The following is a 115,343-nucleotide window of genomic DNA, read 5'->3' on the forward strand; positions in this document are numbered from 1 at the left end:
GCGTTTCCGACTCTATCAGACTCTTTCGTGTCCGATTCCCGGTCGAAGCGGGTTCGCCTTCCGGGTCCCACGCTTTCGCGCTTTTCCCTTTCGGCTTTTCCAACCTTACCAGATTCTTTTTCCGTCCCGTTTCCGGTCCGAATTTCAATTCCGGTGGCCGTTGGATGGCCTTCGCCTTTCGGCGGGCCCGACTTTATCAGAGATTCTGAGTCGGAATTCCGCCGCGCTGCAGAGGCCACGGGCACAAGGGTGCTCGTGGTGTTGTGCGGTCGGACGGAGCCGTAAACGTACTGGAGCGGGGTGCCGCGATGCAAATCGGGGCACCCCGCTCCAGGATTCGCGTGCGCCGGTCAGACCTCGACGACGACGGGAAGGATCATCGGGCGCCGACGGTAGGTGTCCGAGACCCACTTCCCCACCGAGCGACGGACGAGCTGCTGGAGCTGGTGCGGCTCCATCACCCCGTCCTGCGCCGACTTGTTGAGCGCGTCCTCGATCTTCGGCACGACGGCGTCGAACGCCGCGTCGTCGATGCCGGATCCGCGGGCCTGGATGTAGGGACCGCCCGTGATCTTGCCGGTGGTGCTGTCGACGACGACGAAGACCGAGATGATGCCCTCGTCGCCGAGGATGCGGCGGTCCTTGAGGGAGGTCTCGGTGACGTCGCCGACCGAGAGCCCGTCGACGTACACGTAACCGGCCTGGACCTTGCCGGCGATCCTGGCCCTGCCGTCGACGAGGTCGACGACGACGCCGTCCTCGGCGATGACGATGTGGTCCTTGGGCACGCCGGTGAGGGCGCCGAGTTCGGCGTTGGCCCTCAGGTGACGCCACTCGCCGTGCACCGGCATCAGGTTCTTCGGCTTGCAGATGTTGTAGAAGTACAGCAGCTCGCCGGCCGAGGCGTGCCCGGAGACGTGGACCTTGGCGTTGCCCTTGTGGACCACGTTGGCGCCCCAACGACTCAGACCGTTGATCACGCGGTAGACCGCGTTCTCGTTGCCCGGGATCAGCGACGACGCCAGGATCACGGTATCGCCCTGGACGATCCGGATCTGGTGGTCACGGTTGGCCATCCGGGACAGCGCGGCCATCGGCTCGCCCTGGGATCCCGTGCAAACCAGCACGACCTCGTCGTCGGGCAGGTCGTCGAGGGTCTTGACATCGACCACCAGGCCCGCGGGGACCTTCAGATAGCCCAGGTCGCGGGCGATGCCCATGTTGCGCACCATCGAGCGTCCGACGAAGGCGACCCGGCGGCCGTACTCGTGGGCGGCGTCGAGGATCTGCTGGATGCGGTGCACATGGCTGGCGAAGCTCGCCACGATGATGCGCTTGTGGGCGTTGGCGAAGACCGTGCGCAGGACGTTGGAGATGTCCCGCTCGGGCGGCACGAAGCCGGGGACCTCCGCGTTGGTCGAGTCGGAGAGCAGCAGGTCGATGCCCTCCTCGCTCAGCCGGGCGAACGCGTGCAGGTCGGTGAGCCGGCCGTCCAGCGGGAGCTGGTCCATCTTGAAGTCGCCGGTCGCGACGGCCATGCCCGCAGGGGTGCGGATGGCGACCGCGAGGGCGTCCGGGATGGAGTGGTTGACCGCGACGAACTCGCAGTCGAAGACGCCGATGCGCTCGCGCCGGCCCTCCTCGACCTCGAGCGTGTACGGGCGGATGCGGTGCTCCTGCAGCTTCGCCTCGATCAGCGCGAGGGTCAGCTTGGAACCGATGAGGGGGATGTCCGGCTTCAGGCGCAACAGATACGGGACACCACCGATGTGGTCCTCGTGGCCGTGCGTCAGGATGATCCCCTCGACCTCGTCGAGGCGGTCCCGGATCGTGGTGAAGTCCGGCAGGATCAGGTCGACTCCGGGCTGCTCCTCCTCCGGGAAGAGGACACCGCAGTCGACGATGAGCAGACGGCCGTCGAACTCGAAGACCGTCATGTTGCGGCCGATCTCACCGAGGCCACCGAGCGGGGTGACGCGGAGGCCGCCCTTGGGGAGCTTCGGCGGGGCGCCGAGTTCGGGGTGCGGATGACTCAAAAGACTCTCCTTACCACGCGCGCCACGTACCGCTTGGGCACGTGGCGCGCATGTCATTTCGTGCACTTGCTGTTGTCTGTTGTGTTGCTCTTGAAAGTTTTCTTCTTTTATTCAGTTGTGAAGTCCGTGATCAGAGCTCCACCCCGCCGGCGGCGAGATCGATCTTGAGCTGTGCCGTCTCCTGCGCGGTGAGCTCCACCATGGGCAGGCGCAGCGGGCCGCCGGGAAGGCCCTGGAGCGCCAGCGCGGCCTTGGTGGTGATCACACCCTGGGTGCGGAACATGCCGGTGAAGACGGGCAGGAGCTTCTGGTGGATCTCCGCGGCCTTCTGGACGTCGCCGCCGAGGTACGCCTCGATGAGGGCACGCAGCTCGGGGGTGACGATGTGGCCGACGACGGAGACGAAGCCGACGGCGCCGACGGAAAGGAGCGGCAGGTTCAGCATGTCGTCGCCGGAGTACCAGGCGAGGCCGGACCGGGAGATGGCCCAGCTCGCGCGGCCGAGGTCGCCCTTGGCGTCCTTGTTGGCGACGATGCGGGGGTGCTCGGAGAGCCGAACCAGCGTCTCCGTCTCGATGGGCACACCGCTGCGTCCGGGGATGTCGTAGAGCATCACCGGCAGTCCGGTGGCGTCCGCGATGGCCGTGAAGTGGCGGAAGAGGCCCTCCTGCGGCGGCTTGTTGTAGTACGGCGTCACCGCGAGCAGGCCGTGCGCGCCGGAGCGTTCGGCCGTGCGGGCGAGTTCGACGCTGTGGCGGGTGTCGTTGGTGCCGATGCCGGCGACGACATGGGCCCGGTCCCCCACCGCTTCCAGGACCGCCCTGACGAGCTGGTCCTTCTCCGCGTCGCTGGTGGTCGGGGACTCGCCGGTGGTGCCGTTGATGATCAGGCCGTCGTTGCCTGCGTCCACCAGGTGGGCGGCGAGCCGCTGGGCGCCGTCGAGGTCGAGTGCGCCGTCCGCCGTGAAGGGCGTGACCATGGCGGTGAGGACCCTCCCGAAGGGGGTCTGCGGAGTGGAGATCGGAGCCATGGGTAACACGCTACTCGCTGCTCAGGGCCCGTGGACCCCTCGGGGGGACACACCATAGGAGCCCGACACTGCCTGCTCGGGGGTTCAAGCAGTGCCGGGTCCGTTTGATCAGCCTAGATGAACTTCACGAAACGTCGCAATATGGACACCGCTTACGGGGCAACACGTCCATTTTTGTTGAAGGCTGCATGGGTGAGCGGCATGAGCCGAGCCCAGTGCTCCTCCATCCGCTGCCCGACCATCTCGATCTCCCGCTGCGGGAAGGAGGGCACCGTCGCCATCTCGTGCTGGGTGCGCAGACCGAGGAAGTGCATCAGCGAGCGGGCGTTGCACGTGGCGTACATCGAGGAGTACAGGCCGACGGGGAGGACCGAACGGGCGACCTCGCGGGCCACCCCGGCGGCGAGCATCTCCTGGTACGCCTCGTACGCCTGGCGGTAGGAGTCCTCCATGACGCGGCCGGTGAGCTCGTGCTGCGCCTGCGTGCCCTCGACGAACTCGTACTTGCCGGGACGGCCCTGCTGGACGAGCTTGCGCGACTCGTCCGGGACGTAGAAGACCGGCTCCAGCTGCCGGTAACGACCCGATTCCTCGTTGTACGACCAGCCAACGCGGTGGCGCATGAACTCGCGGAACACGAAGATCGGGGCGCTGATGAAGAAGGTCATCGAGTTGTGCTCGAACGGGCTGCCGTGCCGGTCGCGCATCAGGAAGTTGATGAGCCCCTTGGAGCGCTCGGGGTCCTTGGTGACCTCCTCCAGGGACTGCTCGCCGGCCGTGGAGACACGGGCCGCGAACAGGACGTCGGCGTCGCCCGCGGAGTGTTTCACCAGCTCGACGGTGACATCGCTGCGGAAGCTGGGCTTTGCGGCCTCGGGGGTCTCGGTCACCGGCGGGGTCCTTCCAAATCGCGTCGCACGGGCGGCGCCCACTCTACGGGCCGCCACCGACAACGCGGCCCGGAAGGTCCACGCCTGGACTTCTTCGACGAATTCGGCGATTCGGGGCACCAAACGGGCCTGTCGCACGTCTGTCTCAATAGCAGCACCGACCACAGAGTTCAAGGAGAGCTTCCTCATGTTCCGCCGGCGCGAGTCCGTCCCGTTCTCGTTCGTGTCCGAGGCCGACAGGTTCCGCAGCAACGTCACTCCGCCCCCGCGGGAGCCCACCAGCGTCTCCCAGATGGCCGCCCGCTCGCTCGTCGGGCTCACGATCGTCGCGGGTCTCGTCGGCTCCCTGGTGCTGGGCATGCCCGCACTGAGCCCGCAGAGCGAGTCGCACCCCCAGCAGACCGAGGCCGCGACCGGCCGCTGAGCGGCCCGGCCCCGTACAGGCCCCCTCGGGTGGTCGGGCCGGTGATCTCCTCGATAGCCTCACCGGGCACAGCAATCGAGCGTGCTTGTGAGTGAGGATCAGTCGTGCCCCTGCCCTTCCTGACGGCCGACCGCGCGTTTGACGCGAGCGCTGAGGACGTAGCGCTGCCGTTCGACGACCACGACAGCTGGCGGCGCCCGTACCGCCCCGGGCCCTGGCGGGTCGCGGCCGCGGCCTCCCTGCTGCTGCTCGCGTCGTTCGTCCTCCTCGCGGGGATGATCACGGCGTTCGCCGGGGCGGTGTCCGGCGCGGCCGTGTGTCTGGGGCTCGCCGCCGCGGTCATCGCCTCCGCCCTGCGGCTGCTGCGGATGGGCGCCTGGGTGAGCCGGCACGGGGTTCGCCGGGTGGGCTTCCTCTCCACGGCGACGGTGCCGTGGGACCGGGTCTCGGCGATCCGCACGGTTCAGCAGCCGGTGCGGTGGCTGGGATTCCCGCGCACGGTGCAGGGTCAGGCGCTGATCGTCGTCCGCCGGGGCGGCGAGGCCGCGGAGCCGCTGCTCACCGACAGCAACGCGGACTTCCTGGGGCGGCCCGAGGCGTTCGACCGCGCCGCCGACACGGTCGAGGTGTGGGGGGACGAGTACCAGCGGGACCGAGAGCCTGTCGGTTGACCACCGACCGGGCGGCCACGCCCCGGCACGCACGCTCCCGGCGTCACCGGGATGCCCTGATGGGGTCTCCCCTGCTCGAACGAAGCCGAGAGCCCGGGGAAGCCGCTGCGAGAACATCCGGGTGCCGGGGCGGCCGACAGGCCCACTGAGACGCCTGTTCATCGCTCGGGCCCGGCGGCCGTCCACGGCTGCCGGGCCCGAGCCCGTTCGTCACACCCTTCTCAGGCACCGGACGGGCGTGATCCGGCGGCCTTCGCGCCCTTGCCGGGCCGGGCGGGCGTCGCCCGCGCGTGCAGGGCGATGGCGCGCTGCATGGCCTTCCGGGCCCTGGGGGTGTCCCTGGCGTCCTGATAGGCGACGGCCAGGCGGAACCAGCAGCGCCAGTCGTCCGGGGAGTCCTCCGTCTCCGCGCGGCGCCGGGCGAACACGGCGTCGGCCGAGTCGCGGTCGATGCGGCCGGAGGGGGTGCGGACCAGTTCGTCGACCGGCAGGCCGCCCTCCGCGTCGAGTTCCGCCGCCAGCGCGTTGGCCCGCGCCACGAACCGGGTGTTCTGCCAGAGGAACCAGACCCCGATCACCGGCAGGACGAGCACGGAGACCCCGAAGGCCACCGTCAGCGGGGTGCCGTGCTCGATGAGCAGGACGCCACGGCTGCCGACCAGGACGAAGTAGAAGACCAGGACGGCGGCGGTGACGAAGTACGTGATCTTTGCGCGCATGGCGGGGCCCAGTCAGTCCAGGTCGAGGAAGTGTTCCAGGCCGAACGTGAGCCCGGGGGTGGTCACCACGCGGCGGACGCCGAGCAGGATGCCCGGCATGAAGCTGCTGTGGTGCAGGGAGTCGTGCCGGATCGTGAGGGTCTCGCCCTCGCCGCCCAGCAGTACCTCCTGGTGGGCGAGGAGGCCGCGCAGCCGGACCGCGTGGACCGGGACCCCGTCGACGTCCGCGCCGCGCGCGCCGTCCAGGGCCGTGGTGGTGGCGTCCGGCTGCGGGGCGCAGCCGGCCTTCCGCCGCGCCTCGGCGATCAGCTGGGCGGTGCGGGTCGCGGTGCCCGAGGGGGCGTCGGCCTTGTTCGGGTGGTGCAGCTCGACGACCTCGACGGACTCGAAGTAGCGGGCGGCCTGCTGCGCGAACCTCATCGTGAGGACGGCGCCGATGGAGAAGTTCGGCGCGATGAGCACCCCGGTCTCCGGGGAGCCTTCCAGCCAGGTGCGCAGCTGCGCGAGCCGCTCGTCGGTCCAGCCCGTCGTGCCGACGACGGCGTGGATGCCGTGCCGTACGCAGAAGTCGAGGTTGCCCATCACCGACGCGGGGGTGGTGAGCTCGACGACGGCCTCGGCGCCGGACTCCACGAGGGTCTCCAGCTTGTCGCCGCGGCCCAGGGCGGCCACCAGCTCCATGTCGTCGGCGGCCTCGACGGCTCGTACCGCCTCGGCCCCGATGCGGCCCCTGGCGCCGAGAACAGCCACGCGCAGCTTGCTCATGTGCTCTGCTTCCTTACCGGTTCTTGGGGTCTCGTGCTACGAGACCGCTTCTTCGAGGCGGTCGGCCTGCTTGTCCTTGAGCGGGCCGATGACCGAGAGCGAGGGGCGGTGTCCGAGGACCTCGCCCGCGACCGCGCGGACGTCGTCGGGGGTGACCTGTGCCATCCGGTCCAGCATGTCGTCGACCGACATCTGATCGCCCCAGCACAGCTCGCTCTTGCCTATGCGGTTCATCAGCGCGCCGGTGTCCTCCAGGCCGAGGACCGTGGAGCCGGAGAGCTGACCGATCGCCCGGCCGATCTCCTCGTCGCTCAGTCCCTCGGACGCTACCCGGTCCAGCTCGTCGCGGCAGATCTTGAGGACGTCGTGGACCTGGCTGGGCCGGCAGCCCGCGTACACGCCGAACAGGCCGCAGTCGGCGAACCCGGAGGTGTACGAGTAGACGCTGTAGGCGAGGCCGCGCTTCTCCCGTACCTCCTGGAAGAGGCGTGAGCTCATGCCGCCGCCGAGCGCGGTGCTGAGGACCCCGAGGGCCCAGCGGCGCTCGTCGGTGCGGGACAGTCCCGGCATGCCGAGGACGACGTGGGCCTGCTCGGTCCTGCGATCGAGCAGCTCGACACGGCCCGCGGTACGCAGGGTGCGGGAGCCGGTGCGCGGGCCGACCGGGACGGCGTCGGTGCGGGACAGGGCACCGGCCCGTTCGAACGCCTTGCGGACCTGGCGTACGACCGTGGCGTGGTCGATGTTGCCCGCGGCGGCGACGACCAGACGGGTCGGGTCGTAGTGCTTCTTGTAGAAGCGGGCGATCCGGCCGCGGTCGAGCGCGTTGATGGTGTCGACGGTGCCGAGGACCGGGCGGCCGAGGGGGGTGTCGCCGAGCAGGGTGTGCGCGAACAGGTCGTGCACGCAGTCGCCCGGGTCGTCCTCCGTCATGGCGATCTCCTCAAGGATGACGCCGCGCTCGGCGTCGACGTCCTCGGGGGTGATCAGCGAGCCGGTCAGCATGTCGCAGACGATGTCGATGGCCAGCGGCAGGTCGGTGTCGAGGACCCGCGCGTAGTAGCAGGTGTACTCCTTCGCCGTGAAGGCGTTCATCTCGCCGCCGACCGCGTCGATGGCGGCGGAGATGTCGAGGGCGCTGCGCCGGGCGGTGCCCTTGAAGAGGAGGTGTTCGAGGTAGTGCGTCGCGCCGTTGAGGGCGGGGGTCTCGTCGCGTGATCCGACGTTGGCCCAGATCCCGAAGGTGGCGGAGCGGACGGTGGGCAGGGTCTCGGTGACGATCCGCAGACCGCCGGGGAGGACGGTGCGGCGGACCGTTCCGACGCCGCCGGTGCCCTTGAGAAGCGTTTGGGTACGGGCGACGGCCCGCGCCTTCGAGGAGGCACGGGCCGTCGTCACGGAACTACGGGACGTCACTTGGCGGCGTCGTCCTTCTTGTCGGCCCCCGCGGCGGGGTCGCTGTCGGACTCGGCGTCCTCGATGACGGGGACGAGGGAGAGCTTGCCGCGCGAGTCGATCTCGGCGATCTCCACCTGGACCTTGGTGCCGACACCGAGCACGTCCTCGACGTTCTCCACGCGCTTGCCGCCGGCGAGCTTGCGGATCTGCGAGATGTGCAGCAGGCCGTCCTTGCCGGGCATGAGGGAGACGAACGCACCGAAGGTGGTGGTCTTGACGACCGTGCCCAGGTAGCGCTCGCCGACCTCCGGCATGGTCGGGTTGGCGATCGAGTTGATCGTGGCGCGGGCGGCCTCGGCGGCCGGTCCGTCGGCGGCACCGATGTAGATGGTGCCGTCGTCCTCGATCGTGATGTCGGCGCCGGTGTCCTCCTGGATCTGGTTGATCATCTTGCCCTTGGGGCCGATGACCTCACCGATCTTGTCCACCGGGATCTTGACGGTGATGATCCGCGGGGCGTTCGGGGACATCTCGTCCGGGACGTCGATGGCCTCGTTCATCACGTCGAGGATGTGGAGGCGGGCGTCGCGGGCCTGCTTCAGCGCGGCGGCCAGGACCGAGGCGGGGATGCCGTCGAGCTTGGTGTCGAGCTGGAGCGCGGTGACGAACTGCCGCGTACCGGCGACCTTGAAGTCCATGTCGCCGAAGGCGTCCTCCGCACCGAGGATGTCGGTGAGGGCGACGTAGTGGGTCTTGCCGTCGATCTCCTGGGAGATCAGACCCATGGCGATACCGGCGACGGCGGCCTTGAGCGGCACACCGGCGTTCAGCAGCGACATGGTGGAGGCGCAGACCGAGCCCATGGACGTCGAGCCGTTGGAGCCCAGCGCCTCGGAGACCTGGCGGATCGCGTACGGGAACTCCTCGCGCGACGGCAGCACCGGCACGATGGCGCGCTCGGCGAGCGCGCCGTGGCCGATCTCGCGGCGCTTGGGCGAGCCCACGCGACCGGTCTCGCCGACGGAGTAGGGCGGGAAGTTGTAGTTGTGCATGTAGCGCTTGCGGGTCACCGGGGAGAGGGTGTCCAGCTGCTGCTCCATGCGCAGCATGTTGAGGGTGGTGACGCCCAGGATCTGGGTCTCGCCGCGCTCGAACAGCGCCGAGCCGTGCACCCGCGGGATGGCCTCGACCTCGGCGGCGAGCGTACGGATGTCCGTGACGCCGCGGCCGTCGATGCGGACCTTGTCCTTGATGACGCGCTCGCGGACCAGCTTCTTGGTCAGCGCGCGGTACGCGGCGGAGATCTCCTTCTCGCGGCCCTCGAAGGCCGGGAGGAGCTTCTCGGCGGCGATCTCCTTGACGCGGTCCAGCTCGGTCTCGCGGTCCTGCTTGCCCGCGATGGTGAGCGCCTGGGCCAGCTCGGAGGTCACGGCGTCGGCGAGGGCCGCGTAGACGTCGTCCTGGTAATCCAGGAAGACCGGGAATTCGCCGGTGGGCTTGGCGGCCTTGGCGGCGAGGTCCGACTGGGCCTTGCAGAGGACCTTGATGAACGGCTTCGCGGCCTCGAGACCGGCGGCGACGACCTCCTCGGTCGGGGCCTCGGCGCCGTCCTTGACGAGCTGGATGGTCTTCTCGGTGGCCTCGGCCTCGACCATCATGATCGCGACGTCGCCGTCCTCCAGGACACGGCCCGCGACGACCATGTCGAAGACGGCGTCCTCCAGCTCCGTGTGCGTCGGGAAGGCGACCCACTGGCCCTTGATCAGGGCGACGCGGGTGCCGCCGACCGGACCGGAGAAGGGCAGCCCGGCGAGCTGCGTGGAGCAGGATGCGGCGTTGATCGCGACCACGTCGTAGAGGTGGTCGGGGTTGAGCGCCATGACCGTCTCGACGATCTGGACCTCGTTGCGCAGGCCCTTCTTGAAGGAGGGGCGCAGCGGGCGGTCGATCAGGCGGCAGGTGAGGATGGCGTCCTCGGAGGGACGGCCCTCGCGGCGGAAGAAGGAGCCGGGGATCTTGCCGGCGGCGTACTGCCGCTCCTCGACGTCCACCGTCAGGGGGAAGAAGTCGAGCTGGTCCTTGGGCTTCTTGGAAGCGGTGGTGGCCGACAGCACCATGGTGTCGTCGTCCAGGTACGCGACGGCGGAGCCGGCGGCCTGCTTGGCCAGGCGGCCCGTCTCGAAGCGGATGGTGCGGGTGCCGAAGGTGCCGTTGTCGATGACGGCCTCGGCGTAGTGGGTCTCGTTCTCCACTAGCGTTTTCTCCGTTACATGTCGTCTTTTCGTCCCCGCGCCCGTGTGGCGGGGGGACGGTTGCGGAGAAGCGCTCCTTGACGGGCCGGTCTTCGATCGAAGCACCCGGTCGATGGGTCCGGGAGCCACTACCGAGGACCGGCGGCGGGGAGTTTCGCTTCTCGCTCGTCCGCGGGACGTTTCTGCGACCAGGTTACTGAGATCCGGGTCGGCTTGGCATTCCAGCCGTTCGGGTCGGCCCGCCACGACCCGCACATGTGTGTGCACGTACAACTGTACGTACGGCAAAGGGAGCGGTCCCCTCAGTCGCGGGAACCGCTCCCTTCACGGCGTCCTACTTGGCGCCGGCCGCACCGCGACGGATGCCGAGGCGGTCGACCAGCGCACGGAAGCGCTGGATGTCCTTCTTGGCCAGGTACTGCAGCAGGCGGCGGCGCTGGCCGACCAGGATCAGCAGACCACGGCGGGAGTGGTGGTCGTGCTTGTGCGTCTTGAGGTGCTCCGTCAGGTCCGAGATGCGACGGGAGAGCATCGCGACCTGGACCTCGGGGGAACCGGTGTCACCCTCCTTGGTGGCGAACTCGGCCATGATCTGCTTCTTCGTAGCGGCGTCGAGCGACACGCGGTACTCCTCTTCGGTGTTCGAGCGCCCGCGAGTGCCCCTGTCTTGACACCAGGGGGTCTTCCGTTACTCGGGGGCGAGGGTCCGATGGGCGCTGCTCCCAGGATGTTCCGGGAGCGCGTACACAAACGGCCGTCACACAGCGTACCAGTCCCCTGTGCGGGGGACGTACGCCGGTGACGGCCGCGGGGCGCGCGGGGTCAGCTGGTGAGCGCCCTGGCCCGTACGAAGACGTCCAGGACCGCCAGGCAGAGCGGGACCAGGGAGAGCAGGACGGCCCCCTCTGCCAGGTCGAGCAGGCGTCCCCAGAACGGGGAGAGGCCCTTGCGCGGGATGATCAGGCCGATCGCGGTGAGCAGCGCGGCCCCGGCGGCCACCGCCGCGGAGAGCCAGATCGTACGGATGTCGAGGGAGCTGCGGTCGCCGTAGCGGATCAGGTCGAACAGCAGGTCGACCGGCGGGTTCAGGGAGAGGCCGAGGACCAGCAGGGCGATCGCGCCGATGCCCGCGACCAGGACGCAGGCGACCTGCGAGGTGTAACGGAAGAGGCGGGCGCGCAGCAGCATCGCGAGCCCGGAGGCCAGGGCCAGCAGCTGGCCCCACACGCTGTCGGAGAAACCGAGGACGGCCGCGCAGCCGACGACGACCGCGGCACAGCCTCCGACGAGACCGAGCAGCATCTCGTGGCCCCGGCGGGCCTGGGCCGCGATGCGGTCGGCGTCGACGGGGTCGGCGGGGGCGCCGGATCCGTCCGGGCCGGCGTTCGGGTCGGTGAGGCTGTCGTCGTAGCCGCCGGGGGCGGTGTGCGGCGAGGCGTAGCCGATGGGCAGCCGGGCGAAGCGGGCGGAGAGGCCGGGCAGGAAGGCGACGAGTCCGAGGGCGACGGGGGCGCAGACGGCGGCGGTCTCGGTGGCGGTCGCCTCGGTGAGGATCGCGACGAAGGTGGCGAGGGTGCCGACGGTGGCGAGGAACGTCGCCGCGACGAACGGGGCGTCGCCGCTCGGGGTGAGGGCGACCAGGGCGACGGAGGCGACCAGGACGGCCACGCAGCCGAGGAGGAACTGGAGCCTGCCGGGGCCCTGGTCCGCGTCCGGGCCGATGATGCCGGAACCGGCGATGAGCACGAGGGGCAGTGCGCCGAGGCCGAGGGCGACGGCGGTGGCCCGGTCCGCGTAGACCCGGGCGCGGACCCCCGCGAACGCCGTGAGCAGGAGCCCGGCCGAGCCGGCGACGACACCGGGCAGCCCGTGCATGTCGTGCCGGACCGGGTCGGCGAACCAGAGCACGAAGCCCATCAGGACGAGCAGGAGCACACCGCCGACCAGCCCCGCGCCGCGCAGCAGGTCGTCGCTCCACAGGTGGCGGTCGCGGGTGACGGCCGAGGCGACGGCGTCCGAGACGTCGTCGAAGACGGCGGGCGGCAGGGACTGGGCGAAAGGGCGCAGACTGAGGAGCTCGCCGTCGAGGACCTGCTGGGCGGCGAGGGTGCGCGCGCCGTCGAGGACCGTGCCGTCACGGCGTACGAGGTGGTATCCGGCGGGCGCGCCGGCCGGCTGGCTCTGGCCGGTGAGGCGCAGGATCTCCGGGTAGACGTCGGCGACGGCGATGTCCTCCGGCAGGGCCACATCGATCCGGCTGTCGGGCGCCACGACTGTCACGCGGCAGAATCCCGTCGCTGCGGTCGAACTCACGTGTCTGGTCCCCCTGATTCGCGGTTGCGCACAGTGCGCGCGCCACCCTACCGGGAGGGGTCCCGGTGGTCTGCACGTAGGATCACCGTCACGCGGAGGGACGTCCGCGAGCAGGGGAAGCCACGGGGGGCTTCGGTGCGCATCCGGCCTTCCGCCCGTCCGTACCGAGGGATTGGTGTTTCGGTGAGCCAGATCGTCGTGAAGCGACCTCCGCGTGCCCTGCCACCGGAAGTCCCCATGGACGAGTTGACGTTGGAGGCCCCTCCCGAACTGCCCCGCGGGCAGCAGGAGGGGATGCTGATGCAGATCCTGCCGGTGCTCGGCATGGGGTCGTCGGTGGTGTTCTTCTTCTCGCCCCAGGCCCCTCCGTTCATGCGGATCATGGGCGTGCTGATGCTCGTCTCGACGGTCGGCATGGTGGTCGCCCAGTTGGTCCGGTATCGCCGGGGTACGCAGGGGCAAATGGCAGATGTCCGGCGCGACTACCTCAAGTACCTGGCGCAGACCCGGCGGACGGTGCGCCGGACGGCGCGCGCGCAGCGGGACGCGCAGTTGTATCTGCAGCCCGCTCCGGAGCAGTTGTGGTCGGTGGTCGCCGAGGGCAGCCGGGTGTGGGAACGGCGCGCCGGGGACAAGGACTTCGGGCAGGTGCGGCTCGGTCTGGGCGCGCAGCAGCTGGCCACCCCGCTGGTCGCGCCGGACACGGCTCCGGTGGACGAGCTGGAGCCGATGTGCGCGGGGGCGATGCAGCGGTTCCTGGCCGTGCACGGGTCGTTGGACGGTCTGCCGATGGCCGTGTCGATGCGGGCGTTCTACCACGTGACGGTCTCCGGGCAGCCGGAGGCGGCGCAGTCGGCGGCGCGGGCGCTGGTCGCGCAGCTGGTGACGCTGCACTCACCCGAGGACCTGGTGGTCGCGGTGGTGGCGGCGCGGGGCGCGGTGGAGCGCTGGGACTGGACGAAGTGGCTGCCGCACGCGCAGGTGCCGGCGCAGGTCGACGGGGCCGGTACGAAGCGGCTGTTCGGGGACGATCTGGGCGAGCTGGAACAGTTGCTGGCGGGTCGGCTGGAGGGTCGGCCGCGGTTCGGCCGGGACAACCAGCCGCTGCTGGACCAGCCGCACATCGTGGTGGTGCTGGACGGCGGGATCGTGCCGCCGGACTCGCTGTTCGCTGCGGCCGAGGGCCTGCAGGGGGTGACGATCGTCGAGGTGGTGCCCGGCGAGCTCGACGAGCCGCGCGGTGGTCTCTCGGTGGTGGTGCGGCCGGGTCTGCTGCGGCTGGAGTCGGGCACGGGGATGGTGTACGAGGGGGTTCCGGACGGCCTCTCGCTGCCCGCGGCCGAGGCACTGGCCCGGCAGCTGGCGCCGCTGCGGATGGGCGGGGGCGACGACGACGAACCGTTGCTGGCCAACCTGGACTTCACGGATCTGCTGAACCTGGGCGACGCGGCCTCGGTCGACGTGGCGCGGACCTGGCGGCCGAGGTCGGTCGCCGAGCGGCTGCGGGTGCCGATCGGGGTCGGCGAGGACGGCCAGCCGGTGATGCTGGACCTGAAGGAGGCCGCGCAGGAAGGCATGGGCCCGCACGGGCTGTGCGTCGGTGCCACGGGTTCCGGGAAGTCGGAGCTGCTGCGGACGCTGGTGCTGGGGCTCGCGGTCACGCACTCCTCGGAGACGCTGAACTTCGTGCTCGCGGACTTCAAGGGCGGTGCGACGTTCGCCGGGATGTCGCAGATGCCGCACGTGGCGGCCGTCATCACCAACCTGGCGGACGACCTGACGCTGGTCGACCGCATGGGGGACGCGATCCGCGGTGAGCTGCAGCGCCGTCAGGAGCTGCTGCGGGCGGCGGGCAATTACGCGAACATCCACGACTACGAGAAGGCGCGGGCGGCGGGCGCGGCGCTGGAGCCGCTGGCCTCGCTGGTGCTGGTGATCGACGAGTTCTCCGAACTCCTCACCGCCAAGCCCGACTTCATCGACATGTTCATCCAGATCGGGCGCATCGGGCGTTCGCTGGGCGTGCATCTGCTGCTCGCCTCGCAACGTCTGGAGGAGGGCAGGCTGCGGGGTCTGGACACGTATCTCTCGTACCGGATCGGTCTGCGGACGTTCTCGGCGGCGGAGTCGCGGACGGCGCTGGGTGTGCCGGACGCGTACCACCTGCCGTCGGTGCCCGGTTCGGGGTATCTGAAGTTCGGCACGGACGAGATGACCCGGTTCAAGGCGGCGTACGTGTCGGGGACGTACCGCACGGGTGGTCCCGACCTGTCGGTGGGGGCGCTGCCGATCGAGCGGCGGGCCGCGGTGTTCAGCGCGCTGCCGGTGCCGGTGGTGTACGCGGCGCCCGACCCGGCGCATCTGGTGGCGGCCCGGGCCGAGGCGGAGGACGACGCGCTGGCGGACACGGTGCTGGACGTGATCGTGCGCCGGCTGGAGGGTCAGGGGGTGCCCGCCCACCAGGTGTGGCTGCCGCCGCTGGACCGGGCACCAGCGCTGGACCAGTTGCTGCCGGGGCTCGCGCCGACCGCCGAGCGCGGGTTCACGGCGACGGAGTACACCCGCCCCGGCGGGCTGACCGTTCCGCTCGGGCTCATCGACAAGCCCTTCGAGCAGCGGCGCGAGGTGCTGTACACGGACTTCTCGGGGGCGGCGGGCCACATGATGGTGGTCGGCGGGCCGCAGTCCGGGAAGTCGACGCTGCTGCGGACACTCGTCTCGTCGTTCGCGCTCACCCACACCCCGCACGAAGTGCAGTTCTACGGGCTGGACTTCGGTGGTGGCGGTCTGGCCTCACTGGCGGAGCTGCCGCATGTCGGCGGGGTGGCGTCCCGGCTGGATCCGGAGCGGGTGCGACGTACGGTCGCCGAGGTCGTCGGGGTGCTGAACCGGCGCGAGGAGTTCTTCCGCGCCCATTCCATCGACTCGATCGCCACCTACCGGCGCAAGCGTGCGCTCGGTGAACTGCCCGGCGAGGCGTGGGGCGACGTGTTCCTGCTGGTCGACGGCTGGGGCGGTTTCCGGTCCGAGTACGAGCTGCTGGAGCAGACGGTCACCGACATCGCCTCGCGCGGTCTCGGCTACGGCATCCACGTCGTGATCACGGCCGCCCGCTACATGGAGGTGCGGGCCGCGCTGAAGGACCAGATCCTCGGCCGGCTGGAGCTGCGGCTGGGTGACGTGATGGACTCCGAGTTCGACCGGAAGGTGGCGGCCAACGTGCCCGCAGGGGTGCCGGGCCGGGGTCAGGTGCCGCAGAAACTGCACTTCATGGGCGGGCTGCCGCGTATCGACTCCTCCAGCGACGCCTCGGACCTCTCGGAGGGCACGGCGGCATTCGTGTCGGCGGTGAAGTCGAACTGGTCGGGTCCGTCGGCACCGGCCGTACGGCTGCTGCCGCGCAAGCTGCCCGCGGACCATCTGCCGAAGGGCTTCGAGTTCCCGCAGCAGGGTGTCGCCTTCGGCATCGACGAGACCGCTCTGGAGCCGGTGTTCGTCGACTTCGAGAGCGATCCGTTCTTCCTGGTCTTCGGGGAGAGCGAGTCGGGGAAGACCAATCTGCTGCGGCTGCTGGCGAAGCAGATCTCGGAGCGCTACTCCCCCGACGAGGCGAAGCTCGTCGTCGGCGACTACCGGCGCGGGCTGCTGGGCGCGCTGCCGGAGAGCCATCTGCTGGAGTACGCGCCGATGGCGAGCTCGATGCAGATGCACATGGAGGCGCTGTCCGGAGTGTTCGCGCGCCGGCAGCCGCCGACGGACGTCACGCCGCAGCAGCTGCGGGACCGCAGCTGGTGGAGCGGTCCGCAGATCTTCATCATCGTCGACGACTACGACCTGGTGGCGACCAGCTCGGGCAATCCGCTGGCCCCGCTGGCGGAGTACCTGCCGTTCGCCCGGGACACCGGCATCCGTTTCATCATCGCCCGCAACTCGGCGGGAGCCTCCCGGGCCATGTACGAGACGTTCATGCAGCGCGTGAAGGAGCTGGGCGCGCAGGGCGTGGTGCTGTCGGGCGACCCGTCCGAGGGCGACCTGATCGGCTCGGTGCGCGGTCACGCGATGCCCCCGGGGCGCGGCTACTTCGTCTCACGGCGCCGGGGCAACCCGCTGGTGCAGATCGGGCGGCTGCCGGAGCAGCGCTGAGCGGGGCGCGGGCGGGAGACCGCGCCGTGCGTACCGGCCGGGGTCCCGGGTGCCGGGGCCGGGGTCCCGGGTGCGGATCCCGTGCCGGTCACCGGGACTCCGCACACCGGGTCCTCGCCAGCGCGCCGGGTCGTACGGGCGTCTGAGGTGTGCTTTTCAGCCGCGTACCGGCTGACGGGTCACGTGTGGACGCCGGACGTCGTTCCGAATGGGTTCAACAAAATTTGGGGATGTCATGGGCTTTGACGAGGAGTGGGGTCTGCTGCGCGGGGAGGCCGCGACACGGCAGGGCACCCGGATGCGGCTGAACGGCACGGGCAGCGCGTCGTCGGGCGGTCCTGGCGACAAGGACTTCGCCTCGACACCGGGGCAGAAGAAGGCCGCCGCGAACACCATCGAGACCGAGCTGGAGCCGAACACCAAGAAGGCCACTGACTGGGCGGACGAGACGTCCGAGGCGGCGGTCAAGGAGTTCGACGGCTGGGACACCGGGGCCGGGCTCAAGAAGGTGATGGATGCCTGGGACAAGCAGGTGAAGGTCCTGATGGGCCGGCTGTCCGTGGAGAAGGGCGCGCTGCGCGGCGCGTCCGGGCTCTTCGCCGGCAATGACGAGCTGATCAAGTCCCGGTTCACGCCATTGCTGAAGCCGCAGCAGGGTCCGTACTCCTCCGGGCTGGACGGACTGTAGGGCCGAAAACGGCCACGGCACGGCCCCGCCGGAGCCGGGCTGCCGTCATCGTAGGACGAACCACGCGAATCAACGGGGACGCATGCTCACGTATCACGACGTAATGACCACGGATTTCGGTCGACTGACCACGGCCGCGGGCAAGTGGGACGAGATGGCCGCGGAGATCAAGAAGGTCGAGGACCGGTACAAGGACAGCGTCCAGAAGATCACGATCGGGCCCTCGTGGTCGGGGGTGAGCGCCCAAACCGCGCACACCAATTTCGCCGCCACCCGCTACGAGTACTCGGCCGCCCAGGCGGAGGCGAAGGCCATCGCCTCGCTGCTGCGCGACGCGCACGAGGACTTCGTGCGGCTGAAGAAGAACCTGGAGTCCAAGCGCGCGGAGGCCATCAAGGCGGGGATGCGCGTCTCCGAGAGCGGAGTGGTCAGTTACGACTACGAGAGGCTCACGCCCGCGGAGCGTTCCGCGATGCACCATGACCCGGACTACGCACAGAGCGTCAGCAAGGCCGTCGCGTCGTGGACCGAGGCGATCAACGCGTGCGTCAAGGCTGTGGACGACGCCGACCAGGGGGTGAAGATCGCGCTCGACGCGGTCACCAAGGACGGTTATGGCGACAAGGACGACGAGACGCTGGGGATCGGCTTCAACAAGCACGCGTACGGCGACATCGAGAAGTACGAGGCGGAGAACACGGCGGAGATCGCCACCCGGCTCAACAACGGCGAGCAGGTCTCCGCCGCCGACATGGCCGAGTTCCAGCGTGCGGTGCGGGACAACCACGGCGACAAGACGTTCTCGCAGACGCTGCTGAGCAGCTTGGGACCGGACGGCTTGTCCAAGGTCACCATCCAGCTGAACGACCGGGCCTACGACTCCGACAAGAAGCACCAGGGCCAGTACCTGGACATCGAGAAGAACCTCGCGAACACGGTCGCCACCGCGACCCGGGTGCCAGACAGCGTGAAGGACGCCCTGCCCGGATCGGACGCGTTCAAGAAGTGGGTGAAGAGCGACGAGGGCAAGTTCTACCGCGAGTGGATGGAAGGGCTCGACAAGACCGGCAGCAAGGACTACGACATCGAGATCGGCAACCCGCTCTACGGCTATCAGACCGTTGTCAGTCTGATGCAGAGGGCCGACACGCAATTCGACGACCAGTTCCTGTACGACATGGGCGACAAGCTCATCCGGGCCGAAAAACAGCATCCCGCCATCTTCGAGATGTGGAGCGACGGTCACGCCGGTATCGAGACGGACGCCATCGACGGCCTGATGAGCGTGATGAGCAAGAACCCCGACGCGGCCACCGCGTTCTTCGATCCCGCCGGTAACGGGACCGGCGCGAACCATGTCGACAACGACCACCTGAAATATCTCGCGGGCAGTGGCGAGGGTTCCCGCGAATGGCCCCGGCAGACCATCCCGGGCATGGCCGTCCTCAGGTACGACGACCAGACGACCCGGATGGGGCTGGGGGCCGCGCTCGAAGCCGCCGCGACCGGGCACGTGCCACTGGGCGCGGGGCAGGACCCGTGGCCGGAGGCCAGGCACAACGAGGCGCAGGCCCGGGTCATGAACGGCATCCTGGAGCAGTTCGCGCCGGGCAAGGGCGAGGGCACCGAGGCGTCCGTGCCGAAGAACCTGCAACTGCCCGTTGCCAACGCGCTGTCCGAGTACGCCTCGGACACGCACGAGATCATCGGCTCCATGGACGGCCGCTACCTCCACCCCGATCACAAGGGGTACTTCGTGGACGGTGACCGCGCCCACCTCGCCACCTCCCAGGACTCCCTGATCCAGGTGATGCGGGGTCTCTCGGAGGATCCTGCCGCCTACGGTGCGCTGCACAAGGCCGAAGCCCGCCACCTCAACCATCTGCTCGACCAGGTGCCACAGGGGGCCACCGGATTCGAGAACGACGGGAAGTGGGGGAAGGCCGGCTCGGTGCTCGGCGCCTACAGCGCCATCCGGGAGGACGTGGTCAACGACAACCGCATGAACGCCTACAGCGAGGCCGACTGGAAGTCGAAGATCGCCTACCACGTCGTCGGCGGCGCCGTCACACCGCTCACCCTGCCGATCGGCGGCAAGCTGCTGCCCATCGGTGACGCGTTGCAGCGCGGTGTGGACACCTGGGCCTGGGAGTGGGGCAACAGCATGAAGGCTGAGGCGGACACGGAGGCGAACGGGAAGATCGCGGAGCAGTACCTCAACGCCCAGGTGCAGACCAGCGATACCGTCGACGGCTGGGTGGCGGGCCGGGAGGACAGCTCGAAGATCAAGAGTGACGACCTCAAGAACAACATCTACAACGGTCAGGACCGGGGGAGCAATCTTGCGCACAAGTATCTGACCGACACAACGAACTAGCGTGGTCCGCGAGGACATTGCGTGGAAAGTGAAACGCTGATGAACGACAGCAAGCTCTCCCCTCGTCCCCGGGGAAGGCGGCACCGCGCCCCGCTCGTCGTCGGCGGCGTTCTGGCCGCGGCCGTCGCCGGAACAGCCGCCTGGTTCCTCGTCGGAACGGATTCCGCCGGGGTCCGGGACGGTTGTGACGGGCTGCTCGCCGAGGACCTGACGAAGCGGGCGCTCGGTGGAGCGTACCGGTCCGGCATGAGTTGCGCAGAACTCGGCCGGGCGGTGCTGAGGGCCACGGCAGGGGAGGCGGACGGCACCCATACGCTGCGACAGGCGTCCGCCATGAAGGACATCCTGCTGGCCGTGGGCGACGACATCGAGAAGCGCGGTGCTCCCCGGATCGATCCGGCGCTCCGCAAGCCGCTGGCCGATGCCCTCGCGCAGTACCCGGACGTCAATGTGATCCTCGGCGACCCGACGGACTCCGCCCATCTGCACAAGGTCCTTCCGTCCGACCCTCCGTGGAAGGAGAAGGACGGTTACCACCTGTCCCTCCCCGCCGAGACCCTGGTCCGCGTGGTACGGGCCGTCTCGGAGGACCCCGAGGCCCATGCCGTGGTGCGCGGCGCCCAGACGCGCTGGGAGGCGGAACGCCTCGGCGAACTGCCGGCCGCAACCGAGCCGGTGCGGCTGGCCAACGGAGCCCGCGCATTTGGCAAGCTCGATGGCATCGCCGACGACGTGCGCCGGGGCCTGTCCGCACGGGAGGCGCGCGAGTGGGACACAGCCGTCCTCGCACGTCTCGGTGCTGGGCCCGCCACCGGATCGGATTCCGGCCCGGACCGCCGCATCGAGGAGGGCTGGCGGCGTCAACTCGCGGGTACGCCCGCGGCGGAGCGCGGGAACGCCGTCGAGCAACAGTGCGCCCGGATGATCGATCTGTGGGCCGACGGCGCGGGCGTCGCCCGAAGCGCGGCCGACGACGCCGGGAGCCGGTGCCTCGACAACGCGGCGGGCAACCGCACCCGTGCCGTGCGCATGCTGCGCTGAGGACGGTCGCACCGGCAGCGACCCCGTCGCTACCACCCCCCGACGGAAGCTGTCCATCGCGGACCGCGGTCCGTCCCGGCGGGGATAGTCTGCACGAGGGCGACGACCGCGTTCCGCCGCAGGAGACGAAAGGCACCTGATGGGTACTCAGCAGGAGAAGGACGAGCTGTACGCACTGGACATCTCGGGCGTGGAATGGCTCAGCGCGCCGGGCACGGAGGAGGCGGAGGAGCGCGTCGAGATCGCCCATCTGCCGGGCGGTGCCGTGGCGATGCGGTCCTCGCTGGATCCCGACACCGTGCTGCGGTACACGGAGGCCGAGTGGCGGGCGTTCGTCCTGGGGGCGCGGGACGGCGAGTTCGACCTCAAGTAGGGGTTGCGGGATGCCCGTTGGCCCCGGGCCCGGGGCACACGTGGGAAGGGGCACGACCTGGACGGTCGTGCCCTTTCCCGCGTCGGAACGCCGGGCGGTCAGTACGCCTCGGTGAAGCCGCGCGAGGCCCGCAGGTCGGTGGCGCGGTAGCTGTCCTTGCCGGACTCGATGATCTTCGCGACCTCCGCCAGGCGGTCCCTCATGTGCTCCGCGCGGCCCTTGTACTTCTTCTGCAGGACCACGTACTCCTTGTGCGCCTCACCGTCCCAGGTGTCGGTGACGACCCTGAGCGCGGCGTCCATCTCCTCCAGGTCCTTGACGATGTTCTGCGACACCGCGCGGACGCGGTTCGCGATCTCCTGGACGCTCTCGTACCTGACCTTGGTGTTCGGGTCGTGGCCCATGGTTGTTCTCCTCGGTGCTCGCGTGTGCGGAAGGGGTGGTGCGGCGCGGTTCAGACGTTGTTCAGGCCGGAGGTGTTGGCGGGGGCTCCGCCCGGCCCCTCCTTGACCCGGTTGAAGGCCGCGCGGACCTCCTCGTCGTTGGCGTTGCTGAGGTTCTTGGTGCTCTCCACCGCGTTGTGCAGGACGTCGAGGAGACGACGGATCTGGTCGTGGTCCTCGTTGATCATCAGCTGCGCGGAGGTGAATCCCGAGGCACCGACACCGGTCCACCCGGCGCCCACCGTGGCGAGGATGTTGGCCAGTTCGCGGGACTGCCGCGAGACGGCCCCGGCGGTCTCCACGATCTTGTTCTTCGCCTGGACGATCGGATCGTCGGCAAGTCCGAAACCGCCTGCGGGGTTGGTCATCCGGAGGTCCTATCTCTCAGTTCTCCGGCCCGTCCGCGCGATGCGGCCGGGCCCTTCCTGTCCCCCGTGTGCTCCGGCAAAGGAGAGGGGAGAGCGCGGGGCCGGGAAGTGCGCTGTCGGCATTTCCGCGCTCCGAAATCGGACTCGGCCACTTCTCGTTCCCCCGTCACACACGTGAAGTCTGCTGCCACCCTAGTCAATTCGTCCGCCGTCCCCAACTGTGCTTCCTCCGGGGGAAGTCACCTCGCGGGGCGGAGGGAGCGGCGCGCGGAGCGCCGTCGGCGGACATCCCGGACGACCGTCGCGGTTCCGGCGATCACACCGACGAGTACGGCGGTCAGGGCCAGCGCGTAGGTGGCGTACCGCTCGCTGCGCTCCTGCGGAGTCTCCGACAGGGAGAAGTGCGCGGGCTCGGGCGCGGGGGCCCGGGGCGGCGCCGGGTCGGGGCGCGGGGCGTCCTGCGGGGTGTCGTCGCCGGACAGGGCGCGTACCGGGTCGACGACGCCCCAGCCCACGAAGGGGTCGTGCCCGGTGACGGAGCGCTCCGCGGTCTGCTCGATACGGGCGACGATCTGGGCCGCCGTCCACTTGGGGTACTTGGCGCGCATCAGGGCGGCGACCCCGGCGACGTACGGGGCGGAGAAGCTGGTGCCATTGTCGGTGCACTGGCCGTTGCCCGGCACGGTGGAGACGATGTCGACGCCCGGGGCCGCGACCCCGACGAAGTCGCCCGCCTGGGAGAAGGGGGCGCGTTCGTTGTTGCGGTCGGAGGAGGCGACGGCGAGCACGCCGTCGAACGCTGCGGGGTAGGTGCGCCTGAGCTTGCCGTCCATGCCGTCGTTGCCCGCCGAGGCGACCACGACGATGTCGGCGGCGAGCGCCCGGGCCACCGCCCTGCCCAGTGCCGAGGTTTCCGACAGGGGCTTCGCCGTGTCCTGGGAGATGTTGATGACCTGGACCTTCTTGGCGATCGCATGGTCGATCGCGGTGGCCATGGTGGTGTCCTTGCCGCTGTTCTTCTCGTCGTTCTGGCGGATCGGGACGATCGTGGCCTCGGGGGCCAGTCCGACGAATCCGGTGCCCTTGCGGGGGCGGGCGGCGATGATCCCGGCGACCTTGGTGCCGTGGCCGACCTCGTCGACCGTTCCGTCGCTCTTGCCGCCCTTGAGGAGGTCGGCGCCCGACGACGCGTCCACGGCCGCTTTCAGTTGCGGGTTGTCGTTGTCGACGCCGGTGTCGATGACGGCGACGCGTACGCCCTTGCCCTTGGTGTCCTGCCACAGTTCGTCCAGGAGGACGCGTTGCAGGGACCAGGGCCGCCCCTCGTACTGGTGCTTCATCGGGAAGGTGCATTCGCCGCCGCCGTCTATCCCGACGCCGCCGGCTCCCCGGACGCCCTCCGCGTACGCCGTCGGCACGGTGGCCGCGGTCAGTGACGCGGTCAGCGCGGCGACGGCCGCCGCCGTCCGGGCCGTCCTTCGGTACGCCATCTCTTTCTCTCCCCCGGGTCTCTCGATGCGTGTCTGGCCGCGGGCCGTCATGAACCCTGGGGCTGCCGGGCGCTGTTGGTGTCGAGCCGGGGCCCCTTGGAGAGGAAGTCCGACCAGGCGATCGGCACCAGCGCGGGCGTCACCTTCTCGTAGCCGAGCCTGCTCTGTGCCTGGCTGGGCTCGGGGCGGCCGTCCGACTGCTTCTGTCCGCCCCCGGCTCCGATGTCCGAGGGCCGGGCGTCGCTGTCGCCGTTCGCCTGGACCGCGTAACGCAGTCCGGTGTCGGTGACCAGGAACAGCGATCCGTCGGGGCGGGTCTGGCGGCCCTGGACCTGGGTGTAGAGCAGGCCGCTGCCGGGGGTGACGTAGGTGCTGGTGCCCCCGGCGCTGATGGCGGCCGGGTACGAGGTGCCCGCCCACGTGCTCAGCGTCGTGCGGCCGGAGCCGTCGACCTTGCGCAGCACGTTGCAGATGGTGTCGCGCCCGCCGCTGCCGCCGTCCGCGGAGTTCACCTGGGTGGCCCTGCGGGCCGGCCAGTGCGCGGGCTGGCCGGCGAAGGTCTCGGGGTCCGGGACGAAGGTCTGCAGGCCGACGGAGCGCGCCTTGCTGGCCAGGCCAAGACCGGCCGTCTGCGGGGAGTTGATCAGCAGCCAGGCGGTGAACTCGGAGACGGGTTGCACCTTTTTGTCGAGCACCACGTAGTACTGGGTGCCTTCACCGGTCCTGGTCCTGAGCACCGTGCCGATCCTGTTCTCCTCGTCGGAGAGCTGCCCCTGGACGTTCGCCCGGGTGCCGACCTCGCCGGGGATCCGCGGGAAGGCGACGGGGCTGCCGTCGTGCAGGGTGGCCAGCCAGTCGTCGGTGACGGGCTGCGGACGGCGGCTGCCGACCAGCGCGCTGGTCAGGTGGCCGTTGTCGGCCGCGGTCTCGTCGATGCGGTACTTGGTGCCCTTCGCGTCGACCAGGTAGCGGGCCTGGTCCTGGCCCTGGACGTAGAGCACCTGACCCCCGGTGAGTCGGTCGCGCCCCTCGGTCCGCTCGTCGTCGCGCGCGCCGAAGACGAAGGTGGCCTTCTGCACCGAGTTGCCCTTGCCGCCGGGCTGTACGCACACGGCCCAGCGCTTGGCCGTCCCGGCGTCCTTGGCGTCGGGCAGCCGGTCGGGGGCGTACGGGATGCCGAGGATGGGTCCGCGCGGGGGCTTGCCCGCGTCGAGCACGTCGTCTGCGACCTGGATGACGTCGTAGTCCTGCGGGTTGAGGAGCAGCCGGGCCGAAGCGAGGTTGAGCACCGGGTGCAGCAGCGTCTTCTTCTGCTTGCCCTTTCCGGTGGTGAGCACGACGTAGCGGGTGGTGGACTTCTTGCCGACGATCACCTTGGCGCCCGGCTTGTCCCAGTCCTTGGGCGCGGTGGGTTTGAACATGCCGAAGGCGCCGAAGCCGGCGAGGATCAGCGCACCGACGACCACGCTCGGCAGGACCGCGCGCAGCGGCCGGGGAGCGCCCTCGTCCGAGCCGGTGGACGAGGGTTGGAGGAAGGCCGCCACCGTGCGCTTCTTCGCAAAGGTGTATGCGTTGAGCTCATCCCGCCGTGATGCCATGAGTCGCTTTTCTCCCGTGTCTCCCCGCGCGGCACCGGTGCGGTCGCTGTCCCCCGGCCCGTGCCGGGCCCGCGACGCCGGACCTCGGTGCCGGACCGGCCCCCTACTATGCCTGCTGGCCGTCGGCGACGGTGGGGCGGGTAGGGTGATCCAGCCGCCGAGGTCCTGCCCGGGACAGGCGGAATACGGGTGGAGTTGGGGACTGATGAACGGGGGGAATGCCGGAATGACGGCTTCCGCTGCACCGACGCGTCCGGCCGGGCGCGCGCGTACCGCCGGGGCTCCCCCGGCCGGTGACCCGCCGCCGTCCCGGGGCTCCGCACGGCGCTCCCGGCGACCGGCGGCCGCCCGGTTCAACGGGCCTGCGGGACAGTTCGGTTCATTCCGATTGCAACAGTTCGTGCTGCTGGAGATCGCCGCTGCGGTGCTGCTCACGGCGTGGGTGATCGAGCCCCTGCTGCTGGTGCCGGCCGCCGTCGTCGCCGCCCTGCTGATCCTGCTGGCGGTCGTGCGCAGGCACCGCCGTTCGCTCCCGGAGTGGCTGAGCACCGTCCTGGCCCTGCGGGCACGTTCGCGGCGGGCCGGCTCCCTGGAGCTGCCCGCGAGCACGGAGCCGGGTATCGCGCCCGTCGTGGAGTGCGATCCGGCGTTGCGCACGTACTCCTTCAGCGATCGCGACCGGCGGCCGGTGGGCATGATCGGTGACGGTACGTTCGTCACGGCGATCGTCCAGGTGGAGTCGGACGCCTCGGCGCTCCGACCGGACCGTTCCACCCGCCCGCTGCCGCTGGCACTGGTCCGGGACGTGCTCGAAGTCGACGGCATCCGGCTGGAGTCGGCGCAGATCGTGCAGCACACGCAGCCGGCCCCCGCCCCGCATCTGCCTGCGCAGTCCGTCGCCGTGCGCAACTACGCGCCGCTCCAGGCCCAGACGGGTTCACCCGCCGTGCGGATCACCTGGATCGCGCTGAAGCTGGACCCGGAGCTCTGCCCGGAGGCCGTGCAGGCGCGCGGTGGCGGGGTCGTCGGGGCGCAGAAGTGCGTGGTGCGCGCGGCCGACCAGTTGTCGAGCAGGCTGACCGGGGCCGGTTTCCGCGCGACGGTGCTGACCGAGCAGGAGCTGACGTCGGCGATCGCGACCTCGGTGTGCGCCAGCCCGTCCGCCATGACGCAGGCGGGCCGCACCGGGTCGCCCGCGCGGCGCACCGAGGAGACGTCCAGGACCTGGCGTTGCGACGACCGGTGGCACACCACCTACTGGGTGGCCCGCTGGCCCCAGTTCGGCACCGGCGGCGCAGCGATGCCGCAGCTCGTGGCGCTGCTCACCTCCATGCCGGCGCTCGCCACGACGTTCAGCCTCACCCTGGGGCGCGGTGAGCGGCAGGGCGTCTCGGTCGCGGGACACATCAGGATCACCGGGCGCAGCGACGAGGAACTGCTCAGCGCCCGCCATGAGTTGGAGCGTGCCGCACGCGGTGTCCGGACCTCGCTGGTCCGGCTCGACCGCGAGCAGTTGCCCGGCGTGCTCGCCACCCTGCCGCTCGGAGGTACCCGCTGATGTCCGCGCTCACGGGGGGTCGTACCCGGCTCGGTTTCGGTCTGATCGGTCCGCGTCGCGAGCGGCAGTCGGTCACGCTCGACCAGTTGGCTTCGCTGGCCCTGCCGGTCGGGGACGACGGCATGGTGATCGGTGTGGATGCCCAGGGCCGTCCCGCCGTCCTCGGCATCAACCACCCGACCCCGTACGACGTGACGTTGATCGGCGGTCTGTGGACGGCGCAGGTGCTGGCGCTGCGCGCGGCGGCCACGGGCGCACGGATCGTCGTGGAGACGGGGCGCGCGCAGACGTGGACGGGGCTCGCGCACGCCGCGGGCGGCGGTCAGCCGTGCGTCACGCTGCACGACGTGGGGCGGGTGCCACCGCAGGGCCCCTCGGCGGGTTCGCCCGTGGTCGTGGTCCGGGACTGCGGCATGCGCCCGCCGCGCGGGCGGGTGGTGTCCGCCCCGTGGCAGTCGGTGCTGACCCTGCTGCCGTATCTGAGCCCGGTGGCGCCGCGGTTGATGGAGAAGTCTGCCCTGGTCGGCGTGCAGCGGGTGTCCCCGGACGAGGCCGCCCGGATCGGCCGGATCCTGCACCTTCCGGCCGCCGAGACCCAGGCGCTGTCGACGCTGGCGGACGGGGTGACCCTCTGGTGCTCGGGCGGCGACCGGCAGTTCGTGATGACGCAGGCGACCGACGCCGAGACCGGACTGCTGGGCGGCGCGCGCCGGATGGACTGAGGTCTCGCCGGCCCCGTACGGGCCGTGCGCCGACCGCGCGTACGTGTTCGCCCGTGTGCCTGTGCGCGGTGCGTCGGCGGGCGTGTGGTGGATGCCCGCACCGGACGCGTTCCGGGTGCGTGTGCGGGACGCGGGTGCGGGATGCCGGGCGGCGCGTGTACGGAATGTTCGGCGTTCCGTCAGCAGTTGTACGGCTTTGACTGCTTCGCCCTTCACCTTGTGCCGCTGCCGGTTCGCTTGAGAGTCCCTTCGTTACGTAAGGGACAGCTCTTGCGGTGCCGTACGGCCTGACGGAGCGGGCCCCTTGACGATTAGGGTGGGTCCGGGCGCGGCAGAAGAGCCTGCGGGCAGGCGTTGCGTGTCCCAGGGGGAGAGCCGGGCGCTCGGCAGAACGGAAACGGTCGCCCCCACCCATCAGTGCACAAGGGTGCTCGACCACACCAGGAGGCAAAGTGAACGGCGATCGGGACGAGAAGCGCGGGAGCTGGAACATGCCCGTCGACGAGTCGTCCGACGCGGAGCCCGCCGAGATGACGGGTGAGTTCACCATCGACTACACCCCGCCCGCCTGGTACACGCAGAACTCGTCGGGGGACTCGTCGGGCGGTGCCGGAACGCATCTGGCGCCGCCTCCGCCGCCGAGCGGGGCGCCGCTCGCCGTGCCCCCGCCGCCGCCGGGCAGCGGCTTCGACCACGGCTGGACCGCGGCGCCGCCGACCCCGCCCGTGCCGGACCCGGCCCAGGCTCCCGAACCGGCCCGAGCCGCGGCGGGCGACGCCTCGGCCGCCGCCCCGGAGGGGGCGACGGCGGGATCCCCGGCAGCGGGTGACACCGACGCGACGACGGACCCGTTCGGCGGCGGGGACGTGGAGAGCGGCGCGACGATGCGGTTCTCCCCCGCTTCGCTGAAGCGGGAGATCGCCGAGCGCGAGGAGGCGTCGAAGCGCACGGAGGAGAACGGTTCCGCCACGGGTACGGGTACGGGCCCGGCCGCCGAGTCCGCCACGGCCACCGATGCGGGTGCGGCTGCGGGCGCGACTGCGGGCGCGGACAGTACGGGCAGTGCCGACGGTACGGACGGGAGCGGGGGCACCGGTTCGCTGCCCGACCCCGTGCCGACGACGGACGTGGCCGCCGACGCACCGGCCGACGCGGACGCCGGTGCCGTCACCGAAGCCGGTAGCGGTGCCGGAGCGTCCGAGCCCGCCGCGGACGCCATGGCGTCCGCCGACGACGCGAGCGGCACCGGGGATGCCGTCGACGGCGATGCCGCCGGGGCGCCGCAGGACCCCGCGCCCTCGGACGCCGTCCCGGACGCGGCGCCCCAGGACGCTCCGCCCGCCCCGTGGGCCCCGGCGCCGCCACAGGGTGGTCTGCCGCCGCTGCCGCCAACCTTCCAGCCCGCCGCGCCGCAGCCCGCCGCGCCTCCGGCGGCGTCGCAGTGGCCCGTGCAGGCCCCGGCCGCCGCCCCGGGCCCCGGAGGGTACGGATTCCCGCAGGTCGGCGCCCCTCAGGCACCGCAGCAGCCGCAGCACGGCGGTTACGGCTTCCCGCAGCAGGGCGGCTATGGCTTCCCGCAGCAGCAGCCCGCTCAGCCGGCGCAGCAGGCCCCTGCGCAGCAGCCCCCGGCACAGCCGCTTCCCCCGCAGGCCGGTTACGGCTTCCCGCAGCAGCCGCAGGCACCTCATGCGCCGCAGACACCGCTGCCGCCCCAGGCTCCTCACGCGCCCCAGGCACCGCAGGCACCCCAGTGGCCCGCACAGCAGGGCGTGCCCCTGCCCGCGCAGGCCGTCCCGCAGGAGTCCGCTCAGCCGCAGCAGGCACAGCAGGCCGACCAGCCGCAGCAGGCGCAACCACAGCCCCAGCAGCAGCAACAAGCCCCGCAGCCGCAGGGCCTACCCGAACAGGGCCAGGGACAGCACCCCCAGGCCCAGCCCGTCGACCCGCGCACCGGAGCCGCCTGGCCGTCCCCGATCACCCATGACCAGCGCGAGCGTTCCGTGCCCGGCGCCCCGCTCGGATACACGGCGGCGGTGGAGCTCTCCTCCGACCGGCTGGTCCGGGGCAAGCAGAAGGCACGGAGCAGCCGCGCGCCGTCCGCCGCGTCCCGCTTCAGGCTGGGCGGGAAGAAGGAGGAGGCCGAGCGGCAGCGCAAGCTCGAACTGATCCGCACCCCCGTGCTGTCCTGCTACCGGATCGCGGTCATCAGCCTCAAGGGCGGCGTCGGCAAGACCACGACGACCACGGCTCTCGGCGCGACCCTGGCGACCGAGCGGCAGGACAAGATCCTCGCCATCGACGCCAACCCGGACGCGGGCACGCTCGGCCGCCGGGTGCGCCGGGAGACCGGGGCCACCATCCGCGACCTGGTCCAGGCGATCCCGTACCTCAACTCGTACATGGACATCCGCCGCTTCACCTCGCAGGCGCCCTCCGGCCTGGAGATCATCGCCAACGACGTGGACCCGGCGGTCTCCACGACGTTCAACGACGAGGACTACCGGCGCGCGATCGACGTACTGGGCAGGCAGTACCCGATCATCCTCACCGACTCGGGCACCGGTCTGCTCTACAGCGCGATGCGTGGAGTGCTGGACCTCGCCGACCAGCTGATCATCATCTCGACGCCGTCGGTCGACGGTGCGTCCAGCGCGTCCACCACCCTGGACTGGCTGTCGGCGCACGGGTACGCGGAGCTCGTGCAGCGCTCCATCACCGTCATCTCCGGAGTTCGCGAGACCGGCAAGATGATCAAGGTCGAGGACATCGTGCAGCACTTCGAGACCCGCTGCCGCGGCGTCGTCGTCGTGCCGTTCGACGAACACCTCGCGGCCGGCGCGGAGGTCGACCTCGACATGATGCGTCCGAAGACCCGCGACGCGTACTTCACGCTCTCGGCGATGGTCGCCGAGGACTTCACGCGCGCCCAGCAGCAACAGGGGCTCTGGACGGCGAACGGCTCCACGCCCCCGCCGCAGTACGCCCCGCCGATGCCCGGCCAGCAGCAGTACGCGCCTCAGCAGCCCCAGCAGCCTCACCCGCAGCAGCAACCGCAACAGCCCTACGCCCAGCCCCAAGCCCAGCCCCAACCCCAGCAACCACAGCAGCCCCAGACGCCGTACGGCGGTGCTCAGCCGCCCCAACAGCCGTACGGCGGCGGCCCGTACCCGCCGCACCCGGGCCCCGGCGTGCAGCAGCACGGCTGGCAGTCCCCGCCGTCCCAGGCGCAGTCCCCGGCGAGTCCGGCCGGCCCGCCCGCGCCGGACCAGCCCGTTCAGCCTGGTCAGCCCGGTCCCTCGCAGGGCCCGCTCCCCCAGGCCCCGGTACCGCCTCCCGGCTGGCAGCAGCAACCGCCGTCAGCGCCTCAGCAGTAAGGCGACAGAGGAATAGACCAATGAGGGCCCGCACCGTCTCCACGGTGCGGGCCCTGCGCGCATTACCGCAGACCACACGCTGTTTCGAGGACCGTTGACGTGGCTCGACCACCGCTGATAAACCTTCGCTTCACCAGCTGGCGAACCACAGATCAACCCGCCTTCTCCGTGCGAGTCATGACGCGAGGTCCCTGACCATGGTTGAAAGAGTTCCACCACGCTCCGCCCAGCCGCGCCGATCTCGGCGTGTACTTCTGGCCTCCGGTGCCGCCGCGCTGGCGCTGGCCGCCGGTTCCGTCGTACCGGGCGCGCCGCTCGGTGCCGCACCGCAGGCGCAGGCCGCCGACAACGGCACGTCCACACTGACCGTCGCCGTCGCACAGAGTGTCGACTCCCTGAGCCCGTTCCTGGCGCAGAAGCTGATCAGCACCAGCGTCTCCCGGCTCATGTACGACTTCCTGACGAACTACGACGTCAAGGACAGCCACCCGATCCCCGCGCTCGCCACCAAGTGGGAGCCCTCCGCGGACAAGTTGACCTGGACGTACACCATCCGCTCCGACTCCAAATGGACGGACGGGCAACCCGTCACCGCCGAGGACGCGGCGTGGACGTTCAACAAGATGATGACCGACGAGGGCGCCGCGCAGGCCAACGGCAGCTTCGTCACCAACTTCAGGAAGGTGACGGCGCCCAGCCCGACCCAGCTGGTCATCGAGCTCAAGGAGCCGCAGGCCACCATGGCCGCGCTCGACGTGCCGATCGTCCCGAAGCACGTCTGGGAGAAGGTCGGTGACTTCTCCAAGTTCAACAACGACACGAAGTTCCCGATCGTCGGCAACGGGCCCTTCGTCCTGGCCGACTACAAGGTCGACCAGTACGTGAAGCTCAAGGCCAACAAGGACTACTGGCGCGGGAAGCCGAAGTTCGACGAGCTGGTCTTCAAGACGTACAAGGACCAGGACGCCGCGGTCGCCGCTCTGCGCAAAGGCGAGGTCTCCTTCGTCGCCGGATCCCCCGCCCTGACGCCCGCTCAGGCCGCTTCCCTCAAGGGCGAGAAGAACGTCAAGGTCAACGAGGGCCCCGGCCGCCGCTTCTTCGCGCTGGCCGTCAACCCCGGCGCGCAGACCAAGGACGGCAAGGAGTTCGGCGACGGCAACGAGGCCCTGCGCGACCAGAAGGTCCGTCAGGCCCTCTTCCTCTCCATCGACCGCAAGACGATCGTCGACAAGGTCTTCCAGGGCCACGCCGTCGAGGGCCAGGGCTACATCCCGCCGCGCTTCTCGGACTACTACTGGCAGCCCTCCGCCGGACAGAGCCTCGCCCACGACCCGGCCAGGGCCGCGAAACTGCTCGACGAGGCGGGCTACCCGCTCAAGGACGGCAAGCGCGTGGGCGAGGACGGCAAGCCGCTCGACCTGCGCATCCTGTGCCACGCCACCGACCCCAACGACAAGGCGATCGGCAAGTACCTCAAGGAGTGGTGGGGCAAGCTCGGCATCGGCCTCAAGGTCGACTGTCGCGACGACGTCTCCGTGCCCTGGTACGCCGGTGAGTACGATCTCGCCTTCGACGGCTGGTCCGTCAACCCGGACCCGGACTTCGTCCTCGGCATCCACACCTGCGCGGCACTGCCCGTCAAGGCCAAGGAGAGCGCCGCCACCGACAACTTCATCTGCGACAAGACCTACGACGGGCTCTACCGCAAGCAACTCGCCGAGTACGACCCGGCCAAGCGCGCGGATCTCGTCAAGCAGATGCAGTCGTGGCTGTACGACTCCGGGTACATGAACGTCATCGCGTACCCGAACGCGGTCGAGGCGTACCGCACCGACCAGATCAAGTCCATCACCACCATGCCCGAGGCGGCCGGCAACATCTACGGCCAGGACGGGTACTGGAGTTGGTGGTCGGCCGTTCCGGCGGACGGCGAGGGCGCGCACGGGGCGGGCGGTTCCGGCTCCGGTTCGGGTTCCACCGGTGTCGTGATCGGTGTCGTCGTGGTGGTCGTCGTCCTCGCGGGCGGCGGGCTGCTCCTCGCGAAGCGCCGCCGCGCCACGGCGGACGACCGCGAGTAGGAGGGCCCGGCAGTGGGCAGCGCGGCCCGCGACGCCGCGAAACCTGCTGCCGACCCCTCTGAGACCGACCGGCACATGGGGGGTGGAAGAAGGAGCGGGGCTCGGCGCGTGCAGCTGCAAGGCGGAGGAGGAAGGCAACGCGGAGCGTTGTCGACCGACGACAACGCCGCAGATGTGCGTGTTCAGCCCCGCGACGCCGCCTCCCATGTGCCGGTCGGTCCAAGCGCACCAGGACCGGCCGGGACCGACGGAGCGGTCGCGGGGTCTCCCGCGGTCCCCGCCACCACCGGCCGGTCCCCGTGCGGCACGAGTATCAGCACGAGTAACGAGAGTTCCTTATGACAGCTGACAGCACTCCGGCGCTCGTGCGGAACGCGGACGCGGATCCCGAAGGCCCGGCCCCGGCCGGTCCCTCGGCCGCACGCGGTCCACGGGCGCGCGACACCCGGGCCTATCTCCAGTACGTCGCGGCCAGGATCGGCGGCGCGATCGTCTCCCTCTTCGCCGTCCTGGTCACCAGCTTCTTCCTCTTCCGCCTGCTGCCCAGCGACCCGGTCAAGCAGATGACCGGCGGCCGGCGCGTCTCCGCCGAACAACTCCAGTCCTTGCGGCACCAGTTCGGGCTCGACCTGCCGCTCTGGAAGCAGTTCACCAGTTATGTGGGCGACGCGCTGACCGGGGACTTCGGCACCTCCTACCAGTTCCACGTCCCGGTCATCGACAAGATCGTCGAGGCGCTTCCGGCGACGCTGCTGCTCACCGGCACGGCGTACGTCCTCTACACCGCGCTCGGCATCTGGCTGGGCACCCGTACCGCCTGGCGCAACGGCTCGACGAGCGACCGCTTCCATACCGCGTTCGCGCTCACCCTCTACTCGGTCCCGTCGTTCTGGCTGGGCCTGCTCCTGATCATCGTCTTCTCGGTGGGCGTCGGGCCGATCCCCGGCATGTTCCCGACCGGAGGCATGGAGTCGGGCGGCGAGAGCGGGTTCGGTTACGTGCTCGACGTGGCGCACCACCTGATCCTTCCGGTGATCACACTGGTCGCGGCCGGGTACGCGCAGACGCTTCTGGTGATGCGTTCCTCGCTGCTCGACGAGATGGGCAGCGACTACCTGACCACGGCCCGCGCGAAGGGGCTGCGGGACGACGTCGTGCGCCGCAAGCACGCCGTGCCCAACGCCATGCTGCCGACGTTCACGCTGATGTTCGTGAACCTGGGGCGTGTGGTCGCCGGGCAGATCCTGGTCGAGACGGTGTTCTCCTGGCCGGGCCTCGGCGGCCTCTTCTACCAGGCGCTCAGCGTGCCCGATCTCCCTCTCGTACAAGGGCTGTTCTTCGTCTTCGCCACCGCGGTGATCCTGGCGAACACCCTGGCCGACGTGCTGTATCCGCTGCTCGATCCCCGGGTGGACCGATGACGACCGATTCCATGCCCACGCCCGCCGAGGGGGAGGGCGCCCCCGTCGAGGCCGGGGCCACGCCCGCCAGGACCGGGGCCGCCGGGAACCCGCGCGCCCTGGCCAGGGCCCGCAGACGGCAGTCCGCCGTCCGCTTCTGGCGCGACTACCGCCGCAACCGGGGCGGCCTGTGGGGCCTGGGCGCGCTCGTCCTGATCGCACTGGTCGCCGTGTTCGCCCCGCAGCTCGTCGGCGCGGACTCGCAGAGCGTCACCGACGCGCCCGGCGGCGCACTGGAGTCGCCGAGCGGTGAATTCCCGCTCGGCACCGACCAGTTCGGGCGCAGCGTGCTCGCGCTGCTGGTGTGGGGGGCCAGGGTCTCACTGACGGTCGGCCTGCTCGCGGCGTTCCTCTGCGTCGCCATCGGCACCCTCGTCGGCATCGTCGCGGGACACTTCCACGGCTGGTACACCACGGTCCTGATGCGGATCACCGACTGGTTCCTGGTGATGCCGACCCTGGTCCTGGCCATCGCGCTCGCCACGGTGATGGACCGCTCGATGTGGACCGTCGTCATCGCGATCGGCGTCACGACCTGGCCGACCACGGCCCGCCTCGTGCGCGCCCAGACCCTGGCCGTGGAGTCGCGCCCGTACATCGAACGGGCCCGGGCCCTCGGCGGCGACCACGGGCACATCATGATCCGGCACGTCCTGCCGAACGTGATGCCGCTGGTGCTCGCCCAGACCACGCTGGTGATCTCCAGCGCGATCCTCACCGAGGCCATGCTGGCCTTCCTCGGCCTGAGCGACCCGACCGTCACGTCCTGGGGCGGCATGCTCCAGGACGCCCGCGAGGCGGGCGCGGTGAGCGCGGGCCACTGGTGGTACCTGGCACCGCCCGGCATCGCCGTCGCCGCGGTCGCCCTGGCCTTCACCCTGTGCGGACGCGCCATCGAGTCCGTGCTCAATCCCAAGCTGGGGGTGACCCGTTGAGTACGCCGCGTACGCCGAACACGACGAGCACGGCGAGCACGCCGAGTGCCGCGGGCGACCGCGGGGCGCCGCTCCTGGAGATCCGGGACCTCACCGTGACCTACCCCGGCGGGGCGCGCGCCGTCCGCGGGGTGGACCTCGCCGTCGACGCCGGGCAGAAGCTCGGCATCGCCGGTGAGTCGGGCTGCGGCAAGTCGACCCTGGCGCTCGCGCTGCTGCGTCTGCTGCCCGCCGGGACGAAGGTCACCGGCGAGATCCTGCTGAACGGCGAGGACGTCCTCACCATGAAGTGGGGCCGGGTCCGGGCGGTGCGCTGGGCGGGGGCGTCGATCGTCTTCCAGGGCGCCATGCACTCCCTCAACGCGGTGCACCGCATCGGGGACCAGATCGCCGAGCCGATCCTGCTGCACGGCGGGGCGAGCCCGGCCGCCGCGGCCCGGAAGGCCGGTGAACTCCTGGAACAGGTGGGGCTGCCGGCCGCCCGCGCGAGCGCGTATCCGCACGAGCTGTCCGGCGGGCAGCGCCAGCGCGTGATGATCGCGATGGCTCTCGCCTGCGATCCGGACCTGGTCGTCGCGGACGAGCCGACCACCGCGCTCGACGTGATGATCCAGGCCCAGATCCTGCGGCTGATCGAGCGGCTGGTGGCCGAGCAGGACCTCGGCCTGATCATGATCAGTCACGACCTCGCGGTGCTCTCGGACACCTGCGACCGGCTCGCGGTGATGTACGCGGGCCGGGTCGTGGAGGAGGGTCCGGCCGCCGAGGTCCACCGCGACGCGCACCACCCGTACGGCAGGGCCCTGTCCGGAGCCTTTCCGCGCATCGGCGACCCGGCCTCCCGGTTCGCGCCCCGCGGGCTGCCCGGCGACCCGCCGGACCCGTCGGCGCTGCCGGACGGCTGCGCGTTCCACCCCCGCTGCCCGGTGGCACTGGACTCCTGCGCCACGCGGGACCCGGAGCCGCGGGAGTCGGGACCGGGGCGACGGGCCGCCTGTGTGCTGGTGGGACCGGAGGCGGCGACCGCGGCCCGGCCGGCCGCCGAGGAAGCGAGGAACACACCATGACCACCACTCCCCTGCTCAGCGCCGAGGGGCTGAAGGTCACCTTCCCCGGGCGGCGCGGGGACGCCCCGGCGCGCGCCGTGGACGGCGTCGACCTGGACATCCGGCCCGGCGAGATCGTCGCGCTGGTCGGGGAGTCCGGCTGCGGCAAGACGACACTGGCGCGGTCGCTGCTCGGCCTGGTGCCGCCGACGTCCGGGCGGGTGACCTTCGACGGGCAGCCGCTCGACCACACCAGCCGGGCGCTGAAGGCGTACCGCAAGCGGGTCCAGCTGGTGCTCCAGGACCCCAGCGGTTCGCTCAACCCCCGGCACACGGTGTACGACGCTGTCGCCGAGGGACTGCGCATCCACGGGTACGCGGGCGACGAGCGGGCCGCGGTCGCCGGGGCGCTGTCGCGGGCCGGGCTGCGGCCACCCGAACGGTTCTTCCTGCGCTACCCGCACGAGCTGTCCGGCGGGCAGCGCCAGCGGGTCGTGATCGCGGGCGCGCTGGTGCTGGAGCCGGAACTCGTCGTGGCCGACGAACCGGTGGCCTCGCTGGACGCCTCGGTGCGCGGGGAGATCCTGGCCCTGCTGCTGCGGCTGCGGGACGAGCTGGGTCTGTCGGCCCTGGTGGTCACGCACGACCTCGGGCTGGCGTGGAACATCGCGGACCGGGTCGCGGTGATGTACCTCGGGCGGATCGTGGAGACCGGCGAGGTGGAACAGATCCTCACGGCCCCCCGGCACCCGTACACCCGGGCCCTGCTGTCGGTGCTGCCGGAGGCCGGGACCGAGCCCGTGGTGCTGACCGGTGAGCCGCCGGACCCGTCCCGGGTGCCGTCCGGCTGCCGGTTCCACGCCCGCTGCCAGGTGCTGGCGTCGGGCGAGGCGGAGCGGGCGGGCGTCGCGGAGGCGTGCCGCACGGAGGAGCTGCCGGTGCTCGCCGGCAGCGGCCGGACGCAGGTGGCGTGCCACTGGGCGACCGCCACCGCGGCGGCGCGTTCCTGACCGGGCGGGCCGGGCCACCGCGACGCGGCGGTGGCCCGGCCCCGTACCCGGCGGAAGACCGAGTCAGCGGCGCTCGTACGCGGAGACGAGCTCGCCGCACCGCTTCACGTCGGCGGCCATCGCCACGAGCAGGTCGTCGACCGATTCGAACTTCCGCATCCCGCGCACGTAGGCGAGGAAGTCCACCGAGACATGGAGCCCGTACAGGTCGAGGCCGACGCGGTCGATCGCGTACGCCTCCACCGTCCGCTCCGTGCCGTCGAACTGGGGGTTGGTGCCGACCGAGATCGCGGCGGGCATCGACTCGCCGTTCGCGTTGAGCCAGCCCGCGTAGACGCCGTCGGCGGGGATCGCGGTGTGCGGCAGCGTCTCCAGGTTGGCCGTGGGGAAGCCGAGCTCGCGGCCGCGCTGGGCGCCGCGGACCACGATCCCCTCGACCCGGTGCGGCCGTCCCAGGATCTCGGCGGCGCCCGCGACGTCGCCCGCGGCGACCAGGCGCCGGGTGAGGGTGGAGGAGAACGGTTCGCCGCCGCCCGCCTCGCCGCTCACGTACAGGTCGATGACCTCGACGTCGTAGTCGTACGTCGCACCGAACTCGGTGAGCAGCTGCACGTTGCCGGCCGCCCTGTGGCCGAAGCGGAAGTTCGGGCCCTCGATGACCAGACAGGCGTGCAGCCGGTCGACGAGCACCTTCACGATGAAGTCGGTCGGCGCCAGTTTCGAGAACTCGGTGGTGAAGGGCAGGACCAGCACCGCGTCCACGCCGAGGTCGGCCATCAGCTCGGCGCGCCGGTGGTGCGGGGCGAGCAGCGGGGGGTGGCTGCCGGGGCGCACGACCTCGCTGGGGTGCGGGTCGAAGGTCACCACGACCGACGGCACGCCCAGTTCGCGCGCCCGCTCCACAGCACGCCCGATGATCAGCTGGTGTCCGCGGTGCACTCCGTCGTAGGAGCCGATGGTGACGACGCTGCGTCCCCAGCCCTCGGGGATGTCCTCCAAGCCACGCCAGCGCTGCACTGTGACCGCTCCTCGCCCGAACCCGTGTACATGAAATTGCTTTTTACGCAGGTCTAAGACTGCCATGCTCACGCCCCGCGGCTCGCATCGGCATCGGTTTCGGGCCTCCCGACGCCGCCACCGCCCGCCGTGCGTCCGGGCCGAGGAGGGCCCGCCATTCCTGCGGGGCGTCGTCCGCCCACCCGGCGACCAGGGCGGCGAAACCGGGCGCATCCCGCATCGTTCCGGCCAGCAGGCGGTCGAACCGGCAGGCGCCCTCGGGGGTGCGGACCAGCAGCGTCCCCGCGCGGTGGACCAGGGCACGGGTGCGAGCCGGGGCACGCTCGCCGCAGCCCGTCGCGGCCGCCCGCAGCAGGGCCTCCAGCACGCGGGGGTCGCGGTGCGCGCCCTCCTCGAAGTCGAGCAGGACCTCCAGCAGCTCGCCCCGGAGCCGCCCGGAGTCCGGGCCTCCCGGTGCGGCGAGCACCCCGGCGAGGGAGGCGCGCACCGCGGGCGGCACAGGACGGTCCCGCAGCAGTCCGGTCACCAGGGGCCGCAGCAGGGCGCGGGCAGCCGGGCCGTGCTCCAGCCTCCGGTCGAGGTAGGCGGCGGGGTGGACGGTGTCGGCGGGGTGGCCGTCGATGTACGCCCGGACGAGTCCGGCGGCGTGCAGGGCCAGCGCGGGGGCGTCGGTCCCGGCGAGCGCGCGCAGCGTCCGCGCCGCTCCCTCGCCGGGTCGGGTGAGCCGTTCCCGCAGTGCCGCGAGCACCTGTTCCGGGTGGGTGGGCAGCGCGGCGACGAGGGCCTCGACGGGCAGCGGCGGCGCGCCCCCGACGAAGGCCCGCAGCGCCTGCGCGAGGACCCGGTCCCGGGTTCCCGGGTCCTGGACGAGGAGGGTGAGCGCGGCCCCGCGCGCGGCGTCGTCGTCGGGGCGGGCCAGGAGGGCGTCGGCGGCCCCGCGCAGCAGCTCGCGGTCGTCGTCGAGGACCACGTGCGGGGCGGTGAGCAGGGCGTACGAGGCGGCGGCGGCCCGGCGTCCGGGGTGTTCCTCGTCACGCGCCCAGCGGTCCACGGCCCGGCACAGCGCCGACGGCTCCTCCTCGGCCAGCACGGCCAGCAGTTCCCCGGCCCTGGGGTGGCCGCTCGCGACCAGGGCGTCGGCCAGGTCGTCGACGGCCAGGTCCCGGTGGGCGTGGAGCAGGGCCTGGGCGACGGCGGCCACGGTCGGGCGCGGGGCGCCGCCGTCCCCGGCGGCCAGCGGGCGCTCGTCGGTGAACCAGGCGCACAGCAGCGGCTGCACGGCCCGCGGCCGGGCGGTGAGGAGGCGTGCGACGGCGTCGAGGTACCCCTCACCATCGGTACCGTCCTCGGGCCCCGGGACGGGGCCGTGGCCGTCGCTGCCCGCGTCGGCCCGGCGCGGCCCGTCGGCGGGGACGAGGCGCCGGAGCAGATCGAGCCGGTCCGGCTCGGGCAGCCTCAGCCGCCGCCAGAACCACGGGCCGAACCCGGCGTACGTCGCGACGGCTCCCGGCCCGCCCGTGACGGCGTGCCGGACGACGAGACCGGCGAGCAGCCGCAGCACGTCCAGATGGGGCAGGGCGTCCGGCACCCGGAGAAGGGTGCGCGAGAGCAGGTGGGCGGCCCACCAGCGGGCGTCTTCGCGGGCGCGGTGCCCGGCCGTCGGCGAGGGCGCGCACGTCAGCCGGTCCAGGGCCTCGACGAGACCGGCCAGGCGGTGCGCCAGCGCGGCGGGGCCCTCCCGGCGTCCCAGGAGCAGCAGCGCCTGGACCACCGGGCCGGTCCGGTGGCGCGGCACGGGCAGGGCCCGGGGCCGGTGCGCCGGGCCGGTCACCGCTGCCGCCTCCGCCGCCGTTTGCGGCGCGGGCGGGCCGACCGGTGCGCCCGCCGCCGTGGAAGCCGCCTCGGATGCGGGGGCGGTGCCGCGCCGGTCCCGCGCCCGGCGCGGCCTCGGGACACGGGGCACGCGCGCCACGACGTCCGCCGTAGGCGGCCCGGCCCCGGCCCCCGGTCCCGGGTCCGGGTCCGGCTGCCCGGGGTGGACCAGTGCGTGCAGGGCCGTGTCCAGGTCCAGATGGGCGCCCTGCACCCAGTCCCCCAGCTCCTCGTGGGCGAAGCGGTAGCCCGCGCCCGCCGGGACGATCAGGCCCTCGGTGAGGACCGCCGACGCCCAGCCGGTGCGCCAGGGGAAGATCTCCTCGAACGTCGCCCCGTCCAGCTCCCCCTGTCCGCGGCCCAGACAGCGCCGCGCCGCCTCGTGGACCTGTCCGGCCACCCGGGCGGCCAGGCGGCGGACCGCGCCGCCCCCGGGCGCCGGGTCCGACAGGGCCGCGACACGGAGCGCCACGCGCAGGCACATCAGGTCCAGGTGGGCCCCGAAGACCTCGTCCGTGTCGGGCCGTCCCCCGGCGTCCGGCGGCAGTGCCTCGCGCACCTCCGCGAACAGGCGCAGCGTGAGCGGGTGCCGGTCGTGGCCGGGTGCCAGCGCCCCCGGCGGAACGGCGTACCGTTCCGCGGCCCGTGCGGCCTGGCTCGCGGTGAGGTCCCCGAGGCGGACGGCGTACGGGGGCCGTCCGGCCCGCCGCGCGGGCCGGTGCAACGCGTCGGGCGGGAGGAGCGCGCCGGCCGTCTCCCAGTGCTCGGGCGTGCAGGCGATCACGAGCCGCACGTCGTTGGCACGCAGCCAGTCCACCGTCCTGGCGGTCCACCGGGCCAGGTCGTGGGCGAGCACGGAGGGCATCTCCTCGGGCCCGTCCAGCAGGACCAGCAGCGGGTTCCCGTTGCCCGAGGCCAGCCGGGCCACGCGTTCGGGAACGGCCGTGGCCATGTCGCCGCGCGCACCGGCGGCGGACACGATCCGTCCGGCCCGCCGCAACGCCCGGCCGATCGCGTCGGCCACCGAGGCGTCGTCGGCCAGCAGATCGGCGCCCCGCAGCCGGACCGTGGGGGCGGGCACCGGCCCGCGGGCCCGGCGGGCGGCGAGCGCGGCCAGTTCGGTGGTACGGCCGGAGCCCGGCGCTCCGACGAGGCCCAGGACCACGGCGGGCCCGGGCTCCGGTGCCGGTGGCCCCGCGGGGAACGTGAAGACGGCGAACTCCGCGGTGATGTGCGGGCGTTCCACCGGATCGGGGCAGCCGGACGGGCCGCCCGCCGCCCCCAGCGAGGTCGCCGTCAGGTGGAGGACTCCCGCGAGGTTCAGGTCGCGCCCGTAGCCGGGCACGCCCGTCGTGTTGCGCCGCAGCAGCTCGCCCAGCGGGCCGTCGGTGCCCGGGCCGCCGAGCGGCACCGCGAGGCCCGCGGCGGGGTGCCCGGCCCGCAGGGCGGTGCCCAGGACTGCGACGACCGCCCCGCTGTCCGGGTCGACGACGGGCCCGCCCCGGGCCGTACCACCCATCCGCAGCGCGTCCGCGCCGTCCGTGCCGAGCGCGAGTTCCAGCGCACCCTCGATCCGGTGGTCGCGCCCGTCGACGGTGGAGGTCACCGGGCAGGTGCCGAGCACCCGTGCCTCGCGCCAGCCGTGGGCGGCGATCGTCACGTACGTCCCCGCCTCGATCCGGCTCCGGGAAGCGATCGGGACCGGTTCGACGCCGAGCACGCGTGGCCCTCCGGTGCGCAGCAGCGCGAGGCCCCGCTCGGGCAGTGCGGTGATGTCCCCGGCCCCCGCGGAGCAGTTGCGGCCGTCCGCTCCGTGCAGGACCAGCCGGGCGGCGCCGGTGATTGTTTCGTGGCTGGTCACGACCGTGCCGCGGTCGTCGGCGACGAAGCCGGCCCCCCGCGGCCGGCCGGCCGGATCGCAGATTCGTACCAGCGTCGTCCGGTCCCCGCTTCCCATGGTCCGACGTTAGGTCGGCCACGACCGGCGCGCGGACCACTCGGGTCGAAAGCGCCCCGGGGCACCCCCAATTCACCCCTCGCGCTTGCTCGTTGGGGTGAATTCGGGGCGTTCGGCGGACCGGAGCCGCCAGGGCACGCGTGGAGCGGACGCGGCGGCCCCGCCCTCCGGGACGGGGCCCGGCACAGCTCGCGGGCCCCTGCCGTCGTCAGGCGAAGACGGCGAGGCTCTTGGCCTTGCCCTTCTGCTCCTCGACGAGGACCAGGAAGCGCCCGTCGGGGCCAAAGACCCCGACCGGCCCCGGCGGGAAGGCGGGCATGTCCAGCCGTACCCCGTTGAGCAGCAGCCTGGCGCGCTTCTCGTCGACGTCCCAGCGGGGGAACGCGGAGGCGGCGGCCTCGGCCACCGGCATCACGGTCAGCCGTTCCTGGTGCTGGTCGAGCGTCCGCGCCGCGTCGAGTCCGTACGGGCCCACGCGGGTCCGCCGCAGCGCGGTCAGGTGCCCGCCGACGCCGAGCGCGGCGCCGAGGTCGCGGGCGATGGCACGGACGTACGTGCCGGAGGAGCAGACGACGGAGACGACCAGGTCGATCACCGGCGTGCCGTCCTCGGCGGTCTCCTCGCGCACGTCGTAGACGCGGAAGGACGAGATCGTCACCGGCCGGGCCGGGATCTCGAATTCCTCGCCGCCGCGCACCCGGGCGTAGGACCGCTTGCCGTCGATCTTGATGGCGCTGACCTTGGACGGCACCTGCATGATCGGACCGGTCAGGGCCGCGACTCCGGCGTCGGTGGCGTCACGGGTCACCCCGGAGGCGTCGGTGGACGAGGTGATCTCGCCCTCCGCGTCGTCGGTGACGGTGTTCTGGCCGAGCCGGATCGTGCCGAGGTACTCCTTCTCGGTCAGCGCGAGATGGCCGAGGAGCTTGGTGGCCCGTTCCACGCCGAGCACGAGGACGCCCGTCGCCATCGGGTCCAGCGTTCCGGCGTGGCCGACGCGCCGGGTCCGGGCGATGCCGCGCATCTTGGCGACGACGTCGTGCGAGGTGAAGCCGGCCGGCTTGTCGACGATGACCAGGCCGTCCTCGGGGCCCGTGCCGCCCCGGCCCGGGGCCGCCTTCCCGCCCCGGCCGGCCGTCTTGTTCTGCGATGTCATTCGGAGGCGGTGTCCTCGTCGTTCGCGCCGTCCGCCTTGCGGTACGGGTCGGCGCCACCGGCGTACGCGGCGCCCGAGGACGCCTCGCGCACCCGCGCGTCCGAGGCACGGGCCCGGTCGAGGAGGTCCTCGATCGTCCTGGCGTTCTCGGGGAGCGCGTCGGCCACGAACGTCAGCGTGGGGGTGAACTTGGTCCCCGCCGCCGCTCCGACCGCCGAGCGCAGCACGCCCTTCGCGCTCTCCAGCCCGGCCGCCGCGCTCGCCCGCTCCTCGTCGTCCCCGTAGACCGTGTAGAAGACCGTGGCCTCCCGCAGGTCACCGGTGACCCGGGTGTCCGTGATGGTCACGTGCGTACCCAGACGGGGGTCCTTGATACCGCGCTGCAGTTTCTGGGCGACCACCTCCTGGATGAGGTCCGCCAGCTTTTTCGCCCGCGCGTTGTCGGCCACTGGTCCGTCTCCTTCTCAGCTTCGGGACAGGCCACCGAGGGGTGGCACGTACCACCCCTCGCCGTCCCTTCCTTCTTACGTGCTCAATCGTCTTGGTCGCTGTGCAGCCGCCGTCGTACGGACAGCAGCTCCACTTCCGGCCGGGCGGCCACCAGCCGCTCGCACCGGTCCAGAACATCTGTGAGGTGTCCGGTGTCCCCGGAGACCGCGGCAAGGCCGATCTCGGCCCTCCGATGGAGATCCTGACCGCCCACCTCCGCCGCGCTCACCGCGTATTTGCGCTGGAGCTCGGCGACGATGGGACGGACGACGGAACGCTTCTCCTTCAACGACCGTACGTCGCCGAGAAGCAGATCGAAGGACAGTGTCCCCACATACATGAATGTCCGGATGTCCCGCCGGTTCGGGTTCGCGCCCTGCCAGCGCTTGGCAGGGACACCAGAACCGTACACGGAACGGTCGGGGCCGATCGACGGAAATACGACCCGTCGACCGGCCCCGACCATTGCGGAGAACTCCGGGAGGCGTCCCCCCGGAGACCCGCCGCGGATCAGCCTCGCGGCTTCTCGCGCATCTCGTACGTCGCGATGATGTCGTCGACCTTGATGTCGTTGAAGTTGCCGAGGTTGATACCGCCCTCGAAGCCTTCGCGGATCTCGGTGACGTCGTCCTTGAAGCGGCGCAGACCGGAGATGGTGAGGTTCTCTGCGATGACCTTGCCATCGCGCAGCAGGCGCGCCTTGGTGTTGCGCTTGACCTCGCCGGACCGGACGAGCACACCGGCGATGTTGCCCAGCTTGGACGAGCGGAAGATCTCGCGGATCTCCGCCGTACCGAGCTCGACCTCTTCGTACTCCGGCTTGAGCATGCCCTTGAGGGCCGCCTCGATCTCCTCGATCGCCTGGTAGATGACCGAGTAGTAGCGGACGTCCACGCCCTCGCGCTCGGCCATCTGCTGCGCACGCCCGGCGGCGCGCACGTTGAAGCCGATCACGATGGCGTCGGAGCCGGTCGCCAGGTCGATGTCCGACTCGGTGACCGCACCCACGCCGCGGTGCAGGACCCGGATGTCGACCTCGTCGCCGACGTCGAGCTGGAGCAGCGAGGACTCCAGAGCCTCCACCGAACCGGACGCGTCGCCCTTGATGATGAGGTTGAGTTCCTGGACCAGACCGGCCTTGAGCGCCTCGTCGAGGTTCTCCAGGGAGAACCGGACGCCCTTGCGGGCGAAGTTGGCGTTGCGCTCGCGGGCGGCACGCTTCTCGGCGATCTGCCGGGCCGTGCGGTCCTCCTCGACCACGAGGAAGTTGTCGCCGGCGCCCGGGACGTTGGTGAGACCGAGCACGAGGACCGGGGTCGAGGGACCCGCCTCCTCGACGTTCTCGCCCTTGTCGTCGAGCATGGCGCGCACGCGGCCGTAGGCGTCGCCGACGACCATCGTGTCGCCGACGCGGAGGGTACCGCGCTGGACGAGGACGGTCGCCACGGCGCCGCGGCCGCGGTCGAGGTGGGCCTCGATCGCGATGCCCTGCGCGTCCTGCTCCGGGTTGGCCCGCAGGTCGAGCGAGGCGTCCGCGGTCAGGACCACGGCCTCCAGGAGCTCGTCGATGTGCAGCCCCTGCTTGGCGGAGATGTCGACGAACATCGTGTCGCCGCCGTACTCCTCGGCCACCAGACCGAACTCGGTGAGCTGGCCGCGCACCTTGGTCGGGTCGGCGCCCTCGACGTCGATCTTGTTGACCGCGACCACGATCGGCACGTCGGCCGCCTTGGCGTGGTTCAGCGCCTCGATCGTCTGGGGCATCACACCGTCGTTCGCCGCGACCACGAGGATCGCGATGTCGGTGGACTTCGCACCACGGGCACGCATGGCGGTGAACGCCTCGTGACCCGGGGTGTCGATGAAGGTGATCCGACGGTCCTCGCCGTTGACCTCGGCGGAGACCTGGTACGCACCGATGTGCTGCGTGATGCCACCAGCCTCGCCCGCGACGACGTTCGTCTTGCGGATCGCGTCCAGCAGTCGGGTCTTTCCGTGGTCGACGTGACCCATGACGGTCACGACCGGCGGGCGCGGGATGAGCTCCTCGTCGCCGCCCTCGTCCTCGCCGAACTCGATGTCGAAGGACTCGAGCAGCTCGCGGTCCTCCTCCTCCGGGCTGACGATCTCGAGGACGTAGTTCATCTCGTCGGCCAGCAGCTTCAGCGTGTCGTCGGAGACCGACTGCGTGGCCGTGACCATCTCGCCGAGGTTCATCATCACGGCGACGAGCGACGCCGGGTTGGCGTTGATCTTCTCCGCGAAGTCGGTGAGGGAGGCACCGCGCGACAGACGGACGGACTGCCCGTTGCCGCGGGGCAGCATGACGCCGCCCACCGACGGGGCCTGCATGGCCTCGTACTCCTGGCGCCTCTGCCGCTTCGACTTGCGGCCACGACGCGCCGGACCGCCGGGACGGCCGAACGCACCCTGCGTGCCACCGCGGCCACCGGGGCCACCGGGACGACCGCCGAAACCGGGACGACCGCCGAAGCCGCCGCCACCGCCACCGGGACGACCGGCACCGCCGCCACCGCCACCGGGACGACCGGCGAAACCGCCGCCACCGCCACCGGGACCGGCCGGACGGCCCGCGAAGCCGGGACGACCGCCACCGCCACCGGGACGACCGCCACCGCCACCGGGGCCACGGCCACCGGGGCCGCCGCCGGGACGCGGGCCCGCGGCGGGACGCTGCGGCATCATGCCCGGGTTCGGACGGTTACCACCGGGGCCGCCGCCCGGACGGGGCGCCTGCGGACGCGGCATGCTGCCCGGGGTGGGACGCGGAGCGCCCTGGCCCTGGGGACGCGGGGCGCCACCGGGGCCGCCCTGCGGGCGCGGGGAAGGACGGTCCTGGCCGCCGGGGCGCGGAGCGCCGCCCGGACGGGGCGCCTGCGGACGGGCCATGCCCGTCGAGCCGCCGGACGTGAAGGGGTTGTTGCCCGGACGGGGACCGGCCGGACGTGCGCCGGGGCGCGGGCCGCCCTGGCCACCGGGACGGGCCGGACGCTCGCCGCCACGGCCGCCGTCGCGCTGGCCGCCGCCGGGACCCGGGCGTGCGCCGGGGCGCGGGCCGGGGGTGGCGCCGGAGGGGCGCGGTGCCTGCTGCTGGGGCGCGGCCGGCTGGGCCGGGGCCGAGAACTCGGCGGCCGGGACCGGGGTCACCGGCGCCGGCTTCGGCGCCGGACGCGGGCCGGGGCGCGGCCCGGGAGAGGGCGCCGAGGGGGTGCTGCTCGCCGGGGCGGCGGGAGCCGGCTTGGGGGCCGGGGCGCCAGGCTTCGGGGCAGCGGGACGTGCCGCGGCGGCCGGAGAGGGCGCCGAGGGCTTGGCAGGCGTCGCCTTGCGGGGCGCGCCAGGCTTGGCAGCGGGCTTGCCGGCGCTGCCGCCGGGCCCCTGCAGTGCGTCAGTCAACCTGCGTACAACCGGCGCCTCGATCGTCGAGGACGCCGAACGGACGAATTCACCGAGTTCCTGGAGCTTGGCCATGACGACCTTGCTCTCCACACCGAACTCCTTGGCGAGTTCGTATACCCGGACCTTAGCCACTTCGCTCCTTTTAGGTCCGGTTACCGCCGGACCGTCGCTACTTCATGGGCGTACTCATCGCGTACTCATCGAGTGCTCATCGCAATCTCGACCTACTTCCAACTCGCGAGGTACCTGACCGCACGGGGTTTTCCGTGCCGTTCACTTCTTACGGTGTCGCCCGCTCGACGAACCCCCGCAGTGCGGTGGTGTCGAACGGCCCCTTGGCCTTGAAGGCCCGGGGGAACGCCCGGCGGCGAACCGCCAGGTCCAGACAGACAGAGACGGGGTGTACGTACGCACCCCGGCCGGGCAGCGTACCGCGAGGATCGGGGACACAGGCGTCCCCGTCCGCGACGATGCGCAGCAGCTCGTGCTTGGCCGCCCGCTCCCGGCATCCCACGCAGGTTCGCTCAGGGCACGCCCGGGCATGCGTCCGGCCAGACACGTCCAAGTCTACCTCCCCACATCGACCTCACCCCTTTGGGGCAAAAATCGAACGCATGTTGTTGTCACAGCGGTACGCCGCCCGGGGATTATTCCCGCGGCCCGTGCGAAATCACCCGGCGCCGGTGCTCCCGTCCCGCCGTCGCCGCCTCCGGACACCGTCCCGCCGTCGGGCCGGACGCCCGCCCGGCCCGACGGGCGGATCAGCCGCGCTCCGACCGCTGACGGGCCCGCTCGGACCGCTCCCGGTCGGCGACGTCGCGCTCGGCGTCCGTCTCCGTGTCCGGGCGGATGTCGATACGCCAGCCGGTGAGGCGGGCGGCGAGGCGGGCGTTCTGCCCCTCCTTGCCGATCGCGAGCGAGAGCTGGTAGTCCGGCACGGTCACCCGGGCGGACCGGGCGCCGAGGTCCACGATCTCGACCTTGCTCACCCGCGCGGGCGACAGGGCGTTGGCGACCATCTCGGCCGGGTCGTCCGACCAGTCGACGATGTCGATCTTCTCGTCGTGGAGTTCGGCCATCACGTTGCGTACCCGGCCGCCCATCGGGCCGATGCAGGCGCCCTTGGCGTTGAGGCCGGAGCGGGTCGAACGGACCGCGATCTTGGTGCGGTGACCGGCCTCGCGGGCGATCGCGCAGATCTCGACGGAGCCGTCGGCGATCTCCGGGACCTCCAGCGCGAAGAGCTTCTTCACCAGATTGGGGTGCGTGCGCGACAGCGTCACGGACGGACCGCGCACACCCTTGACGACCCGGACGACGTAGGTGCGCAGGCGCAGGCCGTGCGGGTACTCCTCGCCCGGCACCTGTTCCTGCACCGGCAGGATGGCCTCCAGCTTGCCGATGTCGACCAGCACGTTCTTCGGGTCCTTGCCCTGCTGGACGACGCCGCTGACGATGTCGCCCTCGTGGCCCGCGTACTCCCCGAACGTCTTGTCGTCCTCCGCGTCGCGCAGGCGCTGCAGAATGACCTGCTTGGCCGTGGACGCGGCGATCCGACCGAACCCGGAGGGGGTGTCGTCGAACTCCTTGGGCTCCTGGCCCGGCTCCAGGTCGGCCGGGTCCTCCGTCGCCCACACCGTCACATGGCCGCGCTCGTCGATCTCCACGCGCGCGCGGCGGTGGCTTCCCTCGGTCCGGTGGTAGGCGATGAGGAGGGCCGACTCGATCGCCTCGACGAGCACGTCGAAGGGGATCTCCTTGTCCTGCGCCAAGCCCTTCAAGAGCTTCACGTCGATGTCCACGGCTACGCCTCCTCTTCCTTCTTGTCCTTGCGGTTGAATTCGATCTCCACGCGTGCCCTGGCGATCTCGTCGAAGGCGATCCGGCGGGAAGTGGGCCTACGGCCCTTGACGCCCGGCACCTCCAGGTCGAGCCCGTCCTCGTCCACGGCGAGGATCCGGGCGACCAGCTCGCCGCCCTCGCGCAGGTGCAGCCTGGCCAAGCGGCCGGTGGCGCGTACGTAGTGGCGGTGCTCCGTCAGCGGGCGGTCGGCACCGGGGGAACTGACTTCGAGGACGTACTCGCCCTCGCCCATCGCGTCGGTCTCGTCGAGCTTCTGGGAGATCACGCGGCTCAGCTCGGCGCAGGCGTCCAGCTCCACGCCCTCTTCGGAGTCCACGACGACCCGCAGCACCCGGCGGCGGCCCGCCCGGCTCACCTCGATCTCCTCGAGGTCCAGTCGCTCGGCGCTGACGAGCGGTTCGAGCAGCCCGCGCAGCCTTTCGCTCTGGGTGGTGCTCATCCGGGTGACTCCTCGGCCGCGTGTGCTGTTGTGGGATCTCGCGTGTCAGGTCAAAGGGTATCCGGTCCCGAGGGGTGTTGCCGTCCTCCCGCCCCCCGACCGCGGGTACGCTCGCCTGCGGTGATCACTTCAGGACAGATCCAGTCACAACAGGGCCAACCCCGAAGGAGAAACAAGTGCGGCGCACGGGGACGACGCGCAGAGGCGCGTTGACCGCGACGGGGGCGATCGCCATGGGCGCGATCCTGAGCGGCTGCGGCGGGAACGGGGAAGGCGAGGGCTCCACCCGGGCCGACGCGCCGACCGCCGCCGAGATCGCCCGGGCCATGCGGACGGAGCGCAGGCTCCGGGCGGGCGCCGCGCGGACCAGTCTGGAACTGCTGGCCCGCTACGAGCACGTGGTCGGCGCCTATCCGGTGATCGCCGCCCGGCTCGCGCCGTTGCGCGACGCCGTGCGGGCCCACACCAGGACACTGGCGCCCGACGGCGGACAGGAGCTCACGTCCACGAGGTCGCGCGCGACCGGTGCCCGGGCCGCCGTCGAGGAACTGGCCGACGCGGAACGCCGCACGGCCGACGCCCACCTGGCGTCGCTCATGGAGGCGCCGCCGGAACTGGCCCGGCTGCTCGCGTCGATCGCGGCGGCCGGCGCGGCCCATGCCTATCTGCTGACCGACCTGGCCAAGGAGACCTCGTCATGAACGACGGGACCGTCATGAGCGCCGCGACGCGCAAGGCCGCCCAGGCGGCGCTGGCCGCCGAGCACGCGGCGGTGTACGGCTACGGCGTGGTCGGCGGGCGCGTCACGGCGGACCGCCGGGCCGAGGCCACCGCGGCCTATCACGCCCACCGGGCCCGCCGGGACGCGCTGGTGCGGTCGCTCCGCGACGTGGGCGCCCAGCCGGTGGCGGCGCGGGCCGCGTACGCTCTGCCCTTCGCGGTGCCGGACGCGGCGGCGGCGGTCCGGCTGGCCGCCGTGCTGGAGGACCGGGTCGCGGACGTGTACTCCGACCTCGTGCGGGCTGCCGAGGGGCCGCTGCGGCGCCAGGCCGCGGACGCGCTGCGCGAGTCGGCCGTGCGCGCGGTCCGCTGGCGGGGCAGCGGCGTACCGTTCCCCGGTCTCGTCGAGCACGCCGCCGACGGGTCCGGTGCGACGGCCGGGGCGGCGAAGAAGGCCGCCGGGGACGGGGCCGGTCCGGGGAACGGCTCCGGCTCCGCGCACTGAAGAGGCTTCGAGAGGGAACAAGACACGTATGGATTTCGAACCGCCGCAGCGGCTGGTGCGAGCGCTCGGCGAGTCGTACGGGGACGCCGCCGACTGGCTGGCGCGGCTTCCGGCACTGACCGAGGAGGCGCTGTCCTCGACCGGGCGGGAGCCGACCGTCGACCGGGTCGTCGCCCCTGGCGGCCGCAGCGGTCTGGTCCTGCTGGTGACGTGTTCCGACGGCACCCCGGCGGCACTGAAGATCGCCCCGCCCGGGGCCGCGCCCGAGCAGGAGCGCGCGGCGCTGGCGCACTGGAACGGCTGGGGCGCGGTACTGCTGCTCGCCGACGGCCCCGGCGCGCTGCTGCTGGAGCGGTTGCATCCCGAGGTGTCGCTGCGCTCGCTGCCGGAGGCGAAGGCGCTGCTGGAGGCGGCGGGCACGGTGCGCCGACTCTGGGTGGAGCCGCCGGCCGGGCACGGCTTCGAGACGGTCGCCGAGCGGACCGCGCGCCAGGCGGGACCGATGCGTGCCGGCGCCTCGGCCGATCCCGGTCTGGAACCGCTGGTCTCCGCGGCGCTCGCGGCGCGCGACGAGCTGCTCGACCACTCCCCCGAACTCCTGCTGCTGCACGGGAACTTCCGGCAGAGCAAGGTCCTGGCGGGCGAGCGCGCGCCCTGGCTGACGGTCGGGCCCGAGCCGCTGGTCGGCGAGCGGGCCTACGATCTCGCGCGCCTGGTGCGCGACCGCGTCGAGGATCTGATCGCCTCGCCCGCAGGTCCGGCGTCGGCGCGGCGCCGGATCGGAAAACTGGCCGACGCGCTGGACGTGGACCGGGAGCGGCTGCGCGGCTGGACGCTGTTCCGCGCGGTGGAGTCGGGCACCCGGGCGCTGGCGGCGGGCCGCCGCCAGGAGGGCGAGCTGACGCTGGAGTTCGCCGGCTGGCTGTAGACCGTGGGGGCCGGGGCGTCCCCGGCGTCCCGGCCGTGGGGATCTCCCGGGTGCGCGACGGCAGCCCCCCGCGCGACGCGCGGGGGGCTGCCGTGTGCCGTGCGGCCCGGAGCCGGGGTCGGACTGCCTTCGAGCGGTCCGAGATCGTCCGGCCGGCTCTCAGTCCTGGGCGGCGAGGCGGGCGATCGCCTCGTCGACCGTGAGTTCCTCGCGCTCTCCGGTCCGGCGGTCCTTGAGCTCCAGGACGCCTTCGGCCGAGCGGCGGCCGGCGACCAGGATCTTCGGGACACCGATCAGCTCGGCGTCGGTGAACTTCACGCCGGGCGAGACCCCTGCCCGGTCGTCGACCATGACCCGCAGACCGGCGGCGGCGAGCCGGTCGGAGACGTCGAGGGCGAGTTCCGTCTGGAGGGCCTTGCCCGCCGCGACGACGTGGACGTCGGCCGGGGCGATCTCGCGCGGCCAGCACAGCCCCTGCTCGTCGGCGGTCTGCTCGGCGAGCGCGGCGACGGCGCGGGAGACGCCGACGCCGTACGAGCCCATGGTGACCCGGACCGGCTTGCCGTTCTGGCCGAGCACGTCGAGCTGGAAGGTGTCCGCGTACTTGCGGCCCAGCTGGAAGATGTGGCCGATCTCGATGGCGCGGTCCAGCTTGAGGCCGGCACCGCACCGGGGGCAGGGGTCGCCCTCCTCGACGACGACCACGTCGAGGTACTCGTCGACCTCGAAGTCGCGGCCGACCACGACGTTCTTCGTGTGGGTGCCCGGCTTGTTGGCGCCGGTGATCCAGGAGGTGCCGGGGGCGACGCGCGGGTCGGCGATGTAGCGGACCTTCTCGAGGCCCTGCGGGCCGACGTATCCGCGCACCAGGTCGGGGCGGCCCTCGAAGTCCTCCGCGGTGACCAGTTCGACGACGGCGGGGGCCAGGTGCTCGCCGAGCTTGCCGAGGTCGACCTCGCGGTCGCCGGGCACGCCCACCGCGACGATCTCGCCGTCGACCTTGACCAGCAGGTTCTTCAGCGTCGCGGAGGCGGGCACGCCCAGGTGCGCGGCGAGCGTCTCGATGGTCGGGGTGTCGGGGGTGTCCAGCTCCTCGGCCGGACCGTGCGCGGAGCCGTCCGCCGGGGCGCCCTCGAAGGTCACGGCCTCGGTGTTTGCGGCGTAGTCGCAGGCGGGGCAGTCGACGAAGGTGTCCTCACCGGCCGGGGCGGGGGCCAGGAACTCCTCGGAGGCGGAGCCGCCCATGGCGCCGGAGACGGCGGAGACGATGCGGTAGTCGAGGCCGAGCCGCTCGAAGATACGGATGTAGGCGCCGCGGTGCAACTGATACGCCTCGGCGAGGCCCTCGTCCGTGGTGTCGAAGGAGTACGAGTCCTTCATCTGGAACTCGCGGCCGCGCAGCACGCCGGCGCGCGGGCGGGCCTCGTCCCGGTACTTGGTCTGGATCTGGTACAGGATCACGGGCAGGTCCTTGTAGGACGTGATCTGATCCTTGACGACCTGGGTGAAGATCTCCTCGTGGGTGGGGCCGAGGAGGTAGTCGGCACCCTTGCGGTCCTTCAGCCGGAACAGCAGGGCGCCGTACTCGTCGTAGCGGCCGCTGGCCTCGTACGACTCCTTGGGGAGCAGCGCCGGGAGCAGGACCTCCTGGCCGCCGATGGCGTCCATCTCCTCGCGCACGACGCGGGTGATGTTGTCCAGGACCTTCTTGCCGAGCGGCAGCCAGGTCCAGATCCCGGCGGCGGTGCGACGAACGTATCCGGCCCGGACGAGCAGCTTGTGGTTGAGCGTCTCGGCGTCCGCCGGGTCGTCGCGCAGTGTCTTGATCATCAATCGGGACATGCGCTGGACCTGGGCCATGATGAACTCCTGCTCGGAAAGGGTGATGAGCAGGAGGTTAGCCGGGCGGCCCGGTCGGGCGGAAATCGATTGGCGCCGCGGCCCGCCCCGCGCACGGCTCCCGGGCCCGTCCCCCGCGCGGCTCCGGCCTCCGCCGCGCGGCTCCCCGCTCCTGCCCCGCGTGCTCCCGGCGCTACCCCTCGCGGCGCAGCGGGAGCGGTGCTCCCATCACCGCGTACGGCTTGGGGGCGCTGGGGAAGTGCACCTGCCGGGCCAGGTCCCGGTAGCCCAGGCTGCGGTACAGACCGCGTGCCGGGCTGTCCGTGTCGATCGCGGAGAGGATGGAGCGGGGCTGGTCGGCGGCGTCCGTGAGGGCGGTGATCAGGGAGCGGCCGATGCCGCGGTTCTGGAACCCGGGCAGGACGTGCAGTTCGGTGATGACGAAGGAGTCGTCCAGCCAGTGCGCGCAGTCGGTGGCGCGGAGGTAGGGCTCGACGACGGTGGACCACCAGTGGGTGCGTTCGTTGGGCATGCCGTAGACGAAACCGACGAGCCGGCCGTCGGGCGTGGTGGCGCCGAGGGCTCGGGCGTGCGGGTGGTCGAGGTGCCGCAGGACGATGTGGCGGCGTACCTCGACCTCCTCCGGACCGAGGCCGAAGGCGACGGCCTGCACGGCGAGCGCCTCGTCCACGCGCGCGGCGAGATCGACCGGGCCGATCCGGACGCTGGGAGTGCGGGGGCCGTCCCCGGGAACTGCTGCCATGGGGCCGACCCTACTGGCCCCGGAGGGACGGGCGGTACGGCCGGGTGCCGGGCCCCGGCGTACGCGTGCCCACGCCGTCGACGGCCGGCCGGTCAGAACAGCACGCTCATGAACGCGCCGGTCTCGCGGAAGCCGACTCGGGCGTACGCCCGGCGGGCGGGGGTGTTGAAGTCGTTCACGTAGAGGCTGACGACGGGGGCGACATCGGCCAGGGCGTAGCGCAGGACCGCCGCCATCCCCGTCTCCGAGAGGCCGCGTCCGCGGTGTTCGGGGGCGACCCAGACGCCCTGGATCTGGCAGGCCTGCGGAGTGGCCGCGCCGATCTCCGCCTTGAAGACGACCTTGCCGTCCTCGATCCGGGCGAACGAGCGGCCGGCGCCGATGAGTTCGGCGACGCGTGCCTGGTAGAGGAGTCCGCCGTCGCCCGCGAGCGGGGAGACGCCGACCTCTTCGGTGAACATCGCCACGCAGGCCGGCATCAGGACGTCCATCTCGTCCTTGCGGATGCGGCGGACCAGGGGGTCGGGGGCGATGTCGGCGGACGGGCTCTCGGTGACCATGAGCGGCTGGTGGGCGCGGACCTCGCGGGCGGGGCCCCAGCCGGGTTCGAGCAGCTGCCACAGCCGTGCGGTGGGTTCGGCGGGGCCGACGATCGAGGAGCAGCGGCGGCCGGCCCGTCGGGCGCGGTCGGCAAAGGCCCGGACGGCCTCGGGGCCCGCGCAGATCGGTACGAGGTTGGCGCCGGAGTAGCACAGCGAGTGCAGCCGTCCGTCGGCGTACCAGCCCCACATCTCGCCGCCGAGGCGCCAGGGGTCGAGTCCCGCTATCCGGACCCGGGACGTCACGAAGGCGTTGGCGACGGGGTCGCTCTCCAGTACGGCGAGAGCGGCGCCGAGGTCGCTGGGTTCGAGGACCCGGGTGGTCGTCTGCGTCAACACGAGGGGGCCTCACCATGCGGTCTGCTGATTTCCGCACTGTACCCAAAGAGGCTGTGCGGCGCCGCCCCTGAGGGGGACCGGGGCCGCGGGACGGGGCGGGTCCGGTCACGGCGCGGCGCCCCGCCGGACGGATGTCCGTCCGGCGGGGCGCCGTGGTGCGCGGGGTCCCGGCGGCCGTTCCCGGGTGCTCCCGACGCGGGTGCGTGCGGGTCCCGGCGGCCGTGCCGGGGGCTCAGCCGACGGAGACCTCGGGCTCGCCGGAGGCGATGCCGTCCTTCTCCATCTGCTCGGCGATCTTCATGGCCTCTTCGATCAGGGTCTCGACGATCTTCGACTCGGGGACGGTCTTGATGACCTCGCCCTTCACGAAGATCTGGCCCTTGCCGTTGCCCGAGGCCACGCCCAGGTCGGCCTCGCGGGCCTCGCCGGGACCGTTGACGACGCAGCCCATCACGGCCACGCGCAGCGGGACCTCCATGCCGTCGAGGCCGGCCGTGACCTCCTCGGCGAGCTTGTAGACGTCGACCTGGGCGCGGCCGCAGGACGGGCAGGAGACGATCTCCAGGCGGCGGGGCCTGAGGTTGAGGGACTCCAGGATCTGGTTGCCGACCTTGATCTCCTCGACCGGCGGGGCCGAGAGGGAGACGCGGATGGTGTCGCCGATGCCCTCGGAGAGCAGGGCGCCGAAGGCGACCGCCGACTTGATCGTGCCCTGGAAGGCGGGGCCGGCCTCCGTGACGCCGAGGTGCAGCGGGTAGTCGCACTTCTCGGCGAGCAGGCGGTAGGCGTTCACCATGACCACCGGGTCGTTGTGCTTCACCGAGATCTTGATCTCGCGGAAGTCGTGCTCCTCGAAGAGGGACGCCTCCCACAGCGCGGACTCGACGAGCGCCTCGGGGGTCGCCTTGCCGTACTTCTGGAGCAGACGGCGGTCCAGGGAGCCCGCGTTCACACCGATGCGGATCGGGGTGCCGTGGTCCTTCGCCGCCTTGGCGATCTCCTTGACCTGGTCGTCGAACTTCTTGATGTTGCCCGGGTTCACACGGACCGCGGCACATCCGGCCTCGATGGCCGCGAAGACGTACTTCGGCTGGAAGTGGATGTCCGCGATCACCGGGATCTGCGACTTCCTCGCGATGATCGCGAGCGCGTCCGCGTCGTCCTGCGTCGGGCACGCCACGCGCACGATCTGGCAGCCCGACGCCGTCAGCTCCGCGATCTGCTGCAGCGTCGCGCCCACGTCCGACGTACGGGTCGTGGTCATCGACTGCACCGACACCGGCGCGTCCCCGCCCACCGCGACCGACCCGACCTGGATCTGGCGGCTGACCCTCCGGTCGGCGAGCTTGGTCGGAACGGACGGCATTCCGAGAGAAATCGCAGTCATGCGCTGAGCATCCCCAAGGTGTGGATCGAGGTCCCGAGTTCGGCGGGCTCCGGCCTTCGAGATTACGGCACCGGGAGCGCCCCGGAGCACACTGCACCCTGGAGCGCCGCGTTCCGGTACGGCCCGGACACACGCTGTGTGCCGGGCCGTCACCGTTGGTGCACCGGCCGGTCCTCCGGGGTGCTTCGGCCGGGTCGGCCGGTCAGGTGATCTTGACCGGGTTCACGATGTCGGCGACCAGCACCAGCAGCGTGAAGCAGATGAAGACGCCCGCCACGACGTAGGCGACCGGCATCAGCTTGGCCACGTCGAAGGGGCCGGGGTCGGGCCTCCTGAAGACCCGGGCCACGTTGCGGCGCAGCGCCTCCCAGAGCGCCCCGGCGATGTGACCGCCGTCGAGCGGCAGCAGCGGCAGCATGTTGAAGAGGAACAGCGAGAGGTTGAAACCCGCCAGCAGGAACAGCATCATCGCGACCTGGTTCTGCGCCGGAACGTCCAGCGTCATCACCTCGCCGCCGATCCTGGCCGCGCCCACGACGCCCACCGGCGAGTCGGCCGCCCGTTCGCCGTCGCCGAAGGCGGCGTCCCACAGTCCGGGAATCTTGGACGGGAGGGCGATGATCGAGTCGACGCCGTTCTCGATCATGTCTCCCATGCGGACCACCGAGTCGCCGAAGGAGAGCGGGACGATCTCGGTCTGCGCGGCGAAGCCGAGGTAGCCGGCCTTCACGTACTCGCCGGGGACGACCTCGCCCCGGGAGTCCTTCTTGGCGACCGCGTTCTCCTTGAGCACGGCGTGGAGGGTCTCCTCCTGGCCGTCGCGCTGGACGGTGATGGTGGCCGGGCCGATGGTGTCGCGGATCTTCTCGGAGAGCGTGGCCCAGTCGTCGACCTTCTGGCCGTCGAAGGCGACGATCCGGTCGCCCTTCCGGAGCCCGGCGGCCTGTGCGGGCGAGACGTCGTCGGACTTCTTGCAGGTGTCGCGGTTCTCGCTCTGCGGGATCACGCACTTCTGGACGCCCGCGACCTCGGTGGTCTGGGTCTGGAACCCGAACGTCATGGCCACGCCGAGGAAGATGCCGACGGCGAGGACCAGGTTCATGAACGGTCCGGCGAACATCACGATGACGCGCTTCCACGGCTTGCGCGTGTAGAAGAGCCGCTTCTCGTCGCCGGGTTCGAGTTCCTCGAAGGCGGCGGACCGGGCGTCCTCGATCATGCCGCGCCACGGGGACGTGGAACGGGCCTCCAGCCGGCCGTCCGGTCCCGGCGGGAACATGCCGATCATGCGGATGTAGCCGCCGGCCGGGATCGCCTTGATCCCGTACTCGGTGTCGCCCTTCTTCCGTGACCAGATCGTCGGTCCGAAGCCGACCATGTACTGGGGGACCCGGATCCCGAAGAGCTTCGCGGTCGACAGGTGCCCGAGTTCGTGCCAGGCGATGGAGAACAGCAGGCCGATGACGAAGACGGCGATGCCGAGAATCGTCAACAGGACCGTCGAAATGCTCATGCGCGCGCCTCCGCTGTCGCCTTCGCCGAGAGTTCACGGGCCCGGGCGCGGGCCCAGGTCTCCGCTTCCAGGACGTCTGCGACCGTGAGCGAAGTTCCCGCGGCGGGGGTGCCGTGTTCGGCCACCACCGCCGTGACCGTATCCATGATGCCGGTGAACGGCAGCCTTCCCGACAGGAACGCGTCGACGCACTCCTCGTTCGCGGCGTTGAAGACGGCGGGGGCGGTGGAGCCGAGCGTGCCCACGTGCCGGGCGAGTCCCACGGAGGGGAACGCCTCGTCGTCGAGGGGGAAGAACTCCCAGCTGGACGCCTTGGACCAGTCGAAGGCGGGCGCGGCGTCCGGGATGCGCCGGGGCCAGCCGATGCCGATGGCGATCGGACCCCGCATGTCCGGGGGCGTGGCCTGGGCGAGGGTGGAGCCGTCGGTGAACTCCACCATCGAGTGCACGTACGACTGGGGATGCACCACGACCTCGATCCGGTCGAACGGAATGTCGTAGAGGAGATGCGCCTCGATGACCTCCAGGCCCTTGTTGACGAGGGTGGCGGAGTTGATCGTGATGACCGGTCCCATGGCCCAGGTCGGGTGGGCCAGGGCCTCCTCGCGGGTGACGCCGGCCAGCTCCGCGCGGGTGCGGCCCCGGAAGGGGCCGCCGGACGCGGTGACGACGAGCTTGCGCACGTCGGCACGGGTGCCCGCGCCCAGGGCCTGGAAGAGGGCGGCGTGCTCGGAGTCGACCGGGATGATCTGGCCGGGCTTGGCCAGCTCCTTCACCAGCGGGCCGCCGACGATCAGCGACTCCTTGTTGGCGAGGGCGAGGGTGCGGCCCGCGCCGAGGGCGGCGAGGGTGGGGGCGAGACCGATGGAGCCGGTGATCCCGTTGAGCACGGTGTGGCAGTCGGTGGCGGCGAGTTCGGACGCCGCGTCGGGCCCGGCGAGGATCTCGGGGAGCGGTTCGCCCGCCCCGTACCGTTCGCGCAGCGCCTCGCGGAGGGCCGGTACGGCGTCCGGCGCGGAGACGGCGACGGCACGCACCCGCAGTCGATGCGCCTGCTCGGCGAGAAGGCCGACCCGTCCGCCCGCGGCGGCGAGGCCGGTGACGCGGAAGTGGTCGGGGTTGCGCAGCACCAGGTCGATGGCCTGGGTGCCGACGGAACCGGTGGAGCCGAGGATGACGAGATCCCGGCGGCCTTCCGCGGCATCGAAGACGAGGTGCGGGTCGGCAAGGGGGGCAGGGCTGTCGCTCATGCCCCCCATTGTTGCCGCATCGGCCGGGCCCGTGGACAGGGCGTCCCCCGTGCCCGGCCGGGCGGCCGGTCGGGTGGGCCGCCGAGCCCACTCGGGCGGCTCGGCGGCCCGGTGGCTCGCGGCCCGGCCGCCCGGTCAGCGCACGCGGCGGCGGACGTCCTCCCGGGCACTGGGCCCCGGGGTGGCGTCGGCGATCCACGGGCCGTCGTCGCTCGGGTCGATGACGCCCTCCTCCAGCCAGGTGTAGGCGCCGGACAGGATGCCGTCGACCAGACGCCGGTCCTGGTCGTCGGTGTTGGACCACAGGCGGGTGAAGAGTTCCTCGACCCGGATGCGGGACTGCCGGCAGAAGGTGTCGGCGAGCCGGTACGCCTCGCGGCCGTGGTCGCCGGAGGAACGCAGGTGCTCGGCGCGGACGCAGGCGGCGCTCGTCGCGAAGAGTTCCGCGCCGATGTCCACGATCCGGCCGAGGAAGCCCTGTTTGGTCTCCATCCGGCCCTGCCAGCGCGACATGGCGTAGAAGATGGAGCGCGCGAGCTTGCGTGAGCAGCGTTCGACGTACCGCAGGTGGGAGGAGAGGTCCGGGAGCCCGGGGTGGGTGAACTCCCCGTACGTGCGCGGCAGTTGCCCCGGTCCGGCGACGAGCCGGGGCAGCCAGCGGGCGTAGAAGCCGGCCGCGTTCGCCCCTGCCCTCGCCTTGGCGGCAAGGGGCTTGTCGGGGTCGATGATGTCCCCGGCGACCTTCAGGTGGGCGTCGACGGCCTCCCGGGCGATCAGCAGGTGCATGATCTCGGTGGAGCCCTCGAAGATCCGGTTGATCCGCAGGTCGCGCAGGAGCTGCTCGGCGGGGACGGCGCGTTCGCCGCGGGCGGCGAGGGACGCGGCGGTCTCGAAGCCCCGCCCACCGCGGATCTGGACGAGTTCGTCGGCCATCAGACAGCCCGTCTCGGAGCCGTACAGCTTGGCGAGGGCCGCCTCGATCCGGATGTCGTTGCGGTTCTCGTCGGCCATCTGGGAGGCGAGGTCGACCATCGCCTCCAGGGCGAAGGTGGTCGCGGCGATGTAGGAGATCTTGGCGCCGACGGCCTCGTGCCGGGCGACCGGACGGCCCCACTGTTCGCGCACCGCCGACCACTCGCGGGCGATCGTGAGGCACCATTTCCCGGCGCCGACACACATGGCGGGCAGCGAGAGCCGTCCGGTGTTGAGCGTGGTCAGGGCGATCCTGAGCCCGGCGCCCTCGGGTCCGATGCGGTTCGCGGCCGGGACCCGGACGCGGTGGAAGCGGGTGACACCGTTCTCGATGCCGCGCAGGCCCATGAAGGCGTTGCGGTGCTCGACGGTGATGCCCGGGGAGTCCGCCTCGACGACGAACGCGGTGATGCCGCCCCTGTGGCCGTCGGACTCGGGGACGCGTGCCATCACGACGAGCAGGTCGGCGACGACGCCGTTGGTGGTCCACAGCTTCACGCCGTCGAGGACGTAGTCCTGGCCGTCCGGGACCGCCGAGGTGGCCAGCCGGGCCGGGTCGGAGCCGACGTCCGGTTCGGTGAGCAGGAACGCCGAGATGTCGGTGCTCGCCAGCCGCGGCAGGAACGCGTCCTTCTGCTCCTGGGTGCCGAAGAGCTTCAGCGGCTGCGGTACGCCGATGGACTGGTGGGCGGAGAGCAGCGCGCCGAGCGCCGGGCTGACCGAGCCGACCAGCGTGAGGGCCTTGTTGTAGTAGAGCTGGGTCAGCCCGAGCCCGCCGTACTTCGGTTCGATCTTCATCCCGAGCGCGCCGAGTTCCCTGAGGCCGTTGATGACCTCGTCGGGGATCCGGGCCTCGCGCTCGATGAGGGCGCCGTCGACCTCGGTCTCGCAGAACTCGCGCAGCCGGGCGAGGAACGCCTCGCCGCGCCGGACGTCGTCCGGGGACGGCAGCGGGTGCGGGTGGATCAGGTCGAGCCGGAAACGCCCGAGGAAGAGTTCCTTGGCGAAACTGGGCTTGTGCCAGTCCTGTTCGCGGGCGGCCTCGGCCACCCGGCGCGCCTCGCGCTCGGTGACCGCGGAGGTGTTCTTGGGTGCGGATGGGGCGGACATGAGGAACTCACCTCGCCGCAGCGTGGGGGGTGGGCGGACGCGGCCGGTCCGGGCGGGGGCGGGGATGCCTGCCGTGCCGTACCGAACGGTGCTACGTGTCCTGATCTACCCGATGCGCGGGCCCGCCGCCATTCGCGGCCGCCGATCGGGTCGGCGGCCACCCCGTCGGCCGTTCCCGCGGTGACAGGGCGGCCCGGGAGTGCACGCGGAGCGCGCGTCCGCCTCCCGCCCCGCGCACGCGCGTACGGCCGGGAGGGCGCGGACACGCGAAAGCGGCCGCAGCCCCCGCACAGTGGGCTGCGGCCGCCTCCCTCGCCGCCCGCCCCCCGCTGTCCAGGCGGATGGGAGCGGGCGGTACCGGTGGGCCGGGTGTCGTTCCGGTTCCGGGTTCCGGGACCCAGGGCGTGTTGCGAAAGTCCCGTCTCGCCCGCCCTTGGGGCGGGCGACGCTACTTTCGCAACGCGCCCTAGAGGGCGAGGCCGGTGAGGACCAGCACGCGCTCGTAGGTGTAGTCCTCCATCGCGTAGCGGACGCCCTCGCGGCCGACGCCGGACTGCTTGGCGCCGCCGTACGGCATCTGGTCCGCGCGGTAGGAGGGGACGTCGCCGATGATCACGCCGCCGACCTCCAGGGCGCGGTGGGCGCGGAAGGCGGTCTGCAGGTCGTGCGTGAACACACCGGCCTGGAGGCCGTACTTGGAGGAGTTGACGGCGGCGAACGCCTCGGCCTCGCCGTCCACCTTCTGCACCGAGAGGACCGGTCCGAAGACCTCCTCGTGGGCGAGGGTGACGTCCTGCGGCAGGTCCGCGAGGACCGTCGGCGCGTAGGTGGCGCCGTCCCGCTTGCCACCCGCGAGCAGCTGGGCGCCGCCCTGTACGGCCTCGTCGACCCAGGACTCGACGCGCTTGGCGGCGTCCTCGCTGACCAGCGGGCCGACCTCGGTGGCGGCGTCGGACGGGTCGCCGGTGACCTGGGCCTCGACGGCCGCGACGATCTTCGGGACGAGCCGGTCGTACACCGAGGCGTCCGCGATGACGCGCTGCACCGAGATGCAGGACTGGCCGGCCTGGTAGTTCGAGAAGGTCGCGATGCGGTTCGCGGCCCAGTCCAGGTCCTCCTCGGAGGCGTAGTCGCCGAGGACGACGGCGGCGGCGTTGCCGCCGAGCTCCAGGGTGCAGTGCTTGCGCGGCACCGACTCCAGGATCGAGTAGCCGACCGGGCCGGAACCGGTGAAGGAGATGACGGGCAGGCGCTCGTCCTGGACCAGGTCGGGCATCCGGTCGTTGGGGACGGTCAGCACGGACCACGAACCGGCCGGAAGGTCGGTCTCGGCCAGGATCTCGCCCAGGACCAGCGAGGAGATCGGGGTGGCCGGGGCGGGCTTCAGGATGATCGGGGCGCCGACGGCGATGGCCGGGGCGACCTTGTGGGCGCTCAGGTTCAGCGGGAAGTTGAACGGGGCGATGCCGAGGACCGGGCCGCGCGGGAAGCGACGGGTCAGGCCGAGGCGGCCGGTGCCGCCTGCGTCGGTGTCGAGGCGCTGGGCGTCGCCGCCGTTGAAGCGGCGGGTCTCCTCGGCGGCGAACCGGAACACGGAGACGGCGCGGCCGACCTCGCCGCGGGCCCACTTGATGGGCTTGCCGTTCTCGGCGGAGATCAGCTGGGCGATCTCCTCGGTGCGCTCCACCAGGCGCCGTACGACGTGGTCGAGGGCGGCGGCACGGACGTGGGCCGGGGTCGCGGCGAACTCCTCGCGCACGGCGTGCGCGGCCGCGACGGCCTCCTCGATCTGCGCGTCGGTCGGCACGCCGACGGTGCCGACGAGCCTGCCGTCCCAGGGGTTGGTGACGTCGAAGCTGTCCTCACCGGTGGCCCGGCGGCCGGCGAGCCAGAAGGCGTGGGTGGAAGTCATGGAGGTTCCGGCCCTTCGGAGTCGTGGGGTGTGCTGCACCCCACCGTAGGGCCGAACGCCCGGCCTGGCGTTTGTCCGACGTGGAGCAGTGCGCCCCGGGCTTTCTACGGATTGTCCGATGCGTCGCGTGACCGGGGACACTTCTCGGCGCGACGGGGCGGACGTCGCCGGGAGGGCCGCCGGGCCGTACCTCCGAAGTGCCGCCCCGCCGTGCGACGCCTGGCGCACGCGCTCGCGGCGTTGTCGGACCCGGCCTCGTGCGTCCCGGTACCAGGACGATCCCCCGCCTCCCGAACGCCCGCACCGGACGCCGCACGGCCCGGCCTCCGGCCGGACGACGGCACTTCGACGACACGGTCTGGTGCCGTGACCGGCAAGGTTTGCCCGGAAGGAGCGTCGTCCGGTGCTTCCCCAAGCTCTCAGCCTTGTTCGAGGGAGACCCCATTGATCGCAAGGCGGCCGAAAGCCCTCGGATGGGGTCTCCCCCGCTCGAACGAAGTCGAGAGCTCGGGGAAGGGCTACGTGGGCTCTCGGCCAACGCCGAAGGGGTCCCCCCTGGCCCTTGAGGCCTTGGGGGAGTGCGTGCCGGACCGGTGCGACGGGGCAAACGTTGCCGGGACAGAACAACTAGTGCCGCATCAGGCAACGTTCGCCCCGTCGCGACGCCCGGCACGCCCTCTCGCCGCACCGGCCGAAATCCCAAGTACATCCAGTACGAGGGCTTCCGGCCGGCACACCGAGAGCACGTACCGGACGCGCTCCTTGACGGGCAAACGTTGCCTGCCGCGGCACTAGTGCCCGGGCGGCGTCTCCTGCGCGGGCGGGGTGCTCGTGGCCTTCAGGGCCAGCCACAGCTCCATCCGCACGTCCGGGTCGTCCAGCGAGCGGCCGAGGATCTCCTCCACCCGGCGCATCCGGTAGCGCAGGGTGTGGCGGTGCACGCCCAGCTCCGCCGCGGCGGCGTCCCACTGGCCGTGGTGGGAGAGCCAGGCGCGCAGCGAGGCGACCAGGTCGCCGCGCCCCTTCGCGTCGTGCTCGCGCAGCGCCCGGAGCATTCCGTCGGCGAAGGCGCGGACGGCGTCGTCGGCCAGCAGCGGCAGCACGGAGCCCGCCACCAGTTCCTCGTGCTCGACCAGTGCCCTGCCCCGGCGCCGGGCCACCGACAGCGCCTGCTCGGCCTGCTTGTGGGCGGCGGAGACGGTGGTGAGGCCCGACGGTGCGGAGAGGCCCATGACCACCCGGTCCTCCTGTGCCGGTTCGCGCGCCGGACGCGTCTCACAGGTCTCCCTGGCCTGCTGTGCCTCCGCGTACACCGTGCAGGCGGCGACCACCGCTCCCCCGTCCGCGGCGAGGACGACGAGCCGATGGCCCTCGGGGACGGCCAGCAGCGCCTCACCGGTCCGGAAGGCCGCGGCCTCCAGCGCCTCGCCCAGCGCCACCGGCGCGCGGGGGCCGTCCACCTCGGCGATGAGCAGCCGGAACGGGGCGTCGAGCAGTTCCCCGTACAGGTCCCCGGCGACGGCCCTGGCGTGGTCCGGCCGGCCGGCGAGCAGCATCCGCAGCACGGCCGTGCCCAGCCGCTGCTCGGCGCCCTGGAGGGAGCGGGAGCGGGCGGTGGTGAGGGTCAGCAGGGCGACCGCCGAGTGCACCGCGTACCGCTCGGCGGTGCCGAGTGCCGCGCCGGTGCCGACGGCCAGCGCGCCCCGGACCCGGCGGCCGGTGCCCAGGGTCTGGAGCTCGACCCGGTCGTCGGTGCCGCCCACGACCACACTGGCCGGGGCGGGGCGCTCGCGCAGCCGCTCCACGTCGGGCGTGAGCCGGGCGGCCCGGCGGGCGGCCCATTCGGGGGCCGCGGCGACGACGGCGCCGGAGGTGTCGTAGAGCGCGGCCCAGCCGTCGACGTGCGCGGCGAGCCGGGCGAGGAGTTCAGCGGGGCCGTCGCCCGACACCGCGGCCTTGGTCAGCTCCCGTTGGGCGGCGAACCCGGCCGTCACCGCCTGGTACTGGTCGGCGGCGATCGCCGAGGAGACGGCCTTGGCGATGGCGATGAACGGGGTGCGGCGCGGCACCTCCAGCAGCGGGAGGCCCGCCTCCTCCGCGGCATCGATCAGGGCGCGCGGCACCTCGTCGTAGTTCACGCCGACGGCGAAGCCCAGGCCGACGACCCCGGCCCCGGCCAGCCGCCGCACGTACCGCCGCATCGCCTCGGGGTTCTCGGCGTCCAGGTTGGTGGCGGTGACGAGCAGGAACTCCCCGCCCTCCATGTACGGGACCGGATCGGGCAGTTCGCTGGCGTGGGCCCAGCGGACGGGCACGTCGAGCCGGTCCGCCGCCGCTCGCACCCTGAGTCTGAGCGCCGAGTGCTGGACGAGCGAGGCAAGAGTGGGGGGCATGGGGACCGTGGGACCTCGGGCAGTCGTTTTTCGCCGTCCCGTATGAACGGCTGTCCTCAATTCTGCCAGGGCGGCGCAGTCCGCGGCGACGGCTCGGCCGCGCCGCCACCGCCGCCCGCGGGTACCGGCGCCGTCGCCCCGTGCTTCCCGGGCCGGTCGCCCGGCCCCCCGGGGTCAGTCGCCCAGCCGCACCAGCAGCGGCGGCGCGTGCTCACCGTCGACCGTCGTCAGCGAGAGCACCGCATGTCCCGGGGGCAGTTCGTAGGCGAGCGCGGAGGCGGACCAGCGTTCGCGCTCCACCTGGCGCACGGTGACGGCGTCGACGGTGACCGCCTTGCCGGTGGCGAGCTTGCGCAGCGCGTGCATGGCCCGGGTGAACGGCTGGTCGGCGAAGACCCCGTGCTGGGCCACCTCGCGGACCGAGACCCACTCCTTGCCCCAGGTCTCCGAGAACCGCTTCCCGTCCCAGGTGGTGACGCCCGAGAAGATCATCCCGCAGCCCACCGCGCCCAGCAGGGACGCGTGCAGCCCCTCGGGGACGTCGTCGACGGTGCGCAGGGCGAGCACCGCGCCGGCGTTCAGCGGCCTGAGTCCCCTGATCCCCTGGATGGTCCGGGCGGTGAGGGTGTGGGTCGCGTCGTCCAGCACCAGGCAGGCGAACGCCGACCGGTCGGTGCGGGTCTCGGCCATCGCGTTGAACTGCGCGAGGACGAGGCGGGCCAGCACCCTGGACGCGGCGGCGTGGGCGCGTTCCGGGAGGTCGATCCGGACCCTGAGCGGATGCTGTCCGAAAGCACGCAGGGAGAAGGGCCGTGCGTCCTCCCCGGTCGCGAAGAACCCGGCGAACGCGGGCCGGTCGAGGAGGGCGACGCGGTCGGCGAGCAGCGCCGAGGGGTCCGACCCGGCGCCCGCCTGCCGGGTCCGGGCGTCGAGTTCGCGGAGCATCGCGGCGTGGCCGCCCGCCTCCAGCTCCTGCCGCAGTGCGCCGAGGGCCCTCTCGTCCCCCGCGAGCAGTTCCCGCAGTTCGGGTACGGACGGGAAGTGCCCGTGGACCGTCCGGTAGGGGCCGAGCAGTTGTCCCAGGGCCAGGGCCGCGCGCCGGCCGTCCAGTTCGGGGATGTCCCCGGCCAGCCCTTCCGCGAGGGTGGCCGCGGCCTCGTCGGGATCGGTCGATCCGCCGTACAGGTCGAAGTCGTGGACGGACGAGGGGTCGCCGATCCTGACGACGACGTCGTACGCCTCGTCGGGCCCCAGCGGCGTGCCCGCCGCACCGACGGCGAGCACCGCCACCGCGCCGGTCAGCGCCTGGAGGGCGAGCGTCTCGACGACGGGACGCACCAGCCCGGTCGTCTTGCCCGCGCCGGGCGGGCCGACCGCCAGCAGGGACGTGCCCAGCACGGCGGGGTCCAGGGCGACCCCCGAGCCCCGGCGCGCGTAGGGGTTGCGTTCGTCGTCGGCGCAGCCGCCGATGCGGACCTGACCGGTCAGCAGGTCGTGGCGGGCGGTGCGCAGGGGGAGGTCGCGGTGGCCCGAGGGGTGAAGGAAGGCGTCGGCGCCCCGGCGCGCCACCGTCTCGGCGAAGGACGCCGGGCCGTCGTGGCGGGACCGGGCCCGTGTCCAGGCGTGGTGGACGCGCACGCAGTCCACGTCGTTCAGACGCCCGCCGCGCACGGCCGAGGTGAGCACGTCCGCCGCGGCGGTGAGTCCCGCGGCCCGCAGCGCGGGCCACCGGGCGGCGTCCGTCCCGGACGCGGGCGACGGTCCCTGACCGGCCGCGGGGGGAACGGCCGCCGGAAGGCCGCCCGCAGGACGCGCGGCCGCGCGGCGCGCCGACCGGGCGCGGAGGGCCGCGCGCCAGCGTCCGGCCCGGGCGAAGGGCCACACGACCGCGGCGATGACCAGGGCGTAGGCGCCGTAGGCGACCACCGCCGCCAGGTACGCGCTGCCGCCGCCCTGCAGCCAGCTCTGCGGGATCAGATAGAGGACGACGTCCAGCAGGGGCACCGTGCCGTTCCCGACCAGCCACAGCGCGAACAGCGCGCCGAGGCCCGAGACCCACAGCCGGGCCCGGTCCGTGTTCGGTCCCGCCCAGTGGCGGAAGATCCCGGACCAGTGCCCGAGGCGGGCGGCCCACAGCCCGGCGAGCAGCACCAGCAGCTGGTAGTAGAGCGTCTCGATGCTGTACGCGGCGCGCGGGACGTAGTCCGCCCGCAGCGTCTCGAACACCCACCAGTCCCCCGGCGTGATCGCCACCAGGGGCACCTTCACGTACGGGATGCGGAAGTCCGCGAGCAGCGCCCAGATCAGCAGCCAGAGTCCCAGCGCGATCAGCGGCCCGAGCAGGGAGGGCCGGGGCGGCTTCTCGGCGGGGCGCGGCACGTAGCCGTACCGCCAGATGCCGGGCGCGGCGGCGGGGCGGAGGGCGTTCAGCCACTCGGCGACCGACGGCCCGGTCCGCGGAAGCCCGGCGGGCATCGGCGGCGCGGCGGACGGCGACGCCGCGGGGGGAGGCCCTGCGGGCCTGGGCGGGGCGGCGGGCGGCGGTCCGGCCGGGCGCGGCACCACGTGCCGGGACGCGCCGTCGGGGCCGACGTGCCCCCGCCGCGTACCGTCCTCGTCCCGCACATCGAGCGGGTCACCGCTCGCGCCCCGCACGCCGTGCACGTCGTCGCTCTTCATGAACCGTCGCCCCCCTGACCGGCCGGGTCCGTCCGCTGCCCCGGTCAATCTAGTGCCCCTCACGATGTTGTCCGCCCCGTCGCGCCGCCCGGCGCGCGCGGCGGGTCCGGCGGGGCTCCCGGGTGGCGGCCGTACGGGTGGTGTCCGCGCGTCCCGGCACCCCCGCCCCGTGCGTGCTATGTCCGCGACGGACAACGCGGCACGGCCACCACTCCCGAACGGAACATGCCGGACCCCCGGTCCCGCCCCTAGCCTGCAGGCAGAGAAGCGTCCGAAACACCCCACAGGAGCCCCGCATGACCTCTCTTCCGCAGGAGCGCCGCCTCGTCACCGCCATTCCCGGCCCGAAGTCGGTGGAGCTTCAGGCCCGTCGTACCGCGACGGTGGCCGCAGGCGTGGGCTCCACCCTGCCGGTGTTCGCCGCGCGCGCCGACGGCGGGATCATCGAGGACGTGGACGGCAACCGTCTGATCGACCTCGGTTCCGGCATCGCCGTCACGTCGGTGGGCGCCTCCGCCGAGGCCGTCGTACGCCGCGCGTCCGCCCAGCTCGCGGACTTCACCCACACCTGCTTCATGGTCACGCCGTACGAGGGCTACGTCGAGGTCTGCGAGCGGCTCGCCGAGCTGACGCCGGGCGACCACGCCAAGAAGTCCGCGCTGTTCAACTCGGGCGCCGAGGCCGTCGAGAACGCCGTCAAGATCGCCCGCGCGTACACCAAGCGTTCCGCGGTCGTCGTCTTCGACCACGGTTACCACGGCCGTACCAACCTGACGATGGCGCTGACCGCCAAGAACATGCCGTACAAGCAGGGCTTCGGCCCGTTCGCGCCCGAGGTCTACCGGGTGCCGGTGGCGTACGGCTACCGCTGGCCGACCGGTGCCGAGAACGCCGGGGCCGAGGCGTCCGCCCAGGCCATCGACCAGATCAACAAGCAGATCGGCGCGCAGAACGTCGCCGCGATCATCATCGAGCCGGTGCTCGGCGAGGGCGGGTTCATCGAGCCGGCCAAGGGCTTCCTCCCGGCGATCGCGCAGTTCGCCAAGGACAACGGCATCGTCTTCGTCGCGGACGAGATCCAGTCCGGCTTCTGCCGCACCGGCCAGTGGTTCGCCTGCGAGGACGAGGGCATCGTCCCGGACCTGATCACCACCGCCAAGGGCATCGCGGGCGGCCTGCCGCTGTCCGCCGTGACCGGCCGCGCCGAGATCATGGACGCCGCGCACGCCGGCGGCCTCGGCGGCACCTACGGCGGCAACCCGGTGGCCTGCGCCGGTGCGATCGGCGCCATCGAGACGATGCGCGAGCTGGACCTGAACGGGAAGGCCAAGCGCATCGAGGAGATCATGAAGGGGCGGCTCGCCGAGATGCAGGCGAAGCTGCCGAACGGCGACATCATCGGCGACATCCGCGGCCGCGGCGCGATGATCGCGATCGAGCTGGTGAAGTCCGGCTCGAAGGACCCGGACCCGGAGGCCGCCGCGAAGCTCGCCAAGGCGTGCCACGCGGAGGGTGTCCTGGTCCTCACCTGCGGCACGTACGGCAACGTCCTGCGCTTCCTGCCGCCGCTGGTCATCGGCGAGGACCTGCTGAACGAGGCGCTCGACGTCCTCGAACAGGGCTTCGCCGGCGTCTGACCCGTGCGACCCCCGGCCCTCTCCGCGGCCCTGCTCGCGGGGATGGTCCGGGGGCCTCGTGAGGGCTGTGAAGAAGGTGTGCGGGGCCGATGGCGGGATCCCTTTCCGGCTGTCGGTCGCCCTCCCGCTGCCGTACGGTTTCCGCAGATGAGAGAAACACCCCGCCCGCAGGGGACTGCCGGCGACGCCGGGCCGAAGCTTCCCCAGCACCGTCCCGGCCGTGCCCTCGCGCACACCACTGGAGCCTCCGGCTCCGGAACTCCTCACCGATCGGATGGCCGCTCGCCCCAGACCCCCCGGGGCGCGCGGCACACCGGTCCGACCGGCCGCCCCGGAACCTCCCCCCCTGTTCCCGGGCGGCCGGCCCTTCTCGTTCTCCCGGCTTCCGTGCTCCTGGCCCTCCTCGCGCTCGTCACCTGGCAGGTCACGGCCGACGGACCGCTGCGCGGGGCGGACGAGCGGGCCGCCCTGGCCGTCGTCGGACACGGCCCCGCCCCGCTGACCGAACTCCTCGCCGATCTCGGCAACACACAGGTCGCGCTCCCCGTGCTGGGATGCGCGATCGTGTGGGCGCTGCTGCGCGGGGAGCGGCGCGGGCCGTTGTACGCGGCGCTCGCCATGGCCGCGGTGCCGCTGCTGATCGTCCCGCTGAAGGACTGGATCGCCCGCCCGGGACCGCTGACCGGAGCCACCGGCTACTACCCCTCCGGCCACGCGGCGACGGCCGCGGTGGCGTACGGCGCGGCGGCGCTGCTCACCGCGCGGTGCGTGCGGGACGCGGGCGGTGAGCGGTGGGCGCGGGGCGTGTGGCGGTGGGTGCGGACATGGATGATGCCCGTCGCCGCCGTCCTGCTGACGGCGGGGACGGGCATCGGTCTGGTGCTGCGCGGCTATCACTGGCCGCTGGACGTGCTGGGCAGCTGGTTCCTGGCCGGACTGCTGCTCCTGCCGTCGTACCGGGTGGGCCGCGCCGGGAGCGGGACGGGTCAGCGGCCGAAGTAGGCGTCGAAGTTCTTCGAGAACTCCCCGTTGTTGAAGCGGTCCCAGTTGATCGACCACGTCATCAGCCCGCGCAGCCCCGGCCAGGTGCCGTGGGTGGTGTACGAGCCGCAGTCGGTCTTCTTGGTCAGGCAGTTGAGCGCCTTGGTGACCTCGGCGGGCGAGGTGTGGCCGTTGCCGGCCTGGGTGGAGGCGGGCAGTCCGATGGCGACCTGGTCGGGGCGGAGCGCCGGGAAGACCTTGGTCCGGTCACCTGCCACCGGGAAGCCGGTGAGCAGCATGTCGGTCATGGCGATGTGGAAGTCCGCGCCGCCCATCGAGTGGTACTGGTTGTCCAGGCCCATGATGGGGCCGGAGTTGTAGTCCTGGACGTGCAGCAGCGTCAGGTCGTCGCGCAGTGCGTGGATGACCGGGAGGTACGCGCCGGCGCGGGGGTCCTGGCCGCCCCAGGGGCCGGAGCCGTAGTACTGGTGGCCGAGCTGGACGAAGAAGGTCTCGGGGGCCATGGTCAGGACGAACTTCTCGCCGTACGTGGCCTTGAGGGTCTTCAGCGCGGAGATCAGGTTGACGACGACCGGGGTGGTCGGGTTCCGGAAGTCGGTGTCGCCGGTGTTCAGCGAGAGCGAGTGGCCCTCGAAGTCGATGTCGAGGCCGTCGAGGCCGTACTCGTCGATGATCCTGCCGACCGAGGAGACGAAGGTGTCGCGGGCGGCGGCGGTGGCGAGCTGCACCTGGCCGTTCTGGCCGCCGATGGAGATCAGCACCTTCTTGCCCGCGGCCTGCTTGGCCTTGATGGCCGCCTTGAACTCGGCGACGGACTCGACGTTCGGACACTCGGTGACCGGGCAGAGCGAGAAGCGGATGTCGCCGGAGGTGGCGGAGGTCGGCTCGCCGAAGGCCAGGTCGATGACGTCCCAGGAGTCGGGCACGTCCGCCATGCGCGTGTAGCCGGAGCCGTTGGCGAAGCCGGCGTGCAGATAGCCGACGAGCGCGTGGGCGGGCAGCTGCGCGCCTCCCCCGCCGCCTCCGCCGGTGGTGGTGGCCTGGACGGCGGCGGACCTGGCGGACTCGCCCGCGGAGTTGGTCGCGGTGACCTGGAAGCTGTACGCGGTGGACGCGGTCAGTCCGGTCGCGGTGGCGGAGGTACCGGTGGCGGAGAGGACCTTGATGCCGTTCCGGTAGACGTTGTAGCCGGTGGCGCCCGGGGAGGCGGTCCAGGACAGGCCGACCGAGGAGGCGGTGACCGTGCCGGCCTTCAGTCCGGTGGGCGCGGCGGGGACTTCGGCCGGGGCGCCGCCGGGGCCGATCAGGGTGAGGTCGTCGGCGTGGTAGGCGGGGGTGCCGTACCAGCCGTGGGTGTAGACGGTCACCGAGGTGGTGGACGGGCCGGTCCTGAAGGTGGTGGCGAGCTGCTTCCAGTCGGGCGCCGACTGCGCCCAGGTGGACACGTCGGTGGTGCCGGTGCCGGACGCGCCGAGGTGGACGTAGCTTCCCTGGACCCAGGCGCTCAGCGTGTACGTGGAGTCCGGCTCGACCGTCACGGTCTGGGAGCACTTGGCGTTGTCGCCGCCGGACGGCGTCGCCTTGAGCGCCGAAGTGCCTCCGTGCGTCGGCGAGCCGACGACGGCTCCGCTGCCACCGGTGCAGCTCCAGCCGTCCAGGCCCGCCTCGAATCCGCCGTTGCGCGCCAGGTCCGCGTCGGCGGCGGCGGCCGAGGGGGCGGTGGCGGCGAGTCCACCGGCGGCGAGCAGCGCGGCCGAGCAGGCGGCCATCAGTCCGGTCAGTCGGGTGGGGGGTCCCGTGCGTTCCACAACTGCCTCCGTACAGGGGGGAATCGGGTGGGCGGAATTGAGTGCGGCCGCCACAACATGGTCCAGACCAATCAGGTTGTCAAGACCTCTGGCGGCACTCCGGTCGCTCCGGAGTGCCGTCGACCCCTGCCTGACGTTCCGTCAATTACCGCCTCTCTCGGCCCTCATGGCCGCCGCTTCATGCATCGCGAGTTCGAGGAGCGCCGCGTCGTTGAGCGTCCCCGTGCCGTCCGGCGGGATGAGCCAGCGCACCGCACCGACGACTCGGCGGCCCGGATGCGGCACGACGATCCACGTACCCCGGCCCGCACCGCGCACCCCGGTGCCGATCCAGCCGTCGACGGTGCCCGGCGGCACGAAGAAGCCCATGCGGGCGTTGTCGAAGTCGGAGAGGACCGGCCCCGGCCGGTCCACGAGCCGGGTGAGCACGTCGAAGGTGGGGTGCCCCAGTTCCCCGGGGAGAATCAGCACGTCCCAGCGCCTGCCCGCGGGAAGGAGCGCGACCCCCCTGGGATCGCGCTCCCACACCCACCGACAGGCATTCGGGTCCGGCGCCACCGATACCAGCCACTCGACCGCTGCCCTGACCCCCGCACCAGCCATGACCGGCCCTCCGTTCCGTATCGACCGGCTCCGTGTCGCCGGTACGTCCACACGGGGAGAGAGGGGTGACGCCGTTCCATTACGCGAGTTGGTTACCCATTGGTAGTGATCTGGATCACGCCTTGGGCCGGTCCGTTCGCCGGACGGCCCGTCCGCGGTTGGTCCGTGGACGGGCCACCCGTTCGCCGGACGGGCCGCCCACGGGGTGGCCGACGCGTGGGCGGCCGGTGCGCGGGGCGGCCCGTCCAGCGGGAGCGGTCCGCGGGGGTGCGGTCAGCTGTCGAAACCGAGCCCCACGCGGTCCATGGTCCGCAGCCACAGGTTGCGGCGCCCGCCGTTGTCGTCCGCCCTGGCCAGGGACCTCTTGGTGAGTTCGATCCCGGCCCAGGCGAAGGGTTCCGGCGGGAACGGCAGCGGCTTGCGGCGGACCATCTCCAGCCCGGTCCGCTCGTTGCGTTCGCCCGCCAGCAGGTCGAGCATCACCTCGGCCCCGAACCGGGTGGCCCCCACGCCGAGCCCGGTGTATCCGGCGGCGTAGGAGACCTTCCCCCCGTGGGCGGTGCCGAAGAACGCGGAGAAGCGGGAACAGGTGTCGATGGCCCCGCCCCAGGCGTGGGTGAAGCGGACCCCGGCCAGTTGCGGGAAACACTCGAAGAACTGGTCCGCGAGCTTGTGGAAGGTCTCCGGACGCTGGTCGAGGGCCGCGCTCAGCCTGCCGCCGTACGGATAGATCGCGTCGTAGCCGCCCCACAGGATCCGGTTGTCGGCCGACAGCCGGAAGTAGTGGAACTGGTTGGCGCTGTCGCCGAGCCCCTGCCGGTTCTTCCAGCCGATCGCGTCGAGCTGTGCGGCGGTGAGCGGTTCGGTCATCAGCGCGTAGTCGTAGACCGGGACGGTGTACGGACGCACGCGCCTGACCAGCGAGGGGAAGACGTTGGTGCCGAGGGCCACGTGCCGGGCGAACACCCTGCCGTGCCGGGTACGGACCGTCATTCCCCCGGCGGCCCCGGCCAGTTGGAGGCCGGGAGTGTTCTCGTACAGCCGCACGCCCAGTCCGAGGCAGGCCCGCTTCAGGCCCCAGGCCAGCTTGGCGGGGTGCAGCATGGCGACCCCGCGCCGGTCCCACAGCCCGCCCAGGAACGTGGGCGAGTCGACCTCGGCGCGCACCGCGTCCCGGTCCAGGAACTCCAGCCCGGTGAAGCCCTGCCGCTCGGCCTCCTGGTGCCAGGTGCGGAGTTCCTCCAGCTGGTGCGGCTGCGTGGCGACGTCGATCTCGCCCGTGCGCTCGAATTCGCAGTCGATGGCGTACCGGGCGACGGCCTCCTCGATGGCGTCGAGATTCCGCGCGCCCAGTTCCTCCAGCTTCTCGATCTCGTCGGGCCAGCGCTCCAGGCCGTTGGGCAGGCCGTGGGTCAGGGAGGCGGCGCAGAATCCGCCGTTGCGGCCCGAGGCGGCCCAGCCCACCTCGCGCCCCTCGATCAGGACCACGTCCCGCGCCGGGTCGCGTTCCTTGGCGATCAGCGCGGTCCACAGGCCGCTGTAGCCGCCGCCGACGACGAGGAGGTCGCAGTGCTCGTCACCGGTGAGCGCGGGCAGCGCCTCGGGCCTGCCGGGGTCGTCCAGCCAGAACGGCACCGGGCTCGTGTCGGAGAGTGAGAGTGATGATGCAGCGGTACGCATGGCTTTGGGGGCCATGGTTTCCAACTCCTTCGGGGCTTTCCGTAGCGCGCCCGCGTTCGCCGTCCGTCGGACGTCAGCGGGCGCTGTTCCTCCGCCGGTTCGCGATGAGCTGGCCGGCGACGACCACCAGGACGGCGATGACGAACATGGCCGTTCCGATGACGTTGATCTGCACGGGCGTACCGCGTTGCGCCGATCCCCACACGAACATGGGGAAGGTCACGGTCGAGCCCGCGTTGAAATTGGTGATGATGAAATCGTCGAAGGAGAGCGCGAAGGCGAGCAGCGCTCCCGCCGCGATCCCGGGGGCGGCGATCGGCAGCGTCACCCGCAGGAAGGTCTGCACGGGCCCCGCGTACAGGTCGCGGGCCGCCTCCTCCAGCCGCGGGTCCATCGACATCACGCGCGCCTTCACCGCCGTCACCACGAAGCTCAGGCAGAACATGATGTGCGCGATGAGGATCGTCCAGAACCCGAGCCGCGCCCCCATGTTGAGGAAGAGCGTGAGCAGCGAGGCGGCCATGACGACCTCGGGCATCGCCATCGGCAGGAAGATCAGCGAGTTGATCGCGCCGCGCGCCCGGAAGCGGTAGCGGACCAGCGCGAAGGCGATCATCGTGCCGAGGACGGTCGCGCCCAGCGTCGCCCAGGCGGCGATCTGGAGGGACAGCGACAGCGAGCCGCACATGTCGGCCACTCCGCACGGGTCCTTCCAGGCGTCCGTGGAGAAGTGCTGCCAGGCGTAGTTGAAGCGCCCCTTCGGCTTGTTGAACGAGAACACCATCACGACGACGTTCGGAAGGATCATGTAGGCGAGGGTCAGCAGACCCGCGATGACGACGAGGTTCCGTCGTATCCAGCGCAGTACGGACATCAGACCAGGTCCTCCGTCCCGGAGCGGCGGATGTAGACGGTGACCATGATCAGGACGACCGCCATGAGGATGAAGGAGAGCGCGGCCGCCGTCGGGTAGTCGAGCACGCGCAGGAACTGGGTCTGAATGACGCTGCCGACCATCTTGGTGTCGGTGGAGCCCAGCAGCTCGGCGTTGACGTAGTCGCCGCTGGCCGGGATGAAGGTCAGCAGCGTTCCGGAGACGACCCCCGGCATCGAGAGCGGGAAGGTCACCTTGCGGAAGGTGGTGGCGGGGGTGGCGTACAGGTCGCCGGCCGCCTCGTGCAGCCTGCCGTCGATCCGCTCCAGCGAGGTGTAGAGCGGCAGGATCATGAACGGCAGGAAGTTGTACGTGAGACCGCAGACCACGGCCATCGGCGTGGCCAGCACCCGGTTGGACTCGGTCCAGCCGAGCCAGCCGGTGACGTCCAGGACGTGCAGGGTGTTCAGTACGTCGACGACCGCGCCGCCGTCCGCGAGGATCGTCTTCCAGGCCAGCGTGCGGATCAGGAAGCTGGTGAAGAACGGCGCGATGACCAGCACGAGGACGACGTTGCGCCACCGTCCGGCCTTGAACGCGATGAGGTACGCGAGCGGGTAGCCGAGCAGCAGGCACAGGAGCGTGGCGGTGCCCGCGTAGAGCAGGGACCGGACGAACTGCGGGTAGTAGTCCTTGAGCGCGTCCCAGTACGTCTGGAAGTGCCAGGTGACCTCGAAGCCCTTCTCCAGGGACCCGGTCTGCACGGACGTCGACGCCTGGTAGACGAGCGGCAGCGCGAAGAAGACGACGAGCCACAGGATGCCGGGGAGCAGCAGCCAGTACGGGACGAGTCGTCTGCGGGCGGAGGCCCTGCGGACCTCCGGTTCGGTGACGGGCGCGGCGGGCGGCGCCTCCTCGGTGACGGTCACGCCGCGTCCTCCACCGTCTCCACGCCCGCCGCGATGTCCTGATCGGCGTCCAGTCCGAAGGTATGCGCCGGGTTCCAGTGCAGGACGACCTCGGCGCCGGCCGCGAGTCCGGCGCGCCGCTCGACGTTCTGCTCGTACACCTGGAGCGCCTTGCCGGCCGGGCTCTCCACCACGTACTGGGTGGAGACGCCGATGAAGCTGGAGTCGACGATCCGGCCGGTGACCCGGTTGCGGCCGTCGGCCGTGGCACCCGCGTCGTCGGCCGGGACGACCGAGATCTTCTCCGGGCGCACGCCGAGCAGCAGCCTGCCGCCGCTCACGAGCGGGGCCGTACATCGCTCCCGGGGCAGTCGCAGCTTGCCGCCGCCGGCCGTCACGACGACCTCGCCGCCCTCCGTGCCCGCGTCGACGATCTCGGCCTCGATGAGGTTGGAGGTACCGAGGAAGTTGGCGACGAACGTCGTCCTCGGGTTCTCGTACAGGTCGGCGGGGGCGCCGAGTTGCTCGACCCGGCCGGCGTTCATCACCGCGACGGTGTCGGCCATGGTCATGGCCTCCTCCTGGTCGTGGGTGACGTGGATGAAGGTGATGCCGACCTCGGTCTGGATGCGCTTGAGCTCCAGCTGCATCTGGCGGCGCAGCTTGAGGTCGAGGGCGCCGAGCGGCTCGTCGAGGAGCAGCACCTGCGGGTGGTTGATCAGGGCGCGGGCGACGGCCACGCGCTGCTGCTGGCCGCCGGAGAGCTGGTGGGGCTTGCGCTTGGCGAAATCGCCGAGCTGGACGAGGTCCAGCATGTCGGCGACCTGCTTCTTCACCGACTTGATGCCGCGCCGGCGCAGGCCGAAGGCGATGTTCTCGGCGATGTCGAGGTGCGGGAAGAGCGCGTAGCTCTGGAAGACCGTGTTGACGGGCCGCTTGTACGGGGGCAGGTCGGTGATGTCCCGGTCGCCGAGCCGGATCGTGCCGGTGGTCGCCTCCTCCAGGCCCGCGATCATGCGCAGGGTGGTGGTCTTGCCGCAGCCGGACGCGCCGAGGAGCGCGAAGAAGGAGCCCTGCGGGACGGTCAGATCGAGCGGTTTGACGGCATTGAAGGAGCCGTACGTCTTGCTGATCCCGGTGAGGCGGACGTCGCCGCCGGTCTGCTGCTGTGTCATGGGTCGCGGTCCCAGTGTGTGTCGGGTCCCAGTGGTATCAGGGGAGGTCGGACGGGAAGGGCGGGGCGGTCGGGCGGCGGGAGAGCCGGTGGGCGTGGCCGGGTACCGACGCGGGCGGCCGGAGGGCCGGGGAAGCGGTCGGGCTCCGGCTGAGAAGGCCGGGCGCCGACGGGTACGTTCGCGTACCGGCGGAAGCGCTCGGGCTCCGGCGGAAGCGGTCAGGCTCCGATGAGCTTGGCGAACTTCTCCTCGTACGCCGTCTCCTCCTCGGCGCTGAGCGAGCGGAAGGCGTGCGACCTGGCCGCCATCTCCTCGTCGGGGAGGATCAGGACGTTGTCGGCCATCGCCTTGTCGATCTTCGCCAGCTCGTCGCGGACCCCGTCCACCGGGCAGACGAAGTTGATGTACGCGGCGAGCCGGGCGGCGGTCTTCGGCTCGTAGTAGTGGTCGATGAGCTTCTCGGCGTTGGTCTTGTGCCGGGCGTTCACCGGGACGAGCAGGTTGTCGCTGGATATGACGTAACCGGCGGCCGGGATGGCGTACTTGATGTCCGGATTGCCCGCCTGGAGCTGGATGATGTCCCCCGCCCAGGCGACGCAGGCGGCGATGTCGCCCTTGTCGAGGTCGGCCGTGTAGTCGTTGCCGGTGAAGCGCCGGATCTGCCTCCGGTCGACGGCCTTCTGGATCCGGCCGATCGCGGCGTCGTAGTCGGCGTCCGTGAACGATCCGGGGTCCTTGCCCATGTCGAGCAGGGTCAGGCCGACGGAGTCGCGCATCTCCGAGAGGAAGCTGACCCGCCCCTTCAGCTTCGGGTCGTCGAGCAGCTGGGTGACGGAATCGACCTTGCGGCCCCCGGTCGCCTTCGCGTTGTACGCGATGACGGCGGGGATGCCCGCCCACGGGTAGGAGTGGGCGCGGCCGGGGTCCCAGTCCGGCGAGCGGAACTGGGCGGAGAGGTTCGCGTAGGCGTGCGGCAGGTTCGACGCGTCGAGCCGCTGCGCCCAGCCGAGCCGGACGACGCGGGCGGCCAGCCAGTCGGTGAGGCAGATGATGTCGCGCCCGGTGTCCTGGCCGGCCGCCAGCTGGGGCTTGATCTTCCCGAAGAACTCGACGTTGTCGTTGATGTCCTCGGTGTACTTGACCCGGATCCCGGTGCGTTTCGTGAACGCCTCCAGGGTGGGCCGGTGCTTGCCGTCCTCGGTGACGTCCATGTACTCGGTCCAGTTGGAGAAGTAGACCTCCTTCTCCTCGGCCGAGTGGTCGTCGGACGCCGCGGCGGCGTCCCCGTCCCGCTTCGCGGGCGGGATGCCGCACGCGCTCAGCGTGCCCAGTCCGCCGATCGTGAGCGCCCCCAGACCGGAGGCGCGGAGCAGCGACCGGCGGGTCAGGGCGCCCCGGCCGCCGGTCATGCTCCGCCGCATCGCGGCCAGTTGGGCCGCGGAGAGGCGCTCGGGCTGGTAATGCTCCATGCGCGTTGCCCTTTCGGATGGGTGGGGCCGGGGCCGGCCGGGCTATCGGTCCCCGAAGATCGTGCGGTGCCAGTCCTTGCGGGCGACCGCGGTGTTGTCGTACATGACGTGCTTGACCTGCGTGTACTCCTCGAAGGAGTACGACGACATGTCCTTGCCGAAGCCGCTGGCCTTGTATCCGCCGTGCGGCATCTCGCTGATGATCGGGATGTGGTCGTTGACCCAGACGCAGCCCGCCTTGATCTCGCGGGTGGCGCGGTTCGCCCGGTACAGGTCGCGGCTCCAGGCGGAGGCGGCGAGTCCGTACGGGGTGTCGTTGGCGAGGCGGATGCCTTCGTCGTCGGTGTCGAAGGGCAGCACGACCAGGACCGGGCCGAAGATCTCCGACTGGACGACCTCGCTGTCCTGGGCGGCGTCGGTGATCAGGGTCGGCCGGTAGTAGGCGCCGTCCGCGAGTTCACCGCCGGGGGCCTCGCCGCCGGTGACGACGGTGGCGTACGCGCGGGCCCGGTCGACGAACCCGGCGACCCGGTCCCGCTGGGTGTGGCTGATCAGCGGGCCGAGGTCCGTGGACGGGTCGAACGGGTCGCCGAGCCGGACGGTCTCCATCAGCTCCGCGACGCGGCGCACGAAGGCGTCGTACAGCGGGCGCTGGACGTAGGCGCGGGTGGCGGCGGTGCAGTCCTGGCCGGTGTTGATGAGCGCCCCGGCGACCGCTCCGTTGGCCGCGGCCTCCAGGTCGGCGTCGTCGAAGACCACGAAGGGGGCCTTGCCGCCGAGTTCGAGGTGCAGGCGCTTGACGGTGGTGGTGGCGATCTCCGCGACCCGCTTGCCCACGGCGGTGGACCCCGTGAAGGAGGTCATGACGACGTCCGGGTGGCCGACGAGGTACTCGCCCGCTTCCTTGCCCACGCCGGTGACGATGTTGATCACGCCGTCCGGAATGCCTGCGGCGGTGGCCGCCTGCGCGAACATCAGCGAGGTCAGCGGGGTGATCTCGGCGGGCTTGAGCACGATGGTGTTGCCCGCGGCGATCGCCGGGAGGATCTTCCACGCGGCCATCTGGAGCGGGTAGTTCCAGGGCGCGATGGAGCCGACGACGCCGATCGCCTCGCGGCGTACGTACGAGGTGTGGTCGCCGTCGTACTCGGCCGCCGACCTGCCCTCCAGATGGCGGGCGGCGCCCGCGAAGAAGGAGGTGTTGTCGACGGTGCCGGGCACGTCGAACTCGGTGGACAGCTTGATCGGCTTGCCGCACTGGAGGGATTCGACGTATGCGAAGTCCCCGGCCTGTTCGGCGAGCACGGCGGCGAAGCGGTGCATCGCCTCGGCCCGTTCGGCGGGCGTCGCGCCCGACCAGCCGGGGAACGCCTCGCGGGCGGCCGCGACGGCCGCGTCGACATCGGCGGTGCCCGCCAGTTCGTAGGTGTACACCGTCTCGCCCGTCGCCGGGTTCACCACGTCGTGGTGGCGCCCCGACGTGCCGGGCCGCAGCTTTCCGCCGATGTACTGTGCGCCGTCCGCGAACCGGTCCCGCACCTGGATGCTGTTGCCCATGACGCTCTCCTCCGCCGCGTGCGCACGAGGCGCGCGGCGTCGTTCCTGCTGGAATTGATTGCCGATCCTGGCAGAGGCACCCACCCCCAACAAGTGATTCCGTTGTTGCCTTTTGGTTACGCAACGGAATTCTTCGACCATGTGTCGCGTAGACGCGGAATTACGGGACGGAGTGTCAGTGGCGGATGCCAGACTCACGTGCATGGGACACATGGACGACCTCCTGGCACGGACCCGGCGCGGCGAGAAGGTGAAGTACCTGCGCTTCTGGGGGCACCGCCCACTGCCCGACGGACGCGTCGGCGCGAGCTGTCTGAGCCAGTGGTGGCCGTCGCCGTTCGAGGTCGACGGTGTGCGGTACGCGACGGCGGAGCACTGGATGATGGCCCGCAAGGCGCGGCTGTTCGGTGACGCGGAGGCCGAGGAGCGGGCCGTGGCGGCCAAGGGCCCGGCGCAGGCGAAGAAGGTGGGCCGGCTGGTCCGCGGCTTCGACGAGGCGATATGGGAGCGCGAGCGGTACGCCCTGGTGGTGGCGGGCAACGTCCACAAGTTCGGGCACGATCCGCGGCTGCGGGAGTTCCTGCTCGGCACCGGGGAGCGGGTGCTCGTCGAGGCGAGCCCCGTGGACCGGATCTGGGGCATCGGGCTGGCGGCGGACGATGCGCGCGCCCAGGACCCCTCGGCATGGCGGGGGCTGAATCTGCTGGGGTTCGCGCTGATGGACGCGCGGACGGCGCTGCGCGCGGGCTGAGCCGTCCCGCGCGCCGACCGGAGCGCGGGGACAGGAGCCGACCGGACCACGGGGACAGGAGAGGCGGGCACGGACGGCCGGACGGGCCGGCGTACGACCCGTCCGGCCAGGGTGCGCCCGTACGGTTCGCGGTGCGTTCCGTACGGCTGAAGCGCGCCCGTCCCGGCTATCGTGCGACGTCGACGACCAGGGACGTGGCGTAGGGGTCCTCGTAGGTGGACTCGTCCTCGAATTCCTCGGGATGGGCCACGACCACCCAGATCATGAAGGTGAGGAACGCCGCGCCGAGAACCAGGCCGACGGACCCCATGATGATCCCGGCGAGCGCCTGGCCGCTGTTGTTGGCCTCGCCCCGCCCCGCCCGCTTGCGGCCCAGGATGCCGAAGATCAGGGCGAGCACGCCCAGGACGATGCCCGGTATCCCCCACATGCAGAGCAGGCAGAGGGACAGGATGCCCAGCACCATGGCCGCCGTGCCCATGCCGTTGGCCGGTGGCGGGGTGCCCCAGGCCGCCTGCGGATATCCGGTGTACCCCGGGTACCCGTACTGCGGTGCGGGCGCGGCGGGGTAGCCGTACTGCCCCGCCGCGGGCGGGATCTGCTGCCCCGGCCCGTTCGGCGCGATCGGCGGGGGCGGTACCGCCCCGAACGCCGCGCCGCCCGGCACGGACCCGAACGCCGCGCCGCCCGGCACGGACCCGGGCGGGGAGGCCGGGCCGGGGGCCGGTGCGGCCGGTGCGAGCCCGTCCTCCGCCCCCGGCATCGAGGTGACCGTCGGCTGGTCGTGGACGGCCGACGGCCGGGGCTCCCCGGCCGGCTTGTCCAACGGCACCTTCCGCGGATCACCGGTCGGCTCGTCCAGCGGGACGCTTCTGTCCGGCGGAGCCCATGGATCGCGCGGCGCCGCCCCGTCCGCGGGCTGCTGTGTGTTGTCTGACATGGGCCTCCCCCATCGTGGTCCCGTCATGCTACGACCCGTCCCCCTGCCCGGGGACCGGGCCTACGATGATGCCCGTCCCCCGCCCGGCCGCCCGCGCCCGGCAGTCTCGACGTCCCACGCCACCGGAGAGTCCGATGACCGATCTGCGCCCCTTCATCGCGGGGCTGCCCAAGGCGGAACTGCATGTCCACCATGTCGGTTCCGCCTCGCCCCGCATCGTCGCCGAGCTGGCGGCGCTCCACCCCGACTCCAAGGTGCCCACCGACCCCGAGGCGCTGGCCGACTACTTCACCTTCACCGACTTCCGTCACTTCATCGAGGTCTATCTCTCCGTCGTGGACCTGATCCGCACCCCTGAGGACGTCCGGCTGCTGACGTTCGAGGTCGCCCGGGACATGGCCCGGCAGAACATCCGCTACGCGGAGCTGACGGTCACGCCGTTCAGCTCGACCCGGCGCGGCATCCCCGAGCGGGCGTTCATGGAGGCGATAGAGGACGCCCGCAAGGCCGCCGAGGCGGAACTCGGGGTGGTGCTGCGCTGGTGCTTCGACATCCCCGGCGAGGCCGGACTCGAAGCCGCCGAGGAGACCACCCGGCTCGCCGTGGACCTGCGCCCCGAAGGACTCGTCTCGTTCGGGCTCGGCGGCCCGGAGATCGGGGTGGAGCGCCCACAGTTCAAGCCCTTCTTCGACCGGGCGATCGCCGAGGGCCTGCACTCCGTTCCGCATGCCGGGGAGACCACCGGGCCGCAGACCGTCTGGGACGCGCTGACGCATCTGCGCGCCGAACGCATCGGCCACGGCACGCACTCCGTCCGCGACCCGGAACTGCTCGCCCATCTCGCCGAGCACCGCATCCCGATGGAGGTCTGCCCGACCTCGAACATCGCGACCCGCGCGGTGGCCGACATCGAGCAGCACCCGGTGAAGGAGATGGTGCGGGCGGGCGTCCTGGTCACCATCAACAGCGACGACCCGCCGATGTTCGGCACCGACCTCAACAACGAGTACGGGGTGGCCGCCCGGCTCCTCGGTCTGGACGAGCGCGGCCTCGCGGGCCTGGCGAAGAACGCCGTCGAGGCGTCGTACCTCGACCCGGCGGGCAAGCGTGCCCTGACGGCCGAGATCGACACCTACACGGCCGCCTGGCTGGAGCGGACCGCGCTCTGACGTGCCGGTGCCGGGGCGCCACCGTGACCGTACGGCAGCCGGCGCCCCGGCACCGCCCTCCGTACGACCGCCGACGCGCCCCGGCCGACACCACGGCAGGTCGGCGCGCCCACCGGCACCCCCGGCGGCCGGCGGACCCGATCGGCAGCGCCGTCGGCACGCCCGGCCGCACCACCGCCGTCTCCCCCGCTCGTCCCCGCTCGTCCCCGCTCGTCCCCGCTCGTCACAATGGCCGCATGGCAAGCACCGCCGACCCCGCTCCCGCCACCGCCCGTCGTGTCGCCGCCGTGGCCCATCGCGGCGACCCGTACCGTGCCCGCGAGAACACCCTCGCCTCGATCCGCTCCGCCCTCGAACGGGGAGCGGACGCGGTCGAGATCGACGTGCGGGTCACCCGCGACGGCGTGCCCGTCCTGCTGCACGACGCGACGCTGGACCGGCTCTGGGGCCACGACGTGCGGCTCGACCGGCTCACCCACGACCGGCTCACCGAACTGACCGGGGGCGGCGTGCCCACCCTGTACGAGGCGCTGCGTGCTTCCGCGGGGCACCGCGTCATGGTCGACCTGCCCGGTTCCACCGACGCCTCGGTGCGCCGGATCGTCGACGTGATCCGTGAGTGCGGCGCAGACGGGCGGGCGTACTACTGCGCGGGAGCCGTCGCGATGCTGCGGGTGCGGGCCGCCGACCCGTCGGCCGAGATCGCCCTGACCCGCACGAGGCTCGCGCCGCCGGGAGCCGCGCTGCTCGAAGCCGTGCGACCGCGCTGGCTGAACTACCGGTTCGGCCTGGTGGACCGGGATCTGACGGACCGTCTGCACCGGGACGGCCTGTTGGTCTCCGCCTGGACCGCCGACACCGGACTCACCATGCGCCGCCTCGTCCGCGCCGGGGTGGACTCCATCACCACGAACCGCATCGACGTCCTGCGCGGCGTGCTGGCCGGGCGCCGGTCGACCCGGTCCTCCTGATCGCCCTCCACGACCGGTCCGGCATCATGGACGCAACCGCATCCGCCGTGATGCCGGCCCCGGATCCAGAGGAGCAGCGCCGTGTCCGAACCGAGCACCCCCCTTTCCGACCGCATCCGTTCCGACATCGCCCACAACGCGCGGGTCTGGAACCACTGGCTCGGCGGGAAGGACAACTATTCCGTGGACCGGAAGGTCGGCGACCAGGTCACCGGCATGTACCCGAGCATCGGCGAAGTGGCCCGCGCCGACCGGGCCTTCCTGGGGCGGGCCGTCCGGTATCTGGCCGGTGAGGTGGGGATCACCCAGTTCCTGGACATCGGCACCGGGCTGCCGACCGCCGACAACACCCACGAGGTCGCCCAGCGCACCGCACCCGGTGCCCGCGTGGTGTACGTCGACAACGACCCGATCGTGCTCGCGCACGCCCGGGCGCTGCTCACCAGTTCCCCGGAGGGCGCGACCGAGTACGTCGACGCGGACGCGCACGACCCCGAGAAGATCCTGCGGGCCGTCGAACCGACGCTGGATCTGACGAAGCCGGTCGCGGTCATGCTGCTCGGCATCCTCAACTTCGTCATGGACACCGACGAGGCCCGGCGCATCGTGCGGACGCTGATGGACGCGATGCCGTCCGGCAGCTACCTGGTCCTCACCCACCCCACGACGGAACTGGGCGGCGAGGGCAACGAGGCGGCGATGCGCTTCTGGAACGAGAACGCCACCCCGCCGATCACCGCCCGCAGCCGCGCCGAGTTCGCCTCGTTCCTGACCGGGCTCGACCTGGTGGAGCCGGGCATCGTCTCCTGCGCGCGCTGGCGTGCGGAGCCCGGCGCGGTGGAGGTCGCCCAGTTCGGCGCGGTGGCGCGCAAGCCGTAGTGGGTGCAGGGCGGTGCGGACGCGCCCCGGGGCCGAGGTCGCCTCCGGGGCGCCGACGACCGCCCGGCCGCGTCACCCCGGTCGGCGGGTTCCGGGGCGGCGGGTCTCAGAGGGTGGCGGGTCTCAGAGGGTGGCGGGTCTCAGAGGGTGGCCACCGCGTACGCGGCCGCCTCGGCGAGGAGGGCCTCGTCCGGTTCGGCGTCCTTGGCGGACTTGCTCGACATGACCGCGATGACGAGCGGGGCCGCCCGCTTCGGGGGCCATGCGATCGCGATGTCGTTGAGCGTCCCGTAGTCCCCGGTGCCCGTCTTGCCGGCCACGGTCCATCCCCGCGGGACACCGGCGCGGATGCGGTGGTCGCCGGTGACGCCACGGGTCAGGAGGTCACGGAGGAAGGCGCGTTTGCCGGACGGCAGGGCGTCCCCCAGGACGATCTCCCGGTAGTCTCCGCCCAGCGCCCGGGGGGAGCTGGTGTCGCGGGGGCCTCCGGGGACGGCCCCGGTGATCGCCGGTTCGGTCCGGTCCATCCTGGTGACCCTGTCGCCGAGTCCGCGCACGTACGCCGTCAGCCGGGCCGGTCCGCCGAGATCGCGCAGCAGCAGGTTCCCGGCCGTGCCGTCGCTGAAACGGACGGCGGCGTCGCACAACTGACGGATGGTCATTCCCGTCTCCACGTGACGGCTCGTCAAGGGTGCGTGCTTCATCAGGTCGGCCTCGGTGTACCTCACGACCGTGTCCAGGTGCGACGACGGGTTGTGCGCGAGGACCCCCGCCGCCGCCAGCCCCTTGAACGTGGAGCAGAACGCGAACCGTTCGTCGGCGCGGTGGACGACCGTGGAGCCGGTGCCGGTGTCGAGGGCGAACAGCCCGAGCCGCGCGTCGAACTTCCGCTCCAGCCCGGCGAGGCGCGGGTGGTCCCGGCGTTCCGCGACGGCGCTCGGGGACGCGGCGGGCCCGTCCGCCGCGGCGGAGGAAGAAGCCGCGGGGGTCCTCTCCTTCGCGCACCCGGCCGGCGGCACGAGCGCGAGCGCCCCCAGAAAGGCCCTGCGGCCGACGGGCGATCGCGGTGACTCCATCGTCTCCCCTTCATCAGCGACGCACCGGGAACCGCGCGTCCGAGGACGGTACCGCCGGACCGGTCACGCACGGCTGCGCTTCGGCCACGCCGTGATGCCGGCCTCGACCGATCGGCCCACTCATGGCCCGGGCATGCCGTCACGCGACCGTCGACGCATCCGGCCGGCCCATGCCTCGGACCGTCCGGACCGCCCACGTGCTGTCGTGCGCGAAGCAGGACGTGTGCATCCGGACCGGGAACGGGGACCGCAGTGTCACGGCCGACGCGCCACGGCTCAGAGCCCCACGACGGCGTTCCACCTCTTCGCGAACTCGGTGCGCTCCTCGGAGGTGATGTCGCGGGCGATGGCCAGCCGGCTGCGCATCGCGTCGTCGGGGAAGATCAGCGGGTCCTCGGCGAGCGCCGCGCTCTCCTCGTCCTTGGCGGAGGCCAGTACGTCACGGGCGGCGGGGACGGGGCAGACGTAGTTGACCCAGGCGGCCAGTTCGGCGGCGACCTCCGGGTCGTAGTAGTGGTCGACGAGCTTCTCGGCATTGCGCTTGTGGCGGGCGAGGTTGGGGATCATCAGCGACTCCGCCCACAGTTCGGCCCCCTCCTCGGGGACCACGAACTCGATCTCCGGGTTGTCCGCCTGGAGTTGGATGACGTCGCCCGAGTACGCCTGACAGGCGAGCACGTCGCCGGTGGAGAGGTCCTTGATGTAGTCGTTGCCGGTGAAGCGGCGGATGTGCCTCTTGCGCACGAGCTTCTCGACCTGGTCGCAGATCAGGTGGAAGTCGTCCGGCCGCCAGCGGGTGATGTCGACGCCGTTGCCCTGCATCAGGAGCGCGAACGACTCGTCGAGCCCGGACAGGAGCGTCACCCTGCCGCGCAGATCGTCCGCCCACAGGTCGCTCAGGTGCCTGATCTCGCGCCCGAGCCGCTTGCGGTTGTACGCGATGCCGGTGATCCCGGACTGCCAGGGGACGCTGTGCGTACGGCCCTGGTCGAAGGCCGGCGAACGCAGCTGCGGGTCGAGGTACTTGGCGACGTTCGGCTGCTTCGCCCGGTCCATCTCCTGCACCCAGCCGAGCCGTACGAACCGCGCGGCCATCCAGTCGCTGATGACGATCAGGTCGCGACCGGTCTCCTGATGGTTCATCAGAGCCGGGCTGATCTTGCCGAAGAACTCGTCGTTGTCGTTGATCTCCTCCGTGTACGTGACGGAGATCCCGGTGCGTTCGCGGAACGCGTCGAGGGTGGGCCGCTTCGAGGCGTCCTCGTCGTCGGTGTCGATGTAGAGCGGCCAGTTCGCGAATTGCAGGGCTCGGTCGCGGGCCGAGGTGTCGCGTCCGGCGCGGTCGCCGGGCTCCACGTAGGCGGCGGGTACTCCGCAGCCGGCCAGCGCGGCACCGGTCGCCGCGGCTCCGAAGGCGCGCAGCAGGGACCGGCGGGACATGGGGTTCTTCGGGGTTGCTCGCACCCGCGCAGGATGCCCGGCGGCGGCGCCGCGGGCAATGGACCAACCGTCCAGCGGCACACGCCCGGTCCGCACACCCTGTCCAGGCCGCCCGTCCGCCCGGGAGCCGGAGACGCACGAAGGCGCGGCACCGGGGGCCGGCGCGGGCCTCGATTCCGGTACGGGCACGGGTGCGGCCCCGGGCGTGTGCCCGGGGCCGCAGCGGTTGTTGACGGAGGGTCAGCCGTCGAGCGAGGTCATGACGTGCTTGATGCGCGTGTAGTCCTCGAAGCCGTACGCGGAGAGGTCCTTGCCATAGCCGGACTTCTTGAATCCGCCGTGCGGCATCTCGGCGACGAGCGGGATGTGGGTGTTGATCCACACGCAGCCGAAGTCGAGGTTCTTGGACATCCGCATGGCGCGGGCGTGGTCCTTGGTCCACACCGAGGAGGCCAGCGCGTACTCGACGCCGTTCGCGTACTCCACGGCCTGGGCCTCGTCCGTGAACTTCTGGACGGTGATGACCGGGCCGAAGACCTCGTTCTGGATGATCTCGTCGTCCTGCTCGAGGCCGGAGACGACGGTCGGGGCGTAGAAGTAGCCCTTGTCGCCGACCCGGTGGCCGCCCGCCTCGACCCTGGCGTGGGCGGGGAGCCGCTCGATGAAGCCGCTGACCTGCTTCAGCTGGTTGGCGTTGTTCAGCGGGCCGTACAGCACGTCCTCGTCGTCCGGCTTGCCGGTCTTCGTGTCGGCGGCGGCCTTGGCGAGCGCGGTGACGAACTCGTCGTGGATGGACTCGTGGACCAGGACACGGGTGGCGGCCGTGCAGTCCTGACCGGCGTTGAAGTAGCCCGCCGTGGAGATGCCCTCGACGGCCTGGGCGATGTCGGTGTCCTCGAACACCACGACCGGCGCCTTGCCGCCGAGCTCCAGGTGGACCCGCTTGACGTCCTTGGCGGCGGATTCGGCGACCTGCATGCCGGCCCGTACCGAACCGGTGATGGAGGCCATCGCCGGGGTCGGGTGCTCGACCATCGCGCGGCCGGTGTCGCGGTCGCCGCAGATGACGTTGAAGACGCCCTTGGGGAGGATCTGCCCGATGATCTCGGCGATCAGCACGGTCGACGCCGGGGTGGTGTCGGACGGCTTGATGACGACGGTGTTGCCCGCGGCGAGCGCCGGGGCGAACTTCCAGACGGCCATCATCATCGGGTAGTTCCACGGCGCGACCTGCGCACAGACGCCGACCGGCTCACGCCGGACGATGGAGGTGAGGCCCTCCATGTACTCACCGGCCGAGCGGCCCTCCAGCAGTCGCGCCGCGCCCGCGAAGAAGCGGATCTGGTCCACCATCGGCGGGAGTTCCTCGGTGCGGGTGAGCTCGACCGGCTTGCCCGTGTTCTCCGACTCGGCGGCGATGAGGTCCTCGGCACGCTCCTCGAAGGCGTCCGCGATCTTCAGCAGGGCCTTCTGGCGCTCGGCGGGCGTGGTGTCGCGCCAGGCGGGGAAGGCCGCCGCGGCGGCCTCCATCGCGGCGTCGACGTCGGCCGGACCGGAGAGCGGCGAGGTCGCGTAGACCTCCTCGGTCACCGGGTTGATCACGTCGATGGTCCGCCCGTCAGCGGCGTCCCGGAACTCTCCGTTGATGTAGTTGCGCAGACGGCGCACCTCGGTGGTCACAACCACCCCTCCTGTCACACACGTCCAATGGTGAGATGTCCACCCTAGTCGCTTGGGTGTCGCTTTCGACATGCCCAACCACGGTGAACTTCGGATTCAGTGTGATCCAGAGCCTCAAACAACGAATTTCATCGATCCGGGGTTGCCAGACCGACGAGTCCCGGTGCAGAGTGGATGTGTGGCCAGTCGCAGCGCAGACTCCAGGAACGGGAACGGATCGCCCCCCGTGGTCGATGCCGTGTCCCTCGCGATCATCGAGCAGCTCCAGGAGGACGGGCGCCGCCCGTACGCCGCGATAGGCAAGGCCGTCGGCCTGTCCGAGGCGGCCGTACGGCAACGCGTCCAGAAGCTGCTCGACCAGGGAGTGATGCAGATCGTCGCCGTCACGGACCCGCTCACCGTGGGATTCCGGCGCCAGGCGATGGTCGGCATCAACGTCGACGGCGACCTCGACCCCGTGGCCGAGGCGTTGTCGGCCATGGCCGAGTGCGAGTACGTGGTGATGACCGCGGGCTCCTTCGACCTGATAGTGGAGATCGTCTGCGAGGACGACGACCACCTGCTGGAAACGATCAACAAACGCATCCGGGCCATCCCCGGCGTGCGCTCCACCGAGAGCTTCGTGTACCTGAAGCTCAAGAAGCAGACCTATATGTGGGGAACCCGATAGCCGTGAGCAAGGACCTCAGCCGAACCGCGTACGACCACCTGTGGATGCACTTCACCCGCATGTCGGACTATGCGAACGCGCCCGTTCCCACCATCGTGCGGGGTGAGGGCACCTACATCTTCGACGACCAGGGCAAGCGCTACATCGACGGCCTGTCCGGCCTGTTCGTGGTCAACGCCGGCCACGGCCGTCACGAGCTCGCCGAGGCGGCCTACAAGCAGGGTCAGGAGCTGGGCTTCTTCCCGGTCTGGTCCTACGCCCACCCGAAGGCCGTCGAGCTCGCCGACCGCCTCGCCGACTACGCGCCGGGCGACCTCAACAAGGTCTTCTTCACCACCGGCGGCGGCGAGGCCGTGGAGACCGCCTGGAAGCTGGCCAAGCAGTACTTCAAGCTCCAGGGCAAGCCGACCAAGTACAAGGTCATCTCGCGCGCGGTGGCCTACCACGGCACCCCGCAGGGCGCCCTGTCGATCACCGGCCTGCCGGGCCTGAAGGCCCCCTTCGAGCCGCTGGTCCCCGGCGCGCACAAGGTCCCCAACACCAACATCTACCGCGCCCCGATCCACGGCGACGACCCGGTGGCCTTCGGCCGCTGGGCCGCCGACCAGATCGAGCAGCAGATCCTCTTCGAGGGCCCCGAAACCGTCGCCGCGGTCTTCCTGGAGCCGGTGCAGAACGCCGGTGGCTGCTTCCCGCCGCCGCCCGGCTACTTCCAGCGCGTGCGCGAGATCTGCGACAAGTACGACGTGCTGCTCGTCTCCGACGAGGTCATCTGCGCCTTCGGCCGCCTGGGCACCATGTTCGCCTGCGACAAGTTCGGCTACGTGCCGGACATGATCACCTGCGCCAAGGGCATGACCTCGGGCTACTCCCCCATCGGCGCCTGCATCGTCTCGGACCGCGTCGCCGCGCCGTTCTACGAGGAGGGCAACACCTTCCTGCACGGCTACACCTTCGGTGGCCACCCGGTGTCCTCGGCGGTCGCTCTCGCCAACCTCGACATCTTCGAGCGCGAGGGCCTCAACCAGCACGTGCTGGACAACGAGAACGCCTTCCTCACCACGCTGCAGAAGCTGAACGACCTGCCGATCGTCGGCGACGTCCGCGGCAACGGCTTCTTCTACGGCATCGAGCTGGTGAAGGATAGGGCCACCAAGGAGACGTTCAGCGACGAGGAGACCGAGCGCGTCCTGTACGGGTTCCTCTCCAAGGCGCTCTACGACAACGGCCTGTACTGCCGTGCCGACGACCGCGGCGACCCGGTCGTCCAGCTCGCGCCGCCGCTGACCTCCGACCAGTCGACGTTCGACGAGATCGAGGGCATCCTGCGCAACGTCCTGACGCAGGCGTGGGCCAAGCTCTGACCGGCAGTTCCGTCCGCCGACCGGCCACGGACCGGCCGGCGGACGGAATCCGGCGCCCGACCGCTGCCTGACGACCGCCCGACCGGCGGTCGTCCCCCCATGGTCCACGACGGCCCGGGTGCCCCCATTCGAGTGGGATGGGGTGCACCCGGGCCGTGTGCTGTGCCCAGACCCCGGTCCGGATCCCTACGGTGCCGAGTGACCGATCGGCCCCCGCATCGTTCCCCCGTACAGGGGACGGGACTTACGATCTGAACCGAGGTGTACACCATGGTGGCCCCGCCGGACAACGACGTGATCTGGGCGCGTTCCCTCCAGCACTCCCACAACGGCTCGCCCGCGCTCGGCGGAGTCTCGCTGGGCGTCCGCGACGGCGAGATCCTCGCCGTGACGGGCCCCAGAGGCAGCGGCAAGACGACCCTGCTGCTCTGCCTGTCCGGTCAGTTGGTGCCCGAGCAGGGCGAGGTGTGGTTCAACAGCGTCCCCGTCCACACCATGGGCCCCCGGCTGCGCGAACGGCTGCGCCGGGACAGGTTCGGCTGGATCGCCCCCGTACCGCAGCTCGTCCCGGAGCTGAACGCCTGGGAGAACGTGGCGCTTCCACTGCTCCTGCGGGGCACCACGCACCGGGAGGCGAAGAAGACCGGCCTGGAGTGGCTGGAGCGGCTCGACATCGGCGCGTGCGCCAAGCAGCGGCCGCACACCCTGCTCCAGGGAGAGCGCCAGCGGATTGCCGTGGCCCGCGCGCTGGCCACCTCGCCGACGGTGATCTTCGCCGACGAGCCGACCGCGGCCCTGCACCACGCCGACCGGGCGCACGTGCTGCGCACCCTCACCAGCGCGGCCCGCTCGCACCGCATCACGGTGGTGCTCGCCACCCATGACGCGGAGGTCGCCTCCCTCGCCGACCGTACGGTCCCGCTGCTGGACGGCCGCTGCGTCGCCACCGTCTCCCTGCCCGCCGTGTCCGATGCGGAGGGCCGCGCCGCGTGCTCGCTCTCCGTCTAGCCCGGGGCTCCCGTCCGCTGGTCCTGCTGCGCAGGCTGCTCGTCGCGGCAGCCTCCGCCGGGGTCGGCTTCCTGCTGCTGTGCGCCCTGGGCTACGCGTCGGGGCACCCGGACCGGCCCACCGCTGCGCTGCTGCGGCTGCTGTGGTGCTTCGTACCGCTCGCCGCCACCGTGCAGTTCGCGGTCGCGGTGGCCCGTACGGATCCCAGCACCCGGCCGCGTTCCGGGCTGTCCGCCGTGGGCCTGGGGCCAGTGAAGCTCACCGTGCTGGCCGCCGTCTCCACCGCCGTCTCCTGCACGCTCGGATCGGTGGTGGCGCTGCTGGTCTTCCTCCACCTGCGCGGCGATCTGTCCGGGCTGCCGTTCGACGGCGCCGCGGCCGGACTGCTCGACGCCCGATCCCCGCTGCCGCTTGCCGCCACGCTGGTGCTGCTGTCCCTGGTCCCGGTGTCCGCGGCCGTCGCGAGCGGAATCGCGTTGCGCGAGCGGCCCGTGGTGGTCCCGCTGCCCGACGAGGGCCCCGCGGACGGCCCGCGGGAGGAACACCCCGCTCCGGCCACGCCCCCGGGCGGGCTGCCGTGGGGCGTGGCCCTGACCGCCGTGGGCCTCGCCGTCGAGGCGTACATGAGCCGCGGTGACGGGCACAGCCTGCTCCCGCTCCCGGGCCGTCTCGACGACAGCCCGGCCGGGGTGCTGGTGGGGTGGGCGCTGACGGCGGTCGGCCTGGCGATGGCCGGGCCCGGCCTGGCGTACCACTGCGGCCGGCTGCTGCAGTCGGTGCGCCCCGGTGCCGTACGGCTGCTGGCCGGACGGGTCCTCATGGACGAGGCGCGCCGGATCGGCGGGCCGCTCGGTGTGGTGTGCGCGGTGCTCTCGGCGGTGGTCGCCGTGTACGCGCTGCACGGAACCGGGCCACGCCCCTTCGGCCCGCTCACCGCGCTGGGCTCGGTGCTCGTCCTCGGCTGCACCGCGGCCACCCTGCTGACCTCGGCCCTGGAGGCCAGGCAGGACCGTTCCCGAACGTCACGGACGCTGCTGCGGCTCGGCACCCCGGCCTCGGCGCTGCGGTACGCGACGGCGCTGCGCGCCGCCGTCCTGCTGGCGGTGTTCGCCCCGCTGACCTGGCTGGTCGCCGAGCTGGCGGCGCTGCCGCTGACCGTCTGACGAGGCCGTCCCCGCGGGCGGCGGCCGTCGGGGGCGCGGGCCGGCCGCCTCCGGTGGGGCGACCCGCGTGTGCCGTCCCGGGCCCGCCCGGTCGCCCGGGGCCCACGTCACCGTTCGGCGGGCAGCACCACGCACTCCGCCGCGTCGAAACGGACCCCGACCGTCTCCCCCTCCCCGGGGACGTCGCGCAGCGCGCACTCCGCCTCCAGAGCCGGACCGCGCTGCGGCGTCAGCCGTACGGCGACGCGATCGCCCCGGAACGTGCGGGCCCCGACCGCGCAGCGCAGCCCCTCCTCCGGGGCACCGATCCGCACCCCGGCCGGACGCACGAGCAGGGCGCGCTCCCCCTGCGGCGACCCCTCGGGCACCGGGACCCCGCCCCACGCCGTGTCGGCGACCGCGCCGTCCACCGTCGCCGCCACCACGTTGTCGAAGCCGAGGAACCGGGCGACGAACGCGGAGGCGGGCCGCTGCCACACCTCCAGCGGCGTGCCCGTCTGGGCGATGTGCCCGTCCCGCATCACGACCACCCGGTCGGCCAGCGCGAACGCCTCGCCCTGGTCGTGCGTGACGGCCAGCACCGTCGTACCCAACCGGCCGAAGAGCATGCGCAGTTCGGCCACGAGGCGTTCGCGCAGACCGCGGTCGAGCTGGCCGAGCGGCTCGTCCAGCATCAGCAGCTTGGGACGCGGGGCGAGCGCCCGCGCGAGGGCGACCCGCTGCTGCTCGCCTCCGGACAACGCGGCGACGGCGCGCCGCTGGGCGCCCGGCAGGCCCACCAGGTCGAGGAGTTCGCCGACCCGGCGCTCCTGATCGCGCCGGGACACCCCGCGCATCCGCAGCCCGAACGCGACGTTGGCGCCGACGTCCCGGTGCGGGAAGAGCTGGTGGTCCTGGAACATCAGGCCGAGACCCCGCCGGTGCACCGGCACCCCCGCCTGGTCCGCCCCGTCCAGCAGCACCCGGCCGCCGTCCGTCCTCTGGAGCCCGGCGACCACCCGCAGCAGGGTCGACTTGCCGCTGCCGCTCGGTCCCAGCACACAGACGATCTCGTGCTCGTCGACCGCCAGGTCCACCCGGTCGAGCGCGGTCCGCTCACCGAAGCGGACCGTGGCCGATTCCAGTGTCAGCATCGTCAGAACTCCCCGGACATCCCTAGAACTCGCCGGACCGGTCCGTGCGAATACGTTCGAGCAGCAGCAGCGAGACCGCGCAGACCACCATCAGAATGGTGCTGAGCGCCATCGCCTGGCCGTAGTTGAGCTCACCGGCCCGGCCCAGCAGCCGGGCCACCGCGACCGGCAGCGTCGGCCGGTCGGGCCGCGCGATGAACACCGTCGCGCCGAACTCGCCGAGCGAAACGGCGAACGCGAAACCGGCCGCGACCAGCAACGCCCGCCGCACCAACGGGAGATCTACCTCCCGCCAGGCCCGCAACGGCGACGCCCCCAGCACCGCGGCCGCCTCCCGGAGCCGGCCGTCCACCGCGCGCAGCACCGGCAGCATGGTCCGCACGACGAAGGGCACGCCGACCAGCGCCTGGGCGAGCGGCACCAGGATCCATGACGTGCGCAGGTCCAGTGGCGGCTTGTCCAGAGTGATCAGGAAGCCGAAGCCGACGGTGACCGCCGACACCCCGAGCGGCAGCATCAGCAGCGCGTCGAAACCGCGCACGAGCCGCCCCGCGCGCCGGGTCAGCGCCGCGGCGGCCAACCCGCCGACGACCAGCGCGATCACGGTCGCGACCAGCGCGTACGCCACGGAGTTCCCGATCGCTTCGAGCGGCGCGACCAGGAAGGTGCCGCCGCCCGCGTCCACGGAACCCAGGGCACGGTAGAAGTCGAGGCCGTGGCCGTCCGGGGTGTCCAGCGAGCGTTCCACCAGCACCGCGAGGGGCAGCAGGATCAGCACCAGCACGGTCAGCAGCACCGCGCCGAGCAGCGCCCACTGCCCGGCCCCGCGCGGCCTGCGGGCGGTCCGTTCCGGATCGACCAGCCTCAGCGCGGTCTCCCTGCGCCGTACGGTCCACGCGTGCACGGCGAGGATCGTGCCCACCGCGGCGAACTGGACCAGTGTCAGCACGGCCGCGGTCGGAAGTGCGAGGAGCTGGGCGGTCTGCCGGTAGATCTCCACCTCCAGCGTGGCGTACCCGGGGCCGCCGAGGATCTGCACGACACCGAAGGAGGTGAAGGTGAAGAGGAAGACCATCAGCGCGGCGGCGGCCACGGCGGGCGCGAGGGCCGGCAGCGTGACCCGTCGCCAGGCCGCGAACCGTCCGGCGCCCAGCACCCGGGCGGCCTCCTCCTGCCGCGGGTCGAGCTGCGCCCACAGACCGCCGACGGTCCGTACGACCACCGCGTAGTTGAAGAAGACATGGGCGAGGAGAATCGCCCACACCGTGGTGTCGAGGCGCACCCCCCAGAGTTCGTCGAGGAACCCGCCGCGCCCCAGCATCGCCAGGAACGCCGTCCCGACGACGACGGTCGGCAGGACGAACGGCACGGTGACCACCGCCCGCAGCACTTGCTTTCCGGGGAAGTCGAGGCGGGCGAAGACGTACGCGCCGGGCAGCGCGACGAGCAGCGTCAGCGCGGTCGAGGCGAGCGCCTGCCAGGTGGTGAACCACAGGACGTCACGGATCTCCGGCCGGGCCAGCACCTCGCCGATCCGGCCGAACTGCCACACACCGTCCGCCTTCAGCCCCCGGCCGACGATCGCGACGACGGGGTAGGCGAAGAACACCGCGAAGAACGCGACGGGCACGGCCATCAGGGACGGCCGCACCGCGCCCGCACCCAGGCGCCGGGCCGCCGTCCGCACCGCGTCCGTCCTGCGCCCGGCGCGCGGGCGCGGACCCGTGACGTCCGCGCCCTTCGCCGCCGCGCCCGTCCCCCGTGCGGCGGTCCCGGCTACTTCACGACGAGCGAGGACCACGACTGGACCCACTGCTCACGGTTCTTGGCGATCAGGTCGGGGGCGACGGTCGTCGGCTTCTCGACGGTCTCGCCGAACTTCGTGAACAGCTCCGGCAGTTTCGCGTCCGACACGACCGGGTTCACGAACATGTTGAGCGGCATGTCCTCCTGGAACTTCTTGCCGATCAGGAAGTCCAGCAGTGCCTTGCCACCCGCCTCGTTCTTGGCGCCGTCCAACAGGCCCGCGAACTCGATCTGCCGGAAGCAGGTACCGGTGGCGACCCCGGTCGGGGCCTCGGCCGGCTGCGGCTTCGCGTACAGCACCTCGACGGGCGGGCTGGAGGCGTACGAGACGACGAGCGGACGGTCGGCCTTGGCCTTCCTGCCGCCCGCGGAGCCGGAGAACTCCTCGTTGTACGCCTGCTCCCAGCCGTCGACGACCTTGACGCCGTTGTCCTTCAGCTTCTTCCAGTAGTCCTGGTAGCCCTTCTCGCCGTAGGCGGCGACGGTGCCGAGGAGGAAGCCGAGGCCGGGCGAGGAGGTCGCCGCGTTCTCGGTGACCAGGAGGTTCTTGTACGCGGGCTTCGCCAGGTCGTCGAAGGTCCGCGGCGGAGCGAGCTTCTTGTCGGCGAAGTACTTCTTGTCGTAGTTCACGCAGACGTCGCCGGTGTCGACCGGCGTGACCCGGTGCTCGGCATCCAGCCGGGTGGCGGCCTCGACCCGATCGATGCCCTTCGCCTCGTACGGCGTGAACAGGCCGCTGTCCAGGGCGCGGGAGAGCAGGGTGTTGTCGACGCCGAAGAACACGTCTCCGCGCGGTGAGCCCTTGGTCAGGATCTCCTGGTTGAGTGCGACGCCCGCGTCGCCGCTCTTGAGGACCTTGACGGTGTAGCCGGTCTCCTCGGTGAACTCCTTCAGCACCGCTTCGGACGCGTTGAAGGAGTCGTGGCTGACGAGCGTCACGGTCTTCGGACCGGCGCCCTTCGTGCCGCCGGAGCCGGAGGACGACGTGTCGGAACTCCCGCAGCCGGCCAGTGCCGTGATGCCGAGCGCGGCCACGACGGCCGTGAGACGTACGGACCCGGGCGTGGTTCCCGTGGTCCTGCGCGTGGTGGTCATGATGGATTCCTCCTGGGTTTTGGCCAGGAAGAGACGCGGCCCCACCCGCGGGACGCGGGCAGGGCGCAACAGCATGAGTTGATGACCGAACTTCCTACCCGGAATGACCCGGGCGAGGTTCAGAGGGTCTGCGGACGACCGGTCCCCCGGTGCCGCACTCTCAGCGCTGTGGCGCTCCCCTGTCGGAATATGAAGTTGATTTCCGGACCAGGTTACACGGGCCGCCCGGCCGGGCCGCCGGGGCCTCGGCGCACGGTCGACGCCGCAGGCCCCGACTCCTTGACGCCCCGTCCGCTCCGGAGCCCTGCCGGACCACCGCGGCCCCGGCCAGCGCCGGTCTCGACGCTCCCGTGGAACCGGCGATCGCCGCTCTCAGCACTCCCGCGGGCCCGGCGGACTTCGGCCTCGGCATTCCCACGGACCCGGAGAATGCCTGTGTCAGCGCTCGGCCGCCGCCAGCTGTCCGCAGGCCCCGTCGATCTCCTGGCCCCGGGTGTCCCGTACGGTCACCGGAACCCCGTGCGCCGCGATGGCCTCGACGAACGCCTTCTCGTCCTCGGGCCGGGAGGCCGTCCACTTGGAGCCGGGCGTCGGGTTCAGCGGGATCAGGTTGACGTGCACCCGCTTGCCCTTGAGCAGCCGGCCGAGCAGGTCGCCCCGCCACGCCTGGTCGTTGATGTCCCGGATCAGCGCGTACTCGATGGAGACGCGGCGGCCGGACTTCTCCGCGTACTCCCACGCGGCGTCCAGCACCTCGCGCACCTTCCACCGGGTGTTCACCGGGACGAGGGTGTCGCGCAGTTCGTCGTCCGGCGCGTGCAGCGAGACGGCGAGACGGCACTTGAAGCCCTCGTCGGCGAAGCGCAGCATCGCGGGCACCAGCCCCACGGTGGAAACGGTGATCCCGCGCTGTGAGAGCCCCAGCCCGTCCGGCTCCGGATCGGTCAGCCGGCGGATCGCGCCGACCACGCGGTTGTAGTTGGCCAGCGGCTCGCCCATGCCCATGAAGACGATGTTGGAGAGCCGCGCCGGTCCTCCGGGCACCTCCCCGTCGCGCAGCGCCCGCATGCCGTCCACGATCTGGTGGACGATCTCCGCGGTCGACAGATTGCGGTCCAGACCGGCCTGCCCGGTGGCGCAGAACGGGCAGTTCATCCCGCAGCCCGCCTGCGAGGAGATGCACATCGTCACCCGCTCCGGGTAACGCATCAGGACGGACTCGACGAGCGTCCCGTCGTGCAGCTTCCACAGCGTCTTGCGGGTGGTGTCGTCGTCGCAGCTGATGTGGCGGACCACCGACATCAGCTCGGGGAACATCGCCTCGGCGAGCTTCTCCCGCGAGGCGGCCGGGATGTTGGTCCACTCGGCCGGGTTGTGCGCGTACCGCGCGAAGTAGTGCTGCGAGAGCTGCTGGGCGCGGAACGGCTTCTCGCCGATCGCGGCGACCGCCTCCTTGCGCTCGGCGGGCGTGAGGTCGGCGAGATGCCGCGGCGGCTTCTTGGCTCCGCGGGGTGCGACGAAAGTGAGTTCTCCGGGCTTAGGCATGGTCCGTCCAGTGTCGCAGACGCGGCGACGAGGGCCCGCCGCCCTGTGGACAACGCCCTGTGGGCAGCGGGCCCTCGTCCGAGAACGCCAAGGTCGGGACGGGCGGGGCGCACCGTCCGCGGGCTCACAGCCTGCCGGGTGCTCTCAGCCGGAGCCGACGAACAGCACCAGCAGCAGCCAGACCACCGGAGCGGTCGGCAGCAGCGAGTCCAGCCGGTCCATGATCCCGCCGTGTCCCGGCAGCAGCGTGCCCATGTCCTTGATGCCGAGGTCCCGCTTGATCATCGACTCGCCCAGGTCGCCCAGGGTGGCGCTGGCCGCGACCGCGAGCCCCAGCAGCAGCCCCTGCCACCAGGCACCGCCGTCGATCAGGAACTGCATGCACAGGGCACCCGCGACCATCGCGAAGGCGACGGCCCCGAAGAGGCCCTCGCGGGTCTTCCCGGGGCTGATGCGCGGAGCGAGCTTGTGCTTGCCGAAGCGCCAGCCGACGGCGTACGCCCCTGTGTCGCTGACCACGGTCAGCAGCAGGAAGGTGAGCACCCGCTGCGGCCCGTCGTCCGCGGTCAGGAGCATGGCGACGAACGTGGCGAGGAACGGCACGTAGAACGCGGCGAACACACCGGCCGTGACGTCCTTGAGGTAGTCCTCCGGAGGCTGGGCCATCCGCCAGACGAGAACCGCGAGCGCGGTCAGTGCCACGGCCACCCAGGCGCCCTCGGCACCCTTCATGTACCCGGCCACCACCATCGCCGCACCGCCGACCGCCAGCGGCACGAGCGGCGCGTTGATGCCCTTGCGCTCCGACAGCCGTGAGGTGAGCTCCCACAGGCCCACGACGACGGCGACGACGATCACCCCGACGAAGACGGCCTTCACGACGAACAGCGAGGCGACGATGACGGCGCCGAGCCCCACCCCGACCCCTATGGCGGCTCGCAGATCGCGGCCCGCACGTTTCTTCTGCGGGGGCGGTGGCGCGGTGGGCATGGGCTCCTGCGGCTTCTCGTCGCGGAACAGGGGGCCACCGTTCGGGCGTGCGCCCCCCTGCTCCCGGTCGTCACGGTCGTCAGCGTCTCCACCTGCGTCAGGGGCGTCCGGCACGATGGGCATGGGCCGAGTCTGCTGGGCGTCATGCACATCGTGCGCGGGACCTGCCGGGGCAGCACGCATCTCGGGCGCAGCCCACGGACCGGCTCCCGGCGTGGCGCCCCAGGAAGAGTCGTTCATCAGACTTCGAGCAGCTCGGCTTCCTTGTGCTTGAGCAGCTCGTCGACCTGTGCGACGTACTTCGCGGTGGTGTCGTCGAGCTCCTTCTCGGCGCGACGCACCTCGTCCTCGCCGGTCTCCTTGTCCTTGACCAGCTTGTCGAGCGCTTCCTTGGCCTTGCGGCGCACGGCCCGGATGGAGATGCGGGAGTCCTCGGCCTTGGTCCTCGCGACCTTGATGTAGTCGCGGCGGCGCTCCTCGGTGAGCTCCGGGAAGGTCACCCGGATGATATTGCCGTCGTTGCTCGGGTTGACGCCGAGGTCCGAGTCGCGGATGGCCTGCTCGATGTTGCGCAGCGCGCTCTTGTCGAACGGCGTCACGACGGCCATGCGGGGCTCGGGCACCGAGAACGAGGCGAGCTGGTTGATCGGGGTCAGCGCACCGTAGTAGTCGGCGACGATCTTGTTGAACATCGCCGGGTGGGCGCGGCCGGTCCGGATCGCGGCGAAGTCCTCTTTCGCGACGACGACGGCCTTCTCCATCTTCTCCTCGGCCTCGAGGAGGGTTTCTTCGATCACCACGTGCTCCTGCGTGTCTTGAGTGGGCCCGGCGTGCTCGGGCCCGCGGATCTGCGTCGCGTCCTCACCTGCACGGTGTCCGACCGGCAGGCCGTTGTCCATCCTCCGGGGCGCCGTGCCGGGGCTTTCCCTGCGGGTCCCGGACCCTGCCCGCGGCTTCCCGGGGACGTTTCCCGGTCCTCAGGCCCGGGTGCCCTGGTCACTCACGAGCGTGCCGATCTTCTCACCCTTGACCGCGCGGGCGATATTGCCCGTGGCCGTCAGCTCGAAGACGAGGATCGGCAGCTCGTTGTCACGGCAGAGCGTGATGGCGGTGGCGTCGGCGACCTTGAGATCGCGCGCGAGCACCTCGCCGTATTCGAGCGCGTCGAACTTCACCGCGTCGGGGTTGGTCTTCGGGTCGGAGTCGTAGACCCCGTCCACACCGTTCTTGCCCATCAGCAGGGCCTGAGCGCCGATCTCCAGGGCCCGCTGGGCTGCCGTGGTGTCGGTGGAGAAGTACGGCATGCCCATGCCCGCGCCGAAGATGACGACGCGCCCCTTCTCCAGGTGCCGCACGGCACGCAGCGGAATGTACGGCTCCGCGACCTGACCCATGGTGATGGCCGTCTGGACGCGGGAGTCGATGCCCTCCTTCTCCAGGAAGTCCTGGAGCGCCAGACAGTTCATGACCGTGCCGAGCATGCCCATGTAGTCGGACCGGGCCCGGTCCATGCCGCGCTGCTGGAGTTCGGCACCACGGAAGAAGTTCCCGCCGCCGATCACGACCGCGATCTGTGCGCCGTCACGGACGACCGCCGCGATTTCCCGGGCGATGGCGTGCACGACGTCGGGGTCGACACCGAGTCCCCCGCCGCCGGCGAACGCCTCTCCGGACAGCTTCAGCATGAAGCGTCCGGGTACCTTGTCGTCATCGCGCTTGTGGTCGCCTTTGGCGGCGTCCGCGCCCTTGTTCATGGAGATTCTCCTCGTGCACATACCAAGAAGGCCATTGCCGGTGGGTCTGGTGTCCCTCAGCGGCAATGGCCTCCTCGTCAGATCTGCGGTCGTACGGCATGGGTGCGGCCGACGACTGCACCGGACCCCCTGAGGGGTCCACCGTTGTTCGCGGACGGACTCAGATGCCGACCTTGATGCGCGAGAAGCGCTTCAGGGTGACACCGGCCTCGTCCAGAACCTTCTGGACCGACTTCTTGTTGTCCTTGGCGAACGCCTGCTCCAGAGCGACGACCTCCTTGAAGAAGCCGTTGACCCGCCCCTCGACGATCTTCGGGAGAGCGGCCTCGGGCTTGCCCTCCTCGCGGGAGGTGGCCTCGGCGACACGGCGCTCGTTCTCGACCGTCTCGGCCGGGACGTCCTCGCGGCTGAGGTACTTCGGGGCGAAGGCGGCGATGTGCTGCGCAACGTCCTTGGCGACCTCGGCGTTCTCCTTGTCCAGCTCGACCAGGACGCCGACCTGCGGCGGGAGGTCGGGCATGGTGCGGTGCATGTACGCGGCCACGTAACCGCCGGTGAACTGCGCGAAGCGGTCCAGGACGATCTTCTCGCCGAGGTTGGCGTTGGCCTCGTCGACGTACGCCTGGACGGTCTTGCCGGCCTCGATCTCGGAGGCGAGCAGCGCGGCCAGGTCGGCCGGGGAGGTTGCGGCGACGTGCGCGGCGAGCGTGTTGGCGACGTTCTGGAACTTCTCGCCCTTGGCGACGAAGTCCGTCTCGCACTTCAGCTCCAGCAGGACGCCGGTGGTCTTGTCCTCGGAGATGAGGGAGACGACGGCACCGTTCTCGGCGGAACGGCCCTCGCGCTTGGCGACGCCCTTCTGGCCCTTGATACGGAGCGCCTCGACGGCCTTCTCGACGTTGCCCTCGGCCTCGTCCAGCGCCTTCTTGCAGTCCATCATGCCGGCGCCGGTCAGCTCGCGGAGCTTCTTGACGTCAGCGGCGGTGTAGTTCGCCATGAGTCTGTGTTTCTCTCTCGAAGTCTGAAAGATCTACGGGTGAACGGCGGGGGCGGTGCTCGTGGCACCGGCCCCCGCCGTCATCAGCCGTGACGGGTGTCAGGCCTGCTCGGCGTCCGCGGCCGGGGCTTCGGCCTTGTCGGCGTCCGCGGCCTTCTCGGTCTCGGCGGAGGACTGGACCTCGGCGTCGGCCTTCTTGTCGCCCTCGAGCAGGTCGCGCTCCCACTCGGCGAGCGGCTCACCGGCGGCCTTCTCGCCCGGCTTCGAGTCACCGGTGGCGGCACCGGAGCGGGCGATGAGGCCCTCGGCGACGGCGTCGGCGATCACGCGGGTGAGCAGGGTGACGGAGCGGATCGCGTCGTCGTTGCCCGGAATCTTGTAGTCGACCTCGTCGGGGTCGCAGTTGGTGTCGAGGATCGCGACGACCGGGATGTTGAGCTTGCGAGCCTCGCCGACGGCGATGTGCTCCTTCTTGGTGTCGACGATCCAGACGGCGCTCGGCACCTTCTGCATCTCGCGGATACCACCGAGGGTCTTCTCCAGCTTGGCCTTCTCGCGCGAGAGGACCAGGAGCTCCTTCTTGGTGAGACCGGAGGCGGCCACGTCCTCGAAGTCGATGAGCTCCAGCTCCTTCAGGCGCTGGAGGCGCTTGTAGACGGTGGAGAAGTTGGTGAGCATGCCGCCGAGCCAACGCTGGTTGACGTACGGCATCCCGACGCGCGTCGCCTGCTCGGCGATGGCCTCCTGGGCCTGCTTCTTGGTACCGACGAACATGATGGAGCCGCCGTGGGCGACGGTCTCCTTGACGAACTCGTAGGCGCGGTCGATGTACGACAGCGACTGGAGCAGGTCGATGATGTAGATGCCGTTGCGCTCGGTGAAGATGAAGCGCTTCATCTTCGGGTTCCAACGACGGGTCTGGTGACCGAAGTGGACGCCGCTCTCCAGCAGCTCCCGCATCGTGACGACGGCCATGGCCGTACTCCTTGGGGTACTCGGTTGTCGCGACCGCAGGATTGCTGTCGCGCCTGACGCCCCGACGCGCCGTGCCACGAAGGACCGAGGAGCGCGGCCACCGTCCGCGAAGAGGGAGGTGGCGGGGCGTGCGAAGTCGACCCGGTGACCCGGATCGCCATAGGAAGTGTACGGGACGGGCCGGGTGCCGGGTGACGGCGCTGTCCACAACCGGTCGGTAGTCCACAGATCCGGTTCATGATCCCCGCGGATCCGGGCGGTGCGGGACGGTTCTGCCATGCGACCCGCACCTGATCCGACGGCTGCCCGCCGCGCGCCCGTCCACGGACGTCGGCTCCGTGCCGTGCCTGCCGTGACGGCGACGGCCGGCCTTCTCGCTCTGCTGTACGGCGCCGCGACCGGGGCACCGGTGTCCGTGCGCCCGGCCGCCCCCGCCGTGGCGGCCTTCCCGGCCGCGCCCGTGGGTGACCCCGCGCCCGTACCGGCGCGCGACCCCGTTCCCGGGCCACCGCCCGCACCTGATCCCGCGCCCGAGCCGCCGCCCGTGGGTGACCCCGTGCCCGGGCCCCTCCCCAGCCCGCCCTCGCCGTCGGACGGCGCCCGGAGCCGGCCGCTCCCCGGACCGCTCGCGATCGTCCGGGGCTGGGAACCGCCGGCCAGTGCCTACGGGCGGGGCCACCGCGGAGTGGATCTCGCTGCGGCGCCGGGCACGGCGGTGCTCGCCGCAGCCACGGGACGCGTCTCGTTCGCGGGGCGGGTCGCGGGGCGCGGGGTGGTGACCATCCAGGTGGCCGGCAGCGGCGACCCACCGCTGCGGACCAGCTACGAGCCGGTGCGCGCGCTCGTCACCGCGGGCGAGCGGGTGGTGGCCGGTCAGCGCGTCGGGGTGATGGAGGCCGGGCCGTTCCACTGTCCGACGGGCTGTCTGCACTGGGGGCTGCGGCGCGGTGACACGTATCTGGACCCGCTGTCGCTGCTGCCGCCCGAGCTGCTGCGGCGCGGGCCGTCCCGTCTTCTGCCAGTGTTCGGCGTGCCGGAGCCGGGCGGGTCGGCCGACGGGGCCGGGGACGGACTCGCCGCCCCCGGCGTTCTGTTCGCCGCCTCGCGACGCGCCCTACCGCCGCGCGCCGCCCGACGGCCCGCTGTCAGTCCCGTGCGCCCTGTACGCCGCGCAGAACCATGGCCACGGCGGTGTCCGCGATCACGGCAGGCTCCTCCGCCACGCCGAGCTCGATACGCCGGACCGCGGCGTCCACGGAGCCCTGTACCAGCATCGCCGCCAGCCGCGGCTGCTCGTGGCCCAGCTCGCCGAGCGCCTCGACGATCATGGCGATCAGGCCGCCGTGCGCGGCTCTGATCTTCTCGCGGGCCCCGGCGTCCAGCTCGCTCGCCGAGATCGCGACGACCGCCCGGTGGCGGCGGTCGCCGACGAGGTCCAGCTGTCGACGCACATACGCCTCGATCTTCCCCTCGGACGTGCCGGCCTGCTCCATCGCGCTCTCGACCTCCGCCGCCCAGACGGGGAAGTCGACGGCGCACAGCTCCTCGACCACGGCCGCCCGGGAGCGGAAGTACTCGTAGACGGAGGACCTGGCGAGGCCGGTGCGCTCGGCGAGGGCGGGGAAGGTCAGCGCCTCCGTACCGCCCTCGGACAGCAGGGAGCGGGCGGCGTCCAGGAGGGCGCCGCGCTGCATGGTCCGGTGCTCGGCCACCGAGGCCGCTCGAATCCTGGGCACGGGTCCACTTTACGGCGAGCGGTGTTCGAGCGGGGGTGGGCGGCCCCGATCAGTGGCCGAAGCCATGCGTGCGGCACGGGCCGACGGTGGTCTCAGCGTCCGGCGTCGGCCAGTTTCGCCCGCAGTTGCAGCACCGATTTGGTGTGGATCTGGCTGACCCGGCTCTCGGTGACGCCCAGCACGTTTCCGATCTCGGCGAGGGTGAGGCCCTCGTAGTAGTAGAGCGTGACCACCGTCTTCTCACGCTCCGGGAGGGTGTTGATCGCCCGGGCGAGCAGCCGTCTGAGCTCGCGGTCCTCGGCGACCTCGACCGGGTCGTCGGCAGTGGTGTCCTCCAGCGTGTCCATCAGGCTCAGCCGGTCGCCGCCTTCGCCGCCGACGTGCAGCAGTTCCTCCAGCGCGACCACGTTCGCCAGGGACAACTGACTGAAGACCGAGTGCAGTTCCTCCAGCGTGATGCCCATCTCGGCGGCGACCTCCGGCTCGGAGGGGGTGCGCCGCAGCTGCGCCTCCAGGGTGGCGTAGGCACGCTCCACGGCCCGCGCCTTCTGACGCACCGAGCGCGGGATCCAGTCCAGCGCCCGCAGCTCGTCGATCATGGCACCCCTGATGCGCGTGATCGCGTACGTCTCGAACTTGATCGCGCGCTCGATGTCGAACTTCTCGATCGCGTCGATCAGCCCGAACACCCCCGAGGAGACGAAGTCGGCCTGCTCCACGTTGGAGGGCAGGCCCACGCTCACCCGGCCCGCGACGTACTTCACCAACGGCGAGTAGTGCAGGATCAGCTGCTCCCGCAGCCGCTCGTCGCCCGTGGACTTGTAGGAGCGCCACAACTCGTCGAGCGAGGAGGGGGCGGGAGGGCGCACAGTGCCACGCGCAGCCGGTGGTACTGCCGCGCGGTCAGACCCGGAGGTGTGCTGGGGCATGTGGTGCCTTGAGCCGTTCTGCCGTGAAGTGGTGGGGCCGGGAGACTTGTGTCGGATGCGGAGTCATTGTGAGCGTAGCGTGATTACGTCGTCGCGGTCCGCGCAGGGCTACGGGTCGGCGCCGTGCGATTCCGGCCGATCGGGCACGACCGCGGTCCGGGACCGTCACCGCGTGCGGCGGCCCCGAACGTGCCGCTGAAGGACCGACGAGGGTCATCGGCTTCACCTTTTCACCCGAATGCGCCAGGTCAAGAACCGCCTCGCCGCGCGTCGCCATTGCATGTCCGCCTCCGCGTCAACTGCCATCCGTCGCCATGTCGTTCGACGAACCCCAGTGAGTGCAGTTCGTACAACCGACCGAAGGCCTCGTCGGTACTGGTTCCGGCCGCGCGGGCGACGTCACGGCCGGTGACGATGCCGCCGTACGGCAGCGCGTCGAGGACCCGCGCGGCGTCGGCGTCCAGCAGGTCCCGCGGGTGGACGCGGCCCTGCGCGAGAGGGGCGAGAGCGCCGATCTCACCCACCAGTTCGACGACTTCCGCGGCACTGGTCACCAGGACGCCCTCGCCGCGCAGGAGTTCGTGGACGCCCGCGGACAACCCGCTGGTGGCCGGGCCGGGCACGCCCATCGTGAAGCGGCCGAGCCGCTGTGCGGCGCGTGCGGTGACGAGCGAACCGCTGCGGTGCTCGGCCTCGACCACGACGGTCCCGCGCGTCAACGCGGCGATGACCCGGTTCCGCAGAATGAATCTGCTCCGCGTCGGATGATCGGACGGCGGCAATTCGCCGACGACGAGTCCCTGTTCCGTCATGCGTCCGATCAACTCGGCGTGTCCCCGGGGATAGGCGACGTCCACCCCGCAGGCCAGGACCGCCATCGTCGCCCCGCCGACGGCGAGCGCGCCGCGGTGCGCCGCCCCGTCCACGCCGAAGGCCGCTCCCGACACGACGACCCACCCCAGCTCCGCGAGCCCCGCGCCGAGGCTCGCCGCCATGTGGGACCCGTACGGCGTACAGGCCCGGGCGCCGACCACGGCGACCGAGCGCAGCGCCCAGAGCCGCAGGTCACACGGCCCGCGCACCCACAGGCCCGTCGGTCTGGCGTCCCCCAGGTCGTCGAGTTGACCGGGCCACTCCAGCTCGCCGGGGCAGACGAACCGCCCGCCGAGCGCGGCGATCGCCGCCAGGTCCCGCTCCGGTTCGACGCCCTCGGCCCGTAGGCGATAGCCGCCGAGACGTTTCGCGGTCATGCCCTCCAGCCGTTCCGCGCTGCCGTCCCCGGCCCTGATCCGCCGCAGCAGCTCGACGGCCCCGTACTCGCGCAGCCATCGGCCGCCCCGCTCGTCCCCCGGCTCCAGAATGCGGGTCAGCGCGACCCGCGCCAGCCGTTCCCCGTCGTCGAGCACCGTTCCCGCTCCCTCCGGCGCGCCGCGCCCGGACCGCGGTCCCGTTCCCCCACCGTGCTCCGGTGACCGGTCCGAAACGCGGCGCCGCTCCTGCGGCCGACCGCGGTCCGCCCGGGACGTCACGCCGCACCGGCCTTCACCGGGGCACCCCGCGGAATACCGGTCCGCAGCTCCAGCGCCGCCACGACGTCGGACGCCTCCGGACGGTCGGCGCCGCGCAGATCGGCCACCGTCCACGCCACTCTGAGGACCCGGTCCAGGCCTCGGGCGGTGAGCAGTCCGCGCTCCATGTCCCGCTCCGCCTCCAGGAGCGCGCCCGGTGCCGAGGTCAGCCGGGTGCGCAGCTCATGACCGGGGACCTCGCTGTTGGTGCCCCATCCCGTACCGGCCAGGCGGTGCGCCGCCCGCGCCCTGGCCTCCCGGACCCGGTCGGCGACGACGGCCGTCGGCTCCCCTCCGCCGCCCTGCCCCATCAGCTCCTCGCGCCCGACCCGGTCGACGGACACCCGCAGATCCACCCGGTCGAGCAGGGGTCCGGAGAGTCTCGCCCGGTAACGCCGGACCGCCGAGGGCGGGCATTCGCAGCCGGCACCACCGAGGGAGTGCCGGCCGCACGGGCAGGGGTTGGCGGCCAGCACCAGCAGGAATCTCGCGGGCAGCCGCACCACTCCGGCGCTCCGCGCCACCACCACGTGCCCGGACTCCAACGGCTGGCGCAACGCGTCCAGCACCCGTACCGAGAATTCCGGGGCCTCATCCAGAAAGAGGATGCCCCGATGGGCCAGGGAGACCGCGCCGGGCCGCGGCAGACCGTTGCCCCCGCCGACCAGCGACTGCATCGTCGCGGAGTGATGCGGCGCGCAGTACGGCGCGCGGGTGACCAGCGGCTCCCCCGGCGGCAGGAGCCCCGCCACGGAGTGCACGGCGGTGACCTCCAGGGCCTCCGTCCTGGTCAGCTCCGGCAGGATGGCGGGCAGCCGCTCGGCCAGCATCGTCTTGCCCGCGCCCGGCGGGCCGGTGAGCATCAGATGGTGGCCGCCCGCCGCGGCGACCTCCAGCGCCCTGCGGGGCAGTTCCTGTCCCGCGACGTCCGCGAGATCCGGCACGCCGCCGTCGCCCCGGCCGGAGCCTCGGACGAGGCCGGTGCCGGTCCCGGCGCCGGGCACCAGCAGCCCGGCCAGCATCGTGCCCGGGCGCCCCTCGTCGTCGTTCCTCGGTTCGTCCGGCACCGGCTCGTCGCAGAGCACCGCGATCAGCTGCCGCAGACTCCGCACCCCGAGCACCGAGACGCCGGGCACCAGCGCCGCTTCCCCCGCGGTCTGCTCGGGCACCACGACCTGGCGGTAACCGGCCTCCGCCGCGGCCAGCACGGCGGGCAGCACGCCCCGGACCGGCCGCACCCGGCCGTCGAGGCCGAGCTCCCCGATCATCACCACATCGGCGATGGACGCCGGGTCGATCCGCTCCGCCGCCCCCAGCACCGCGCAGGCCACCGCCAGATCGAAGCCCGAGCCGCCCTTGGGCACGGAGGCCGGTGAGAGCCCGACCGTGAGCTTCTTCTGCGGCCATTCGGCCCCGGAGTTCACCACCGCGGCCCTGACCCTGTCCCGGCTCTCCACCAGGCTCTTGTCCGGCAGGCCCACCAGGGTGAACGCCGCCACCCCCGCCTCCAGGTCCGCCTGGACCTCCACCACCACGCCCTCGACGCCCACCAGCGCCACCGAGCACGCCCGCGCGAACCCCATCAGGCCACCCCCCGCACGTGCTCCACGACGGGTGCCCCGCGCCGCGGCAGCACCACCCCGACCAGGTCGATCCTGACCCCGCCGGACGGCCCGCCGTGCCGGTGCAGCCAGACCTCCGCCAAATGGCGCAGCCGTTCCGCCTTGGCCGGTGTGACGGCGGCCATCGGGTGCTCGAACGGCCCCGCTCTGCGCGTCTTCACCTCGCAGAGCACGAGCACGTCGCCGTCCAGCGCGACGATGTCGATCTCACCGGCGCGACAGCGCCAGTTCCGTTCCCGTACGGACATGCCGGCGTCGGTCAGCATCCGTGCCGCCAGATCCTCGCCGTACCGCCCGAGCGCTCCCCGTGCGTTCATGTCGGAACCACCTCCGGGACCGACTCTGACGTGTCCGGCCCCGGCTTGTGGATCTTGGTGGACAACTCCGGGATTGTGGATATCCCGGCCACTCGTGCGAGGGAATCACCCCCGAAGAGGGATCACGGTCCCACGAAACGGGCAGTTCCCGGAACGGTCGGTCCCCGGCCGAGGACGAGCCCTCGTCGGGGACGAAACCCTGGGCGGGGACGTTCTCCGCGCGGGGTCCCTCGCGGACAGCCCCGGCCCCTGGGGGAGAGCAGGATCAGCCGCCCCCTGCGAGTGGGCTCAGCCGCCCGGGAGTTCGAGATCGCTCTTGTTGAGCTCCTCGATGTTGACGTCCTTGAACGTCAGCACGCGTACCTGTTTGACGAAACGGGCGGGCCGGTACATGTCCCAGACCCAGGCGTCCGCCATCGACACTTCGAAGAACACCTCGCCCTGGACCGAGTGCACCTGCATCTCGTAGTCGTTGGTGAGGTAGAAGCGCCGTTCGGTCTCGATCACGAATTTGAACAGACCGACGACGTCTCGGTACTCCCGGTAGAGCTTCAGCTCCATCTCGGTCTCGTACTTTTCGAGGTCCTCGGCGCTCATTGGCATGTTCCCCTTCAGCCGTGCGTCCCCCTATTGTGCGCCAGGGCCCGGCTCCCCGGGCGCTCAGGCGAATTCGGGGGACAGAACCACTGGCGTACGCGGAGGCCCCTCGTCGAGCAGCGTGCGCAGCAGCTCGGCGAGTCTGGTCGGGTACACCGTCTCACGCGCCGCCGACAGTTCGGCGGAAGTCCACCATCTCAGCCCCGCGACGCTGCGCTGTTCCAGCCCGGTCAGCCCACGGGTGTCGGTGGCGGTCTGCGTCGTACGGGCCAGGTAGTACCACTCGTCCTGCTCCCAACGGCGCCCGTCGAAGGGGAACGAGCACATCCGCCGCCAGAGCAGCGGGCCCAGCCGGACATCGCTGATGCCGGTCTCCTCCGCGAGCTCGCGCAGCGCGGCCTGCTCCCGGGTCTCCTCGCCCTCCAGGCCACCGCCCGGGGTGAACCACCAGGTGGACGTGGGGTCCGTCGGTTCGTATCCGTGGATCAGGAGGATCCGGTCCTCGGGGTCCAGCAGCACCACACGGGCGACCTTCCGCTTCTCAATGCGCATCCGTCGCCGTCCCTTCCCGCTGCTCCGCTGCCGATCGCCCGCCCGGTGCCGACCGCGTCCCCTGTGGCGACCGCTCCCCCTGAGCCGATCGTCGCTTCCGGGCCACGCGTGCGGACCGCGCCGCGATCGGGCCGTACGCGGCGCCGCCGAGGATGAGCACCATGCCCGCCACGACGGCGGCCAGTTGCAGGCGCAGAGGGCCTGGCGACGAGACTCCGCCGGGCAACGCGGCGAAGGCCGCCGGCCGCTCGACCATGCCGTCCATCGGCCAGGCGATGGCGTCGACCCGGGCTCGTACCGCGCCCCGCGGCACGGAGCCCTGTCCCGGGTCGTCCAGATGGACCCGCGAGTCGAGGGAGGACCGGCGTTCGTCGCCGAGCAGGAAGAGCTGCCCCTCGGGCACGTCGGCCGAGAAGCTGTTCCCCGAGGCGGGCTCCCGCCGCTGCAGATACGGTTCCTCAACGGCCTGGCCGTTGATGGTGAGCCGGCCCTTGTCGCAACAGGCGATCGTGTCCCCGCCGATTCCGACGACCCGCTTCACCATGGGCATGTCGCCCCAGGTCTGATCGGTGAAGACCACCACGTCGCCACGGCGCACCTCGTCGCCGTCGATCCTCTGGGCCAGTACCCGGTCACCGGCGTGCACCGTCGGCGTCATGGACTCGGTCGGCACCGTGTACGGCTGGTACACCACGGCTCCCCACGCGAAACCGCCGAGGAAGAGCACACAGCCGACGGCCACGGCCAGCCCCGACAGCGTGCTGCCGAGCCGCCCGCGGCCGTCGCCCGTACGTCCTGTTCCACTCATCCCAGCGTCCCTCCCCGTCGGAGATCGGCAATCGCTGATCCGAGTCGGCACCCTACCCGGCGGTACACCCCCTGGTCAGCCTCCTGCGACGCCACAGGACGAGGGGCACGGCACCGGCCAGGCCGAGCGCTCCGGGGGCCAGGCCCATCGCCGTGTTCACCGTCGCGTTGATCCCGGGCTGGTCGAAGGTCTTCGGGACGGGCAGGGTCGCCCAGCGGTTGATCGGCCACGCCACGACGATGGCGCGTCCGACGACCTCGTCGTTGGAGACCGTGCCGCCTCCGGGTAGCTCCTGGTGGTAGCGGGAGTCGAGGGAGTTCTGACGGTGGTCGCCCATCACCCAGATCCGGCCCTCGGGAACCGTGATCGGACCGAACGGCTCGTCGTTGCAGGGCGTGTTCCCCGGGAAGATGAAGGACTTGTCGTCGAGGGCCTTGCCGTTGACCACGACCGGGCCGTTCTTCTTGCACTCGACCGTGTCGCCGCCGACCGCGATGACCCGCTTGATCAGGTCCTTCTCCTCCGCGGACGGCATCAGTCCGATGAAGCTGAGGAACTTCTGCACCACGTTCGGCTCGGGGGCCTGGGTGTTCTCCAGCCAGCCGCCCGGGTCGTGGAAGACCACGACCTCGCCGCGTTCCGGTTCCGCGCCGAACCAGGGCGTCAGCTTGTCGACCAGCACCCGGTCGCCCCGTTGCAGCGTGTTCTGCATCGAATCCGAGGGGATCGAGAACGCCTGCACCAGAAACGTCTTGATCAGCAGCGCGAGAACCAGCGCGATGCCGATGAGCAGGGGCAGCTCCTTCCAGAAGGAGCGCGGCTTCTGCTGTCCCGTACCACCGCGCGAGGAGTCGCCGTCAGTCCCCGCTCGGTCAGCCGTCGCCCCGTCGGACCCGACGTTCTCCGGCCGGTCCTCGGGTTCGTGTCCGGATCGTGCGCCGACCGCCAAGTCCCCCACATCCACTCCTTACTCCGTGCCGCCGCCCGCGTCCCAGCCGACGCAGGCCCACCACTCCCATAACGAGCGGGAGTTCCGCAGGGGTCGGGAGAGGGATCATTCCGTCGGGATCCCTGGACGACACACTATTCGACGGGCCCGATACCCGGGCCGTCCCGGCACGCGCGTCAGGTACCGAGTCGAATGTCGCCGGTTCGTCCAGCTTTCGCCAGTGGGAGAAGGGCCAGGCGATCACCACGGCCCGTCCCACGACGCTGTTCTCGGACACCGTGCCGTGCCCCGGCTCGTCCAGGTGGTAGCGGGAATCGGCCGAATCCGAACGGTGATCGCCCATCACGAAGATCCGCCCCGCCGGAACCTTTACCTCGAATTTGATGAGGGAGGGCGGGTCGCCCGGGTGCAGATAGGGCTCGTCGAGCGGTACGCCGTTGACGGTGATCCGGCCGTCCTCGCCGCAGCACTTCACCGTGTCGCCGCCGACCGCGACCACGCGTTTGATCAGGTCCTGTTCGTCGTCGGACGGCAGCAGGCCGACGAACGTCAGCGCCTGCTTCACCTGCGCCACGACGACGGGCGCGTCCTTCTTGGCGGTGTCCTCCTGCCGCAGCCAGCCGCCCGGGTCCTTGAAGACGACCACGTCGCCACGCTCGGGCCGGGAGCCGAACCACGGCGTCAGCTTGTCCACCAGTACCCGGTCGCCGATCCGGATGGTGTGTTCCATCGATCCGGTGGGGATCACGAAGGCCTGCACCAGGAAGGTCTTGAGGACGAGCGCGATCAGCAGCGCCACGAGGACGAGCAGCGGGATCTCCCGGACGGCCGCCCCGCGCCGTCGCCGCCGGACCCTGCGGGCCCGCTTCCGGCGCTCCGCCCTGGTCGGCAGGGGGTGTATGGGCGCAGAAGGTATGCCGTCCGGGCCCGATGCCTCCGGACCGTCGTCGTCCCGTGGTCGGCCTCGGTCACCCATGGGCTCCACCCGTCGGTGCCCGTACGCCGGTGAAGGCGCCGCTGCCCGGCAGTGAGCCCGTCCGGCCCGGTGGCCAGCCGATCCAGTCCACACGGCCGACCACCATGTCGACCGGGACCATGCCGCCGCCGGGATCACCCAGATGGTCGCGCGAGTCGCGGGAACGGGAACGGTGGTCGCCCATCATCCACAGCGTGCCGTCGGGGACGACGATGTCGAAGCGCACCCGGGACGGCTCGTCCCCCGGGTGCAGGTACTCCTCCGCGACGGAGCTGCCGTTGACCTCGATCCGCCCGCGCCGGTCGCAGCAGACCACCCGGTCCCCTCCCACGCCCACCACCCGCTTCACGTAGTCGGTCTCGGCGGGCTCCGCCAGCCCCAGGGACGCTGCCGCTCCGTGCAGCAGACCGGTGACCGGATTCTGCCTCGGTGGTTCGCGGACGAAGGATCCGGTGCCGTCGAAGACCACCACGTCACCGCGGCTCGGTGCGGAGCCGAAACGATACGCCAGCTTGTTCACCAGCACCCTGTCGCCCACTTCGAGGGTGGGTTCCATCGAGCCGCTCGGGATGAGATAGGGCTGCACCACGAAGGTGCTCAGGAGCAATACGAAGACCACGCAGACCGCTCCGGTCACGGCGGTGCGCCGCCATGGCATCGAGGAGGTCAGCCGGGAGATACGCGCGAAGCGCGGCCGTCCCTCCGACCCTGCTGCGGGTGCGGAGGAGCGGTCGCGCTCCGAGGGCTTGGCTTCCGTGTCCATCGGGGCCAGAGCTTAACCGGCCGACCTGTGGACCCGGGAGTCGGTTCAGTTGTCGCGCTTCTCCTTGATCTTCGCGGCCTTGCCGC

The 115,343-nt window shown here is 71.7% G+C and carries 93 protein-coding genes, 1 pseudogene and 1 riboswitch (1 of these 95 running past the window's edge); of the genes and pseudogenes, 29 read left to right on the top strand and 65 right to left on the bottom strand.

Annotated elements, in window-relative coordinates:
• Positions 1-350 precede the first annotated feature (350 nt).
• The 3 genes from ACFYY6_RS03435 to thyX form a co-directional block, all read right to left on the bottom strand.
• A complete protein-coding gene (locus ACFYY6_RS03435) occupies positions 351-2,036 on the bottom strand; it encodes a ribonuclease J (protein WP_351520396.1) in 1,686 nt (561 codons plus the stop codon).
• 130 nt (positions 2,037-2,166) lie between these two features.
• Positions 2,167-3,066: a 4-hydroxy-tetrahydrodipicolinate synthase gene (gene dapA, locus ACFYY6_RS03440; protein WP_351632038.1), complete on the bottom strand. Its 900-nt coding sequence runs from the start codon at positions 3,064-3,066 to the stop codon at positions 2,167-2,169.
• Positions 3,067-3,218: 152 nt separating this feature from the next.
• On the bottom strand, positions 3,219-3,956 hold the full coding sequence (gene thyX, locus ACFYY6_RS03445; RefSeq protein WP_351520399.1) for an FAD-dependent thymidylate synthase: 738 nt from the start codon (positions 3,954-3,956) through the stop codon (positions 3,219-3,221).
• A gap of 187 nt (positions 3,957-4,143) precedes the next feature.
• Here thyX and ACFYY6_RS03450 point away from each other — a divergent pair, with 187 nt between their 5' ends.
• Positions 4,144-4,380, top strand: coding sequence for a hypothetical protein (locus ACFYY6_RS03450; RefSeq protein ID WP_351520400.1), 237 nt, complete (start codon positions 4,144-4,146; stop codon positions 4,378-4,380).
• Between the two features lie 104 nt (positions 4,381-4,484).
• On the top strand, positions 4,485-5,051 hold the full coding sequence (locus ACFYY6_RS03455; RefSeq protein ID WP_351520402.1) for a hypothetical protein: 567 nt from the start codon (positions 4,485-4,487) through the stop codon (positions 5,049-5,051).
• Between the two features lie 221 nt (positions 5,052-5,272).
• Here the strand turns inward: ACFYY6_RS03455 and ACFYY6_RS03460 are convergent, their stop codons facing one another.
• From ACFYY6_RS03460 to eccD, 6 genes are all read right to left on the bottom strand, one after another.
• Complete coding sequence (locus ACFYY6_RS03460) at positions 5,273-5,770, bottom strand: hypothetical protein (protein ID WP_351520403.1); 498 nt, start codon at positions 5,768-5,770, stop codon at positions 5,273-5,275.
• Positions 5,771-5,782: 12 nt separating this feature from the next.
• Positions 5,783-6,535 carry a 4-hydroxy-tetrahydrodipicolinate reductase gene (gene dapB, locus ACFYY6_RS03465; protein ID WP_351520404.1) on the bottom strand — a complete coding sequence of 251 codons (753 nt, stop codon included), beginning with the start codon at positions 6,533-6,535 and terminating at the stop codon, positions 5,783-5,785.
• Between the two features lie 36 nt (positions 6,536-6,571).
• On the bottom strand, positions 6,572-7,951 hold the full coding sequence (locus ACFYY6_RS03470) for a pitrilysin family protein (RefSeq protein ID WP_351632045.1): 1,380 nt from the start codon (positions 7,949-7,951) through the stop codon (positions 6,572-6,574).
• Entirely contained in the window at positions 7,948-10,185 is a 2,238-nt protein-coding gene (locus ACFYY6_RS03475) for a polyribonucleotide nucleotidyltransferase (protein ID WP_351632048.1), read from the bottom strand. Before ACFYY6_RS03475 ends, ACFYY6_RS03470 begins: the two co-directional genes overlap by 4 nt.
• A 334-nt stretch (positions 10,186-10,519) precedes the next feature.
• Complete coding sequence (gene rpsO, locus ACFYY6_RS03480) at positions 10,520-10,807, bottom strand: 30S ribosomal protein S15 (RefSeq protein WP_073791486.1); 288 nt, start codon at positions 10,805-10,807, stop codon at positions 10,520-10,522.
• Between the two features lie 200 nt (positions 10,808-11,007).
• Positions 11,008-12,498 carry a type VII secretion integral membrane protein EccD gene (eccD, locus tag ACFYY6_RS03485; RefSeq protein WP_386608653.1) on the bottom strand — a complete coding sequence of 497 codons (1,491 nt, stop codon included), beginning with the start codon at positions 12,496-12,498 and terminating at the stop codon, positions 11,008-11,010.
• 183 nt (positions 12,499-12,681) lie between these two features.
• Here eccD and eccCa point away from each other — a divergent pair, with 183 nt between their 5' ends.
• From eccCa to ACFYY6_RS03510, 5 genes are all read left to right on the top strand, one after another.
• Positions 12,682-16,641, top strand: a complete 3,960-nt coding sequence (gene eccCa, locus ACFYY6_RS03490) for a type VII secretion protein EccCa (protein WP_389191494.1) — start codon at positions 12,682-12,684, stop codon at positions 16,639-16,641.
• A 235-nt stretch (positions 16,642-16,876) separates the two neighbouring features.
• On the top strand, positions 16,877-17,329 hold the full coding sequence (locus ACFYY6_RS03495) for a hypothetical protein (protein ID WP_351520411.1): 453 nt from the start codon (positions 16,877-16,879) through the stop codon (positions 17,327-17,329).
• Positions 17,330-17,432: 103 nt separating this feature from the next.
• Entirely contained in the window at positions 17,433-19,706 is a 2,274-nt protein-coding gene (locus ACFYY6_RS03500) for a hypothetical protein (protein WP_389191497.1), read from the top strand.
• Between the two features lie 21 nt (positions 19,707-19,727).
• A complete protein-coding gene (locus ACFYY6_RS03505) occupies positions 19,728-20,747 on the top strand; it encodes a hypothetical protein (protein WP_351520415.1) in 1,020 nt (339 codons plus the stop codon).
• 139 nt (positions 20,748-20,886) lie between these two features.
• Entirely contained in the window at positions 20,887-21,120 is a 234-nt protein-coding gene (locus ACFYY6_RS03510) for a DUF397 domain-containing protein (protein WP_073791479.1), read from the top strand.
• A 98-nt stretch (positions 21,121-21,218) separates the two neighbouring features.
• Here the strand turns inward: ACFYY6_RS03510 and ACFYY6_RS03515 are convergent, their stop codons facing one another.
• The 4 genes from ACFYY6_RS03515 to eccB form a co-directional block, all read right to left on the bottom strand.
• Positions 21,219-21,524: a WXG100 family type VII secretion target gene (locus ACFYY6_RS03515; protein WP_351520416.1), complete on the bottom strand. Its 306-nt coding sequence runs from the start codon at positions 21,522-21,524 to the stop codon at positions 21,219-21,221.
• Positions 21,525-21,574: 50 nt separating this feature from the next.
• Positions 21,575-21,931, bottom strand: a complete 357-nt coding sequence (locus ACFYY6_RS03520) for a WXG100 family type VII secretion target (protein ID WP_351520417.1) — start codon at positions 21,929-21,931, stop codon at positions 21,575-21,577.
• Between the two features lie 239 nt (positions 21,932-22,170).
• Complete coding sequence (gene mycP / locus ACFYY6_RS03525) at positions 22,171-23,421, bottom strand: type VII secretion-associated serine protease mycosin (protein WP_388647848.1); 1,251 nt, start codon at positions 23,419-23,421, stop codon at positions 22,171-22,173.
• Between the two features lie 47 nt (positions 23,422-23,468).
• The gene (gene eccB / locus ACFYY6_RS03530; RefSeq protein ID WP_351632068.1) at positions 23,469-25,019 is read right to left on the bottom strand and encodes a type VII secretion protein EccB; all 1,551 of its coding nucleotides are present in this window, start codon (positions 25,017-25,019) and stop codon (positions 23,469-23,471) included.
• 226 nt (positions 25,020-25,245) lie between these two features.
• Here eccB and eccE point away from each other — a divergent pair, with 226 nt between their 5' ends.
• The 8 genes from eccE (at position 25,246) to ACFYY6_RS03570 (ending at position 37,202) form a co-directional block, all read left to right on the top strand.
• Complete coding sequence (eccE, locus tag ACFYY6_RS03535) at positions 25,246-26,577, top strand: type VII secretion protein EccE (RefSeq protein WP_389191500.1); 1,332 nt, start codon at positions 25,246-25,248, stop codon at positions 26,575-26,577.
• Positions 26,577-27,299: a hypothetical protein gene (locus ACFYY6_RS03540; RefSeq protein WP_351520424.1), complete on the top strand. Its 723-nt coding sequence runs from the start codon at positions 26,577-26,579 to the stop codon at positions 27,297-27,299. Before eccE ends, ACFYY6_RS03540 begins: the two co-directional genes overlap by 1 nt.
• Before the next feature lie 452 nt (positions 27,300-27,751).
• Positions 27,752-30,673, top strand: a complete 2,922-nt coding sequence (locus tag ACFYY6_RS03545) for an SCO5717 family growth-regulating ATPase (protein WP_389191503.1) — start codon at positions 27,752-27,754, stop codon at positions 30,671-30,673.
• A gap of 197 nt (positions 30,674-30,870) precedes the next feature.
• Positions 30,871-32,751 (top strand): ABC transporter substrate-binding protein, encoded by a 1,881-nt coding sequence (locus tag ACFYY6_RS03550; protein WP_386608656.1) that lies wholly within the window; start codon positions 30,871-30,873, stop codon positions 32,749-32,751.
• 338 nt (positions 32,752-33,089) lie between these two features.
• A complete protein-coding gene (locus tag ACFYY6_RS03555; RefSeq protein WP_351632081.1) occupies positions 33,090-34,172 on the top strand; it encodes an ABC transporter permease in 1,083 nt (360 codons plus the stop codon).
• The gene (locus tag ACFYY6_RS03560) at positions 34,169-35,146 is read left to right on the top strand and encodes an ABC transporter permease (RefSeq protein ID WP_389191506.1); all 978 of its coding nucleotides are present in this window, start codon (positions 34,169-34,171) and stop codon (positions 35,144-35,146) included. The genes ACFYY6_RS03555 and ACFYY6_RS03560 overlap by 4 nt, the downstream gene beginning before the upstream one ends.
• Positions 35,143-36,213: an ABC transporter ATP-binding protein gene (locus ACFYY6_RS03565; protein ID WP_388647859.1), complete on the top strand. Its 1,071-nt coding sequence runs from the start codon at positions 35,143-35,145 to the stop codon at positions 36,211-36,213. The genes ACFYY6_RS03560 and ACFYY6_RS03565 overlap by 4 nt, the downstream gene beginning before the upstream one ends.
• Positions 36,210-37,202: an oligopeptide/dipeptide ABC transporter ATP-binding protein gene (locus ACFYY6_RS03570; protein ID WP_389191509.1), complete on the top strand. Its 993-nt coding sequence runs from the start codon at positions 36,210-36,212 to the stop codon at positions 37,200-37,202. The genes ACFYY6_RS03565 and ACFYY6_RS03570 overlap by 4 nt, the downstream gene beginning before the upstream one ends.
• A 63-nt stretch (positions 37,203-37,265) precedes the next feature.
• Here the strand turns inward: ACFYY6_RS03570 and ACFYY6_RS03575 are convergent, their stop codons facing one another.
• The 9 genes from ACFYY6_RS03575 to rimP all read right to left on the bottom strand — a co-directional run bounded on the left by ACFYY6_RS03575 (position 37,266) and on the right by rimP (position 49,412).
• The gene (locus tag ACFYY6_RS03575; protein WP_351520433.1) at positions 37,266-38,219 is read right to left on the bottom strand and encodes a bifunctional riboflavin kinase/FAD synthetase; all 954 of its coding nucleotides are present in this window, start codon (positions 38,217-38,219) and stop codon (positions 37,266-37,268) included.
• 43 nt (positions 38,220-38,262) lie between these two features.
• The gene (locus ACFYY6_RS03580) at positions 38,263-42,048 is read right to left on the bottom strand and encodes a trypsin-like peptidase domain-containing protein (RefSeq protein WP_389191512.1); all 3,786 of its coding nucleotides are present in this window, start codon (positions 42,046-42,048) and stop codon (positions 38,263-38,265) included.
• Positions 42,049-42,256: 208 nt separating this feature from the next.
• Positions 42,257-43,204 (bottom strand): tRNA pseudouridine(55) synthase TruB, encoded by a 948-nt coding sequence (truB, locus tag ACFYY6_RS03585; protein ID WP_389191515.1) that lies wholly within the window; start codon positions 43,202-43,204, stop codon positions 42,257-42,259.
• Positions 43,201-43,653 (bottom strand): 30S ribosome-binding factor RbfA, encoded by a 453-nt coding sequence (gene rbfA, locus ACFYY6_RS03590; protein WP_351520436.1) that lies wholly within the window; start codon positions 43,651-43,653, stop codon positions 43,201-43,203. The genes truB and rbfA overlap by 4 nt, the downstream gene beginning before the upstream one ends.
• A gap of 83 nt (positions 43,654-43,736) precedes the next feature.
• The gene (locus tag ACFYY6_RS03595) at positions 43,737-44,033 is read right to left on the bottom strand and encodes a DUF503 domain-containing protein (protein ID WP_073791457.1); all 297 of its coding nucleotides are present in this window, start codon (positions 44,031-44,033) and stop codon (positions 43,737-43,739) included.
• A 170-nt stretch (positions 44,034-44,203) separates the two neighbouring features.
• Complete coding sequence (infB, locus tag ACFYY6_RS03600; RefSeq protein ID WP_351520437.1) at positions 44,204-47,242, bottom strand: translation initiation factor IF-2; 3,039 nt, start codon at positions 47,240-47,242, stop codon at positions 44,204-44,206.
• 148 nt (positions 47,243-47,390) lie between these two features.
• The gene (locus ACFYY6_RS03605) at positions 47,391-47,669 is read right to left on the bottom strand and encodes a YlxR family protein (protein WP_199883403.1); all 279 of its coding nucleotides are present in this window, start codon (positions 47,667-47,669) and stop codon (positions 47,391-47,393) included.
• Between the two features lie 202 nt (positions 47,670-47,871).
• Positions 47,872-48,912 carry a transcription termination factor NusA gene (gene nusA / locus ACFYY6_RS03610; protein WP_351520439.1) on the bottom strand — a complete coding sequence of 347 codons (1,041 nt, stop codon included), beginning with the start codon at positions 48,910-48,912 and terminating at the stop codon, positions 47,872-47,874.
• A 2-nt stretch (positions 48,913-48,914) separates the two neighbouring features.
• Positions 48,915-49,412, bottom strand: a complete 498-nt coding sequence (gene rimP / locus ACFYY6_RS03615) for a ribosome maturation factor RimP (protein ID WP_351520440.1) — start codon at positions 49,410-49,412, stop codon at positions 48,915-48,917.
• 176 nt (positions 49,413-49,588) lie between these two features.
• Here rimP and ACFYY6_RS03620 point away from each other — a divergent pair, with 176 nt between their 5' ends.
• Genes ACFYY6_RS03620 through ACFYY6_RS03630 form a run of 3 tightly spaced genes read left to right on the top strand, consistent with a single transcriptional unit; the run spans position 49,589 to position 51,565 of the window.
• A complete protein-coding gene (locus tag ACFYY6_RS03620; RefSeq protein WP_351632099.1) occupies positions 49,589-50,113 on the top strand; it encodes a hypothetical protein in 525 nt (174 codons plus the stop codon).
• On the top strand, positions 50,110-50,637 hold the full coding sequence (locus ACFYY6_RS03625) for a ferritin-like domain-containing protein (RefSeq protein ID WP_389191518.1): 528 nt from the start codon (positions 50,110-50,112) through the stop codon (positions 50,635-50,637). Before ACFYY6_RS03620 ends, ACFYY6_RS03625 begins: the two co-directional genes overlap by 4 nt.
• A gap of 28 nt (positions 50,638-50,665) precedes the next feature.
• Positions 50,666-51,565, top strand: coding sequence for an aminoglycoside phosphotransferase family protein (locus ACFYY6_RS03630; protein WP_351520444.1), 900 nt, complete (start codon positions 50,666-50,668; stop codon positions 51,563-51,565).
• A 159-nt stretch (positions 51,566-51,724) separates the two neighbouring features.
• Here ACFYY6_RS03630 and ACFYY6_RS03635 read toward each other — a convergent pair whose 3' ends face one another.
• The 10 genes from ACFYY6_RS03635 to ACFYY6_RS03680 form a co-directional block, all read right to left on the bottom strand.
• Complete coding sequence (locus tag ACFYY6_RS03635; protein WP_360104182.1) at positions 51,725-53,425, bottom strand: proline--tRNA ligase; 1,701 nt, start codon at positions 53,423-53,425, stop codon at positions 51,725-51,727.
• 172 nt (positions 53,426-53,597) lie between these two features.
• Positions 53,598-54,167 (bottom strand): GNAT family N-acetyltransferase, encoded by a 570-nt coding sequence (locus ACFYY6_RS03640; RefSeq protein ID WP_351526038.1) that lies wholly within the window; start codon positions 54,165-54,167, stop codon positions 53,598-53,600.
• Positions 54,168-54,259: 92 nt separating this feature from the next.
• Positions 54,260-55,105, bottom strand: coding sequence for a GNAT family N-acetyltransferase (locus ACFYY6_RS03645; RefSeq protein ID WP_351526040.1), 846 nt, complete (start codon positions 55,103-55,105; stop codon positions 54,260-54,262).
• Between the two features lie 232 nt (positions 55,106-55,337).
• Positions 55,338-56,492 (bottom strand): flavodoxin-dependent (E)-4-hydroxy-3-methylbut-2-enyl-diphosphate synthase, encoded by a 1,155-nt coding sequence (ispG, locus tag ACFYY6_RS03650; protein ID WP_351525512.1) that lies wholly within the window; start codon positions 56,490-56,492, stop codon positions 55,338-55,340.
• 202 nt (positions 56,493-56,694) lie between these two features.
• Complete coding sequence (locus tag ACFYY6_RS03655) at positions 56,695-58,005, bottom strand: site-2 protease family protein (protein WP_351525511.1); 1,311 nt, start codon at positions 58,003-58,005, stop codon at positions 56,695-56,697.
• Entirely contained in the window at positions 58,002-59,255 is a 1,254-nt protein-coding gene (dxr, locus tag ACFYY6_RS03660) for a 1-deoxy-D-xylulose-5-phosphate reductoisomerase (protein WP_351525510.1), read from the bottom strand. Before dxr ends, ACFYY6_RS03655 begins: the two co-directional genes overlap by 4 nt.
• A gap of 135 nt (positions 59,256-59,390) precedes the next feature.
• Positions 59,391-61,337, bottom strand: a complete 1,947-nt coding sequence (locus ACFYY6_RS03665) for an acyl-CoA dehydrogenase family protein (protein ID WP_386608661.1) — start codon at positions 61,335-61,337, stop codon at positions 59,391-59,393.
• Between the two features lie 466 nt (positions 61,338-61,803).
• Positions 61,804-63,249 (bottom strand): aldehyde dehydrogenase family protein, encoded by a 1,446-nt coding sequence (locus ACFYY6_RS03670; RefSeq protein WP_351525508.1) that lies wholly within the window; start codon positions 63,247-63,249, stop codon positions 61,804-61,806.
• 791 nt (positions 63,250-64,040) lie between these two features.
• Positions 64,041-65,642 carry a PucR family transcriptional regulator gene (locus ACFYY6_RS03675; protein ID WP_389191522.1) on the bottom strand — a complete coding sequence of 534 codons (1,602 nt, stop codon included), beginning with the start codon at positions 65,640-65,642 and terminating at the stop codon, positions 64,041-64,043.
• Between the two features lie 174 nt (positions 65,643-65,816).
• Positions 65,817-68,321, bottom strand: a complete 2,505-nt coding sequence (locus tag ACFYY6_RS03680) for an ATP/GTP-binding protein (protein ID WP_389191525.1) — start codon at positions 68,319-68,321, stop codon at positions 65,817-65,819.
• 296 nt (positions 68,322-68,617) lie between these two features.
• On the opposite strand from ACFYY6_RS03680, the gene gabT reads away from it, so the two are divergent.
• Complete coding sequence (gene gabT / locus ACFYY6_RS03685; RefSeq protein ID WP_351524677.1) at positions 68,618-69,958, top strand: 4-aminobutyrate--2-oxoglutarate transaminase; 1,341 nt, start codon at positions 68,618-68,620, stop codon at positions 69,956-69,958.
• 387 nt (positions 69,959-70,345) lie between these two features.
• A complete protein-coding gene (locus ACFYY6_RS03690) occupies positions 70,346-70,960 on the top strand; it encodes a phosphatase PAP2 family protein (protein ID WP_388647884.1) in 615 nt (204 codons plus the stop codon).
• On the opposite strand, the gene ACFYY6_RS03695 is transcribed toward ACFYY6_RS03690, so the two are convergent.
• The 8 genes from ACFYY6_RS03695 to ACFYY6_RS03730 all read right to left on the bottom strand — a co-directional run bounded on the left by ACFYY6_RS03695 (position 70,945) and on the right by ACFYY6_RS03730 (position 81,034).
• Positions 70,945-72,768, bottom strand: coding sequence for a chitinase (locus tag ACFYY6_RS03695; RefSeq protein ID WP_389191527.1), 1,824 nt, complete (start codon positions 72,766-72,768; stop codon positions 70,945-70,947). The two genes, ACFYY6_RS03690 and ACFYY6_RS03695, sit on opposite strands and share 16 nt — an antisense overlap.
• Before the next feature lie 141 nt (positions 72,769-72,909).
• The gene (locus ACFYY6_RS03700; protein WP_389191530.1) at positions 72,910-73,371 is read right to left on the bottom strand and encodes a hypothetical protein; all 462 of its coding nucleotides are present in this window, start codon (positions 73,369-73,371) and stop codon (positions 72,910-72,912) included.
• A gap of 273 nt (positions 73,372-73,644) precedes the next feature.
• Positions 73,645-75,066 (bottom strand): FAD-dependent oxidoreductase, encoded by a 1,422-nt coding sequence (locus ACFYY6_RS03705; RefSeq protein ID WP_351524681.1) that lies wholly within the window; start codon positions 75,064-75,066, stop codon positions 73,645-73,647.
• Between the two features lie 58 nt (positions 75,067-75,124).
• On the bottom strand, positions 75,125-75,925 hold the full coding sequence (locus ACFYY6_RS03710) for an ABC transporter permease (protein ID WP_351524682.1): 801 nt from the start codon (positions 75,923-75,925) through the stop codon (positions 75,125-75,127).
• Positions 75,925-76,854 (bottom strand): ABC transporter permease, encoded by a 930-nt coding sequence (locus tag ACFYY6_RS03715; RefSeq protein ID WP_351524683.1) that lies wholly within the window; start codon positions 76,852-76,854, stop codon positions 75,925-75,927. The genes ACFYY6_RS03710 and ACFYY6_RS03715 overlap by 1 nt, the downstream gene beginning before the upstream one ends.
• Positions 76,851-78,008 (bottom strand): ABC transporter ATP-binding protein, encoded by a 1,158-nt coding sequence (locus ACFYY6_RS03720; RefSeq protein WP_351524684.1) that lies wholly within the window; start codon positions 78,006-78,008, stop codon positions 76,851-76,853. The genes ACFYY6_RS03715 and ACFYY6_RS03720 overlap by 4 nt, the downstream gene beginning before the upstream one ends.
• 218 nt (positions 78,009-78,226) lie before the next feature.
• On the bottom strand, positions 78,227-79,477 hold the full coding sequence (locus ACFYY6_RS03725) for a spermidine/putrescine ABC transporter substrate-binding protein (protein WP_351524685.1): 1,251 nt from the start codon (positions 79,475-79,477) through the stop codon (positions 78,227-78,229).
• Positions 79,478-79,519: 42 nt separating this feature from the next.
• The gene (locus ACFYY6_RS03730; protein WP_386608665.1) at positions 79,520-81,034 is read right to left on the bottom strand and encodes a gamma-aminobutyraldehyde dehydrogenase; all 1,515 of its coding nucleotides are present in this window, start codon (positions 81,032-81,034) and stop codon (positions 79,520-79,522) included.
• 211 nt (positions 81,035-81,245) lie between these two features.
• Here ACFYY6_RS03730 and ACFYY6_RS03735 point away from each other — a divergent pair, with 211 nt between their 5' ends.
• Positions 81,246-81,785, top strand: coding sequence for an NADAR family protein (locus ACFYY6_RS03735; protein ID WP_386608676.1), 540 nt, complete (start codon positions 81,246-81,248; stop codon positions 81,783-81,785).
• 166 nt (positions 81,786-81,951) lie between these two features.
• Here the strand turns inward: ACFYY6_RS03735 and ACFYY6_RS03740 are convergent, their stop codons facing one another.
• Complete coding sequence (locus tag ACFYY6_RS03740) at positions 81,952-82,725, bottom strand: DUF4190 domain-containing protein (RefSeq protein WP_351516856.1); 774 nt, start codon at positions 82,723-82,725, stop codon at positions 81,952-81,954.
• A gap of 134 nt (positions 82,726-82,859) precedes the next feature.
• Here ACFYY6_RS03740 and ACFYY6_RS03745 point away from each other — a divergent pair, with 134 nt between their 5' ends.
• The 3 genes from ACFYY6_RS03745 to ACFYY6_RS03755 all read left to right on the top strand — a co-directional run bounded on the left by ACFYY6_RS03745 (position 82,860) and on the right by ACFYY6_RS03755 (position 85,744).
• Complete coding sequence (locus tag ACFYY6_RS03745; RefSeq protein WP_389191534.1) at positions 82,860-83,894, top strand: adenosine deaminase; 1,035 nt, start codon at positions 82,860-82,862, stop codon at positions 83,892-83,894.
• 236 nt (positions 83,895-84,130) lie between these two features.
• A complete protein-coding gene (locus tag ACFYY6_RS03750; RefSeq protein WP_351516853.1) occupies positions 84,131-84,865 on the top strand; it encodes a glycerophosphodiester phosphodiesterase in 735 nt (244 codons plus the stop codon).
• Between the two features lie 81 nt (positions 84,866-84,946).
• On the top strand, positions 84,947-85,744 hold the full coding sequence (locus ACFYY6_RS03755) for an SAM-dependent methyltransferase (protein WP_351629566.1): 798 nt from the start codon (positions 84,947-84,949) through the stop codon (positions 85,742-85,744).
• A 140-nt stretch (positions 85,745-85,884) separates the two neighbouring features.
• Here ACFYY6_RS03755 and bla read toward each other — a convergent pair whose 3' ends face one another.
• From bla to ACFYY6_RS03770, 3 genes are all read right to left on the bottom strand, one after another.
• On the bottom strand, positions 85,885-86,820 hold the full coding sequence (bla, locus tag ACFYY6_RS03760) for a class A beta-lactamase (protein ID WP_389191537.1): 936 nt from the start codon (positions 86,818-86,820) through the stop codon (positions 85,885-85,887).
• A 276-nt stretch (positions 86,821-87,096) separates the two neighbouring features.
• A complete protein-coding gene (locus tag ACFYY6_RS03765; RefSeq protein WP_351516865.1) occupies positions 87,097-88,260 on the bottom strand; it encodes a spermidine/putrescine ABC transporter substrate-binding protein in 1,164 nt (387 codons plus the stop codon).
• Between the two features lie 240 nt (positions 88,261-88,500).
• On the bottom strand, positions 88,501-89,940 hold the full coding sequence (locus ACFYY6_RS03770) for a gamma-aminobutyraldehyde dehydrogenase (protein WP_351516849.1): 1,440 nt from the start codon (positions 89,938-89,940) through the stop codon (positions 88,501-88,503).
• Between the two features lie 178 nt (positions 89,941-90,118).
• On the opposite strand from ACFYY6_RS03770, the gene ACFYY6_RS03775 reads away from it, so the two are divergent.
• The 4 genes from ACFYY6_RS03775 (at position 90,119) to ACFYY6_RS03790 (ending at position 94,145) form a co-directional block, all read left to right on the top strand.
• The gene (locus ACFYY6_RS03775) at positions 90,119-90,610 is read left to right on the top strand and encodes an Lrp/AsnC family transcriptional regulator (protein WP_351516848.1); all 492 of its coding nucleotides are present in this window, start codon (positions 90,119-90,121) and stop codon (positions 90,608-90,610) included.
• Positions 90,595-91,974 carry an aspartate aminotransferase family protein gene (locus tag ACFYY6_RS03780; RefSeq protein ID WP_389191540.1) on the top strand — a complete coding sequence of 460 codons (1,380 nt, stop codon included), beginning with the start codon at positions 90,595-90,597 and terminating at the stop codon, positions 91,972-91,974. The genes ACFYY6_RS03775 and ACFYY6_RS03780 overlap by 16 nt, the downstream gene beginning before the upstream one ends.
• 270 nt (positions 91,975-92,244) lie before the next feature.
• Entirely contained in the window at positions 92,245-92,982 is a 738-nt protein-coding gene (locus ACFYY6_RS03785) for an ABC transporter ATP-binding protein (protein WP_389191543.1), read from the top strand.
• A complete protein-coding gene (locus tag ACFYY6_RS03790) occupies positions 92,964-94,145 on the top strand; it encodes a hypothetical protein (RefSeq protein WP_351516845.1) in 1,182 nt (393 codons plus the stop codon). The genes ACFYY6_RS03785 and ACFYY6_RS03790 overlap by 19 nt, the downstream gene beginning before the upstream one ends.
• Positions 94,146-94,252: 107 nt before the next feature.
• On the opposite strand, the gene ACFYY6_RS03795 is transcribed toward ACFYY6_RS03790, so the two are convergent.
• The 9 genes from ACFYY6_RS03795 to rpsB form a co-directional block, all read right to left on the bottom strand.
• Positions 94,253-95,278 (bottom strand): ABC transporter ATP-binding protein, encoded by a 1,026-nt coding sequence (locus ACFYY6_RS03795; RefSeq protein WP_388647905.1) that lies wholly within the window; start codon positions 95,276-95,278, stop codon positions 94,253-94,255.
• Positions 95,279-95,300: 22 nt separating this feature from the next.
• Complete coding sequence (locus tag ACFYY6_RS03800) at positions 95,301-96,914, bottom strand: ABC transporter permease (RefSeq protein WP_389191839.1); 1,614 nt, start codon at positions 96,912-96,914, stop codon at positions 95,301-95,303.
• A gap of 140 nt (positions 96,915-97,054) precedes the next feature.
• Positions 97,055-98,179, bottom strand: a complete 1,125-nt coding sequence (locus tag ACFYY6_RS03805) for a thiamine ABC transporter substrate-binding protein (RefSeq protein WP_351516843.1) — start codon at positions 98,177-98,179, stop codon at positions 97,055-97,057.
• Between the two features lie 73 nt (positions 98,180-98,252).
• A riboswitch (TPP riboswitch) is annotated at positions 98,253-98,370 on the bottom strand.
• A gap of 247 nt (positions 98,371-98,617) precedes the next feature.
• A complete protein-coding gene (gene rlmN, locus ACFYY6_RS03810) occupies positions 98,618-99,724 on the bottom strand; it encodes a 23S rRNA (adenine(2503)-C(2))-methyltransferase RlmN (protein ID WP_389191547.1) in 1,107 nt (368 codons plus the stop codon).
• Positions 99,725-99,868: 144 nt separating this feature from the next.
• Positions 99,869-100,954 carry a phosphatidate cytidylyltransferase gene (locus ACFYY6_RS03815; protein ID WP_351516839.1) on the bottom strand — a complete coding sequence of 362 codons (1,086 nt, stop codon included), beginning with the start codon at positions 100,952-100,954 and terminating at the stop codon, positions 99,869-99,871.
• The gene (gene frr, locus ACFYY6_RS03820; RefSeq protein ID WP_335938695.1) at positions 100,954-101,511 is read right to left on the bottom strand and encodes a ribosome recycling factor; all 558 of its coding nucleotides are present in this window, start codon (positions 101,509-101,511) and stop codon (positions 100,954-100,956) included. The genes ACFYY6_RS03815 and frr overlap by 1 nt, the downstream gene beginning before the upstream one ends.
• Positions 101,512-101,691: 180 nt before the next feature.
• On the bottom strand, positions 101,692-102,468 hold the full coding sequence (gene pyrH, locus ACFYY6_RS03825) for a UMP kinase (protein WP_351629585.1): 777 nt from the start codon (positions 102,466-102,468) through the stop codon (positions 101,692-101,694).
• A gap of 160 nt (positions 102,469-102,628) precedes the next feature.
• Positions 102,629-103,465: a translation elongation factor Ts gene (gene tsf / locus ACFYY6_RS03830; protein WP_351516837.1), complete on the bottom strand. Its 837-nt coding sequence runs from the start codon at positions 103,463-103,465 to the stop codon at positions 102,629-102,631.
• Between the two features lie 99 nt (positions 103,466-103,564).
• Positions 103,565-104,440 (bottom strand): 30S ribosomal protein S2, encoded by an 876-nt coding sequence (gene rpsB, locus ACFYY6_RS03835; RefSeq protein ID WP_351516836.1) that lies wholly within the window; start codon positions 104,438-104,440, stop codon positions 103,565-103,567.
• 436 nt (positions 104,441-104,876) lie between these two features.
• On the opposite strand from rpsB, the pseudogene ACFYY6_RS03840 reads away from it, so the two are divergent.
• A pseudogene (locus tag ACFYY6_RS03840) lies at positions 104,877-105,482 on the top strand (peptidoglycan DD-metalloendopeptidase family protein); the annotation flags it as partial.
• Positions 105,483-105,585: 103 nt separating this feature from the next.
• Here the strand turns inward: ACFYY6_RS03840 and ACFYY6_RS03845 are convergent.
• The 12 genes from ACFYY6_RS03845 to rplS all read right to left on the bottom strand — a co-directional run.
• Complete coding sequence (locus ACFYY6_RS03845; protein ID WP_388648696.1) at positions 105,586-106,152, bottom strand: TetR/AcrR family transcriptional regulator; 567 nt, start codon at positions 106,150-106,152, stop codon at positions 105,586-105,588.
• Positions 106,153-106,268: 116 nt separating this feature from the next.
• Positions 106,269-107,105 carry an RNA polymerase sigma factor WhiG gene (gene whiG / locus ACFYY6_RS03850; RefSeq protein ID WP_073784900.1) on the bottom strand — a complete coding sequence of 279 codons (837 nt, stop codon included), beginning with the start codon at positions 107,103-107,105 and terminating at the stop codon, positions 106,269-106,271.
• 248 nt (positions 107,106-107,353) lie between these two features.
• A complete protein-coding gene (gene dprA, locus ACFYY6_RS03855; protein ID WP_351516835.1) occupies positions 107,354-108,511 on the bottom strand; it encodes a DNA-processing protein DprA in 1,158 nt (385 codons plus the stop codon).
• A 119-nt stretch (positions 108,512-108,630) separates the two neighbouring features.
• Positions 108,631-110,256 carry a YifB family Mg chelatase-like AAA ATPase gene (locus tag ACFYY6_RS03860; RefSeq protein WP_351516833.1) on the bottom strand — a complete coding sequence of 542 codons (1,626 nt, stop codon included), beginning with the start codon at positions 110,254-110,256 and terminating at the stop codon, positions 108,631-108,633.
• Positions 110,256-110,612 (bottom strand): YraN family protein, encoded by a 357-nt coding sequence (locus tag ACFYY6_RS03865; RefSeq protein WP_351516831.1) that lies wholly within the window; start codon positions 110,610-110,612, stop codon positions 110,256-110,258. The genes ACFYY6_RS03860 and ACFYY6_RS03865 overlap by 1 nt, the downstream gene beginning before the upstream one ends.
• Before the next feature lie 288 nt (positions 110,613-110,900).
• Complete coding sequence (locus ACFYY6_RS03870) at positions 110,901-111,209, bottom strand: DUF2469 domain-containing protein (protein WP_043444228.1); 309 nt, start codon at positions 111,207-111,209, stop codon at positions 110,901-110,903.
• Positions 111,210-111,272: 63 nt separating this feature from the next.
• A complete protein-coding gene (locus tag ACFYY6_RS03875) occupies positions 111,273-111,761 on the bottom strand; it encodes an NUDIX hydrolase (protein WP_351516829.1) in 489 nt (162 codons plus the stop codon).
• Complete coding sequence (lepB, locus tag ACFYY6_RS03880; RefSeq protein ID WP_351516827.1) at positions 111,751-112,569, bottom strand: signal peptidase I; 819 nt, start codon at positions 112,567-112,569, stop codon at positions 111,751-111,753. The genes ACFYY6_RS03875 and lepB (ACFYY6_RS03880) overlap by 11 nt, the downstream gene beginning before the upstream one ends.
• Before the next feature lie 52 nt (positions 112,570-112,621).
• Entirely contained in the window at positions 112,622-113,518 is an 897-nt protein-coding gene (lepB, locus tag ACFYY6_RS03885; protein WP_351516861.1) for a signal peptidase I, read from the bottom strand.
• A complete protein-coding gene (gene lepB, locus ACFYY6_RS03890; protein ID WP_388647921.1) occupies positions 113,442-114,494 on the bottom strand; it encodes a signal peptidase I in 1,053 nt (350 codons plus the stop codon). Before lepB (ACFYY6_RS03890) ends, lepB (ACFYY6_RS03885) begins: the two co-directional genes overlap by 77 nt.
• Complete coding sequence (gene lepB / locus ACFYY6_RS03895) at positions 114,487-115,257, bottom strand: signal peptidase I (protein WP_351516826.1); 771 nt, start codon at positions 115,255-115,257, stop codon at positions 114,487-114,489. The genes lepB (ACFYY6_RS03890) and lepB (ACFYY6_RS03895) overlap by 8 nt, the downstream gene beginning before the upstream one ends.
• 45 nt (positions 115,258-115,302) lie before the next feature.
• Positions 115,303-115,343: the end of a 50S ribosomal protein L19 gene (gene rplS / locus ACFYY6_RS03900; RefSeq protein ID WP_148839582.1), read on the bottom strand. Its footprint extends 310 nt past the window's final position; only the last 41 of its 351 coding nucleotides appear in the window; its start codon lies off the right edge, out of view — the gene reads right to left on this strand; it ends in the stop codon at positions 115,303-115,305.

Source organism: Streptomyces sp. NPDC001750 (assembly GCF_042892615.1).
Taxonomy (GTDB): domain Bacteria; phylum Actinomycetota; class Actinomycetes; order Streptomycetales; family Streptomycetaceae; genus Streptomyces.

What these genes read in the sequence shown, in the direction of transcription:
- dapA (WP_351632038.1), bottom strand. Translation starts at nt 3,066, where the DNA reads ATGGCTCCGATCTCCACTCCGCAGACCCCCTTCGGGAGGGTCCTCACC.
- ACFYY6_RS03450 (WP_351520400.1), top strand. Translation starts at nt 4,144, where the DNA reads ATGTTCCGCCGGCGCGAGTCCGTCCCGTTCTCGTTCGTGTCCGAGGCC.
- ACFYY6_RS03460 (WP_351520403.1), bottom strand. Translation starts at nt 5,770, where the DNA reads ATGCGCGCAAAGATCACGTACTTCGTCACCGCCGCCGTCCTGGTCTTC.
- dapB (WP_351520404.1), bottom strand. Translation starts at nt 6,535, where the DNA reads ATGAGCAAGCTGCGCGTGGCTGTTCTCGGCGCCAGGGGCCGCATCGGG.
- ACFYY6_RS03495 (WP_351520411.1), top strand. Translation starts at nt 16,877, where the DNA reads ATGGGCTTTGACGAGGAGTGGGGTCTGCTGCGCGGGGAGGCCGCGACA.
- ACFYY6_RS03500 (WP_389191497.1), top strand. Translation starts at nt 17,433, where the DNA reads ATGACCACGGATTTCGGTCGACTGACCACGGCCGCGGGCAAGTGGGAC.
- ACFYY6_RS03510 (WP_073791479.1), top strand. Translation starts at nt 20,887, where the DNA reads ATGGGTACTCAGCAGGAGAAGGACGAGCTGTACGCACTGGACATCTCG.
- ACFYY6_RS03515 (WP_351520416.1), bottom strand. Translation starts at nt 21,524, where the DNA reads ATGGGCCACGACCCGAACACCAAGGTCAGGTACGAGAGCGTCCAGGAG.
- ACFYY6_RS03520 (WP_351520417.1), bottom strand. Translation starts at nt 21,931, where the DNA reads ATGACCAACCCCGCAGGCGGTTTCGGACTTGCCGACGATCCGATCGTC.
- mycP (WP_388647848.1), bottom strand. Translation starts at nt 23,421, where the DNA reads ATGGCGTACCGAAGGACGGCCCGGACGGCGGCGGCCGTCGCCGCGCTG.
- eccB (WP_351632068.1), bottom strand. Translation starts at nt 25,019, where the DNA reads ATGGCATCACGGCGGGATGAGCTCAACGCATACACCTTTGCGAAGAAG.
- eccE (WP_389191500.1), top strand. Translation starts at nt 25,246, where the DNA reads ATGACGGCTTCCGCTGCACCGACGCGTCCGGCCGGGCGCGCGCGTACC.
- ACFYY6_RS03540 (WP_351520424.1), top strand. Translation starts at nt 26,577, where the DNA reads ATGTCCGCGCTCACGGGGGGTCGTACCCGGCTCGGTTTCGGTCTGATC.
- ACFYY6_RS03550 (WP_386608656.1), top strand. Translation starts at nt 30,871, where the DNA reads ATGGTTGAAAGAGTTCCACCACGCTCCGCCCAGCCGCGCCGATCTCGG.
- ACFYY6_RS03555 (WP_351632081.1), top strand. Translation starts at nt 33,090, where the DNA reads ATGACAGCTGACAGCACTCCGGCGCTCGTGCGGAACGCGGACGCGGAT.
- ACFYY6_RS03560 (WP_389191506.1), top strand. Translation starts at nt 34,169, where the DNA reads ATGACGACCGATTCCATGCCCACGCCCGCCGAGGGGGAGGGCGCCCCC.
- ACFYY6_RS03570 (WP_389191509.1), top strand. Translation starts at nt 36,210, where the DNA reads ATGACCACCACTCCCCTGCTCAGCGCCGAGGGGCTGAAGGTCACCTTC.
- ACFYY6_RS03580 (WP_389191512.1), bottom strand. Translation starts at nt 42,048, where the DNA reads ATGGGAAGCGGGGACCGGACGACGCTGGTACGAATCTGCGATCCGGCC.
- truB (WP_389191515.1), bottom strand. Translation starts at nt 43,204, where the DNA reads ATGACATCGCAGAACAAGACGGCCGGCCGGGGCGGGAAGGCGGCCCCG.
- ACFYY6_RS03595 (WP_073791457.1), bottom strand. Translation starts at nt 44,033, where the DNA reads ATGTATGTGGGGACACTGTCCTTCGATCTGCTTCTCGGCGACGTACGG.
- rimP (WP_351520440.1), bottom strand. Translation starts at nt 49,412, where the DNA reads ATGAGCACCACCCAGAGCGAAAGGCTGCGCGGGCTGCTCGAACCGCTC.
- ACFYY6_RS03625 (WP_389191518.1), top strand. Translation starts at nt 50,110, where the DNA reads ATGAACGACGGGACCGTCATGAGCGCCGCGACGCGCAAGGCCGCCCAG.
- ACFYY6_RS03630 (WP_351520444.1), top strand. Translation starts at nt 50,666, where the DNA reads ATGGATTTCGAACCGCCGCAGCGGCTGGTGCGAGCGCTCGGCGAGTCG.
- ACFYY6_RS03635 (WP_360104182.1), bottom strand. Translation starts at nt 53,425, where the DNA reads ATGGCCCAGGTCCAGCGCATGTCCCGATTGATGATCAAGACACTGCGC.
- ACFYY6_RS03640 (WP_351526038.1), bottom strand. Translation starts at nt 54,167, where the DNA reads ATGGCAGCAGTTCCCGGGGACGGCCCCCGCACTCCCAGCGTCCGGATC.
- ispG (WP_351525512.1), bottom strand. Translation starts at nt 56,492, where the DNA reads ATGACTGCGATTTCTCTCGGAATGCCGTCCGTTCCGACCAAGCTCGCC.
- ACFYY6_RS03655 (WP_351525511.1), bottom strand. Translation starts at nt 58,005, where the DNA reads ATGAGCATTTCGACGGTCCTGTTGACGATTCTCGGCATCGCCGTCTTC.
- dxr (WP_351525510.1), bottom strand. Translation starts at nt 59,255, where the DNA reads ATGAGCGACAGCCCTGCCCCCCTTGCCGACCCGCACCTCGTCTTCGAT.
- ACFYY6_RS03665 (WP_386608661.1), bottom strand. Translation starts at nt 61,337, where the DNA reads ATGTCCGCCCCATCCGCACCCAAGAACACCTCCGCGGTCACCGAGCGC.
- ACFYY6_RS03670 (WP_351525508.1), bottom strand. Translation starts at nt 63,249, where the DNA reads ATGACTTCCACCCACGCCTTCTGGCTCGCCGGCCGCCGGGCCACCGGT.
- ACFYY6_RS03675 (WP_389191522.1), bottom strand. Translation starts at nt 65,642, where the DNA reads ATGCCCCCCACTCTTGCCTCGCTCGTCCAGCACTCGGCGCTCAGACTC.
- ACFYY6_RS03680 (WP_389191525.1), bottom strand. Translation starts at nt 68,321, where the DNA reads ATGAAGAGCGACGACGTGCACGGCGTGCGGGGCGCGAGCGGTGACCCG.
- gabT (WP_351524677.1), top strand. Translation starts at nt 68,618, where the DNA reads ATGACCTCTCTTCCGCAGGAGCGCCGCCTCGTCACCGCCATTCCCGGC.
- ACFYY6_RS03700 (WP_389191530.1), bottom strand. Translation starts at nt 73,371, where the DNA reads ATGGCTGGTGCGGGGGTCAGGGCAGCGGTCGAGTGGCTGGTATCGGTG.
- ACFYY6_RS03705 (WP_351524681.1), bottom strand. Translation starts at nt 75,066, where the DNA reads ATGGCCCCCAAAGCCATGCGTACCGCTGCATCATCACTCTCACTCTCC.
- ACFYY6_RS03710 (WP_351524682.1), bottom strand. Translation starts at nt 75,925, where the DNA reads ATGTCCGTACTGCGCTGGATACGACGGAACCTCGTCGTCATCGCGGGT.
- ACFYY6_RS03720 (WP_351524684.1), bottom strand. Translation starts at nt 78,008, where the DNA reads ATGACACAGCAGCAGACCGGCGGCGACGTCCGCCTCACCGGGATCAGC.
- ACFYY6_RS03725 (WP_351524685.1), bottom strand. Translation starts at nt 79,477, where the DNA reads ATGGAGCATTACCAGCCCGAGCGCCTCTCCGCGGCCCAACTGGCCGCG.
- ACFYY6_RS03730 (WP_386608665.1), bottom strand. Translation starts at nt 81,034, where the DNA reads ATGGGCAACAGCATCCAGGTGCGGGACCGGTTCGCGGACGGCGCACAG.
- ACFYY6_RS03735 (WP_386608676.1), top strand. Translation starts at nt 81,246, where the DNA reads ATGGACGACCTCCTGGCACGGACCCGGCGCGGCGAGAAGGTGAAGTAC.
- ACFYY6_RS03740 (WP_351516856.1), bottom strand. Translation starts at nt 82,725, where the DNA reads ATGTCAGACAACACACAGCAGCCCGCGGACGGGGCGGCGCCGCGCGAT.
- ACFYY6_RS03745 (WP_389191534.1), top strand. Translation starts at nt 82,860, where the DNA reads ATGACCGATCTGCGCCCCTTCATCGCGGGGCTGCCCAAGGCGGAACTG.
- ACFYY6_RS03750 (WP_351516853.1), top strand. Translation starts at nt 84,131, where the DNA reads ATGGCAAGCACCGCCGACCCCGCTCCCGCCACCGCCCGTCGTGTCGCC.
- bla (WP_389191537.1), bottom strand. Translation starts at nt 86,820, where the DNA reads ATGGAGTCACCGCGATCGCCCGTCGGCCGCAGGGCCTTTCTGGGGGCG.
- ACFYY6_RS03765 (WP_351516865.1), bottom strand. Translation starts at nt 88,260, where the DNA reads ATGTCCCGCCGGTCCCTGCTGCGCGCCTTCGGAGCCGCGGCGACCGGT.
- ACFYY6_RS03785 (WP_389191543.1), top strand. Translation starts at nt 92,245, where the DNA reads ATGGTGGCCCCGCCGGACAACGACGTGATCTGGGCGCGTTCCCTCCAG.
- ACFYY6_RS03795 (WP_388647905.1), bottom strand. Translation starts at nt 95,278, where the DNA reads ATGCTGACACTGGAATCGGCCACGGTCCGCTTCGGTGAGCGGACCGCG.
- ACFYY6_RS03800 (WP_389191839.1), bottom strand. Translation starts at nt 96,914, where the DNA reads ATGGCCGTGCCCGTCGCGTTCTTCGCGGTGTTCTTCGCCTACCCCGTC.
- ACFYY6_RS03805 (WP_351516843.1), bottom strand. Translation starts at nt 98,179, where the DNA reads ATGACCACCACGCGCAGGACCACGGGAACCACGCCCGGGTCCGTACGT.
- rlmN (WP_389191547.1), bottom strand. Translation starts at nt 99,724, where the DNA reads ATGCCTAAGCCCGGAGAACTCACTTTCGTCGCACCCCGCGGAGCCAAG.
- ACFYY6_RS03815 (WP_351516839.1), bottom strand. Translation starts at nt 100,954, where the DNA reads ATGAACGACTCTTCCTGGGGCGCCACGCCGGGAGCCGGTCCGTGGGCT.
- pyrH (WP_351629585.1), bottom strand. Translation starts at nt 102,468, where the DNA reads ATGAACAAGGGCGCGGACGCCGCCAAAGGCGACCACAAGCGCGATGAC.
- tsf (WP_351516837.1), bottom strand. Translation starts at nt 103,465, where the DNA reads ATGGCGAACTACACCGCCGCTGACGTCAAGAAGCTCCGCGAGCTGACC.
- rpsB (WP_351516836.1), bottom strand. Translation starts at nt 104,440, where the DNA reads ATGGCCGTCGTCACGATGCGGGAGCTGCTGGAGAGCGGCGTCCACTTC.
- whiG (WP_073784900.1), bottom strand. Translation starts at nt 107,105, where the DNA reads ATGCCCCAGCACACCTCCGGGTCTGACCGCGCGGCAGTACCACCGGCT.
- ACFYY6_RS03860 (WP_351516833.1), bottom strand. Translation starts at nt 110,256, where the DNA reads ATGGGGTTCGCGCGGGCGTGCTCGGTGGCGCTGGTGGGCGTCGAGGGC.
- ACFYY6_RS03865 (WP_351516831.1), bottom strand. Translation starts at nt 110,612, where the DNA reads ATGAACGCACGGGGAGCGCTCGGGCGGTACGGCGAGGATCTGGCGGCA.
- ACFYY6_RS03870 (WP_043444228.1), bottom strand. Translation starts at nt 111,209, where the DNA reads ATGAGCGCCGAGGACCTCGAAAAGTACGAGACCGAGATGGAGCTGAAG.
- ACFYY6_RS03875 (WP_351516829.1), bottom strand. Translation starts at nt 111,761, where the DNA reads ATGCGCATTGAGAAGCGGAAGGTCGCCCGTGTGGTGCTGCTGGACCCC.
- lepB (WP_351516827.1), bottom strand. Translation starts at nt 112,569, where the DNA reads ATGAGTGGAACAGGACGTACGGGCGACGGCCGCGGGCGGCTCGGCAGC.
- lepB (WP_388647921.1), bottom strand. Translation starts at nt 114,494, where the DNA reads ATGGGTGACCGAGGCCGACCACGGGACGACGACGGTCCGGAGGCATCG.
- lepB (WP_351516826.1), bottom strand. Translation starts at nt 115,257, where the DNA reads ATGGACACGGAAGCCAAGCCCTCGGAGCGCGACCGCTCCTCCGCACCC.